Here is a 113730-nt window from a genome sequence, read left to right as displayed (position 1 = left end):
CTGGGTGCTCGGCATCGTCATGCTGATCTGCGCGCTGAACCTGTGCAACGTCAAGGTGTTCGGCGAGATGGAGTTCTGGCTCGCGCTGATTAAGATCGTGGCGATTGGCGCGATGATCGTCGGCGGCATCGCGATCCTGTTCCTCGGCGTGCAGATGAATGGCGAGCACGCACCCGGCCTGAGCAACCTGTGGGCGCACGGCGGCTTCCTGCCGCACGGTGTGGGCGGCCTCGTCGCGTCGCTTGCGGTGGTGATGTTCGCCTACGGCGGCGTCGAGATCATCGGCATCACCGGCGGCGAAGCGCAGAACCCTGAGAAGGTGATTCCGAAGGCGATCAACGCCGTGCCGGCGCGCATCCTGCTCTTCTACGTGCTGACGATGTGCGTGCTGATGGCGATCTTCCCGTGGACGGGCATCGGCGGCCAGGGCAGCCCGTTCGTGCAGATCTTCTCGGGCCTGGGCATCAAGTCCGCCGCGGCGATCCTCAACCTGATCGTCATCTCGGCGGCCATCTCGGCCATCAACAGCAACCTCTTCGGCGCGGGCCGCATGATGTACGGCATGGCCGAGCAGGGCCAGGCGCCGCGCATCTTTGCCAAGACGTCCCGCCATGGCGTGCCCTGGGTGACGGTGCTGTCCATGGCCGGTGCGTTGCTGGGCGGCGTGGTGCTGAACTACCTGATTCCCGAGAACGTGTTTCTCATCATTGCGTCCATCGCCACCTTTGCGACCGTGTGGGTGTGGCTGATGATCCTGCTCTCGCAGGTGGCCATGCGCCGCCGCCTGTCGGCCGAGGAAGTGCGCGCGCTCAAGTTCAAGGTGCCGCTGTGGCCGGTTGGCCCGGCCATCGCCATCGCCTTCATGCTGTTCGTGATCGGTGTGCTGGGCTATGTGGAAGACACCCGCGTGGCGCTGTACGTCGGTGCAGGCTGGATCGTGCTGATGTCGGCTGCGTGGTACCTCCGCGTGAAGCCGGCAGAGACGGGCACCCTGGCAAACGAGGCGCGCGGGGCCTGAGCCTGGCCCACTGACGCCACTGTCATCAAGGTCATGCAACGGCTTCCGTCTTCCGCGCATGCGGGGGAGGGGAGCCCGCTAGCCCACCCGAGAAGAACCAATCCGGAGACAACCCCCATGTCCAACGACACCACCGCAGCGTCGTACGGCAGAACGGCCGGTGCCCAGGCAACGGCGCATGAACGCCCCCTGTCGCGCCCGCGCGCGATTGCCGCCATCACCATCGGCAACGGCCTCGAGTTCTACGATTTCGTGGTCTACAGCTTCTTCGCCACGCTGATCGGCCGGCTGTACTTCCCGGTCGGCAACGCCACGGGCCAGTTGCTGATGTCCTTCGCCACGTTTGGCGTGGGCTTTCTGATGCGCCCGCTCGGCGGTCTGCTGATCGGCATGTATGCTGACCGCGTGGGCCGCAAGCCGGCCGTGGCGCTCACGCTGTGGCTGATGGGCCTGTCGTCCCTGATCTTCGTGGTGACACCGACGTATGCCCAGATCGGCATCCTCGCGCCGATTCTGGTTGTGCTCGCGCGGCTCGTGCAGGGTTTTGCCATCGGCGGCGAAATGGGCGCCTCGACCGCGCTGCTGCTCGAATACGCCGATGACCGTTCGCGTGGCTTCTACACGAGCTGGCAGCCGTTCAGCCAGGGGCTGGCGGCGCTGTTCGGCGCGCTGGTGGGCCTGTTGCTGAGCAACGTGTTGGCGCCGTCGTCGCTGGAATCGTGGGGTTGGCGGCTCGCGTTCCTGATCGGCATTCTCGTGATTCCGGTTGGCCTCATCATTCGCCGCCATCTTGAAGAAACCGCCGCGCCGTCGAGCACGCGTGAAGCTGACGCAACGCTGCCGCTCCTGCGAGAACACCGCCGCGCGCTCGTGGCGAGCATCCTGCTGATGATCGGTGTGGCCTCGTCGACGTACATCATCGTCTACTACCTCAGCAACTACGCGGTAAGCGTGCTGCACATGCCGCTGTCGCTGGGCATCTGGGCGGCGTGCATCGCAGCGCTGGTGCAGGTGCTGCTGTCACCGTTCGCGGGCTGGCTTGCAGACCAGGTCGGGCGCCGCAAGGTGGTGCTGTGGTCGCGCGTGGCGCTGCTGGTGATGATCTATCCGGCCTTCGCGCTGATCAACGCCGAGCCCTCGCTGGCGCGCCTGCTGATCGTGGTGGGCTGCCTGTCGGTGCCGATGTCGATGACCTCGCCGGCTTCGATGGTGCTCGTGAGCGAAGTGCTGCCCCAGCGCCTGCGTGCCACCGGCCTGTCAATTGCCTACTGCGTTGCCATCGCCATCTTTGGCGGCTTCGCGCAGTTCTTCTCGACCGAGTTGATCCAGCTCACCGGCAACGCGAATGCCCCCGCGCTGTATGTGATCGGCTGCGGACTGGTGTCGCTGATCGGCCTGGCGATGGTGCCGGAAACGCTGGGCCGCCGCTTGTCGTAAGGCTCAGTTCAATCCACCCCGACGAAGCCGCCGGTTTGGTGCGCCCACAGGCGGGCATACAGCCCGCCGTGTTCCAGCAGTTCTGCGTGCGTGCCGCTCTCGACGATGCGGCCGCCGTTCAGCACCACCAGGCGGTCCATGCGCGCGATGGTCGACAGTCGGTGCGCAATCGCAATGACCGTCTTGCCTTGCATCAGCGTCTCCAGGCTTTCCTGGATGGCTGCTTCCACTTCGGAGTCCAGCGCTGACGTCGCTTCGTCCAGGATCAGGATCGGCGCGTCTTTCAGCAGCACACGGGCGATGGCAATGCGCTGGCGCTGTCCGCCCGACAGCTTCACCCCACGCTCGCCCACCAGGGCATCGAAACCACGCCGGCCGTGCGCGTCGGACAGATGCGGGATGAACTCGTCCGCGCGTGCGCCGCGCACGGCTTCCATCAGTTCGGCCTCGCTGCTGTCGGGTTTGCCGTAGCGCAGGTTGTCGCGAATGGAGCGGTGCAGGAGCGAGGTGTCCTGCGTGACCATGCCGATCTGTGCGCGCAGGCTCTCTTGCGTGACGGCCGCAATGTCTTGGCCATCCACCACGATGCGGCCGCGCTCCACGTCGTACAGGCGCAGCAGCAGGTTGACCAGCGTTGACTTGCCCGCGCCTGACGGGCCGACCAGCCCGATGCGTTCACCCGGCTGCACCACGAGGTCCAGCCCCTCGATCACGCCACCGCCCTTGCCGTAGTGGAACCCCACCTGTTCGAAGCGCACCTCGCCTCGCGTGACGTGCAGCGGCTTCGCATCGGGGCGGTCCGTCACCGTGCGCGGCAGGGCGATGGTCTGCATGCCGTCCTGCACCTGCCCGACGTTTTCGAAGATGCCGTTGACCACCCACATGATCCAGCCCGACATGTTGTTGATGCGGATCACCAGCCCCGTGGTCAGCGCGATGGTGCCGGCGCTCACCCGGCCCTGGCTCCACAGCCACAGCGCGAGTGCCGTCGTGCCCGCAATCAGCAGGCCGTTCATGGCCGTGATGGTGAAATCCATGCCGCTGATCATGCGGCCCGAGAGGCGCGTCTTGTCGGTCTGCTCGGCCATCGCATCGCGCGCGTACGTTTCTTCGTGCTGCGTGTGGGCAAACAGCTTGAGCGTCGTGATGTTGGTATAGCCGTCGACGATGCGTCCCATCAGCTTGGAGCGCGACTCCGTGGCGATGACCGAGCGCGCCTTCACGCGCGGCACGAAATAGCTCAGCGCGGCGATGTAGCAGCCGATCCACACCAGCAGCGGCACGACCAGCCACCAGTCGGCCTTGGCAAACAGCACCAGCGCGCTGACCGAATAGATCAGCACATGCCAGATCGCATCCACCGACTGCACAGCCGAATCGCGCAGTGAAAAACCCGTCTGCATGATGCGCTGGGCAATGCGGCCGGCAAAGTCGTTCTGGAAGAACGTCAGGCTCTGCTTGAGCACGTAGCGGTGGTTCTGCCAGCGGATCAGGTTCGACAGATTCGGGTTGATGACCTGATGCACCAGCACATCGTGCAGCCCGAAGATCACAGGCCGCGCGATCAGCGCGACGAAGGCCATCAACAACAGCGCATTGCGGTGGCGTGCAAAGAACACGTCGCCGGGTGTCGCCTGGATCATGTCGACGATGCGGCCCAGGAAGTCGAATAGCGCTACCTCGATCAGCGCGCCCAGCAGCCCCACCAGCAGCAGAAACGCGAAGACGCCGCGCACCTCGCGCAGGAAGTAGGCATAGAAGCGCCAGACATCGGTCGGCGGCTGGCTGTCGGGCAGGGGGCGGAAGGGGTCGATCAGTTGTTCAAGGCGGCGCAGCGGCATGTCGGATCGGGCGGGGGGGATGTGACCGACGCCCCAGGGCGGGGCGTGCGCGGGAGAGCTACCCATGATACGCGCGACAAAAAAGCCCCGCCTGAGACGGGGCTTTCCGGTAGTGCAGAGGCGAAACCGACCGTAGGAGCTCGGCGCGCGAGTGTTTTCGCTCGGCGTTCGGGGTTCAGAGCGCGGCGTATGAGGCATCCAGGTCCGTTGGCGGGCCGTCGCGGGTGGTGCACCATGAAAAAAAGCCGCTCGATTGAGCGGCCTTCTTCATCCGAGGTGGCGGTTCTCAGTGCACCACCAACCGCGTGAACGGCTCCACGTACGCCTGTAGCGTGATCATCAGCCCCACCAGGAAGGCCAGCGCGATCGAGTGGAAGAACACGTAGCGCAGGATGTCGCCCTCGTGGCCGTACCACTTGGTGGCAGTGGACGCCACGACGATGGACTGCGCGTCGATCATCTTGCCCATCACGCCGCCCGAACTATTGGCCGCGGCCATGAGCAGCGGTGGCAGGCCAAGCTGTTCGGCCGTGGTCTTCTGCAGGCCGCCGAACAGCACGTTCGACGCCGTGTCCGACCCCGTGAGCGCCACGCCCAGCCAGCCCAGCATGGTGCCGAACAGCGGGTACAGCACGCCGGTATGCGCAAACGCCAGGCCCAGCGTCGCATCGAGGCCCGAGTAGCGGGTCAGGTAGCCGATGCCGAACATCGCGCAGATGGTCAGCAGCGAATAGCGCGTGAGCTTGATGGTGTTCCAGTACTCCTTCGCCATGCGCGGGATGGAATAGCCCATCAGCAAGCCGCCCACGACGGCCGAGACCAGGATGCCCGTGCCCGCCATCGACAGCACGTTGAAGAGGAATACCGCGCCTTCCTTGGTTTCCTTGGCGACCACCGGCGGGCCCTTGACGACCATCTTGTCCAGACCCGGGATCGGGAACTTGAACTGCCAGATGCCATCAACCAGCGCCTTGAACTGCGGCACGCCCCAGATGAACACGAAGATGGTCAGGATCACCCACGGCAGCCACGCCTGCATGCGGCTGATCTTGCCGTCGGTGGCGGTGGTGGCTTCGCGCGCTTCCGCTGCGGCTTCGGGGTCGACGCGGGAGTTGTCTTCGCGGTTGCGCAGGGCGGTCGACGTCCAGATGGTCTTGGGCTTCCACACTTTCAGGAACAGCGTGAGCGAGCCCATCGACACCAGCGCCGCAATCACGTCCACCAGCCACGGGCCGTGGAAGTTCGACACCAGGAACTGCGGAATGGCGAACGACACGCCCGCCACCAGGATCGCCGGCCAGATCTGCAGCATGCCGCGGAAGCCCGCAAACGCCCAGATCAGCCAGAACGGCACCAGCACCGAGAAGAGCGGCAACTGACGGCCGACCATTGCTGAGAGCTTCAGCAAGTCCAGCCCCGTGACGGAGGCCAGCCCGATGAGCGGTGCACCCAATGCCCCGAAGGCCACCGGCGCGGTGTTGGCGATCAGCGCCAGGCCAGACGCTGCCAGCGGCGAGAAGCCCAGGCCGATCAGGATGGCGCCCGTCACGGCCACCGGCGTGCCGAAGCCCGCTGCGCCCTCGAAGAACGCGCCAAAGCTGAAGGCCACCAGCAGCAGTTGCAGGCGGCGGTCTTCGGTAATGCCGGAGATCGAACTCTGTAAGACCTTGAACGAGCCGTTCAAGGTCGTGAGCCGGTGCAGAAAGATGATGTTGAGGACGATCCAGCCGATCGGGAACAGGCCCGAGACGATGCCCAGACCGGCTGCCTTGCCCGCCATGGCGGCCGGCATGCCGAACACGAACGAGGCAATGCCGATACCGACAATCAGTGCCAGACCCGCAGCCAGATGGGCCTGCATATGAAAGAAGGCCAGCGAACACAGCAGCACCGCCACCGGTATGCCGGCTGCGATGGTTGACCACACGGCACTGCCGAGCGGGTCATAGACTTGATTCCACATCTTGATCTCCTCCTGTTTCTGGGCGTTTCAGTTCTTGGCGATACCGAACGTCTTCTGTTGCCCGCGTCGGATAGGTCAACGAGGCGAACGCGGATTTTAGGAACAAGCGTGTCGGGGGCTGCGCAATATTCTGTCACTTTCGACCTGAAAAGTATTCATCGGCGCGCGGTACTCAATACTGAGGCCCGATGTTGTGCGGCTTGGTGCGGCGAGCAGGATTTGCACCGGGTAAATCCGGGTTGTGGAATCATTGCGCCTGCAAAGTTTCAATCCATAACAAATCAGCCCGGATCGATCCCACTTTCATGGCTTTCCTGACGGCTCTCTCTCTGCGCCGCCTGGCCGCTGCCGGGCTGGTGTTGCTGATCGCGTTCTTGCCGGCGGCGCACGGCCAGACGGTGCCCCAATTTGCAACCCAAGCGGCAACCCAATCGGCACCCGCACCCGCGAACAGTGAATCTTCACGCCCGCGTATCGGCCTGGTGCTGTCGGGCGGCGGGGCGCGCGGCTATGCGCACATCGGCGTGCTCAAGACGCTGGAGCGCATGCGGATTCCGGTGGACGTGATTGCCGCCACCAGCATGGGCGCCGTGGTGGGCGGGCTGTACGCCAGCGGCCTGCGGGCAGACGCGCTGGAGGAGAAGCTCACGCAGGTGGACCTGAGCGACATCGCCTTCGACCGCAACGAGCGCGCCAAGCTGCCGCAATCGCTGCGCGAGGATGATTTCCAGTACCCGATTGGCCTGTCCGCCGGTTACGGCGACGGCAAGCTCAAACTGCCGGCCGGGCTGGTGCAGGGCAACCGCCTGCTGGCGCTGCTCAAGAACTGGACGGCACAGTGGCCCGACAACATCAGGTTTTCGCAGTTGCCGATTCCGTTCAAGGCCATGGCGACCGATCTGGCGACGGGTGATCCGGTGATCCTCGACCGCGGTTCGCTGCCGATGGCGATGCGCGCCAGCATGGCGGTGCCCGGCCTGTTTGCACCGATCGAGGTGGACGGGCGCACGCTGGTCGACGGCGGCCTGGTGGCCAACCTGCCGGTGCAGCTGGCGCGCGACATGGGCGCGGACATCATCATTGCCGTCAACATCGGCTCCGACCTGCAGCGGCCGGAAGACCTCGCCTCGCCGGCGGCGGTGACGCAGCAGATGATCACCATCCTGGTCGGCCAGAACGTGCGCGCACAGAAGGCGCTGTTGCGGGGGCGCGACGTGCTGATCGAGCCGCAGCTCTCTGATCTGTCGTTCACCGACTTTGCCAAGGGCCCGCAGGGCGTGGCACAGGGCGAGAAGTCGGCGCAGGGCGTTGAGGCCAAGCTGGCGGCGCTGTCGCTCTCGCCGCAGGCGTATGCCGCCTACCGTGCCGCCCATGTGCCGCAGGGCATGCTGGCGCAGGGCACACGCATTGACGCGATTGACGTAACCACCAGCGGCCGTGTGCCGGTGGCGCGTGTGCGCCAGTTGCTCAACGTGCACGAAGGTGACCGCTACGACGCGGAGGCACTCAATCGTGAGCTGACAACCTTGGCCACCACCGGCGACTTCGAAACCGTGACGCAGCAGCTGGTGGAAGACAACGGCGTACACACGCTCAAGATCGATGCGCACGAGAAATCCTGGGGCAACCAGTTCTTCCTGTTCGGCTTGGGCATGTCGACCAACTTTGACGGGCGCGGCGCGTTCAACATCAACCTCGGCCATCGGTATCCGTGGCTCACCAAGAGCGGGCTGGAGTGGCGCAACGACATCGTGCTGGGCAGCAACCGGGCGAGTATCCATACCGAGTTGCGTCAGCCGCTGTGGCAGGCACGCGGGTTCTACATCGCACCGTATGCGGAGTACTCGCGCCGGCGTGCAGACATCTATTTTGGCGATGAGGCGCCGAGCAAGGACACCAAGCCGTACAACGCCGGCACGATCGAGACCGCGCGTGCGGGTGTCGACCTGGGCATTCCGCTTGGCCGCAAGGGCGAATTGCGGCTCGGGGTGAACTACGTCAGCAAGAGCCTGGACGTCGCCTACCAGGGGTTGTTGCTCGACGAGGCCAGCGGGGACGTCACGCCATTCAACTTCCCGACGGAGCGCGTCAAGCAGCCCGCGTTTCGTGCACAGCTCACGCTGGATCAACTCGACGATGCGCTGTTCCCCCGCAGTGGCTACTACCTCTACAGCAGTGTAGAGGCGGGTTTCGGCTCACTCGACAAGAAGTTCAACACTGCCCAGGCCAAGGGGTTGTGGGCAACGAGCTACGGCCGTCATACCTTCAACGTTGCAATGGAAGGCGCAGGGCAGTTCGGTGCGAACAGCCCGACGCGGGAGAACGACGGCGGTACCGGCAACAGCACCAGCGAGGGTTTCTATCTTGGCGGCTTCCAGCACCTCTCGGCCTATGCGCAGGATCAGTTCAACGGCCAGTACATGCTGTATGGCCGCCTGACCTATCTGTACGACCTGCGTGTCAGCGATCTGCTCGGCTTGCGGGCGCCGGTGTTTGGCGTCAGTGCGGAGGCCGGCAATGTCTGGCAGTTGCGCAACAACTTCGGCACCGGACCTTACCTGAAGAGCGGCAGCGTGTTCGTTGGCGGCACCAGCCCGATCGGCCCGTTGTACTTCGGTTTTGCGATGGCGCCGCAGGGTGTGTGGAACGTGTACCTGCAGTTGGGCCGCGTGTTCTGACGCAGGGTCAGGCGGCGGGTTTGCGCAGGCGGGTGGAGTAGCGCAGCGTTTCCAGGCTCGCTTCCAGCACCTCGCGTCCGTCGCTGGCGACATCAAAGTGGAGGTTGGCGAAGTAGCGCAGGTCGATCAACCCAAACAGCACGGCGTTGATATAGGCGTTGGCACGGCGCACGTCCAGGTCTGCGGGCAACTGGCCGCGTGCGATCGCGCTTTCAAGAAGCTGCTCCATCTGCAACAGCTCCGCGCGGTTGACGCGGTTGTTCCATTCGAGAATGGGGCGATTGCCCTCTACGTGCTCGCACTTGTAATAGAGCACCTCCAGCACTGTGCGCAGCCGGCTCGGGCGTTGCAGCAGATCAAAGTAACCCACCACGATGCGCCATAGCGCGCCCAGCGGGTCATCGCCTGTGCCATCCACACCGGCCTGGAGGTGCGCGGCTTCCGGCGCGGTGGTGAATGCACGTTCTGCCATGGCGATGCAGACCTCGCCCGTATTGCGGTAGTGCCCGTAGACCGCACCGCGCGAGATGCCGGCGGTGTCGGCAATCTCGGCCATGGTGGTGCCGGCGACCCCTTTTTCGGCAAAGACACGCTCGGCGGCGTCGAGGATGCTGTCGCGGGTTTTTTGCGATTCGAGGGGTGTCTTGCGGGCCATGATGTCAACGTGGGATGTTGCCGTTCTGCAAACGGCGCCATTGTAGTGGTGAACCGTAAGGCGTTGATCAGATTGAGGATTTAATTAATCAATCATGACGGATTAGCGTGCTAGGATGCCTTCCGTTTCGCTTTCTGATACGTCGGGCGCACACGCGCCCAGCCCCCCCTCTCATGATGTTCCCGTCGCTGTTTCGTGGTATCCGTCCGTCCTGGCTCTTGTTGTGTGCATGTGCGCTGGCTGCGCTGGCGGCCTGCAGCAAGCACGCTGATGAGGCCGCCAAGCCTGCGGGCCCGCCAGAAGTTGAGTTTGCTGTTGCGCAGCGTTCTGACGCGCCGCTGGTGACCGAACTGCCTGGCCGCTTGGAGCCATATCGCACGGCAGAAGTGCGTGCCCGCGTCGATGGCATCGTGCTCAAGCGCGTCTATGAAGAAGGGCAGGTCGTCAAAGCGGGGCAGGTGCTGTTCCGCATCGATCCGGCGCCGCTCAAGGCGCAGGTGGATGCGGCGCAGGGTGCCCTGGCCCGTGCGCAGGCACAGGCCGCCATTGCTCGCGACAAGGCGGCGCGCTACAAGGGCCTGGCGGCAACGCGCGCCGTGAGCGAACTCGAATACGCTGAAGCGCAATCCGCCGAGCGTCAGGCCGCAGCCGACGTGGTCTCCGCCCGCGCAGCGCTGGAGACGGCGCAACTGCGCCTGGGCTACGCCACGGTGACCGCGCCGATTGGTGGCCGCTCGCGCCGCGCGCAAGTCACCGAAGGCGCGCTGGTCAAGGAAGATGCCGCCACGCCGCTCACCACGGTCGAGCAGATCGACCCGATCTACGTCGACTTTGCGCAGCCCGCTGCCGAGGTGCTCGCCCTGCAGCGTGCGCTTAAGAAGGGGCAGGCTTCTGCGTTGTCGGGTCAGGACATTGGCGTGCAGGTGATCCTGAGCGACGGCGTGGCCTATGAGCGCCCGGGCCGGTTGCTGTTTTCCGATCTGGCGGTGGACCGCGCGACGGACAACGTTTCGATGCGCGCGGTGCTGCCGAATCCGGATGGCCTGTTGCTGCCCGGCATGTACGTGCGCGTGAAGCTGTCGCACGCCGTGCAGCAGGGCGCGGTGACGATTCCGAAGGGTGCCTTGCAGCGTGATCGTCATGGCGCGACCGTGTTCGTGGTGAAGGCCGACAACACGCTGGCCGCTCAGCCCGTGGCTGCGCAAACGTTGGCCGGTGACCAATGGCTCGTGACGAGCGGTCTGACTGGCGGCGAGCGCATCGCCATCCCCGGCATGCAGGCGCTGGAAGCCGGCATGGCCGTCAAGCCGGTGCCTGCCACCAAGCACGCCACCACGGCCACTGACGCCAAGCCGATCGAGCGCACCAAGAGCTGACCATGGCACGTTTCTTTATCGACCGCCCGGTCTTTGCCTGGGTGATTGCGCTGGCCATCATCCTGGCCGGCCTGCTTGCGCTGCCCAGCTTGCCGGTGGCGCAGTACCCGAACATCGCGCCGCCCAACGTCAGCATCAGCGCCAACTATCCGGGCGCTTCCGCGCGCACGGTGGAGTCGGCCGTCACGGCCATCATCGAGCGCGAGATGAACGGGGCGCCGGGGCTGCTGTACATGTCGTCGTCGTCCGATGCGGCGGGCAACGTGTCGATCAACCTGTCGTTCAAGCAGGGCACCAGCCCCGATCTGGCGGCGGTGGAGGTGCAGAACCGCCTGAAGATCGTCGAGGAGCGCCTGCCCGAAGTCGTGCGCCGCAACGGCATCCGCATCGAGAAGGCGGCCGAGAACTACATGATGTATCTGTCGCTGGCGGCCGAGCGTGGCCGCTTTGACGGCATCGACCTGGGTGACCTCGCTTCGTCCGACCTGATTCCGCAACTGCGTCGCGTGCCCGGCGTCGGTACCGCACAGTTGTTCGATGCGGAATACGCCATGCGCATCTGGCCCGATGCGGACAAGCTCACCGCGCTCGGCCTGACGGCCGGTGACCTGAGCGATGCCGTGCGCCGCTACAACGCGCGCATCACTGTGGGGGAAATCGGCAGCGGGGCGGTGCCGGGCAGCGCGCCCATCAACGCCAGCATCACCGGTGACGACGGGCTGACCACGCCCGATGCGTTCGGCCAGATTCCGCTGCGTGCAGACGCACAGGGCCGCATGGTGCTGCTGCGCGATGTCGCACGCGTGGAACTTGGCGGCAGCGACTATCTGTATCTCTCGCGCATGAACGGCAAGCCCGCCACGACCATCGGCATCAAGCTCGCGCCGGGGGCCAATGCTGTGGGTGTGGCCAAGCGCGTGCGTGCGGTGCTGGACGAGGCGCAGGCGCACTTCCCGCCGGGCGTGCGTTACGAGGTGGCCTACGACAGCTCGCGCTTTGTCGGCATCGCCATCGAGCAGGTGGTCAAGACACTGCTCGAAGCCGTGGTGCTGGTGTTCCTGGTGATGATGCTGTTCATGCAGAACCTGCGCGCGACGCTCATCCCCACGCTGGTGGTGCCGATTGCGCTGCTGGGCACGTTTGCGGTGATGCTGCCGATGGGGTTCTCCATCAATGTGCTGACGCTGTTCGGCCTGGTGTTGGCTATCGGCATCCTCGTCGACGATGCCATCGTGGTGGTCGAGAACGTCGAACGCGTGATGCATGAAGAAGGGCTCTCGCCACGTGATGCGACGGCCAAGGCGATGCGCCAGATCAGCGGGGCCATCGTCGGCATCTCGCTGGTGCTGACGGCGGTGTTCGTGCCGATGGCGTTCTTTGGCGGCGCGGTGGGCAATATCTACCGGCAGTTCTCGTTGTCGCTGGCGGTGTCGATGGTGTTCTCGGCCTTCCTGGCGCTGACGTTGACGCCGGCCTTGTGCGCAACGTTGTTGAAGCCGGTGGAGCCCGGACACAGTACGGAGCGCAAGGGCTTCTTCGGTGCGTTCAACCGTGGCTTTGCACGACTGACGGCGCGCTACCAGGGGGGCGTCGCCCGGCTGCTGACCCGTACGAGCCGTGCGCTCATTGCCTATGGCGCGATCATCGGCGTGGTGGTGCTGCTGTTCATGCGCCTGCCGACCGCCTTCCTGCCGGAAGAAGACACCGGCGAGTTCATGACCGTCGTCATGCTGCCCACGGGCGCCACGCAGGCACAGACGCTCGACGTGGTGCGCCAGGCCGAGCAGTACTTCATGACGAAGGAACCGGCCGTTGCCTCCACGCTGGCCATTACTGGTTTCAGCCTGTACGGCAACGGGCAGAACGCGGCCATGTTGTTCCTCACGCTCAAGGAATGGAAGCAACGCAAGGGTGACGACCAGCATGTCGACGCCGTGGTTGCTCGCGCCAACGCCGCATTCGGCAAAATCAAGGGCGCGATGGTCATGGCGATGAACTCGCCCGCGCTGCCGGAACTGGGCAGCAAGCCCGGCTTCGATCTGCGTCTGCAAGATCGCGGTGGCGCCGGCTATGAGCGCCTTGCGCAAGCGCGTGACCGTGTGCTGGCCGAAGCCGCCAAGCATCCGGCACTGTCGGAGGTGACCTTTGCCGGCCAGGGCGATGCCCCGCAGATCCTGATCGACGTGGACCGCAAGAAGGCGCTGTCGATGGGTGTGTCGATCGACGACATCAACCGCACGCTGGCCGTGATGTTCGGCTCCGACTACGCGGGTGATTTCGTCTACCGCAACCAGGTGCGTCGCGTGATCGTGCAGGCGGATGGCAAGCAGCGTGTGTCCGTCGAACAGCTGGGCCGCATGCATGTGCGCAACGCTGCGGGCGCCATGGTGCCGCTGTCCGCCTTCACCAAGACCCAGTGGATTGTCGGACCGCTCAAGCTGGACCGGTACAACGGCTTCCCGGCCATGGCGATCAACGGCTCGCCTGCCGCCGGCCACAGCTCGGGCGAGGCCATGGCCGCCATGGAATCCATCGTGCGCAAGTTGCCCGACGGGTTTGGCTATGAGTGGTCAGGCCAGTCGTTCGAAGAGCGCTTGTCGGGTGCGCAGGCGCCGGCGTTGTTCGCGCTGTCGATCCTGGTGGTGTTCCTGTGCCTGGCGGCGCTGTATGAAAGCTGGTCGATTCCGCTGGCGGTGATGCTGGTGGTGCCGCTGGGTGTGTTCGGTGCACTGCTTGGGGCCACGCTGCGCTTCCTGCCCAACGACATCTACTTCAAGGTTGGCCTGATCGCCACGATTGGCCTGTCGGCCAAGAACGCGATCCTGATCATCGAAGTCGCCAAGGATCTGGTGGCGCAGGGCATGGGCGTGATCGAGGCCACGCTGGAGGCCGCACGCCTGCGCTTCCGGCCGATCGTGATGACGTCGTTGGCATTTGCCTTCGGGGTGGTGCCATTGGCGGTTGCGACGGGGGCGGCGTCCGCCAGCCAGCGTGCGATCGGCACGGGCGTGCTGGGCGGCATCATTACCGCGACGGTACTGGCGGTGTTTCTGGTGCCGGTGTTCTTTGTGGTGGTGCGGGGTGTGTTCAAGGGCAGTGAGCGCCAGCGCCGGCTGGATGCGGCGCACGAGCACGAGACGGTTGGGCCAACTGCCTGATCGACTCGATCAATCCGCGGCGGCCGGGACCTTGCGCCTGGCGGCCGCCGGATCGAATCCGAAGAAGCCCAACACCTCGGCCGCGACCTGATCGCGGTCGTTGTCCACGCAGATCATGTGGTAGCTGTTTTCCAGCACCACGGTGCGGGCGCGCGGCAGCGTGGCCTGCAGTGTCTCGGCGGAACGCAGGCTGGTCAGCTCGTCTTCACGGGCGTGGATGATCAGCGTCTCGCAGGTGGTGGCGCGCATGGCGGCATGTGCCTTGACGCGCAGCCGATCGACTTCGCGAATGCACGTGAGCGGCACCCACGGATAGTGGAAGCTGTCGCCGCGTGCGAGCTTGGCCTTGATGATCCGCCGCAACAGCGGGTTCTTGATGCCGAACGGCTCGTCTTCTTCCACGCGCATGCGCGCGGCCATGCCGGGAATCCGGTACACCGCATGGCGCAGTTCCCGATACCACGGCGTCGACCACCCATCGATGTACAAGGGCGTGGCCAAGAGCGCCAGCCGGTCTTGCGGGCGATCCACGCCGTGCCGCACGTGGTGTGCGAGCACCAGCGCCAGCAGCGCGCCCATGCACATGCCGGCGATGTGTACGGTCTCATGCTCGGTGAGGAGCTGGTTGTACGTTTGCGCAAGCGTATCGAGCCACGCTTCGGCATGCGTGGCGAGCAAGTCTTCCGGGCGCGTGCCATGGCCGGGCAGGGTAGGCGCGTGCGCCACCGCGCCGGCGTTGCGCAGCGCTTTCTGCAGCACGCCCAGGTCATAGGACGTGCCGCCCAGGCCATGGATCAGCAGCACAGCCGTGCTGCCGGACGCCGGCGTTGTCACAGTGCGGTCTCGACCGACCAGGTACCGGCCACCAGCGCCGTGTTGCCGACAGCATCCGTCAGCGGCCCACCGGTATCCACCACGGTATGCAGCGTGCCGTCGCGGGCGGTGAGGCGCAGTATCTGCCGGCGTGCGGGGGCGATGGTTTCATCGTCAAACACGGGGGTGCCTAGCCAACGGGCGCTCAGGGCCGCACGGTCGTCCGGATGCACGAGCTGCAGCACGGTGGAGACCGAAGCCATGGTTTGCGCGTCGTGCCCGAAGGCCAGCGTCACGTCGCCGCCCCAGTCGATGCGGCCGCTGGCAGGATCGATGGTGTAGACCAGCTGGCTGGATGCGGCCAGTGCCAGCTCCACGCGGTTTTGCCAGTGCGCGCTTTGTTCGTGCAGCTGCTCGCGCGTGGTCTTGAGTGCGCTCACCAGCAGCACCAGCAGCGCGGCAACGCCCAGGTACAACTGCGTTTCCAGCAGCGATTGGCCGTAGTGGCGGTCGAGCACCGCAAACGGGCCATCGCCTTCGGCTGTTTGCGTAAGCGCCACCAGCGCCAGCAGCAGCACTGCCACCGAGCCACCGCGCCCACCCCACAGCAGGGCGACCACCACGGCAAAGAACAGCGGCACATAGGTCAGTGCAAAGCCAATGCCATCGCCAAACTTGCTGGCGCTGTTGCCGTCGAAAATCACGTACGAAGACAGCGTCAGCGCGATGAACGCTGCCAGGCCGAGGAGGAAGTCAGTGCGATCCGTGCCGCCGGAGCGGAACGCGCGAAAGCGAGACCATGCCGCCAGCACCGGCGTGACAATCAGCACGCCCAGAAAATCTGAGGCACCCCACACGCGGAAGACGTGCCCGAATGCACCGTTCTGCGACCACGCAAACCACGCAGCGCCAAACACGGCGCCGACAACGCTGCTGATCGCGCCTGCTGTCAGCATCGCCCGCAGGAAATACAGCCCCTCCACCGGCACACCCACGAGTCGGATCACGGCCACGGCCAGCGCAGAGCTGCCGGCTTCGTCCAACACGAAGAGCATGGCGTGCGCAGGGTTGGTGTGCTCGATGGCGGCCAGCGCCAGTTGTGCTACCGCAAAGGCCGCGCCCAGCCCTGGCCACTCGCGGTACGGCCGCATCATGAAGGCCGCCATGGTCACGCCTGCCGGCAACCAGATATAGCCCGTCATGTCGACCGGCCCGTTCAGGCGGTGCGACACGATGGCGGCAACCAGATAGAGCACGCCCCACAGGATCGTGGCGATGGTGGTGGAAGGTCGGTGGAATTGCATCCGGGTTTCCCTCGGTGAAAACAAAAAACCGCGCCGGCGTTGGAGGCCGTGCGCGGTTGATGATGCTACCGCAATCAGCTACAGAGTTGGCGTAGGCGTCAGGCCCTAGCGCCAACCCTCGTGCCAGCCATGGTGCGGGTGCCACCAGCCCCAGCCGTAATGCGCGTGATAGCGCCACGAGTAGCCCGGTCCGGGGGCGACAGCCACGGGGGCGACATACACCACGCCAGCCGGGGCAACAGTGGGCGGCTCAACCGGCGCGACCACGCACCCGGCAAGCGCGCAGCTCAGCGCCAGCGCGGGCAGCAAAAGACGGAATCCAACGTGCTTCATGAAGATATCTCCTAGTCATTCCAGGACGGGCCCCTGGACAAGAGGCGCATCGCATTGAATGACGCTTGCACCTATCGCTCTTGAACGGGAGCCGGGAGGATGGGGATGACCGGAGGTTTGTAACAGCCTATTAATCGCGGCGATTCAGAGGGCTGGCTCAGGCCAGCGCAGGCCGAGCGGCAATGTCTGCGGCCCGTAGACAAAATGCAGTACGCGACGCGGTCGCCCGCTGGTGGTCTTGGATGACGCATGCAACAGAAGTGGGCGCATCAGCAGCACGCCGCCACGATCGGCCAAGCACGTGGTCTCGCCGAGCCGGTCCCGTGCGCTCAGCGTCTCGGCTTGACTTGCCCGGCCCTGCCGATGCGATCCTGGCACGACGCGCAGCGGGCCTTCCGCCGGACCGCAGTCGTCCAAGTGCAATCGCAAGGCGATCAAGTCTTCCAATACTTCACGCGGTGGCTGTACGTACAGTTGGCCATCTTTCTCAGACCAACCGGTCAGCGAGGGATCGCTCACGCGTTCTGCCACCGGGATGCTCAGATCCTGATGGATCGGCACCAGCCAGTTTTGCCCGGCGGATTTATTAAAGCCGGTGCACTGCACGGCGACATGCGAAGCTGGGATCAGCGGCGCAAGGGCAGGGTGCCGATGCAGCTCAGCGGCGAGCTTTGCACACCAAGACTGAGAAAGCAGCTCGCGTGAGCCTGCGCCACCGGCTTGCAACTTGTCGGCCAGGCGTTCACAGACTGCATCTGCCAATACGTTTGGGACGAGGGCGTAGCCGTCAGCCAGAAAATCGCCGGACATCGGCGTAATGTCTGCTCAGACGACCGGCAACGCCAGCACTTCCTGTGCCGCACGTCGATCGCGCAGTTCGGCCATCCAGCGCTCCAGGTTCGGACGCGCCGGGCGCTCCATTGGCAGCCCGAACCAGCGGTGCGCGGCGCAGCCGCAGGCGATGTCGGCCATGGTGAAGCGGTGCCCAGCCACATAGGGCTGCTTGGCGAGCACGGTGTCGAGTACGGCGCTGGTGCGTTCGGCGGCTTGGCGCGAGCGCTCGATGCGGGCAGCGTCGCGCTGGTCTTCAGGCGTACGCACGAGCTGCAGGAATGCATCGACCATCGACGGGCTGAATGCCGTGGTCTGCCAGTCCATCCAGCGGTCAGCATCGGCGCGCTCGTGCAGTTCGAGCGGGTACAGATTGCCCGGGCCGTAACGCGCCGACAGGTAGCGCACGATGGCGTTGGATTCCCACAGCACGAAGCGCTCGTCGCCGGAATCGTTCAGGCCGTCTTCGATGACGGGGATCATGCCGTTCGGGTTCATCGCCTTGAATTCCGGCGTGTCGACGCCCCCGAAGGCGCCGCCGACGTCGATGCGCTCGTGGTCGAGCGACAGCTCGCGCGCGCACCAGACCACTTTCTGCACGTTGACCGAAGAGAGTCTTCCCCAGATCCGCAACATCGACGACGGCTCCTTTCTGATGGTGGATGAATGAACGGTGTTACCTAATTTAGGCGGCCTTGGGTGTGAGTGCCGCAATTTCCGTGCGGAGCAGTTCACCCAGGACGGCAATGCCTTGTTCGATCCGCTCCGGCGCCACTGTCACGAAGGCAAGGCGCAGGGTATTGCGGCGCGGGGCGTTAGCGTAGAACGGCGCGCCCGGCACGAAGGCCACATTGCGCGCGACGGCCTTTTCCAGCAGGGCCATGGTGTCGATGCCTTCCGGCACCTCCACCCAGATGAACATGCCGCCTTCCGGGCGGTTCCAGTGCACGCCGGCCGGCATATGGCGCTGGAGCGAATCGAGCATCGCGTCGCACTGCTTGCCGTAGAGGTCACGGATGCTCGGGATATGCGTGTCGAGCAGGCCGGTCTTCAGCACCTCGTAGGCCACGCGCTGCGTAAAGCTGGGCGTGTGCAGATCCGATGCCTGCTTGGCCTGCACGAGTTTGAAGTGGATGTGCTCGGGCGCAATGATGTAGCCCAGACGCATACCCGGTGCCAGGATCTTCGAGAACGAGCCCATGTAGACCACGCCGTCCGGGTTGAGCGAACGCAGCGAGGGCAGTTGATCGCCGGTGTAGCTCAGCTCGCCGTACGGATCGTCTTCCACCAGCAGCACGCCCAGTTCCTTGGCACGGGCCACCAGGGCCTGGCGGCGTTCCAGCGGCAGGCGGCGGCCGGTGGGGTTCTGGAAGTTCGGGATCGTGTAGAAGAAACGCGCGCCGGCAGTCAGTTCGGGCGTAAGCGCTTCGGGCAGCAGGCCCTTGTCGTCGCTGGGCACCGATGCGTACGCCGGCTCGAACAGCGAGAACGATTGCAGTGCGCCCAGGTAGCTCGGCGTTTCGACCATCACCTTGCTTTGCGGGTCGATGAAGATCTTGCCCAGCAGGTCCAGGCCCTGCTGCGAGCCCGTCGTGATCAGCACGCGCGACGCCGTGGTGCCATGACGCTGGGCAATCCATTCACGCAGGCCGGACAGCCCTTCGGTCGGGCCGTACTGCAGCGCCGCCTGTGGGTTGTCTGCAAACATGCGGGCGCACGCCGCCTGAATCGCCTCGACCGGGAAGGTGACCGGGGCGGGCAGGCCACCGGCAAACGAAATGACCTCAGGACGTTCAGTGATCTTGAGGATTTCCCGGATCGCCGAGCTGGTGAGCTGTTGTGCACGGCGGGAGAAGGTACAGGCGGAGTGGTCCATGGTGTGGTCCTTGTGTTGCGGCGCCCACCTCGTGAGCGGGCGCCGTGGGTGGGCAAAACGATCAGGATAGCAGGCAACGCCCCAATGGGCAGGGCCGATACAACGCTTAGGCGACTTCAGCGATCAGCTCGATCTCGACGCACGCGCCGAACGGAATCTGTGCGACACCGAAGGCGCTGCGGGCGTGCTTGCCGGCATCGCCAAACACCTCGGCGAACAGCTCCGACGCGCCGTTGGTCACCAGGTGCTGCTCGGTGAACTCTTGCGTGGAGTTCACCAGGCTCATGACCTTGACGATGCGCTTGACGCGGCTCAGGTCACCGCCCAGGTGCGTGTTCAGCGTGGCGAGCAGGTCGATGGCGATGGCGCGCGCGGCAGCCTTGCCTTCTTCGGTGGTCATGTTGGCGCCCAGCTTGCCGACCCACGGCTTGCCGTCCTTCTTGGCAATGTGGCCGGACAGGAAGACCTGGTTGCCGGTCTGCGCGGCCATGACGTAGGCGGCGGCCGGTGCGCCGGCGGCGGGCAGTTCGATGCCGAGTTGCTTGAGCTTGGCCTGGGCGTCGTGCGTGGCGGTCATGAGGACTCCTTGATGTGTTGGGTGAACAAATACGGGTAACGACGTTATCGGCGCACCGATGTCCGCCGGCCGATGCCGACCACGGCAATCACTGCCAGCGCAAACAGCACGGTGGGCGCATCGAGCGATTCGCCCAGCAGCAGCCAGCCGCCGATCAACGTCATGAAAGGTTGCAGCAATTGTATCTGGCCGACCCGCGCAACACCGCCCGCGGCCAGGCCGGAGTACCAGAACAGAAAACCGATGAACATGGAGAAGGCCGACACGTAAGCCAGCCCGATCCAGGCGCGGGACGAGGCATGCGCCAGCGCTTCAGCCTGGTGCGTAGAGGGCAGCCACGCCAGCGCGCCCACCATCGGCAGCAGCACCGGCAGCGAGATGACCAGCGCCCAGGCAATCGTCTGCGTGCCGCCCAACTCGCGCGAGAGCTTGCCGCCGGTCGCATAGCCGAGGGCGCCGGTCACCATGGCGGCGAACAGCAGCCAGTCGGCACGGTGCAGGGTGCCGGCACCTTGCAGCAACGCAAATGAGACGACGAGCACGCTGCCTACCATCGCGCACAGCCAGAATCCGGTCGACGGCCGCTCGCGCCCGAACCAGGCGGCAAAGATGGCCGTCGCCAGCGGCAGCAGGCCGGTGATGATGGCGCCATGCGCGGCCGGCACATCGCGCATCGCCAGCGAAGAGAACAGCGGAAAGCCGACGACCACGCCCATCGCCGTGACAGCGAGTTGCCACCACTGGCGACCCTGCGGGCGCTTGGCGGCCGAGAACGCGCCGGTCGCTGCCAGCAGGCCGAGCGCCAGCACGCTGGCCAGCACCGCCCGCACCAGTGCGACGAAGGTCGCATCCAGCTCGGCGACGGCCATGCGCGTGAACGGCAACGTCTGGCTGAAGATGGCCACGCCGATGAAGCCGAGCAGCATGCCCCGGCGTTCAGCGTGGTCGGGCGCATGGCCCAGAGGCAGGGTGGCGGACTTGTTCATGGCTGAGCACTCAGTCTGCAAAGGCCACGGCGACGCGGCGGTTCTGGCGGCTCTTCTTTTCGATCTTGGTGACGACCACGCGGCCGATCTCGCCGGTGGCACGCACGTGGGTGCCGCCGCACGGCTGGCGGTCGATGCCGTCGATATGGATGATGCGGATGGCCCCTGCGCCCACCGGCGGCGCCGCGCCGATGGTGCGCACGAGTTCAGGCTGCGCGGCCAGTTCTTCCGGCGTGATCAGGTCGATGCGTATCGGCGTATTGCGGCCGATCAGTTCATTCAGTTGCGTGGTAAGCGTGTCGCGGTCGAGCGTCGATTCGGGCAGGTCGAAATCGATGCGGCCCGAATCCGGCGAGATGCCGCAGCCCGTGACCGGCACTGGAATCAGCGAGCCCAGCAGGTGCAGGCAGGTATGCAGCCGCATCAGGCGGTGGCGGCGCTCCCAATCGATGGAGGCGGTGACGCGCGTGCCGGGGGCGAGCAGAGAGAGGTCGGCGTTGTCTGCTGGCACATGCAGCACGGTCTGGCGATCGGGGCTGTAGACCGTGTCGGCAATCGCCACGGTCTGGTCGCCACCCAGTGTGAGCACGCCGGTGTCGCCGGCCTGACCGCCGCTGCGGGCATAGAACACTGTGGCGTCCAGTTCGATGCCTTCCGGGTGCACGGCGACGACGGTGGCATCGCAGGTGGTGCGGTAGGCGTCTTCGTCAAAGCGTTTCAACGTTGGCATCGTGGGGTCTCCGATTCGCTGGGGGCGGAATTCTGACCTTGATCCTACCGAACTGTGTCTGTACAGTACCTGTACACTTTATCGTGGTGCTTTCTGTACAGTTTTTGCCTCGTTTCAGTCGACCCGTCATGACCGCCTCTTCCCGAATCGTCAGCCTGGATGCTCGCCGCGCCGCCGCCCGGCCGGTCGCGGAGCAACTGCCCGACCCGATCCCGTCGGCGCAGATGACGCTGGTCGACCAACTGACGGAGTGGGCGCGCATGCGCATCGACGAGCGCGTCTTCCGTGCCGGCATGCGCATGCCGTCGATCCGGCAGTTGGCGCAGGAGAAAAGCATTTCGCGCTTCACGGTGGTGGAGGCGTATGAACGGCTGGTGGCGCAGGGGTATCTGGAATCGCGCCGCGGCTCGGGCTTCTATGTGAAGGAGCGCCACACGCCGCTGCCTGAAGAGCAGCCCGCCGCGCCGCCGCTGGCGGTTGGGCGCAAGATTGACGTGACCTGGCTGTTGCGCAACATGTTTCTGTCAGCCGAGCCGCGCAAGTCGCCGGGCATCGGCTTTTTGCCCAACGGCTGGCTGGATGGCGAGTTGATTGCCAATGCGTTGCGCGCACTGGGCCGCCAGAACGGCAACCAGTTTCTGGCGCCGGGCTTGCCGCAAGGCTTCCTGCCGCTGCGCCAGCAGTTGCAGACGCGCCTGGCGGAACTGGAGATTGGCGCGCGCCCCGAGCAGATCGTCGTGACCTCGGGCATCACATCATCGCTGGATTTGATTGCGCGTCAGTACGTGCAGCCCGGCGATACGGTGCTGGTAGGCGATCCGGCGTGGTTCCTGATGTTTGGCCGCTTTGCCGCGCAGGGCGCACAGGTGATCGGCGTGCCCTACACCACCGAGGGGCCGGACCTGGTCGCGCTGGAAGGGTTGGTGCAGGTGCGTCGGCCCAAGCTGCTGATCATCAACTCGATCCTGCACAACCCGACGGGCACGTCGCTCTCCGCCGCCAAGGCATTCCAGTTGTTGCGGCTGGCTGAGCAGTACGGCTTCCTGATTGTGGAAGACGATATCTATGGCGACCTTGCACCGCCCGGACACCAGGGCACGCGCCTGGCAAGCCTGGACCAGTTGCGCCGGGTGATCTACCTGGGCAGTTTCTCCAAGACGCTGGCGATCAATTTGCGCGTGGGCTTTATCGCCTGTCACCCGGAGCTGGCCAAGAACCTGACCGATGGCAAGCTGCTGACGGGCCTGACTACGCCCGAGATCAACGAGCGCGTGCTCTACAAGATCCTCACCGAAGGCCAGTACCGCAAGCACGTCGAGCGCGTGCGCGGGCGCCTGGATCGCGCCCGGGATAGTGTGCAACGCAACCTGGAGCGCATGGGCCTGAAGCTGTTTGCGCAGCAGGGCGCAGGCATGTTCCTCTGGACCGACACCGGGCAAGACGCCAATGCCATTGCCCGCGCCGGGCACGAGCAGGGCTTTGTGTTTGCACCGGGGAGCCTGTTTTCGCCGTCGCAGATGCCGTCTACGTGGATGCGCTTCAACATCGCCACCAGCACGGACCCGGATATGCTCCGCTTCCTGGCCGAGCAGCTCGACCGGGGTGGGTAATCTCCCGGGGTTGAAAAGACGGCCGTACGCCTTATCTAGCCACACAAACATTCATGCGGACGCACTCTCGCAGTGCCGCCCGCTTCGCTTTCCATTTCCAGACTTTTTGCACACCACACACACATGAGCGCACCGCAAGAGAAGATGGCCTTCCAGGCAGAAGTGAAGCAGCTTCTGCATCTGATGATCCACTCGCTGTACAGCAACAAGGAAATCTTCCTGCGCGAGCTGGTTTCCAATGCGTCGGATGCGGTGGATAAGCTGCGCTTCGAGGGCATCGCCAACCCGCAACTGCTGGAAGGCGGTGGTGAGCTGGGCATCCGCATCGGCTTTGATGCGGCCGCGCGCACCATCACCATTGCCGACAACGGCATCGGCATGAGCCGCGACGAGGCCATCCGCAACCTTGGCACCATCGCCCGTTCGGGCACGCGCGAATTCTTCAGCCAGCTCTCGGGCGATCAGCAGAAGGACGCCGTACTCATCGGCCAGTTTGGCGTGGGCTTCTACTCGGCCTTCATCGTGGCCGACCGCGTGACGGTGGAATCGCGCCGCGCCGGCGTGGCCGCCAATGAAGGTGTGCGCTGGGAAAGCGCGGGCGACGGCGAATTCACCGTCGACACCATCGAGCGCGCCGAGCGTGGCTCCACCATCACGCTGCACCTGCGCGAGGGCGAGGACGATTTCCTCAGCGCCTGGCGCGTCAAGTCGGTGGTGCAGAAGTACTCGGACCACATCTCCCTGCCGATCCAGATGCGCAAGGAAGCGTGGGACGAAGAGAAGAAAGAGATGGTCGCCCAGGACGAGTGGGAAACCATCAACCAGGGCAGCGCCCTGTGGGCCCGCCCGCGCGCCGATGTGACCGACGAGCAGTACATCGCCTTCTACCAGCACATTGCGCACGAAGACGGCAAGCCGCTCGCCTGGACGCACAACCGCGTGGAAGGCCGCAGCGAATACACGCAACTGCTGTACATCCCGACCAACGCACCGTTCGACCTGTGGGACCGCGAGCGCCGCAGTGGCCTGAAGCTGTACGTCAAGCGCGTCTTCATCATGGACGACGCCGAACAACTGCTGCCGGGCTACCAGCGCTTCGTGAAGGGCGTGATCGATTCGGCAGACCTGCCGCTGAACGTGTCGCGCGAAATCCTGCAGGAAAGCCGCGACGTGAAGGCCATCCGCGAGGGCTCGACCAAGCGCGTGCTGGGCATGCTCGAATCGATGGCCGAGTCGGATGATGCAGCTGAAAAGGAAAAGTACGCCACGTTCTGGCAGCACTTCGGCCAAGTGCTCAAGGAAGGCATTGGCGAAGACCACGCCAACAAAGAGCGCGTTGCCAAGCTGCTGCGCTTCGCCTCCACGCACAACGAAGACAGCGCCCAGACCGTCTCCCTGGCCGACTACATTGGCCGCATGAAGGAAGGTCAGGACAAGATCTACTACGTGACCGCCGAGAACTGGACGGCCGCCAAGTCGAGCCCGCACCTGGAAATCTTCCGCAAGAAGGGCGTGGAAGTGCTGCTGCTGACCGACCGCGTGGACGAGTGGATGCTCTCGTTCCTGCACGACTTTGAAGAGAAGGAACTGGTGTCGGTGGCACGCGGCGATCTTGATCTCGGCGCCATGGAGGACGAAGCCGAGAAGGCCGAGCACGCCAAAGTGGAAGGCGAGTTCAAAGCGCTGGTCGAGCGCGCCAAGGCCGTGTTGACCGACAAGGCCAAGGACGTGCGCATCACGCACCGCCTGACCGATTCGCCGTCGTGCCTGGTGGCCGACGATGGCGACATCAGCGGCACGCTGGCGCGTTTGCTCAAGCAGGCTGGCCAGCAGGCGCCGGACAGCAAGCCGGTGCTGGAGCTGAACCCGACGCATCCGCTGGTGCGCAAGCTGGCGCTGCTGGAAACCATCACGGGCAACGAAGCCGATCGCGCTGCGTTTGAGGATCGCCTGCACGTGTTGTTCGATCAGGCATTGCTGGCCGAAGGCGGTTCGCTGACGGACCCGGCGGTTTACGTGCAACGCGTGAACCGTCTGCTGGCCTGATGCTCAAGCGATGCTTCCCGCCCGTGGTCGACGCGCACACACGCGTGTTGATCCTGGGCAGCCTGCCCGGCGAGGCATCGCTCGCGCAAGCGCAGTACTACGCCTACAAGCACAACCAGTTCTGGCGCCTGGCCGGTGAAGTCATCGGTCAGGACCTGCCGGGCATGGGCTACGATGCGCGCCTGCAGACGTTGCTGGCGCATCGCATCGGCCTGTGGGATGTAGTGGCCGAGGCCAAGCGCGAAGGCAGCCTTGACAGCAAGATTCGAGACCACGCCGGCAACGACCTGGCTGGCCTCATTGCATCATTGCCGGAACTGGCGGTGATCGCATTCAACGGCGGCACCGCTGCGCGCATTGGTATGAAGGTGCTCGGTGCGCATGGCGGTGGCCACCATATCCTCACACTTCCCTCCAGCAGCCCAGCACATACCATGGCCTACGCGGAAAAGCTGCGTGCCTGGCATGAGCTGTGGCCTTGGCTGGACGCGTCTTCCGTTTTTCCTCAGGCCTTACGCTGATCCACCAGGCTGTTCCAGAGCATGGCTGCACGGTTCCCGCTTCTGCAGTAGGCGAGAATGGGTTTGGGCAGCGTATCGACCAATGCGCCAAACGCGTCGACTTCTGCCGCGCCAATTTGATTCGGCACAACGGGCAAGTAGCGCGCTTCCAGGCCCAGTTCGCGGGCGGCTGCGGCAATCTCTTCAAAGGCAGGCTGATCGGCGCTTTCACCATCCGGGCGATTGCAGATCACGGAGCGGAAACCTGCACTGCGAATGGCCTTCAAATCCGCCGGCGTGATTTGTCGGGACGCGGCCACGCCATTGGATGCCGTGGACCGGCATTGCTCGATGGCGCGTTGAAAACACGCGATGGCGAAGTCGATGTCTTGCTCCGTCGTAAAACGACCGAGGCTGATGCGCACGGTGCGACCCGCTGCGTCTGCGTCCAGGCCCATTGCCGACAACACGTGCGATGGCGTACCCGCAGCAGAGTTGCATGCCGACGTGGATGACACGGCAAGATCGTCGCCCAGCATGAACGGGAAAAAGCCAGGCGCATTGACCGTCAGGCTCAGGGTGTGAGGAATGCGCAGCGCGACGTCAGCGTTGTGGACCACATCACCGAGCGCAAGCACCGATGCCTTCAGCCGCTGACTGAGCACCGCAATCCGAGCGGCTTCGCTCGCGAGTTCTTCCGCCGCCAACTCGCACGCGACCCCCATGCCGACGATCTGATGCGTTGCCAGCGTGCCCGAGCGCAGACCGCGCTCGTGTCCGCCGCCGTGCATCTGCGGCGCAATGCGGGATGCAATGTCACCGCGGACGTACAGTGCGCCGATGCCCTTGGGGCCATAGAACTTGTGTGCGGACATCGACAGCATGTCGATGCCGAGCGCACGCACATCAATCGCTGTCTTGCCGAGCGCCTGCGCTGCGTCGACATGGAGCAGCGCGCCCGCGGCGTGCACGATCTGCGCGATCGCGCGAACGTCGGTCAGCGTGCCCAGCTCGTTGTTCACCAGCATGAGCGAGACGAGTCCGGTCTCAGGGCCAATCGCCGCGGCCACCGCATCAGCGGTGATTTCGCCCTGCGCTGTCGGCGAGAGAAAGGTCACCGTACAGCCGCGCGTCGACAGGTTCGCCATCGTGTCCAGAATGGCCTTGTGCTCGATGCGGCTTGTGATCAGGTGGCGCTTGTCTGTGGCGTTGTCTGCGTAGCCCTTCAGCGCGAGGTTGTTCGATTCAGTGGCGCCCGACGTCCAGATGATCTCGTCGGCATCGGCACCAATGAGCGTGGCGACTTGTTCGCGGGCGTGCTCGACCTTGTTCCGCGCAAGACGACCGGTTGCATGTGAACTCGATGCAGGATTGCCAAACGCACCTTCCATGCCAAGGCAGGCGGTCATCGCCGCGATCACGCGCGGGTCGGCCGGCGTGGTGGCTGCGTAGTCGAGGTAATGCAGTGTGTTGCTATCGCTCATTTCGTTGTCTTGCTGTAGGGGCGGGGGCAAGGAAATGATACGGTGGATGGCCAAGAAAATTAGTTCAAAATCACCTATGAATTTGCCTTCTTGGTAGAAAAATGTTCCTTATAATATTCATGAAGGAAAAAAATTTTCTATTCAGCGGGAAGAGTCGCCCGCGCCAAGAAAAGGGTTGGGAAATGGATGCCATTGACCGCGAGCTGCTGAGGTTGCTGCAAGCCGATGTGACGCTGCCCATTGCGGAGCTCGCACAGCGTGTGAATCTGTCGCAAACGCCGTGCTGGAAGCGGGTGCAACGGCTCAAGGAGACCGGGGTGATTCGCGCACAGGTAGCGCTGTGCGATGCGCGCAAGCTGGGCGTCGGTACGACTGTGTTCGTTGCGGTGCGCACCGATCAGCACACCGAGAAGTGGGCGCAGCGTTTCACGCAGGTGGTGCGCGATATGCCGGAAGTGGTCGAGGTGTATCGGATGAGCGGGGAGGTCGACTATCTGCTGCGCGTCGCCGTGACGGGCATCGAGGACTATGACCGGGTCTACAAGCAGCTCATTAAGGCGGTACCGCTATCGGACGTCAGTTCGTCGTTCGCGATGGAGCAGATCAAGTATTCGACCGCATTGCCGGTGCGCGATGACGGGTAAGGTGGTGTGGTCGTGAGGGCTGCAATGCCGTCATTCGAGCCTGCGTCTCCCGTATGATTGGCGCCTGCCCACCTTGCCGGTGCGGCGCTCAATCCATTTCTGCGACTCCCACATGGCCCGTCTCAAACTCGACCTGCCGGCCGATCAGTTTTGCTATGACACGCATCTGACCGTACGCGTGACCGATATCAACTCGGCCAACCACCTTGCCAATGACTCGATGATCTCGATGATCTCCGAGGCGCGGGCACGCTTCCTGTACGAGTTCGCCAGCGAGGATGTCAGCCAGGAAGGGAGCGGCATCATCGTGACCGATCTTGCCACCATGTATCGCAACGAGGCACATGCGCGTGATCAACTGCTGTTCGAAGTGGGCGTGATGGACTTCAACAAGTACGGCGGCGACATCATCTTCCGCATCACGCGCCCGGCGGATGGCACGCTGATCGCCATGGCCAAGTCCGGCTTTGTGTTCTTCGACTACGTAAGCAAGAAGGTGGTGGCGATGCCGGAGGCGTTTGCGAGCCGGTTCCCGAAGGTGAACTGGGCGGAGTAAAGCCCCCCGCGCAGGACGGGCAACGATGGCACCCCGTTCGGCGCTATTTGGCGAGGCCTTCATACAGCCCCGTCACGTCATCCATGACCTGAAGAATCCGCTCGCTCGTGGTCGCGACGTTTCTCAACTGCTCCGCGCGCGTGCCTTCCGTCTGTTTGAGTGCCTCCGAAAAGAACAGCCACTGTGTGTTGGCAAGCTGCAGTTCGTTGCTGATCGCTGCGGTGTTCTGTGGCGTGGACGTGAGTAGGGCCTGCGCCGCCGTGAACTCCTTCATGGCTGCGTCCAGCTCCTGCGCCATCTGCGGGGAGGTGACATCCCAAGCGCGGAACATGCTGAGCTTGGCGATGCGTTGCGAGAGCATCCGTTGGCGGCCAGCCACGTTGATCAGCTTGCCGGTTGCCGTACCTGAATACTTCTCCAACTGCACCGTGCCTTGTTGCGCGAGCTTGAGCACGTCTTCGCTGGCCAGCGCGATCTTCCTTGCGTTGTCGACGCTCGGATCGCTGCCCGTGAGCAACTGCTTGTCAGCGCGCCACGTCTGCTCAAGTCTGGCGTAGGTGTCCTTGATTTCCGGCGTGGGTGCGAATGCCTTCAGCTCGGTGAGCTGGCGGTCGAACAGCGCGACGGATTGATCGAGAATCTTCTTCGAGCGCTCGACCTCCACCCCCAGCCCGATCTGGCAGTACGCCTTGGCCATGCGCTGCGACAGCATGCGTTGGCGGCCCGCCTTGTTGATGGCGGCGTTGATGGTCAGCGGCTGCGCGCAAGCGCTTCCGATCAGGCCAAACAGCAGGGCAGTGCAGAGCAGCACGCGGATGAAATGCAGGCAGGGCTTCAAGAGTGTCTCCGTGCGCTGATCAACGCAGCGACATGCGCCACGACGTTTTCGATGTCGGCGTTGGTGTTCGGTGTGCGCTCGTGCCGGAATGTGTGGTGTCGTTTGAGCCGACCACGTTGCGGATCAGTTGATCCATCTCCTGGATGATGTCTGCCAGCACGGTGGTGATGACCGAGAACTCCCGCCCGTAAGGGCCCGCGCGTGCGGCAGAGACGCGTGCATTCATTGCGACGATGTTGGCCTGCATCGAGATGCGGCCAAGGTGCTCGGCGATTTCCGTCTGCCGCTTGCGCAGGGCGACTTCGCACACGTGCATTTCTTCCTGGTAGGCCTGCGTGATGGTCTGCAGCAGTTCGAGCATGGGCGTGGCCTGCGTCACGAGTGCATCAAGGGAAGACGTCTTCTTGGCGCTGCCGGCAGATACGGTGTCCATGGCGGTCTTGGCCAGGGTGATGAACTCACGGATGCGCGCGTCGCCACGCGGGCTGCCGAAGTACAACTGCTGCAGCGCGCTGGAGAATGCGCCCGGCAAACGCGCGTTGCCCTTGACGAGATCAGCGTGGGCGGACTCGAACATCGACAGGCATGTGCGCGCGATGTCGAGTGCGGCCCCATCACCTTCCTTGCCCTGCGCAGCCAGCAGCATCTGCAACACGATCCGTTGCGACAACATGCGTTGCCGTCCGGACAGGTTGATCAGCTCGCCGATGGTCTCGACAGACACATCGGCCGGAAATGCCTGGGTGGAGGAAGCGTTCATGTCGTGCCTTGCAGGTGAAGTCGACGCTGGCGAATGCGCATTGACCAAAGAAAAAGCGCTCAGAAGCGACAGGCCTGCGAACCGGTTGCCCGGGCCACTGCCGTATCGCTTCGGAGCGCCGTTGCCCCGAACGCTTTTTGGGAAGCGTTGGATCGGGGCCGCCGTTGGCCCCGTGCTTGCTTATGCAATAGCTATGCCACATCTTGCGCACCGGCACGCTGGCCCTGAGGCGCATCGTGGAGCACCGGCGCGCACTCATCTCGTGCCGGATGCCTCATGGCGGGGCGTGTGTGGCTGTTGAGCAACCATGCAGCGCTCCGCCTACACTGTCGCCAGCGCGCCAATGCGCAGCGGCTGGCAAGTCCCGGGGACACGGGCGGCTGGCGGCGATTGACAGACCCAAGGAGAGCTTTGCCGATGACCACCCCGTCGATGTACGAATTTCTGGTGCCGACCGCGAACCGCATGCTGGGCAACCTGTCAGCCTTGCTCGACAAGGCGGCTGCCCATGCAGAAGCGAAGAAGTTCGACCCGGCCAACCTGCTGAGCGCGCGTTTGGCGCCAGACATGCATCCGTTCACGCGCCAGGTGCAGATTGCTTGCGACACGGCCAAGGGCGCAGCGGCACGTCTTGCAGGCACTGAGGCGCCTTCGCACCCGGATGTGGAGACGACGATTCCTGAACTGAAGGCGCGCATTGCCAAGACGCTGGCGTTCGTCAACAGCATCGACCCTGCAGCGTTTGTCGGCAGCGAAGATCGCCAGATCACGCTCAAGAGCCCGACGCGCGAACTGCAGTTCAGCGGCCTCGATTACCTGCGCGGCTTTGTGCTGCCGAACATGTATTTCCATATCACCACCGCTTACGCGCTGCTGCGTCATAACGGCGTGGAGATCGGCAAGTTCGATTTTCTCGGCCGCCCTTGAGCGACGCCTCACGGCAAGGACAACGCCGGCTGCCTGGTCACAGGCGCCGGCGTTTTTCTTGGCTGACGACTCAACCGAGTTGCTGCATGGTGGCGGCGTAGCTTGGGCGCGCACGCATGGCAGCCTGCCCGCGCTGGATGTTCGGGCGTTTGTCCAGCAGCGCCTTGGTTTCAGGGAACATCTCCAGATACATCGCAATTGGCGCGAAGAACAGATCGGCCATCGATACGGTGCTGCCGACCAGATAGTCGCGGTCGCCATAAGCTTGCTCAAGTGCGTCGAGCTGCGCCGCAATTTCCGGCAGCGCAGCGTCGATCACGGCGCGGTCTGGCTGCCCGTCAGCGCCCTTGGGGAAGACGTACTGCAGTACATAGCGGCGCACCATCGCGTCGTAGGCGTGGCAGTTGATCAGGCTGATCCACTGCTCACCGCGTGCGTGGGCGGTGGCGCCCCATTGCGGCAGCAGACTCGGGCCGTCGAAGGCTTCGTCAATGTAGCTGAGGATGGCGCGCGTTTCGTAGAACTCGATCGGGCCGTCACTGAACGCCGGCACGCGGCCGAACGGATTGTGTGCCACCAGTTCGGGCGTGTGCGGCGTGAGCGGGTCGAGCTTGTAGGGCACGCCTTTTTCGGCAAGCGCCATGCGCACTGTGCGGCAGTACGTGCTGCGGGGGTTGCCATAGACGGTGACAGTGCCTGCCGTGCCTTCGGGGTCAAGGTAGTCGTTCAGGCGGTTGAACACCGATTGCCAGCCGCCCATGTGGCCGTCGCGCGCTTGCGCATCGGGGAAGCCCGTATGGCGCATGTGCAGGTCGGTACCGCCGTCTTTGTCGGTGAGCGTGACTTCTATCAGCGTCTTTAGCTCGGACGACATGGAGCCGGCTTCCCACCACCACGTGTAGGCAAGAAAGTTGGCGCGATCGAGCGACTGGTATTCCCCCGCGGCGATGTGTTTGCCGCCATCGCGCCCGCCCATGACGATGCGGTATTGGCCACCGACGCGCGCATCTGTGCTGGCCTCCACCACGCCCATGCCGCGCGGACAATGCCAGACCGCCAGCGCGGCCTGATCGGTAAAGGCGTCGAATACCCGCTCGCGTGGCGCGCGGATGTGGCGGGTCATCTCCAGTTCGAAAGTGGCGGCGCGGTCCATGGTGGTCTCCGGGGGGCTGTTGTCAGTCCTTGGTGGTCGGGGTGTCCGCGTCTGGCGGCGCGGACGTGGCGTGGGTTTGCTCGACAAAGGCGACCAGGCGATCCAGGTTGCCTTCCCAATGCAGGCGATAACGCTCCAGCCAGCCGTGCGCATCGCGCAGGGCGCCGGGGCGCAGGTGGCAGATGCGCCAGCGTGCGTTGATTTCCCGCTCAATCAGCCCGGCCTCGGCCAGCACGCGCAAGTGCTTGGAGATGGCCGGGGCGGACATGTCGAACGGGCGGGCGAGTTCGCTTACCGGGGCTTCGCCTTCCGCCAGGCGCGCAAGGATCGCGCGGCGGGTGGGGTCGGCCAGGGCAGCGAACACGGTCGAGAGGGTGTCGTCTGATGTCGGCATGCGTTCATTTAACCAATGAGTTAATTGACTGTCAAGATCGGTTACATCGGGCGTTGCCGGTACTCGACCCGCAAACGTTAAGGAGAGGTCACGGCCGTGTTCCCGCGCATCTGTCACAATCGCGCCCGTGGCTGGCGCGGGGGTGCCGGCGCAATTCTGTTACCGGGCCTCAACATGCCGTTCGTTGGAATCAGCTTTCACGTCATCGTCGCGCTGTTCTTTGCCGTGCACGTCGTGCGCAGCAACCAGAACATGTACTGGCTGTTCATCCTGTTCGCGTTTCCGTTGCTGGGTAGCGTCGTGTACTTCTTCGCCATTTATCTGCCGGAGATGCGCCACTCGCGCGGTGCCCGCGTGGCCAGCCGTGCCGTTACCCAACTGATCGACCCGAACCGCGCCGTGCGCGAGGCGCGCAATGATTTCGACCGCGCGCCGACTGTGCAACACCGCCTGCGTCTGGGCGAAGCGCTGCTGGAAGCGGGCGATGCCAAGGAAGCGCGCCAGCATTTCGAGCAAGCGGCCACCGGCCCGTTTGCTGGGGATTCGGCCGTGCTGCTGGGTCTGGCCCGCGCGCAGTTCGCCACCGGCGATGCGGCGCTCGCCAAGGGCACGCTCGAGAAACTGTTCGAGGCGCATCGCGTGACGCGCCAGCAGCCCGATCCGACGCTGCTCTACGCCCGTGCACTGGCTGCTATCAACGCACCCAACACCCGCGACGCATTCGAGCAAGCTCTGACCTGTGCCAACGATGCCGCCGCCCGCTGCCTGTTCGGCGAATGGCTGCTCACCCAGAACAACGATGCCGACAAACAGCGCGCCCAGACGCTGTTTGACGATATCCTGCGCGACGCCAAGCACTGGACGCGCTACGCCAAAGACCACAATCGCGAATGGTTGCAGCGCGCTGCAGCCGCTCAGACTTCTTCCCGTTGATCCGCTTTATGACGCTGTTGAAACGTAAATCCATCGAGGCCGTGGCCTCGCGCCGTCCTGCTCGCGCCAAGCGCGAAGACCGTCTGGACCATGACGATGAACCGAAGCGCATGGCCCCGCGCTTTGCCCCGGTCACGTTCTCGGAACTGGCCGGCGTGCGCTATCTGCACTTCGGTACCGAGTGGGTGCAGGGCGCCATGCGCTTGTCCAAACCGGATGCCATCGAACTGGAATACGCCCAGCAGATGATGGCGTGGCTGCTGTTTCTCGATCCGAACTCACGCCCGGATTTCCATGTTGTGCAGTTGGGCTTGGGCGCTGCGGCGCTGACCAAGTTCTGCCATCGTCAGCTCGCGCCAGCACAGGTCACGGCGGTGGAACTGAATCCGTCGGTCATCGTCGCCGCACGCAGCATGTTCAACATGCAATTCGACGACGCGCGCCTGAGCGTGCTGGAGCAGGACGCCTATGACTGGGTGATGGACGCCAACCACCACGGCAGCGTCGATGCATTGCAGATCGACCTTTACGACGCCACCGCACGCGGCCCGGTGCTCGATACGCCGGCGTTCTACAAGGCTTGCCGCCAAGTGCTGCGCTCGCCGGGCGTGATGACCATCAACTTGTTTGGCGACCACACTAGCTTCCCGCGCAACATCGAGCGCATTTGCGATGCGTTCGACAACCGCGTGCTCGTCTTCCCCGAAGTGCACGACGGCAACGTGATTGCGCTGGCATTCAACGGGCCGCCGCTGCATGTGAGCTGGGAGGCCGTGCAAGAACGTGCTGCGGCGCTGCAGGCTTCGCTCAAGTTGCCGACCAAGGGTTGGGCAGAAGGGCTGCGCAACGCCAATGCGGGCCAAGACGGCATGCTGACGATCTGACATCACAGCAATTCGCCAATGCAAAACGCCCCGGACTTCCGGGGCGTTTGTTTTTGCGAGGCTGCGTGCTCAGGCCGCGTCGCCCATGCCGGGCATCTGATCAATGAAGCCGGTTACCACGTGCATGCGGTCGCCTTCAATGCGCACGAAGTCCGTGCCCTTGACCAGCGCCTGGCCGTCCGGCCCGAGCGTCCAGCGGAAACGGATCGTGTCCTGCACCACGTCCACGCCGCCATCACGTGCAAAGCGGAAGCCCGGAAACTTGGCCTGCACGCCAACGATGAGCGCATCGATGCCGTCATGGCCGGCGCCCTGCATCAGCGGGTCGACATAGGTGGCGCCTTCGGTCCAGGTCTGCGCGACGAGGGTGCGGCGTTGCGCGGTGTCGGTCGCATTCCAGGCCGCGATGTAGTGATCGACCAGCGTGTCGGCAAGGGTTTCGTTGGCGGCGAGTTGCGTGGCGGTCATGGCGTTTCTCCGTTCGAAGTGGGGGAGGCTGCAGAGCACGGTGATTCGTCTTCCGTGCTGCATGGCTTCATCTTCGGCACCGGCGTGGATGGTGTCGATTACGCGGCAGGTAATCACCGCATCCACGCCCGGAGAAACAGGAGGGAGGTTCGCTACTTGGACAGCAGCCGCATCGCTGATTCCAGCCCGGCAATGGTCACCGGATACATCCGCGTCTTCACGATCTGGTTGATGACCGAGATGGACTGGCGGTACTCCCACAAGCCTTCCGGCTCGGGGTTGAGCCAGACGAATTTCGGGAACTGCTCGATCAGCCGCTTGAGCCACGTGGCGCCGGCTTCGGCGTTGTTGTATTCCACCGAGCCGCCAGCCTGCAGGATCTCGTACGGGCTCATCGTCGCGTCACCCACGAAGATCAGCTTGTAATCGGGCGGGTACTTGCGGATGACATCCCACGTGGAGAACCGCTCCGCATGGCGGCGGCGGTTGTTCTTCCACAGGTGCTCGTACACGCAGTTGTGGAAGTAGTAGTACTCGAGGTGCTTGAACTCGGTCTTGGCGGCGGAGAAGAGCTCTTCCACACGCTTGATGTGGTCGTCCATCGAGCCGCCCACATCCATCAACATCAGTACCTTGACGTTGTTGTGCCGCTCGGGGCGCATCTTGATGTCGAGCATGCCGGCATTGGCGGCGGTGGAGTGGATGGTGTCGTCCAGATCCAGCTCGATGTCCGCACCATCACGCGCGAACTTGCGCAGGCGGCGCAGCGCCACTTTGATGTTGCGTGTGCCGAGTTCGACGGTGTCGTCGTAGTCCTTGTACGCGCGTGCTTCCCACACCTTGACCGCCGTGCGGTTGCCCTTCGATGGCCCGCCGATACGGATGCCCTCCGGGTTGTAGCCGCCGTGCCCGAACGGCGACGTGCCGCCGGTGCCGATCCACTTGCTGCCGCCTTCGTGGCGCTCGTGCTGCTCGCCCAGCAGTTCCTTCAGGCGCTCCATCAGTTTGTCGAGACCGCCCATGGCTTCGACCTTGGCTTTCTCTTCCGGCGAGAGCTCGCGCTCCAGCTTCTTGATGAGCCAGTCGAGCGGAATGTCGGCCTTCCAGTCGACCGCGCCTTCCACGCCCTTGAAGTACGCGCCGAAAGCCTGGTCGAACTTGTCGAAGTGCTTCTCGTCCTTCACCAGCGTCATGCGCGCCAGGAAGTAGAACTCGTCGAGCGATGGCGCAATGACCTGCTGCTTGAGCCCTTCAAGCAGCGTCAGGTATTCCTTGACCGAGACGGGCAGCTTGGCGTGCCGCAGGGTAAAGAAGAAATCGATGAGCATGTTGGTCTCCTGCTCAGTGTGAGGTGCCGCTCAGGTTCAGCAGCACCACGCCGCACACCACCATGCCGATGCCCGACAGCTTGGCCATCGACAGGCCTTCCTTGAACAGCATCACGCCCACGATGGCCGTTAGCACCGTACCCACGCCCGACCACACCGCATACGTGATGCTCATGTCGATGCGCTTCATGACGATCGCCAGGCCCCAGAAGGCGAGTCCGTAGCAGATGGCCGTGCCGATGATCCATAGCGGCTTGGAGAAGCCCTCGGAGAGCTTCAGGCACAGCGTGCCGATCACCTCGGCGACGATGGTGCCGGCCAGCAGCAGCCACGCGTTCATCGCGGCTGCTCCAGCTTGTATTGCAGATGACGTTTCACTGTTAGCCATTCCGATTCGATGATCGAGAACACCACCGTATCGCGAAAGCTGCCGTCCGGCATGCGCTGGTGATTGCGCAGCACGCCGTCCTGTTTCGCACCCAGGCGCGCGATGGCGGCGCGGCTCTGATGGTTCATCCAGTGCGTGCGGAACTCCACGGCAATGCAGCGCAGCGTCTCGAACGCATGCGTGAGCAGCAGCAACTTGCATTCAGTGTTGATGGCGGTGCGCTGGACGGACTTGGCGTACCAGGTGTGGCCAATTTCCAGCCGGCGGTTGGCTTCGTCCACGTTGAAGAGCCGCGTGGCGCCGACCACCTTGCCGGGCTTGCCATCATGCACCTCGCGCACGACAAAGGGCATGGCGCCGAGCCGCTCGCGCATGTCCAGCGCAATGGCCAGCCAATCGCCGGTTTTCTCAGGCGACGGCACAGAGGTGTACCAGAGCTTCCACAGCTCGCCATCAGCGGCTGCAGCGCGCACTTCCTCTTCGTACTCAGGGCCGAGCGGCTCCAGCCAGGCGTGCTGGCCGGCCAGCGTGACGGGCTCGATCAGGCGGGGCATGGCTCGGTCTCGTTCAGCGGTTGGCGCGGTTCATGAAGACCAGGCGCTCGAACAGGTGCACGTCTTGCTCGTTCTTGAGCAGCGCGCCATGCAGCGGCGGAATGGCGGCGTTCTTGTCCTGGCTGCGCAACGATTCCGGCGGAATGTCTTCGGCCAGCAGCAGCTTGAGCCAGTCGATCAGTTCAGAGGTCGACGGCTTCTTCTTCAGCCCCGGCAGGTTGCGCATCTCATAGAACGCGTCCAGCGCGGCCTTGACCAGCGCCGGCTTGATGCCCGGGTAATGCACATCGACGATGGCCTGCATTGTCTCGGCATCCGGAAACTTGATGTAATGGAAGAAGCAGCGGCGCAGGAAGGCGTCGGGCAGTTCCTTCTCGTTGTTCGACGTGATGATCACCAGCGGGCGATGCTTGGCGCGGACGGTTTCACGCGTCTCGTACACGTAGAACTCCATGCGATCCAGCTCGCGCAGCAGATCGTTGGGGAATTCGATGTCGGCCTTGTCGATCTCGTCGATCAGCAGCACGACCTGCTGGTCGGCCTCAAAGGCTTGCCACAGCACGCCCTTGACGATGTAGTTGCGGATGTCGTGGACCTTGTCGTCGCCTAGTTGCGAGTCGCGCAGGCGCGAAACGGCGTCGTATTCGTACAGGCCCTGTTGCGCTTTGGTGGTGGATTTCACGTGCCACTGCAGCAGCGGCATGCCCAGCGCGGCGGCCACTTCCTCGGCCAGCATGGTCTTGCCCGTGCCCGGCTCGCCCTTGATGAGCAGCGGACGCTGCAACGTCCTGGATGCGTTGACAGCAAGCTTGAGGTCATCGGTGGCGACGTACTGGTCGGAGCCCTCGAAGCGTGCGGACGGGGCAGGCGTGGTAGTGGGGTTCATCGGGCAAGCCTACTGGGCGGTAAAAGAATCGGAAACGGCCAGTATAAGAGAGTTTGGGCGTTTGCTGCCCAACGCTGCCAGGGCGCGCGGGCGCGCCATTCCCCGCTGTCAAGTCACGGGACCCCTAACTGGACTGGAAAAAAACGGGTGCGCTACAATGCGCCGGTTTGACACACCTCAAACGACCGTCTTAAGGCACCTTGCCTGCAGCCGGTGGAAGCGCCCAGAGAGACAGCCGGCTGACACAAGCTGGCAGGGCGAGCAGGATTCTGAAACTCCACGCTTAAGAACGAGATGAAAAAGATCCTCACCATGGCGGCCGCTTTGGGCGCATTCGGCGCGCTGGCTGCGTCAGCCACCGCTGCCGACGTCCAGGGCAATCCGGCCGCCGCTGAAAGCAAGGTCGCCATGTGCATCGGCTGCCATGCCATCCCCGACTACAAAACGTCGTTCCCCGAGGTGTATCGCGTGCCCTACCTGGGCGGCCAGAACGCCAAGTACATCGAGTCCGCATTGCATGCGTACCAGAAGGGTGACCGCAAGCATCCGACCATGCGCGCCATCGCCGGGTCGCTGACGGATCAGGACATCGCCAACCTCGCTGCGTACTACTCGCAGCAGACGGCTGCCACGCCCAACAACCCCCGGAAGTGACGAGGACGAACATGAAGAAGATCTCGCTCAGCTTGGGCGCGTTGATCCTGGGTGCTGCTGTGTCGGCACAAGCCGCTGATCTGGAAAAGGGCAAGCAACTGGTGGAGAAGGGCACGTGCGCGGCCTGCCACGGTGCCGGCCTGAATGCCCCGATCTCGCCAGACTACCCGAAGCTGGCTGGCCAGCACGGCGACTACATCTACCACGCGCTGCTGGCCTATCAGACCAGCAACAATCCGCTGATGGGCCGCAGCAACGCCATCATGGCGGGCCAGGTCAACAGCAACCCGGCCACCATCGGCGCGGACGGCAAGCCGCGTCCGTTCACCGAGGCGGAACTGAAGGACATCGCCGCCTATATCGAATCGCTGCCGGGCTCGCTGGTGCTCAAGAAGTAAGCCGGTGCATCGGCAAAGAAAAACCGCTCTTCGGAGCGGTTTTTTTATGGCTTCAGATTCAGCGGGCCGTGGCGCGCTTGCGCACGCACTCGATATACGCCTCGCCGTCGGGCGGCAGGCCGGTGCGCTGCGCCGTCCACAACATCTGGCCGAGGCATTCCATCACCTGATGCTGCGCCTCGTGCGGCGAATCCAGCCGTTGGGCCAACAACTCATACGCAGCACGAATGCCGCGCGGCTGGTCCACCGACACCTGTTCGCTGATCGACAGATGCATCGACAGGTGCAGGAATGGATTGCTCTGGCCGCTCTCAGGCGCGTAGTCGCGGGCGAGGGCGTCTTCGCCCGCATCCAGGGTGTCGTGATATTCGGGATGCTCTTGCATCCAGTCGACCGCCATGGCTTCAAGCGGCGTGATGATTTCGGCCTGGCGATGCTTGCGCCAGGCGCCGCAAAAGAATTGACGGACTTCGTCGCGGGAGGGATTAAACATGATCCCGCTATTGTACCGGCCCGCCTTGGTGCGTGCCGGGGCCCCGAGCGGCGCCAACGTTACAATGGCGGCCCACACCGCAGACGGCGACAAAACGCCGCGCACCATGAGACAACGCACCGATTCCACCCTCGCCGCACGCGCCGCAGACAAGCTGCTCGGTGTGCTGCTGATCGCCATTTCCGCCGCTTCGTTCGGGGCGATGGCGATCTTCACGCACTACGCCTATGCGAGCGGCGCCAACGTGGTGGGTTTGCTGATGGTGCGCTTCGTCGTCGCGGCACTGGCGCTGATGGTGGTAATGCGTGTGCGGCGCATCGGGATTCCGCCGTGGTCCCGTGTGCTCGGGCTGGCGGCCATGGGCGGCATTGGGTATGCGGGGCAGTCGTTCACGTTCTTCTCGGCGCTGAACTATGCACCGGCCAGCCTGGTGGCGCTGCTGCTGTATCTGTATCCGATGTTCGTGACGGTACTGGCGGCGGTGTTCCTGCGCGAACGGTTGACTACGGCGGCCATCGTGGCGCTGGTGCTGTGTTCGGTGGGCGCGGGGCTGACAGTGGGCGGTGCGGGCCTGTCGGGTGGCAGCCTGCTCGGCATTGCGCTGGGCGTGGCATCTGCCGTGATCTACTCGATCTACATCACCGTGGGCGCACGCGTGACGCACGGGGTGGACCCGCTGGCGTGTACCACGATCATCTGTGCAGCTGCGGGTGTCGTCTACACGGGCATGGCGCTGGCCGGTGCGCCGGCGCAGTTGCCGGGCACAGTGGGTGGCTGGGCTGCTGCGCTGGCAATTGCCGGACTGTCGACGGTGGTGGCCATCCTGACCTTCTTTGCCGGCCTGCAGAAGCTGGGCGCGGCGCAGGCGTCGATGCTCTCTACGCTGGAGCCGGTGGTGACGGTGCTGCTGGCTGCGTTGCTGCTGGGCGAGTCGATCGCGCCCACGCAGATGATCGGCGGGGCGCTGATTCTGGCCGGCGTGCTGTGGTTGACGCGTGCCGACGCGAAGCCCACGGGCCACCGCGCACAAGACATGGCCTGAGCTTCATCGACGGCTGCAAACAAAAAACCGCCCGGCCTTGTGCGAACTCGGCCGGGCGGTTTTGCATTGCACCTTCAGGCGATTACTTCTTCACGCCCTCCGGCAGACGCTGCAGGCCCTGCACCCGCATCAAGGCCGGACGGTCGGCCATCACGCCATCGTAGAACGAGGCCAGGTCACCCTTGAGCGCGGTGCGCGACGCATCGTTCAGATAGATCATGTGGCCCGACGGGTAGTTCTTGATCGTCAGGTTTTTGGCCTTGATGGTCGGGTCAAGCGGCATCTGCGCCAGCGTCAGCTCGGTCTGGTGGAACGGCGTGACGGCGTCGAAGTAGCCACTGGCTTGCAGCACCTTCAGGTCCGGGTTCAGGCTCATCGTCGAGGCAAGATCGCCTGCCGTGTAGAGCGTGTTGCCGCCGCCCCTGTTGGCACCGGTCGGGTCGATGTGGCTGAAGTCCCAGTTATTGAACACGGCGTCGTTCAGGTCCACGAACGACGAGGTCGACGTGTACTTGAGTTGGGTGTTCAGGTAGCTGTTCCACAGCACCGTGTAGGCGCCGCCGATGTTGGAGATCGACGGATCGTTGCTGCCTGAATTCGGCAGGATGAACGGTGCGATGCCCTGGCCCGTGTAGTTGGCGCGGCCGTCATACTGGCCGATCTGGATGCCCGGATTCAGCGTCAGGAAAAACGTGTACGGCGGGTTGTTGTTCTGCGACGGAACGTTGCCCAGTGCAGCCGGGTTGCCGAACGTCTGAATCAACGAGATCGGATCGGTGCCGATGTACGAGCCCATCGTCTGTGCGGCCTGCAGATTCAGGTTCAGGCGCACGTTGACGAGGCCGCCGTCTTGCGGGTTGGGCGCCTGCGCCAGCGGCGTGAGCGTGTTGTCCGCGTAGTTGCGGGCCTGGACCATGTAGCTGTCGAGGTCGCCCGGCGGCGGGTTGCCCGTCGTCTTCTTCCAATACCAAGCGTCTGCGGCCAGCGTCGGGAAGGTGCCGATCGCCGAGAGCGCATTCGAGTAGTCGAGGATCGACGACTGTAGCGTGATGCCGTTCAGCTCGATGCCGTCTTCATGCAGGATCCACGACAGCACCGCGCTGCGTGCCGTGCCATACGACTCGCCGAACAGGAACTTGGGCGAGTTCCAGCGCGCGTTCTTGGTCAGGTAGCGCTGGATGAAGCGGTCGATCGAGTGCGCGTCCTGGTCAGTGCCCCAGAAGTCCTTGTTCTTGGCCGGGGCGATGGCGGCCGAATATCCGGTGCCCACCGGGTTGATGAACACGAGATCGGAGCGGTCAAGCAGGCTGTCCGGGTTGTCTGGCAGCTTGTACGGTGCCGGCGGCGTGAAGTTCGGGAACGACGATTGCAGGCGCTTCGGCCCGAACGAGCCCAGCAGCAGGAACACCGACGACGAACCGGGGCCGCCGTTATAGAAGAACGTCACCGGGCGCGGCTTGGACGGGTCCGGATTGTCCTGTGTGTATGCCACGTAGAACATCGTCGCATTGGACTTCGACGTGACGGGGTCGATGGTCGTCAGGTGGCCGGCGGTGGCCGTGTAGGCGATGCTCTTGCCGCCGATGCTCACCGTGTGGTGGGTGACGGCGGCGCTTTCGCCGGGGTCTGCAGCCAGGGCGTCATTGGGACCAGTGCCGTAGACGTTCGGGTCCACGTAGGGCTGATCGGGCGGCGTGGCTGCCGTCACCGGTGCGGTCGTCTTGCTGGAATCCACAGCGGTGCCGCTGGGGTTGGCCGTGGCGGAGGAGTCTGAGCCGCCGCAACCTGCCAGCAGTGCTGCAGAGAGCGCTGCAGCCAGAAGCGATGCGCCCAGGGCTTTGGGCAAACCTGCAAAATCACTGGTCGATAACCTGGATTTTTTCATGGCGATAAAGGCCTTTTTCAGGATGACGAACGCCATCACTTAAAACGGATAGTTTTAAGTTGGCTCCATATCTGATTTGCGTTTTGTAATATCGATTCAGCGCAAAGCAGATATTCTGATTTCCCGCCTCTTGCGGGGGAACTAATTCAATGCATTTTTATTCGGCAAAATAATCCCCCTGAAACCTGATCGGGTTTCAAAAAATAGGAACAGCGCCGGAGTCAAGGTGACAGGATGTTTGCGCAAAGCCAGTAATGGCAATGCGGAAACGTTAGCGCGAATGCATCCGCGCACTTTAGGGAAATCAAAGTGCGAATCCGGTTCGCTCAACCCTGCTGGTAATTCAATGACGAACGAAAAAGTAGTTCGTAAGGAAACCGTTGTAAAGGTCTGTTTTTCACAGTGTGTAGTTGACTGGTAAAAATGACAGTGCTCGTGCGATGGCGCGCTGCAATAACGACGATTAAATACAAAGAAAGCATGTCGTTTCTACTGTTGCGGTGAAGTTGGTGATTGCCGCGCCGCAATCCCTGGGTGCGCGTAGGGGCAGCGCGCGCGCAGTGCAGCGCATTACAATGCGCTCCTTGACTCTTTTCAGGAGCGCTTAGCAATGCCCATGCTTGAACCGTCCGTGCTGGACCAACTGTTCCATGAAGCCCGCACCCACAACGTGTGGTTGGACAAGCCGGTCGACGATGAACTGCTGAACACGCTGTACGAGACCGTCAAATACGGCCCGACCGCCGCCAACAGCACGCCGGCCCGCTTCGTGTTCGTGAAGACCGCGGCTGCCAAAGATCGCCTGATCCCGTGCATGTCGGCCGGCAATCAGGAAAAGACCCGCCAGGCACCTGTGGCCGTGATCGTTGCGTACGACACGCAATTCCATGAGCAACTGCCCAAGCTGTTCCCGCATGCCGATGCGCGTTCGTGGTACGCCGGTGACCAGGCCAAGATCAACGCTGCCGCGCTGATGAACAGCTCGTTGCAGGGCGGCTACCTGGTGATCGCGGCCCGCGCGCTGGGCCTGGATTGCGGTCCGATGGCCGGCTTCGATGCCAACAAGGTCAACGAGACGTTCTTCTCCGATGGCCAGTGGAAGGTCAACTTCATCATGAACATCGGCTACGGCGATGTGGAGAAGCTGCACCCGCGCAACCCGCGTCTGTCGTTTGAAGAGGCGTGCAAGATCGTCTGATCGACCTGCGTGTCGTGCTCAGAAAAACGGGGACTTGATGTCCCCGTTTTTCTATTCCTTCGGCGCCGGTGTCTTCGGCTTGAACTCGCATAGCGGCTCGATCGCGCAATGCCAGCACTCGGGCTTGCGTGCCTTGCACACGTAACGCCCGTGCAGGATCAGCCAGTGATGCGCATCCTGGCGGAATTCCTCCGGCACCACTTTCAGCAGCTTCAACTCAACTTCCAGCACGTTCTTGCCCGGCGCCAGCCCGGTGCGATTGGCCACGCGGAAGATGTGCGTATCCACCGCAATCGTCGGTACGCCAAAGGCGGTGTTCATCACCACGTTGGCGGTCTTGCGGCCCACGCCGGGTAGCGATTCCAGCGCGGCCTGGTCGCGCGGCACCTCGCCACCGAACTGGTCGAGCAGGATGCGGCATGTCTGCAGGATGTGCTTGCCCTTGGTGCGGTACAGCCCGATGGTCTTGATGTATTCGGCCAGCCCTTCCTCGCCCAGCGCCAGCATCTTGGCCGGTGTATCGGCCACCGGAAACAGCTTGCGCGTGGCCTTGTTCACGCCCACATCGGTTGCCTGCGCAGAGAGCAGCACCGCAATCAGCAGCTCAAACGGCGAGGTGTATTCCAGTTCGGTGGTCGGTGTGGGGTTGTTCTCGCGCAGGGTCTCGAAGATGGCGTGGCGCTTGGCGGGATTCATCGTCGGGGCAGGGCAGCGTTAGGGTTTGTCGGCGTCAGGTTTGGCGCCGTGCTCGATCTGGTCGGCGATGCGTTTTCGGCGGGCTTCGGCCTCGTCGATTTGGGCCTGCACGTCTGCCGGCACGTCGGTCACGTTGCGCGGACCTTGCCCGCGCACGGCCATCTCGGCTTGCTTCTGACGCGCGCGCTCAATGGCGGCCTGGATGATCGCCTTCTTGCGCGCTTGCGCGGCACGCTCGGCGTCATCGGCAGGTTGTTCTGCGCTCACCGCAACCAGCTTGGCGGCGGCTTTGGCGGCCAGGCGTGCTTCGTTCTCGGCCTGCTCGCGCTTGAGGCGCGCGTTGCGGAAGTCGTAGCGGTCGCGGGCGACGTCGGCCTGTGCCTGACTCCAGGCGTCCCAGCCCGTGCGTTCGCCGGTGATGGGGATCATGTCGATGCAATCGACCGGGCAGGGCGGCACGCAGAGGTCGCAGCCGGTGCACCAGTCTTCCAGTACCGTGTGCATCGCCTTGGGTGCACCGACGATGGCATCGACCGGGCACGCCTGGATGCACAGCGTGCAGCCGATGCAGCGCTCGGGGTCGATGACAGCCACCGCGCGCGGTTGCTCGATACCGTTGGCTGGGTCCAGCGGCAGCAGCTCACCCGTGCGGCCAAGCACATCGGACAGGCGGCGGACGCCTTCCACGCCGCCGGGTGGGCAGCGGTTGGGCAGCGCCTCACCGCTCGCCATGGCTTCAGCGTACGGGCGGCAGCCGTTGTAGCCGCACTTGGTGCACTGCGTCTGCGGCAGGAGGTTTTCGAGCCGGTCGGCCAAGGATGTGGTCAATGTGGGGACCAAGGAAACCACGATGGGACTTCTCGTTTGAATAGCCTGCCATTATCGCCGATTTGCCGGCTGCGCAAGGGGTGCATGCCCTGACATTGGCCGCGGCGGCCATGTCTTGACCATATGACATAATCCTCAGGTTCTAAACGGACCGACGTGCCATGCCGTCTTACCCAGCCGCGCCGCTCGCCGACATTGATCCGGTCGATTCCTCGGGCGATTCCGCCACACCCCGCGCACGTCGCGACCCCGCCGGTACACGCCGTCGCATCCTTGCCGCAGCGCTTGAAGAGTTCTCACGTGGCGGCTTTGCCGGTGCCCGCGTCGACGCCATCGCCCGTCGCGCCGAGACCAACGAGCGCATGCTGTACTACTACTACGGCAGCAAGGAGAAGCTTTTCCTGACCGTGCTCGAACACATGTACTTTCGCTTCAAGCAGGCGGAAGAGCAGGTGCAGATCGAGTCGTCCGACCCGCGCGAGGCGGTCATCCAACTCGCGCGTTTCGTCTGGGATTTCTATTACGAGAACCCCGAGTTCATCCGCCTGCTCAACAGCGAGAACCTGCATGAGGCGCGGCACCTGAAGACGTCACCGCACCTGGGCGAGCTGGTCAATCCGGTCATCGATGTGCTACGTGGTGTGGTCGAGCGCGGTCAGCGCAGCGGCGTCTTCCACAAGGATGTGGATGTCTCGCGGCTGTATCTCACGATTTCCGCGCTGGGCTACTACGTGCTTTCCAACCGCTACACGATCAGCGCAGTGATCGGCCGCGATATTGCTTCGGCTGATGAGCATGAAGCCTTCGCGCAGTTGCACATCAAGATGCTGCTGGCGTATCTGGAGCGGCCCCAGGGCTGATTGGCACGCCACACCAAGACAAAAAAGCCTCGCGGTTGCGAGGCTTTTTCTTTGGCGTAGCTGGATCAGCGGGTCAGGCGACGGCCTTGATGCGCGGTGCGCCTTGATCGTACTGGCGGATGAAATCGCGCAGTTGCGGATACACCTGCTCGCGCCAGCGGCGGCCCGAGAAGATGCCGTAGTGGCCACACTTCGGTGCGGTCAGATGCTGCTTGCGTGCCTTCGGGATGCCGCTGCACAGGCCGTGCGCGGCTTCGGTCTGGCCGCTGCCGGAAATGTCGTCCAGTTCGCCTTCGATGGTGAACAGCGCGGTGCCCTTGATGTCCTGCGGGCGCACCGGCTTGCCGTCGATCACCCACGTGCCGTTGGCCAGGTGGAATTCCTGGAACACGTCGCGGATGGTCTCAAGGTAATACTCGGCGGCCATGTCGAGCACGGCGTTGTATTCGTCGTAGAAGCGCACGTGCGCTTCGGCGTCTTCTGTGTCGCCTTCGATCAGGTTCAGGTAGTAGTCGTAGTGCGACGAGACGTGGCGATCCGGGTTCATGGCCACGAAGCCTGCGTGCTGCAGGAAGCCCGGATAGACCTTGCGGCCGTGGCCCGGGTAGTTGGCCGGCACCGTGTAGATCACGTTGGTCTCGAACCAGCTATGCGACTTGTTGGTCGCCAGCGAGTTGACGGCGGTCGGGCTCTTACGCGCGTCGATCGGGCCGCCCATCATGGTCATGGTACGCGGCGTCTTCTCGCCGTCCGAGGCCATCAGCGAGATGGCCGCCAGCACCGGCACGGTCGGCTGGCACACCGAGATCACGTGCAGCTTGTCAGCGCCGATGTGGTTGATGAATTCGCGGATGTAGCTGATGTAGTCCGACAGGTGGAATGCACCGTGCTCGGCCGGCACCATGCGTGCGTCGATCCAGTCGGTCACGTACACCTTGTGATCCTGCAGCAGCGTGCGCACGGTATCGCGCAGCAGCGTGGAGTGGTGGCCCGACAGCGGTGCGCACACCAGCACGACCGGCTCATCCTTGAGCAGCTTGATGGTTTCGGCGTCGTCGGCGTAGCGCTTGAAGCGGATCAGGCGGCAGAACGGCTTCTCGATGATGGTCTGCTCGACGATCGGAATGTCGCGCCCGTTGGACTTGACAGAGCGGATGCCGAATTCCGGCTTCTCGTATTCCTTGCCTAGGCGATACAGCAGCTCGTAGCCCGCGGCATAGCGTTGTGCGCCGGGAACCATGGACAGCGGGCTCAGGGGGTTGGTAAAGGTCTTGGCGGTCGCCTGGGCCCAAGCCGTCATGGGGCTGAGCAGGGCGCGCTGGAATTCATGGAGCTGGTAAAGCATGGCTGGACCGATTCGTGGTGGCGGGATCAACGCAAACGATTATGCACCTCGGTGCATGATACTGCGATGCAGCAGAAACCCTGATAACAGAGTGTTGCAAGGTTTGTATGATGCGCCCGTGTCAGCCTAGCGTTATGCAGCAAAAAAGCGGCCGAAGCCGCTTTTCTTTTTGCAATTGCCCACTGGGCGTGGCGCTTACAGCACGTCGGCGATGGCGTTGACCACGGCGTCGATGTTGTGGGTGTTCAGCGCAGCCACGCAGATGCGGCCGGTCGACACAGCGTAGATGCCGTGCTCGTTGCGCAGGCGATCCACCTGGGCCGAGGTCAGGCCCGAGTACGAGAACATGCCGCGCTGGGCCTTCACGAACGAGAAGTCGGTCTTCACGCCCTTGGCGGCCAGCTTGTCGACCAGTGCGTTGCGCATCGACTTGATGCGATCGCGCATTTCGCCCAGTTCCTGCTCCCACATCGCGCGCAGCTCGGGGCTGTTCAGCACGCTGGCGACCACCGTGCCGCCGTGCGTCGGCGGGTTGGAATAGTTGGTGCGGATCACGCGCTTGACCTGCGACAGCACGCGGGTGGCTTCGTCCTTGCTGGTCGTCACGATCGACAGGGCGCCGACGCGCTCGCCGTACAGCGAGAACGACTTCGAGAACGAGCTCGACACGAAGAACGGCAGACCCGATTCAGCAAACAGTTGCACGGCCAGGCCGTCTTGCTGGATGCCGTCAGCAAAGCCTTGGTAAGCCATGTCGAGGAACGGGATCAGGTTCTTGGCCTTGATTACTTCAACGACCTGCTTCCACTGCTCGGTGGTCATGTCCACGCCGGTCGGGTTGTGGCAGCAGGCGTGCAGCACGATGATCGTGTTCGGCGCGTAGCTGTTGAGCGACGCCAGCATGCCGTCAAAGTTCAGGCCGTGCGACGGGGCATCGTAGTACGCATAGTTGACGACGTCGAAACCGGCCGACTCGAACAGCGCGCGGTGGTTTTCCCAGCTCGGGTCGGAAATGGCGACCTTGGCGTCCGGGTACAGGCGCTTGAGGAAGTCGGCGCCGATCTTCAGTGCGCCGGTGCCGCCCAGGGCTTGCGCCGTCACGACACGGCCTTCGGTGATCAGCGGGGACTCTGCGCCGAACAGCAGCTTCTGCACGGCCTGGTCGTAGGCGGCAATGCCTTCGATCGGGAGGTAGCCGCGCGGGGCAGCGGCGGCCAGGCGGGCCTTTTCGGCTTCCTGCACGGCGCGCAGCACCGGAATTTTCCCTTCGTCGGTGAAGTACACGCCCACGCCCAGATTCACTTTGGTGCTGCGGGTATCGGCGTTGAAAGCTTCATTCAGGCCCAGGATGGGGTCGCGCGGGGCCAGTTCGACGGCGGAAAAAAGCGACATGATGTCTCTACGTTCAGTTGGTTCGGAATCTGATGGGATGCTGCAGGCGGTGCACTGCGGACTCCGGGGCGGATCGCCCGGCGCAATAGGCACAAGGCTCGATTGTACCGAATACAGGCTCTAATCGCCCGAAAAATCCTTGCAGAACAGGGGCCTAAAGCGTTTCAGGGGCCGGTACAGATGTGCCGATCCGGATGTCCAAACGATTGCCGGAGGCGCGCGCTACACTAGACGATTGGTTGCAATTGCCGCCGCCGTCCTCATTTGTTGGGGACGTGCGAGTCACTTTGTCGACTTTCTGCGCTGCCATCCACCCCGCCGCCATGACCGATCTGAGCCAAGTCCCCAGCCCGCACGACGAGTCGAAATTCGTCACCTTCGAGGGCTCGCCGTTTCAGCTGTACCAGCCGTATCCGCCGGCCGGCGACCAGCCGGAGGCGATCCGCCAGATCGTCGAGAACATCGGGGATGGCCTGTCGTACCAGACCCTGCTGGGCGTGACGGGCTCGGGCAAGACCTTCACCATGGCCAACGTGATTGCGCAGGTGGGGCGCCCGGCCATCGTGTTTGCGCCCAACAAGACGCTGGCGGCGCAGTTGTATTCGGAGTTTCGCGAGTTCTTCCCGCGCAACGCGGTCGAATACTTCGTCTCGTATTACGACTACTACCAGCCTGAGGCCTACGTGCCGCAGCGCGATCTCTTCATCGAGAAGGATTCGTCGATCAACGAGCACATCGAGCAGATGCGCCTGTCGGCCACCAAGAGCCTGCTGGAGCGGCGCGACGTGGTGATCGTGGCGACCGTGTCGGCCATTTACGGGATCGGCAACCCGACCGAATACCACCAGATGATCCTGACGCTGCGCGCGGGCGACAAGATCAGCCAGCGCGACGTGATCGCACGCCTGATCGCCATGCAGTACACGCGCAACGAGACCGACTTTCAGCGTGGCACCTTCCGCGTGCGCGGCGATACGGTCGACATCTTCCCGGCCGAACACGCCGAGATGGCGGTGCGCCTGGAGTTGTTCGACGACGAGGTTGAATCGCTGCAACTGTTCGACCCGCTCACCGGGCGCGTGCGGCAGAAGATTCCGCGCTTCACTGTGTATCCGTCGAGCCACTATGTGACGCCGCGCGAGACGGTGCTGCGTGCCATCGAGACCATCAAGGCCGAACTGCGCGAGCGCTTGGATTTCTTCTACAAGGAAAACAAGCTGGTGGAAGCGCAGCGGCTGGAGCAGCGCACCCGCTTTGACCTGGAGATGCTGCAGGAGCTGGGCTTCTGCAAGGGCATCGAGAACTATTCGCGGCACCTGTCAGGCTCCGCGCCGGGCGAGCCGCCACCGACGCTGGTCGATTACCTGCCGCCCGATGCGCTGATGTTCCTGGATGAATCGCACGTGCTGATCGGCCAGCTCAACGGCATGTACAACGGTGACCGTGCGCGCAAGGAAACGCTGGCCGAGTTCGGCTTCCGGCTGCCTTCTGCCCTGGACAATCGGCCGCTCAAGTTTGCTGAGTTCCAGACCAAGATGCGGCAGGTCACGTTCGTCTCGGCCACGCCGGGCGATTACGAGAAGGGGCTTGTCAGCGGCACCGAGGTGGTGGAGCAGGTGGTGCGCCCGACCGGCCTCGTCGACCCGGTCATTCACGTGCGGCCCGCGACCACGCAGGTCGACGATCTGCTCTCGGAAATCCACCTGCGCGTGGAAGCCGGCGAGCGGGTGCTGGTGACCACGCTCACCAAGCGCATGGCCGAGCAGTTGACCGAGTTCCTATCGGAGAACGGCGTCAAGGTCCGCTACCTGCACTCGGACATCGATACGGTGGAACGCGTGGAGATCATCCGCGACCTGCGCCTGGGCACATTCGATGTGCTGGTCGGCATCAACCTGCTGCGTGAAGGCCTGGATATTCCAGAAGTGTCTTTGGTGGCGATTCTGGATGCGGACAAGGAAGGCTTCCTGCGCGCAGAGCGCTCGCTGATCCAGACCATTGGCCGCGCGGCGCGTAACGTGAACGGCACGGCCATCCTCTATGCGGATCGCATCACCGAATCGATGAAAAAGGCCATCGGCGAGACCGAGCGCCGCCGCGCTAAGCAGCTCGCCCACAATGAGGCCCACGGCATCACGCCGCGCGGCGTGGTCAAGCGCATCAAGGACATCATCGACGGCGTGTACAACGTCGACGATGCGCGCGCCGAACTCAAGGCCGCGCAAGAGGCCGCCAAGTACGAAGACATGAGCGAGAAGCAGGCGTCCAAGGAAATCAAGCGCCTGGAGAAGCAGATGCTCGATCACGCCAAGAACCTCGAATTCGAAAAGGCGGCGTCGGTGCGCGATCAGCTTGCCAAGCTCAAGTCGCAGCTCTTCGGGGCCAGCGGCGAAGACCATATCGTTCCGGCCGCCTGAACCTCTCGGGCGGTTGATGCGTCGGACATGCACTGCAGCCTCGCCCGAGGCCGGCGGCGGGGGAGTCATGACACAATTGCGGACACATATTCAGGCGCTGCGCGTCGCCTGATCGCGGCATCTACACGTTAAGCAGAAGCATCGGCCCAGGGAGTGGCCGAGCTGAGCGTGTCCGCCAACTAGGGAGTTTGATGTTCAAATTTTTGCTCAATCCGTGGCGCAAATGGCGCGCTTCCCGGCATGCCAGCCATCAACTCGATGCCATCCTGGCGCAGTTCGAGCCCACGCGCAGCCTGGCCGAACGCAATGAATGGCTGATCGAGCTGGCCTATTGGCTGCGCCGCGCAGACCGGCCCACGGGCGCCACGTCGGAATCGTGGCGCTACGCACGCCTGCGCTACCTGCTGCAGGTGCTGGAGAACAACCCAGAACTCGCCGAGCGCGTCGGGCAGACGTTACGCGCCATCGTGCAGGACAACGATCCGGTATCGCTGCTGTGCGACACGGGCCTGTCTTCGCGCTCTGGTTTCTGGGGCGAGCTGGTCGACCGTTGGCAGGCGCGCTGGCTGCCGCCCGCACCCAATCAGCCGCAATTGGCCACGTTGTTTGCACTCCTGTTCATCGGCCCGACCGATGCGCAGTGGGTGGATGGCCTGGACGATGAGCTGGTCACGCGTCTGCATGCGCTGTTCCGTGCCGGCTTGAGCGATGAGGATGAAGCCGCCGGCCAAACGCGGCTGGAGCGCAGCTTGGGGGTGGGTATCCAGATCCTGATCAGCCAGGTGCGGGCGGCGGGGTTGTCGCGTGGCATCCGGATGCGCATGGACCATCCAGAAGTCACGGATTCTCCGTTCTACCGGCTGGCGGATGCGGCCAACGCCATCTTCCTTGAACGCCCCGACGAGGCGCTTGCCACGCCGGAGCGTTTTCCGCAGCAACTCAACTACTTCCGCGCGGTGCTGGACCAATGCCGCACCGCCACCGCCAGCGTCTACCAGCATCTGGACGAGAACGGCGTCTCCGTCGAGGTCGTGTTCCAGGTCGAGCGCATGAAGGCGTGGCTGGGACGCATCGACCTGCTGCTGACAGCCTGGGCCGACGCAAAGGCTTCGCGCCGCTTCGCGCATTTGACGGCTGAGCTGGTATCCGCCAGCCAGCATCGCCGCAGCGTTGGTTACCTGATCCGCTCCACGTTTGCCGATCTGGCACGCAAGGTGGTCGAGCGCTCAGCCGAGAGCGGCGAGCACTACATCACCCGAGACAACAAGGAATACGGGGCGATGGTGAAGGCGGCGGCCGGCGGCGGTGTCATCACCGCGGCTACGGTCTACATCAAGTTCTTCATCGCGGGTGCGCACTTGTCCCGGTTCACCGAGGGCCTGTTCGCGTCGATCAACTACGCGGTGAGCTTTCTCGGCATCCACTTTGCGCACTTCACGCTGGCGACCAAGCAGCCGGCTATGACGGCGCCTGCGCTGGCGCATCGGTTGGACCAGGTGGGCCGCCCGGAAGGGCTGGACCGCTTTGTGGACGATACCGTGGCCATGATCCGCACGAACGCGGCAGCGATCGTCGGGAACCTCGTGGCGGTGGCGCCGGTGGCGTTTCTGGTGCAGTGGGCGGCGGGGCGGTTGTTTCATGCGAACCTGATCTCGCCGGAGAAGGCGGTGGCGACCATTGATTCGTTCTCGATTCTTGGACCAACGCCGCTGTACGCGATTTTCACGGGCGTGCTGCTGTGGGCGTCAAGCCTGGCTGCCGGCTGGGCCGACAACTGGTTTGCGTTGCACCGCGTGGGCGACGTGATTGCCCACCACCGGCGCCTGCGCTTCATGGTGGGCGAGCGTGGTGCGCATCGTATTGCCGGGTTCTGGAAACGCAACCTCTCGGGCATCGTGGCCAACGTGTCGCTGGGGTTCATGCTGGGGCTGGGGCCGGAGATCGTGTCGTTCTTCGGGCCGCACATGGAGGTGCGCCACGTCACGCTGTCGACTGGCGCGGTGGCAACGGCGGTGGGTGTGCTGGGCCCCAGCGTGATGCATACGGCCCCGTTCTGGCTGGCGGTGGCCGGCATTGCGCTGATGGGCGTGCTGAACGTGATGGTGTCGTTTGCGCTGGCGTTCAATATGGCCATGCGCTCACGCAACCTGCGCGGGCTTGATCGCAAGCGCATCACCGGTGCGGTGTGGCGGCGCATTCTGCGCGATCCGCTGTGCCTGCTCGTGCCGCGTGCCCCAACCGAGGCCACGCCGCCGGGCACCAGCACGCCGGCTTAATGTGCGTGCGTGGCGAGCACACCCAGCTCGCTGCGGAAGGGGATGGACGGTTGCGCGCCGAGCCGCGTGACCGACACGGCCGCCGCCGCCTGACCGAACGCGATGGCGGCATCCGGCGCCGCGCCCTCGGCCAACGCGGCCGCCAGCGCGCCAACAAAGGTGTCGCCGGCCGCCGTGGTGTCGACAGCTTGCGCAACAGGCGCGGGCATCAACAGACGCGTGGTGGCATCTACATAGGCAACGCCATGCGCGCCCAGCGTGACCATCACGTGTCGCGCGCCTTGTGCATGCAGGTCAGCCGCCGCATCCAGCGCGGCTTCAGGGGAATCGACCGAGCGAGCGGTCAGTAGCGCCGCTTCGGTTTCATTCGGGATCAGGTAGTCGCACGCCGCCAGCCAGGGTGTCGGCAGCGGGCCGATGGCCGGTGCGGGGTTCAGGATGACAGTCTTGCCCAGCCGGCTCCCGAGCTTGAGCGCGCACTCCACTGCATCCGGCGGCGATTCCAATTGGCAGATGATCACGCGGGCGCGCTCGAACGCCGCGCGTTGTGCTTCGATCATGGCCGGCGTGAGCAACTGATTGGCCCCCGCCACGATCACGATGGTGTTCTGGCCGCTGTCGGCCACCGTCACGCAGGCGATGCCTGTGGCCTCACCGGCATGTACCGACACCATCGACGTATCCACACCTTCGCGCCGCAGGCCGTCGCGCAGGGCCGTGCCATATGCGTCGTCACCCACGCAACCGAGCATGGCGACATGGCCCCCCAGGCGCGCTGCAGCCACGGCCTGGTTGGCACCCTTGCCACCAGGAATCGTCTCCAATGCGGGGGCCGCAACCGTTTGCCCGGGGCGGGGCAAGCGGGGCGTGCGGATCACGAGATCCATGTTGAGGCTGCCGACGATCAGCACGTCGGCAGCCGGGTGGGCAGAAGAGGCGGAAGGGCGCTTGGCCACCATGGCGGACTACGTTGAGAGAGAGGAAAGTGGTTCGATGTCAGGCCGCACGTGCCGGACGGGCCGGCTCGGCGGTCGACTCGCGCAGCGACAGCCGCGGCGGCAGCACAATGCGGCGCGCCTGCCGTTCGTCGACCGGATGGCGCATGGCGGCTTCGCTCAGGTGTTCGAGCAGCGTTTGGGCGGTGGTTTCGCCGAGCTGGCGGATCGACTGGCCGACGGTGGACAGCGCGGGGTAGACGTAGCGGCTGAGTTCGATGTCATCGAAGCCGATGATGGAGAGTGCTTTCGGCACCGGAATGCCCAACTCGGCCGCAGCACGCAGTGCGCCGATGCCCATCAGGTCGTTGCTGGCAAAGATGGCGGTGGGCATTTCGCCCTCGGTCAGCAGTTGGCGTGCGGCGCGGTAGCCACCGGGGCTGGTGAAGTCGCCTTCGGCAATGCGGGCGGAGGCTTCCGGCACACCGGCTTCGCGCAGTGCGCGATGGAAACCCGCCAGGCGGCCAGCCGTCACGCTCAGTTCCGACGGGCCGCTGATGCAGGCAATGCGCCGGTGGCCAAGCTCCAGCAGATGCTTGGTCGCCATGTACGCGCCTTCTTCGTGATCGACCTGCACCTGGTCGGCCTGGATACCTTCGGTCGGGCGGTCCACCATCACCACGGGCAGGGCGGATTCGCCCAGTGCCTCGATCAACGCGTTGTCCGGCCCGGCGCTGCTGACGATGATGCCGTCCACGCGCTTCTCCATCAGCACGCGCAGGTAGTCGCGCTGCTTGCGCGGGTCGTCGTCGGAGTTGCAGAGGATGACGCTGTAGCCGGCCGCAGCGCAGACGTCTTCAATGCCGCGTGCAAGCTCCGCAAAGTACGGGTTGGTGGCGGTCGGCACCAGCACGCCGATGGTGCGCGTAGTGCGGTGCTTGAGCGAGCGCGCCACTGCGCTGGGCACGTAGCGCGTGGCACGGATGGCCTCCTCCACGCGCTTGCGGGTCTCGGAGTTCACCGGCCTGGTGTTGTTGATGACGTGCGAGACGGTGGTGAACGAAACTCCGGCCAATGCGGCCACGTCCTTGATGGTTGCCATGTCGATCTCCTCTGTCTCTTTAGTGGTGCTTGCTACGACCGGATTGGTTGCCGGATCGGCTGTTGCGTCTGCTGCGATACGTATCCATGACCACGGCCGCGACGATGACCGCGCCCGTGATGATGCGTTTGGTGGGCTCGGAGGCGCCGATCTGTGCGAGGCCTGCCTCAAGCACCGAGATGATCAGTACGCCGAACAGCGTGCGCGCGACTGAACCGCGTCCGCCCATCAGGCTCGTGCCGCCGATCACCACGGCCGCGATCACCTGCAGTTCCATGCCCACGCCCGCGTTCGGGTCGGCTGCTTCCAGTCGTGATACCTGGAACAGCGCGGCCAGGCCCGACAGCAGCCCCATCAGCGCGAACACCGCGATCTTGTAAGGGTGCGGGTTCACGCCCGCCAGCCGCACGGCCTCTTCATTGGTGCCGATGGCGACGAGGTAGCGCCCGAACACCGTGCGCACCAGCACGATCTGGCCGATCACCGTGACCGCAATCGCAATCAGGAACGACGGCGCGATGCCCAGCGCGATCGGGTTGGCCATCCAGTCGACCGCGCTGCCGATGTAGGCGGTGCGCGAATCAGTCAGGCTGTAGGCGAGGCCGCGCGCCATTTCCAGCACACCCAGCGAGACGATGAACGACGGAATGCCCCAGTGCACCGTGACCGTGCCGGTCACCGCACCGGCTGCCGTCGCCACCACCACGCCCGCCAGCGCTGCGGGCAGCACGCCCCAGCCCAGCCTGGTCATGGCAATCGACAGCACCGAGGCCGCCAGCGCCAGCACCGAGCCCACCGATAGATCAATGCCGCCGATCATCAGGATGAAGGTCATGCCCACCGCCATCACCAGCAGGTCGGGGATTTCGTTGGCGATGGTGGTGAAGGTGGGCAGCGTGAAGAACGTGGGCGACAGCGTGCCAAACAGCACGAGCATCGCGATCAGCGCGGCCAGCAGCCCACCGATGGCGCCGAGCGACATGCCCACCGCGGCGCGTGATGTCGCTGGCGTGTTGTTGGTACCGGCCGGCGGCAGGGTGGAATCAGAGCGCATCGGCGGTCTCCGGAGATGACTTGGGGGCCGGCGGGTTGGATTCGCCGAAAGCGGCAGCGAGCAGGGCGTCTTGGCTCCAACCGCCGCGTGGGAAGATCTGCGTGAGGCGCCCGGCGCGCATGACGCCAATGCGGTCACACAATTGCATCAGCTCGCGCAGATCACTGGACACCACCACGAGGGCCTTGCCGCGTGCGGCCAGTGCATCGAGCAGGGCGTAGATATCGAACTTGGCGCCGACATCCACGCCGCGTGTTGGCTCGTCGAACAGCAGCACGGGCGTATCGCGCTCCAGCCAGCGGGCAATCGCTACCTTTTGCTGGTTGCCGCCGGAGAGTTCGCCTACTGGCTGCTCCGGCCCGGCGCAGCGGATGCGCAGCGCGCCGATGTGCCGCTCCGCCAGTGCTCGCTCGCGCGCAGGCTGCAGCCAGCCGCGCTTGGTCACGCCCGGCATATTGCCCAGTGCGATGTTGGTGGCGATGGGCAGGCCCAGCATCAGGCCTTCGTCCTTGCGGTCTTCGGTGAGCAGGCTGATGCCTTGGCGCACTGCGTCACCGGGCGAGTGGATACGCACCGGCTTGAGCGGCGAGCCCGCTTCGATGGTGCCAGCGTCCGCGCGGTCCGCGCCGAAGATCAGGCGCAGCAACTCCGTGCGTCCCGCACCCACCAAGCCAGCAATGCCAAAGATTTCGCCCGGCGCCACCTCGAACGACACGTCACGCACTGCCGATGCACGTGTGAGTCCAGTCACGCGCAGGGCGGGGGACCCATCGCCGGGCCACGGTTCGCGTACGGCACGTTCCCCCTCAGATGAAGCGGCGACGTCACGCCCGACCATCGCCTGAATCAACGCGTCTTGCGTGACGGTGGCGGCGGGCGCATCGGTCATTCGCTTGCCGTCGCGCAGCACGACGATGCGGTCGGCAATGCGCGCCAACTCATCGAGCCGGTGTGAGATGTAAATGATCGCCACGCCCTCGCGGCGTAGTGCGTCGATGCGCGCGAACAGCGTCGCACTTTCGTGCGCGCTCAACATGGCAGTCGGCTCGTCGAGGATCAGCACGCGGCAAGCGCTGGCCAGCGCGCGGGCGATCTCGATCATCTGCCGGTGGCCAATGCCGAGCGTGTCCACGGGTGTCCACGGATCGAGGTCCAGGCCGACACGGGCGAGGGCTTGCTCGGCCTGGCGGCGCAGCGTGGGGCGGTCGACAAAGCCCAGCCGGCGCGGCAACTGGCCGAGAAACAGGTTCTCGGCCACTGTCAGCGTGGGCACCATGCTCAGTTCCTGCAGCACCATGCGCACGCCCAGCGCTTCCGCCGCGCTGCGCGAAGCCGGCGCGTACCCCGTGCCCGCGAGCGTCATCGAACCGGACGTTGCCGTCTCCAGCCCGCAGAGGATCTTGGAGAGCGTGCTCTTGCCCGCGCCGTTCTCGCCCGTCAACGCAAGCACCTCGCCGGCGTACACGTCGAGATCGATCTCGCGCAGCACGGGGGCGGCGTAGTGCTTGCTGATGGCCGAGGCGCGCAGCAGTGGCGGGCGCGGTTCGTGGGCGGTGGACATGGCTGGCGGCGGCTTGCCTGTCTATCTATCAGGTCAGGCGCGCGTGACGAGGTTGACCGGCGTCTCTACAACGCCCGACAACTTCGCCTGCGGCGTCTTGGCGGCCAAGGCCTTCAGCGCGGTCTCGATGCCATACACCGCTTGCTGGTCGGCGTGCTGGTCTGCCGTGGCCACCACGCGCCCGTCGGCCAGCATGGCCTTGATGGCATCGATGTTGTCGTAGCCGCCAATCAGCACCTTGCCCAGCTTGCCCGCCGCACGCACGGCCGACACAGCGCCAATCGCCATGTTGTCGTTGCCGCACAGCAGGGCCTTGAGATCAGGCTGTGCACGCAGCATGGCGGCGGCCACCTTGTTGCCCTTGTCGATTTCCCATTCGCCCGACTGCACGCCGGTGACCTTCAGCTTGGCAGCCTCGGCCGCGTCCTTGAAGCCGGCAGTGCGCTGCTGGGCATTGGTGGTGGTCGGAATGCCCTCGATGATGCCCACCTCGTCGCCCGGCTTGAGCGCCTTGGCGACAAAATCACCCACCAGGCGCGCACCCTTGCGGTTGTCCGGGCCAACGAAGGGCACGTTCAGTCCCTTCTCCTTGAGCGCAGCCGGGTCCAGCCGGTTGTCGATATTGATGACGAGGATGCCCGCGTCCACCGCCTTCTTGACCACCGGCACCATCGCCTTGGAATCGGCCGGTGCCAGCACCAGCGCATCCACGCGCGCGACGATCATCTGTTCGACCAGGCGGATCTGGCCGCCGGTATCGGTCTCGTCACGAATGCCGTTGCACAGCAGCGTGTAGTCGGCGGCGTGCTCCTTCTGATGCTTGCGCGCACCGGTCTCCATGGTCAGGAAGAACTCGTTGGCCAGCGACTTCATCACCAGCGCCACTTTGGGGGGCTGATTGGCGGCACGCGCGAGTGAGAACGGCAGAGCAAGGGCTACAGCGGAGCCCGCGCCAAGTTGCAGGGCGCGGCGGCGACGGATATCCATGGTGTCTCCTCCAGGAAGGGGGCCTGTCTAGGGCTTGGGTGGAGGCGGTCGTCGTTACCCTGGGATTCGTAAGCTATTCCTAAGGGCAATCGCGCCGCGTCGTTCGCAAACGTTTGCGTATCCAACAGTCTCGGTGGCCCCGTAACAAAAGTCAATGGATTTAGGTTGTCCGTTGCATAAGGAAAACCCGCATTGGTGGCGCTTCGCGCATGGCGCTAGCAAGGTGCAGTGCAGGAGTGGCGAGATGGCCCTACCCGACGTGGTTGATTGTTTTAGTCCACAATACGGCCTGCCGCGCGGTTGCCCACCCAGGTGGGACCAGCAAATCCCCTTGCTGCGACGCGGAATCCCCCGACACCTTAGTTGACCGATTTTGTCGGGTTCCTTTATACTTGAGCAAAACGATCAGGTATTTCCCCGACGCTATGAGATTGACCACCAAAGGCCGCTTTGCGGTCACCGCCATGATTGACTTGGCGCTGCGCCAAGAGCAGGGTCCGGTCACGCTGGCTGGCATCAGCCAGCGCCAGAAGATTTCGCTGTCGTACCTTGAGCAACTGTTCGGCAAGCTGCGCCGCCACGAAATCGTGGAAAGCGTGCGCGGTCCGGGCGGCGGCTACAGCCTCGCGCGCCGTGCCGACGACGTTACCGTTGCCGACATCATCATCGCCGTGGATGAGCCTCTCGATGCCACCCAGTGCGGCGGCAAGGGCAATTGCGGCGGCGAAGAGCATGCCGCCGGGCAGAGCGGCCGCTGCATGACGCATGACCTGTGGGCGACGCTCAACCAGAAGATGGTCGAGTATCTCGACTCGGTGTCGCTGCAGAACCTGGTCGACCAGCAACGCGAACGCCAGCCCGAAGTGATTCAGGACATGCGTGACGCGCGCCCGGCCCGCCGCGAACGTGCGCCGGCCCGTGCCCGTAGCGTTGATACGTCCGTCACCACGTCGGTGGCCGCCGAGCCAGTCAAGCGTCCGCCGTTGGTCAACTCCGTTTTCAGCCTGGCGCAGTCGTGATTGCGCCAGCGTGAGGTCCGGCCACCGAGCCAGTCCCACACATAGAACATCGCCCCCCACACAAGGCAGACAAGATATGAGCACCCCGCATCTTCCCATCTACATGGACTATTCCGCGACGACGCCGGTGGACCCGCGCGTGGTCGACAAGATGATCCCGTACCTGCGTGAGAGCTTCGGTAATCCGGCCTCGCGCAGCCACCCGTTTGGCTGGGAAGCTGAAAAGGCTGTCGAGACCGCGCGCGAGCAAGTTGCCGCGCTGGTGAACGCTGATCCGCGCGAAATCGTGTGGACGTCGGGTGCCACCGAGTCCGACAACCTGGCGATCAAGGGCGCGGCCAACTTCTACAGCAGCAAGGGCAAGCACATCATCACCGTCAAGACCGAGCACAAGGCTGTGCTGGACACGACGCGTGAGTTGGAGCGCCAGGGCTTTGAAGTGACGTATCTGGACGTGCAGGACAACGGCCTGATCGATATCGAAGTCTTCAAGCAAGCCATTCGCCCGGACACCATCCTCGCCTCGGTGATGATGGTCAACAACGAGATCGGCGTCATTCAGGACATCGAACAACTCGGCGAGATCTGCCGCGAGAAGGGCGTGATCTTCCACGTCGATGCCGCACAGGCCACGGGCAAGGTGGTGATTGACCTGCAGAAGCTGAAGGTCGACCTGATGTCGTTCTCGGCACACAAGACGTATGGCCCGAAGGGCATCGGTGCGCTGTACGTGCGCCGCAAGCCGCGTATCCGCATCGAAGCGCAGATGCACGGCGGTGGTCACGAGCGCGGCATGCGCTCAGGTACGCTGGCCACGCATCAGATCGTTGGCATGGGCGAAGCCTTCCGCATCGCTCAGGAAGAGATGGCCACCGAGAACGAGCGCATCCGTATGCTGCGTGACCGCCTGTACCGCGGCCTGAACACGATGGAAGAGGTGTACGTGAACGGCGACATGGAAGCCCGTGTGCCGCACAACCTGAACATCAGCTTCAACTTTGTGGAAGGTGAGTCGCTGATCATGGCGATCAAGGACGTTGCCGTGTCGTCGGGCTCGGCTTGCACATCGGCATCGCTGGAGCCGTCGTACGTGCTGCGCGCCTTGGGCCGCAACGACGAACTGGCGCACAGCTCGATCCGCTTCACGGTCGGCCGCTTCACGACGGAAGAAGAAGTCGACTACGTGGTCGAACTGCTCAAGGGCAAGATCGGCAAGCTGCGCGACCTGTCTCCGCTGTGGGAGATGTACAAGGACGGCGTGGATCTGAACAGCATTCAATGGGCGGCGCACTAAGCGCGGCGTTTGACGGACAACGGATAAACGGCGGTACTGGTATCAGTAGGCGCCAGCCAACGATTGAAAGAGGTGTGAAATGTCTTACAGCAACCAAGTTCTGGACCACTACGAAAACCCCCGCAACGTCGGTTCCTTCGAGAAAGGCGACGACACGGTCGGTACCGGCATGGTCGGCGCGCCGGCCTGCGGCGACGTGATGAAGCTGCAGATCAAGGTCAACGAGCAGGGCGTGATTGAAGACGCAAAGTTCAAGACCTACGGCTGCGGCTCGGCCATCGCCTCGTCGTCGCTGGTGACGGAGTGGGTGAAGGGCAAGACGCTGGACCAAGCACTGGAAATTCGCAACACGGCCATCGCTGAAGAACTGGCCCTGCCGCCGGTGAAGATTCACTGCTCGATCCTGGCGGAAGACGCCATCAAGGCGGCTGTGGCCGACTACAAGGAAAAGCACGGCACTGCCGAGCAGAAGGCTGCTTGAGTGTTGGGCCGGATCGATAGAAAGGACGCAGCATGATCACCCTGACCGACAAGGCCGCGCAGCACGTCTCCCGCTACCTGACCCGCCGTGGCAAGGGTGTGGGCCTGCGCCTGGGCGTGAAGACCACGGGTTGCTCGGGCTTGGCTTACAAGCTCGAATACGCGGACGAGATTGCCGCAGAAGACCAGGTGTTCGAATCCAACGGCATCAAGGTGATCGTCGATCCGAAAAGCCTGCCGTACATTGATGGTACCGAGTTGGACTTTGCACGCGAAGGGTTGAACGAAGGCTTCCGTTTCAACAACCCGAACGTGAAGGACGAGTGCGGTTGCGGCGAGTCGTTCCGCGTCTGAGCGGGAAGATTTGAAGCAAGCGATTGTCGGTTTCGAGCGGGACGAGGAAGGCCACTGGGTCGCCCGTCTCGCTTGCGGACACGGCCAGCACATGCGCCATGATCCGCCCTGGCAACAACGGCCCTGGACCGAAACCGAAGCCGGGCGCGCCAGCAAGATCGGCGTGGTGGTGGAGTGCCTGAAGTGCGATCGGGGCGAACCGGTCGAATAAGCAACACAAAGGCGGCATAGCCGCTTTTTTTATTCATGAACTCCAGCGATACGCATTTCTCCCTCTTCGGTCTGCCCGAACACTTCGAGGTCGACGACGACACGCTGAACGCCGCGTACCGCACCGTGCAATCGCAGGCGCACCCGGATCGCTACGCCCATGCGGGTGACGCCGAGCGCCGTGTCGCCATGCAATGGGCCACGCGCGCCAACGAGGCGTATCAGACACTGCGCGATCCGCTCAAGCGCGCCACGTATCTGCTGCATTTGCGCGGCATTGATGTGCAGGCCGAGAACAATACGGCCATGCCGCCCGCGTTCCTGATGCAGCAGATGGAGTGGCGCGAGTCGCTGGGCGATGCCAAGGCCGAGCGCGACGTCGATGCGCTGGACTCGCTGCTCGGCATGCTGCGCAAGGAAAAGCGCACGCGCTACGCTGCGCTGGCGGGGCTGCTCAACGGTGACGGCAACAGCGCCGCAGCCGCAGATGCGGTTCGCCAGCTGATGTTCATTGAAAAGATCGAGCGCGACACTGCCGAGGCAATCGACCGGCTGGACGACTAGAACACGAGACTTTGCGACAATATTGGGTTGGGCACAGCCTGCTGCATTGGCAACCGCACCCGCGCAATCGAGACATCCCATGGCTTTACTGCAGATTTCCGAACCCGGCGAATCGCCCGCACCGCACCAGCGCCGTCTGGCGGTGGGCATCGACCTGGGCACGACCAACTCGCTGGTAGCGTCCGTACGCAGTAGCGTGCCGGAAGTGTTGCCCGATGATCAGGGCCGCCCGCTGCTGCCCTCCGTGGTGCGCTATCTGCCGACGGGCGGCGCGCATATCGGCTACAAGGCCCAGGCCGAAGCCGTGCGTGACCCGAAGAACACCATCATTTCGGTTAAGCGCTTCATGGGCCGCGGCCTGAAGGACGTCGTTCACATCGAGAACACGCCGTACGACTTTGTCGACGCGCCCGGCATGGTGCAGCTCAAGACCGTGGCCGGCGTGAAGAGCCCGGTGGAGGTGTCGGCGGAGATTCTCGCCACGCTGCGCCAGCGCGCGGAAGACACGCTGGGCGATGATCTCGTCGGCGCCGTGATCACCGTGCCGGCGTACTTTGACGATGCGCAGCGCCAAGCTACGAAGGACGCGGCCAAGCTGGCTGGCTTGAACGTGCTGCGCCTGCTGAATGAGCCGACCGCTGCTGCCATTGCCTATGGCCTCGACAACGCAGCCGAGGGCATCTACGCGGTCTACGACCTGGGTGGCGGCACGTTCGACATCTCCGTGCTCAAACTCACCAAGGGCGTGTTCGAGGTGATGTCGACGGGTGGCGATTCCGCGCTGGGCGGCGATGATTTCGACCAGCGCATCGTGTGCTGGATCGTCGAGCAGGCTGGTCTGCAGCCGCTGTCGGCCGAAGACACGCGCCTGCTGCTGAACAAGGCGCGTGCCGCCAAGGAATGGCTCTCCACTGCCGATAGCACCGAGGTTGACGCCGTGCTTTCCACCGGCGAGACCGTGCACCTCGTGCTGACCACCGAGACCTTTGCCGAGCTGACCGCCAATCTCGTGCAGAAGACGCTGTCGCCCGTGCGCCGCGCACTGCGCGATGCGGGGGTCACCGTGGAAGAGGTGAAAGGCGTGGTGCTGGTGGGCGGCGCGACACGCATGCCGATCATCCGACGCGCGGTCGGCCAACTGTTTGGCCGTACGCCGCTCACGAATCTGGACCCGGACCAAGTGGTCGCCATCGGCGCGGCCATGCAGGCCAACTTGTTGGCCGGTAACCGCGCACCGGGCGAAGACTGGCTGCTGCTCGACGTGATTCCGCTGTCGCTGGGCGTCGAGACGATGGGCGGCCTGGTCGAGAAGATCATCCCGCGCAACAGCACGATTCCCGTGGCGCGCGCGCAGGAGTTCACCACCTTCAAGGATGGCCAGACCGCCATGGCGATCCACGTGCTGCAGGGCGAGCGCGAACTGGCGAGCGACTGCCGCTCGCTGGCGCGCTTCGAACTGCGCGGCATTCCGCCGATGGTGGCGGGCGCCGCACGTATCCGCGTGACGTATCAGGTGGATGCGGATGGCCTGCTGTCGGTGGCCGCACGCGAAACGGTGTCGGGCGTGGAAGCATCGATTGCCGTCAAGCCTTCGTACGGCCTGGGTGATAACGACATCGCACGCATGCTGCAAGAAGGTTTCCAATCTGCCGAGGACGACATGCGACGCCGCGCACTGGCGGAAGAGCGTGTCGAAGGCGAACGCCTGCTCGAAGCGCTGACGCAGGCGCTGGCGGCTGATGGCGATCTGCTGTCGCCCGAAGAGCGTGCCGCCATCGATGCCGAAATCGCTGCGCTGCGCACCACCATCGAGGGCGAAGACCACCGCGCCATCAAGGACGCTGTGGATGCGCTCTCGCACGGCACCGACGAATTTGCTGCACGCCGCATGGACCGCGGCATTCGCAAGGCGCTGGCCGGCAAACGTATCGAGGAGCTTGGCTGACCGATTCACGATCGGCGGCCGTGTTCCCAACCTTTTATTGAACGAGTTTTTTCATGCCACAAATCGTCATCCTTCCTCACGTCGAGTACTGCCCGGAAGGGGCCGTGATCGAAGCCAAGACCGGCACGACCATCTGCGATGCGCTGCTGGGTGCAGACATCGAGATCGAGCACGCCTGCGAGAAATCGTGTGCCTGCACGACCTGCCACGTGATCGTGCGCGAGGGTTTCAACTCGCTGGATGAGGCGACTGAGAAGGAAGAAGACCTACTCGACAAGGCCTGGGGCCTGGAGCCGAACTCGCGCCTGTCGTGCCAAGCCAAGGTGGCGGATACGGACCTGACGGTCGAGATCCCGAAGTACACCATCAACCACGCCAAGGAAAACCACTGAGCCGCGCGGCCGGTGGTGGAACGGGAGCCTCAACATGAAATGGAATGACATCCAGCAGATCGCGGAAGCGCTGTACGACAAGTACCCGGACGTCGATCCGACGCGCCTGAGCTTCGTCGACCTGCACAACAAGGTCGTCGAACTGGATGGCTTTGACGACGACCACAAACGCGGCGGCGAAAAATTCCTTGAAGCGATCCAGCAGGCGTGGATCGACGAAGCGGAATAAGCGTGCAGCGCAAACGCACACGCATGAAAAAACCGGCCTGAAGGCCGGTTTTTCTTTTGGCGCGTGAGCGACTGCGAGTCAGCCAGCCACCAGCGTGCCGTTCTCGATATGCACGCGCTCACCAGCTTGGAAGCCCGGTGCTGCCTTGTAGGTGAAGCTGCGGTTCGTGCCGTTGTCCATGCGCACGTTCACGCGGTACTGGGTGTCACGGCTGTAGTAGTTTTCCGCCACGTGGCCCCCGTAGCCGCCCGCCACCGCGCCGCCCACCGTGGCGAGCGTGCGGCCGTTGCCGCGGCCGATCTGGTTACCCAGCAAGCCGCCCACGACTGCACCGCCAATCATGCCGAGGCCGGTTTCCTTGCCTTGCGTGGTGATCGGGGTGATCGACGTCACACGGCCAGCGTACGGGCTGGCTGTCGGGCGCGGCTGCTGCGTTTGTGCATAGCTCGGGCTAGTTGACGGTGCTCGCTCTGCATAGGCCGGTTGGCGTGCCGGCGAAGGCTGCGGCGCCATGTTCTGTGCCGGATACGGTGCGGCTTGGTTGGGCTGCGTCGTCTGGCCCGGAGCGGCCAGTGCCATCGGAGCGGAAGCGCCTGGCGCTGCCGTTGCCGATTGCGCTGCGACGTTCGGATCGGTGCTGCCCTGCGTAGCCTTCGAGATCGGCAGCACGCCGGTAATGGCGGCCACCGCCGTCAGGCTGGCGATGATCACGGCAACAGCGGCCGTGGCCATCAGCGGATGCATGCGGCGCGAATTCGGGGTCGGGGTCACTTGGCCCGGCGACGTGCCGCCGTAGGGTTGACCTTGGTTCGGTTGGATGTTGTTGTTCATCATCGTTCTCCTGCGGCCGTGATCGTTAGTGATCGTTTTGGCCCTGCGATGATCACAGTGTGGTTCATCGCCCAAACGGATGCCGTTTTAATTTGTAAGCATCTGTAGCTCGATTTTCTCTTTAAAAATCATGTGCTTGGCGCGCTTTGATACACATTGTAAAGTCAGGGGGATGTTACAAATAGCGGGGTGGGCGCGTGAACTGCGCTCGCGCGTGCAATGAAAAACGCCCCCGGAGGGGCGTTCTTTTCAGGCCAATGTTCCGGACGATCAGTCTTCGCGGCGCAGGTGCGGGAAGAGGATCACGTCGCGGATGTTCGGGCTGTCGGTCAGCAGCATCACCAGGCGGTCGATGCCGATGCCGCAGCCGCCCGTCGGGGGCATGCCGTATTCCAGGGCGCGGATGTAGTCAGCGTCGTAGAACATGGCTTCTTCGTCACCGGCATCCTTCTGTTCGACCTGCTTGCGGAAGCGTTCCGCCTGGTCTTCCGCGTCATTCAACTCCGAGAAGCCGTTGGCGATTTCGCGGCCGGTGATGAACAGCTCGAAACGCTCGGTGATGCCCGGTTGCGTATCGGAGGCGCGTGCCAGCGGCGACACTTCGACCGGGTAGTCGATGATGAAGGTCGGCTCCCACAGTTGCGACTCGGCCGTCTCTTCAAACAGCACCAGTTGCAGTGTGCCCACGCCGGCGTTCAGGAATTGCGGCGCGTTGGTGTCGATCTTGAACTTCTTCAGCTCGGCGCGCAGGAAGTCGACATCAGCCAGTTGCGCGTCGGTGTAGTGCGGCGCGTACTTCTGGATCGCTTGGCAAATCGTCAGGCGGTGGAACGGCTTGGCCAGATCCAGCTCGCGGCCGCCGTAGGTGAGGGTCGCGGTGCCCGAAGCGTCGATCGCGGCTTGGCGAATCAGGTTCTCGGTGAAGTCCATCAGCCAGCGGTAGTCCGTGTAGGCCGCGTAGAACTCCATCATCGTGAACTCGGGGTTGTGGCGCGGGCTCACCCCTTCGTTACGGAAGTTGCGGTTGATTTCGAACACGCGATCAAAGCCGCCAACGATCAGGCGCTTGAGGTACAGCTCCGGCGCGATGCGCAGGAACATCTGCATGTCCAGCGCGTTGTGGTGCGTGATGAACGGCTTGGCCGCCGCGCCGCCCGGAATCGGGTGCAGCATCGGCGTTTCCACTTCCATGAAACCGTTGCCGGCCATGAAGTTGCGCAGCGAGGCCATGGCCTTGGTGCGGGCACGGAAGGTGTCGCGCGTTTCCTTCGAGACGATCAGGTCGACGTAGCGCTGGCGGTACTTCACTTCCTGGTCGGCCAAACCATAGAAGTCGCCTGGCAGCGGGCGCAGGCTCTTGGAGAGCAGGCGCAGCTCCGTCACGGCGACGGACAGCTCGCCGGTCTTGGTCTTCATCAGCGTGCCGCGGGCGGCGACGATGTCACCCAGATCCCACTTCTTGAAGCTGGCGTAGACGTCTTCGCCTACCGCGTCGCGGCTGATGTAGAACTGGATGCGGTCGGTGCTGTCTTGCACGGTGGCAAAGCTGGCCTTGCCCATCACGCGCTTGAGCATCATGCGGCCGGCAATCGCCACTTGCACCGGCTCGGCTTCCAGTGCGGTCTGCTCAAGCTCACGGTACTTGGCTTGCAGATCGCCGGCGTGGTGCGTCGGGCGGAAATCGTTCGGGAAGGCCACGCCTTGCTGGCGGATCTCTGCCAGCTTCTCGCGGCGCTCGGCGATGATCTTGTTGTCATCCTGCGCGGGCACGACGGCGTTCGATTCGGCCGGGTTGTTCTGTTCGGTCATGGTGGTGATGAGAGGAGAGTCGTGTCAGGCGCTGAGGGTGAGGATCAAGCGGCGTAATTGCGCAGATCGTCAATCTCGGTCGCGCCAAAGTCGGGGCGGGCGAGGTAGGCGGCGATGCGCGCGGCGGCGTCTTGCGGCGAGACCAGTTCGCCATGCGCGTGCAGATCGCGGAAGCGCTGCACGCCGGCAAAGTCGGCGCCACGGATGGTGCGTTGCATGTCGGTGTCGATCACGCCCGGGGCCAGCGCCACGGCGCGCACGCTGGCGTCGCCATCAGCGTTGAGAGCGCGCACGAACATGTCGAGCCCAGCCTTGCCAGTGCAATACGCAGCCCAGCCGGCGATCGGCCGGCGCGCGGCGCCTGACGAGATCGCCAGCACGCGGCGCTGTGCGTTCCACGCGGCGGTGCCGCGCAGCATGGCAGCGGTTAGTGCGATGGGGCCCGCCAGGTTCAATTGCAGGTGCGGCAGCAGCGTGTCGGCGCGCAGCGTGTCGATGGTGCCGATCGGCTCGACCGCGCCGGCGTTGATCACCAGCGTCACGTTGGCGTGGGCGGGCAGGGCGGCCAGCGTCTTGGTCATCCAGGCCTCGGCGGCGTATGCGTCGGACAGGTCGACCTGGTCCCAGTCGAGCGTCACGCCAGCGGCAGCCGCCTGCGCGCGTAGCTCGGCGTTATCGCCGCGCGCCACGCAGATCAGGCGATGGCCGGGCTGCATCAGTGCCTGGGCCAGTGCGGCGCCCAGGCCGCGCGAGGCACCGGTCAGGATGAACAAAGACGTGTCGGACATGGCAGTCGTTCAGACTCGGTTAGACGCCTTGCTTCAGGCTGGCCTGAATGAAGGGATCAAGATCGCCGTCCAGCACCTTCTGCGTGTTGGAGATTTCCACGTTGGTGCGCAGATCCTTGATGCGGCTCTGGTCCAACACGTAGGAACGGATCTGGTGGCCCCAGCCCACGTCAGTCTTGGCGGCTTCCGCCTTGTCGGCTTCGGCCTGGCGCTTGCGCAGCTCGTGCTCGTACAGGCGCGACTTCAGCATCGTCATCGCCTCAGCGCGGTTGCGGTGCTGCGAACGGTCGTTCTGGCACTGCACGACGATGCCGGTCGGGATGTGCGTGATCCGCACGGCCGAATCGGTCTTGTTGATGTGCTGGCCGCCCGCGCCGGAAGCGCGGTACGTATCGACACGCAGGTCCGCCGGGTTGACCTCGATCTCGATCGAATCGTCCACTTCCGGGTACACGAAGATCGACGTGAACGACGTGTGGCGGCCACCCGCCGAGTCGAACGGCGACTTGCGCACCAGGCGGTGCACGCCGGTTTCGGTGCGCAGGAAACCAAAGGCGTATTCGCCTTCGATCTTGATCGACGCACTCTTGATGCCGGCGACGTCGCCTTCGGACTCTTCCAGCACTTCGGTCTTGAAGCCCTTACGCTCGCAGTACTTCAGGTACTGGCGCAGCAGCATCGATGCCCAGTCGCACGCCTCGGTACCGCCGGCACCGGCCTGGATGTCGAGGAAGCAGTTGGCGGCGTCCATCGGGCCGGAGAACATGCGGCGGAATTCCATGTCTTCGACAATGGCGCGCATGCTGGCGGCGTCGGCTTCGATGGCCTCGATGGTGTCGTCGTCACCCTCTTCGCGGGCGAGTTCGAACAGCTCTGCACCGCCGGTGAGGTCTTCGTCGAGCTTGGTCAGTGCCAGCACGACGGTTTCAAGCGACTTTTTCTCGCGGCCCAGCTCCTGGGCGCGTTTGGGGTCGTTCCAGACCTCGGGGTTCTCGAGTTCTTTATCGACTTCAACTAGACGTTCAGATTTGACGTCGTAGTCAAAGATACCCCCGAAGGTCGTCGGCGCGCGTCTTCAGGTCGGCCAACGTGTTCTGAATGGCATTGAGGCGTTCTGCTTCCATGGTGCAAAAAATCCGGTCGGAAACCAGAAATTATAGCGGAATCAAGGGGTTTCCCGCCTGCGCGAGGGCGTAAAAGCGGTGTTTCGGGCGGATTTCTATGACGGCCGCAGGTGACTTCGTGGGCTTCGGTTAGCATGACGCCCAATCCACGTGGTTTTTGGCGCGCCGCCGCAATGAAGCAATGATCATCCACTCGCTGCTCGATACCGATCTGTACAAGTTCACCATGATGCAGGTGGTGCTGCATCACTTTCCTGGTGCACACGTCGAATACCGCTTCAAGTGCCGCAATGCCGGCGTTGATCTGGTGCCGTTCATCGAGGAGATCCGCGCCGAAATCCGCCATCTCTGCACGCTGCGCTTTACCGAGGCGGAGCTGGAGTACCTGCGCGGCCTGCGCTTCATCAAAAGCGATTTCGTCGATTTTCTCGGCCTGTTCCACCTGAACGAGAAGTACATCGAGGTGCGCCCGGCTGTTGTCAATGACGTCGGCAACGACGGCCAGATCGAGATCGTGATCGCCGGACCGTGGCTGCACACGATCATGTTCGAGGTGCCGGTACTGGCCATCGTCAACGAGGTGTTTTTCAGCCGCACGCAGAGCCACCCGCAATGGGATGAAGGCAAGCGCCGCCTGACCAACAAGCTGGGCTCGCTCATGCGCCCGGGCCTGGAAGACTGCCGCATCGCCGACTACGGCACGCGCCGCCGCTTCTCGCACACCTGGCACGAGCATGTGCTGCTGGAGACGCGCACGCAGCTTGGCGCGCAGTACGCGGGCACCAGCAACGTCTATTTCGCCATGAAGCACGGCATGACGCCGTTGGGCACGATGGCGCACGAATACCTGCAGGCCTGCCAGGCGCTCGGCCCGCGCCTGCGGGATTCGCAGACCTTCGCGCTGGAAACCTGGGCCAAGGAATACCGTGGCGACCTGGGTGTTGCGCTGTCGGATACCTATGGCTTTGACGCCTTCCTGCGCGATTTCGACATGTTCTTCTGCAAGCTCTTCGACGGCGTGCGCCACGATTCCGGCGACCCATTCGAGTGGGGCGAGCGCATGCTCAAGCACTACGAAGACATGCGCGCCGAGCCCAAGTCGAAGGCGCTGATCTTCTCCGACAGCCTGGACATGCCCAAGGTCATCGCCCTGTTTGAGCGCTTCCATGGGCGCTGCAAGCTGGCCTTTGGCGTGGGCACCAACCTGACCAACGATCTCGGCTACACACCACTGCAGATCGTCATCAAGATGGTCCGCTGCAACGGGCAGCCCGTCGCCAAGCTGTCGGACGCGCCCGAGAAGACCATGTGTGACGACCCGGCCTATCTCACGTACCTCAAGCAGGTGTTTGGCGTGCAGTAGCGTGGCATGCAATCGGGCTCACGCGGGCGTCCAATAACTTTCAACGGCATTGCCTGGTGCTGGCGCGATGCGCTCACAACCGGCTCGTATAATCGACCGATCCCACGCAAGCCGTTCCGGACATGACCACACGAGCCGATTCCCCCACGCAGGATCCTGTTGATCCGCTCGACACGACCCGCGCACGCGACGCCATCTTCGCGCGCATCCGCAACGCGCAGCATCGTCCCGAGCAGCCCACGCAGGGCGAGCGCGATGCTGTGGCTGACTACCTCGCACGCCATCCGGCCGGTCCACGCCCGCCGATGCCCGAGAACCTCGCCGCCCACTTTGCCGAGCAGGCGCTGAAGATGGCTTCCACGCTGGAGTCCGTCGCCGCATTGGCTGATGTGCCCGCTGCCGCTGCTCGCTACCTGTCGGGACTGAACTTCAAGCCGCAGGCGGTGGCGTGGACGACGCTGCAATCGCTTGATTGGGCTACCGCTGGCATCAACGTTGAATTCCGCCCGCCTGTGCGTGAGCCGCAAGCCGACCATGACCACGGCGACCTTGTCGGCATCACCGGCTGCTTCTGCGCGATTGCCGAGACTGGCTCGCTGATGCTGCTGTCGGGGCCGGAGAACGTGGCCTCCGCGGCGTTGCTTCCCGAGACACATATCGCCGTGGTGCCGCAGTCGCGCATCGTTGCCCACCTGGAGGATGCCTACGCGCTGATGCGTGCGGAGCGGGGCGAATTGCCGCGCGCCACCAACGTCATCAGCGGGCCGTCGCGCACGGGGGATATCGAGCAGACCATCGTGCTGGGCGCGCACGGCCCGTACCGCGTGCACGTGATCGTCGTGACGGGCGCTTGACGCTCTGGGGCGGCCCAGGCAGCCCTGTCAAACATGTGTGTACGTTTCATCGGCTGATAGGCCCTAGGCGTTTACACTGGCGTCTTTGTTCGTGCGGCGCGTGGTTTCGCAGCGCGCCAACGTTTAGGAGAACGCCTACGTGAAACGCCTCTGGCCCCTTGTCTTCCTGTTTGTCTGTGGTCTGGCGCGTGCGGCCGACGTGAATGGCGCGGAGTTGTCGCTCGGGTGGGGTGTGCCGTTTGCCGGCATCCTGCTGTCGATTGCGATTGCGCCGCTTCTGGCCCCCAAGCTTTGGCACGACCACTACGGCAAGATCGCAGCAGCATGGGCGCTGGCGTTTCTGGTGCCGTTCGGCATCGGCTTCGGCGGTGAGGCGGCCATCGCCTCGGTAGTTCACGCGGCGCTTGCAGAGTACATTCCCTTCATCGCGCTGATCGCCGCACTGTATGTGGTGGCTGGCGGCATCTGTATTCGCGGCAACATCCACGGCACGCCCAAACTCAATACCGGCCTGATTGCGCTGGGCACGGGACTGGCCAGCATCATGGGGACGACCGGGGCAGCCATGCTGCTGATCCGGCCGCTGCTGCGCGCCAACGAGGCACGCCGGCACCGCGCACACGTCGTCGTGTTCTTCATCTTCCTGGTGGCCAACGCGGGCGGGGCACTGACGCCGCTGGGCGATCCGCCGCTGTTCCTCGGTTTCCTGCAGGGCGTCGACTTCTTCTGGACTGCGAAATACCTCTGGCGCGAAACACTGATGATGTGGGTGCTGCTGCTGGCGATCTTCTTCGCGGTCGACAGCTACTACTACCACACGGGCAAGGAAGAGCTGCCCAACATCACCGATGCCACACCGGATGATGCCGGCCCCCTGCGCTTCGAGGGCAACGTCAACTTCATCCTGCTGGCCGGCATCCTGGGCCTCGTGCTGATGAGCGGGCTGTGGAAGCCCGGTATCGTTTTCCACGTGATGGGCACTGAGGTGTTGCTGCAGAACGTGGTGCGTGACATCGGGTTGGTCTGCATCGCCTTGCTATCGCTGTGGCTCACGCCCGCCAGCGCCCGCACCGGCAACGAATTCAACTGGGAGCCCATCCTGGAAGTCGCCAAGCTTTTCGCCGGCATCTTCATCACCATCGGGCCGGTCATCGCCATGCTCAAGGCGGGCGTGGATGGTCCGTTCGCGATGATCGTTCGTCTCGTGAACGACGGCGCCGGGCAGCCGAACAACGCGATGTATTTCTGGGCGACGGGGTTGCTCTCGTCCTTCCTGGATAACGCGCCGACGTATCTCGTGTTCTTCAACACCGCGGGCGGCGATGCCAAGATGCTGATGACCGAAGGCGCTTCCACGCTGGCCGCCATTTCGGCTGCAGCGGTGTTCATGGGCGCCAACACCTACATCGGCAATGCGCCGAACCTGATGGTCAAGGCCATCGCCGAAAGCCGCGGCCTGCAGATGCCGAGCTTCTTCGGCTACATGCTGTGGTCGGTGTGCATTCTGGTGCCGATCTTTGTATTGATGACCTTCGTTTTCTTCCGCTAACCGAACGTGTGCTGAGCGTATGAAACCCGGAATCCTTGTCACCCGCGCGATGTTTCCCGAAGTGCTGGAACGCCTGCGCGAAACCTTCGACGTGATCGACAACCAGGCGGACGTCGTCTATCCGCCCGAGGCCCTGGCCGAGCGCCTGCAGGGCCGAGTGGGGTTGCTGTCCAACGCCGCCGACACCATCAACGCCGACCTGATCAACCGTGTACCGACGCTGCGCGCGGTGTGCAACATGGCCGTCGGCTACAACAACTTCGACCTCGCGGCGATGACGCGCGCGGGTATTCTCGCCACCAACACGCCGGACATCCTGACCGAGACCACCGCCGACTTCGGCTGGGCGCTGCTGATGGCGGCTGCGCGCCGCGTGCCGGAATCCGAGCACTGGCTGCGCGCGGGGCAGTGGAAGCGCTGGACGTATGACATGTTTCTTGGTGCCGAGGTGTACGGCAGCACGCTGGGCATTCTCGGCATGGGCCGTATCGGGCAGGCGCTGGCGCGGCGTGCGAGCGGCTTCTCGATGCGCGTGATCTATCACAACCGCAGCCGGCTTGCGCCCGAGATCGAGCAGGACACACGTGCCGCGTATGTCAGCAAGGAAGAACTGCTGAAGCAAGCCGATCACCTCGTGCTGGTGCTGCCGTATTCCAAGGAAAGCCACCATGCCATCGGTGCGGCTGAGCTGGCGCAGATGAAGCCGACCGCCACGCTGGTCAACCTCGCGCGTGGCGGCATCGTCGATGATGCAGCGCTGGCGCAGGCATTGGCTGAAAAGCGCATCTTCGCGGCCGGCCTTGATGTGTACGAGGGCGAGCCGAAGGTGCATCCGGCCCTGCTGGAAGCCGAGCATGTCGCGCTCACACCGCACATTGCCAGTGCCACGTTGGGCACTCGCCTCGGCATGGCCAACATGGCGGCTGACAACTTGATCGCCGCACTCGGTTTTGGCCCGCGCGCAGGCCAGCCGCCCAACCTGTTGAACCCAGATGCGCTGACTGTGCAGCGCACCGCTTCCTGATCGAACACCCCTATGGATTGGTTGGCTTTACTGACGTTGCTTGGCGTGGCCATCGTGGCCGTGCTGTGTGTGCTGATCTGGCGTGGCGTGTCGCGCCCGGCTGTGAACGATGTGTCGCCACTGCTGGCTGCGCTGCAGGATGGGCTCATGCGGGAGCTTGCGCGTGGCAACGAACGCATCGAGCGCGAGTTGCGAGGCGAGATTGCCGAGACCGCCCGCATCGGCCGCAGCGACGTCACGCAGCAGCTTGGCCAGTTCCAGCAAGTGCTGGCGACCCAACTCACCAGCGTCGCCACGCTGCAGAACAACCAGATCGACACGTTCGCCCAGCAGCTCACCAAGCTGACCGAGACGAATACCCAGCAGCTCGAAGCCGTGCGTCAGAGCCTGCAGCAGCAGGCCCAGCAGGCGCGCGAAGAGCAGGGCAATGCGCTGCGCCGATTCGGTGAGACCATGCAGCAGCAGCTCGCCCAACTGGGCGAGGGCAACGAACGCCGTCTGGCCGAGGTGCGCGCCACGCTGGAGCAAAAGCTCAAGGACATCGAGGCCAACAACGCCACCAAGCTCGACGAGATGCGCCGCACCGTCGACGAAAAGCTGCACGCCACGCTGGAGCAACGCCTGGGCGAATCGTTCAAGCTGGTGTCGGATCGGTTGGAGCAGGTGCACCGCGGCCTGGGTGAAATGCAGGCGCTGGCCCAAGGCGTGGGCGACCTGAAGAAGGTGCTGACCAACGTGAAGACGCGCGGCACCTGGGGCGAAGTCCAGCTTGAGATGCTGCTGGAACAGATGCTCACGCCAGAGCAATACGACAAGAACGTCGAGACCGTGCAAGGCACCGGCGCACGCGTGGAATTCGCCATCCGCCTGCCCGGCAAGACCGATGCGGACCGCGACGCCACCGTTTGGCTGCCGATCGACGCCAAGTTCCCGAAGGAACAGTACGAGCGCCTGCTCGACGCGCAGGAGCGTGCTGATGCGGATGCCGCTGCTGCCGCCAGCCGAGAGCTGGAAGTCGCAGTGCGCAAGGAAGCGCAGACCATCCACGAGAAGTACATCGCGCCGCCGGCTACAACCGACTTCGCGATCCTCTTCCTGCCGACGGAGGGCCTCTACGCCGAGGTGTTGCGCCGCCCGGGCTTGACCGATGAGCTGCAGCGCAAATTCCGCGTGACGGTGGCGGGGCCGACCACGCTCACGGCCATCTTGAACAGCCTGCAGATGGGCTTCCGCACGCTGGCGCTGGAAAAGCGTTCCAGCGAAGTCTGGCAAGTGCTGGGTGCAGTGAAGAGCGAGTTCGGCAAATTCGGCGACGTGCTGGCCGCGACCAAGAAGACACTGGAACGCGCCGTCAGCAACATCGAGCAGGCCGAGGTGCGCACGCGTCAGATGAATCGAAAGCTCAAGGCTGTGGAAGCGCTGCCGAGCGATTCCGCGCAGAACGTGCTGGGGCTGGAAACGGCCCCGGCGTTGAATGGGCAGGATGACGAAGCCGAGGCGGAATAGGCCATCAGCATTAGCATCAGCAAAAGAAAAGGGGCGGAAATTTCCGCCCCTTCTTTTTATCCGTAGGTACCTAGATCAGGTTTCTTCCGGCACGTCGCGCAGCAAGATTTCGATGCCGCCAAAACGCTCAGCGACCCAGTTGTAGGCATGGCAGGCGAGCCACAGCGCGCCAAAACCAACCAGCGCATTGAGTATCAATCCGCTCAGCACCACGATCGTCGGCAGTTCACCATAGCGGACAAAGCCGACAAAGAAGAACAGCCCCACGACCGGAAGCGAGAAACACAGGTAGACCAGCACCAGCGCACGCGCTGTGTGGGCGGGGTGGAGGTAGGCAATCTCCTTGGTCATCATGGCGTCACACAAGCTCAAACAGTCAAACTGGCGCAAAGTGTAGCGAATCGACCGACCCGCCGATACCCGCGCCCCGAGGGTGACGCAAAAAACCGACAACATGCGACGTTGCTTCCAGCACAAGGCGCCGTGAGCGCCACGCCCGCACCGTGATGGGGCTGCCCTATCGCAGCAACGGGCTAGACCAGTCCGTCGAACAGCAGGATCTGCACCGCATCGCCCGCGTTGACCTGCCCTTGCTCATGTGCGAGCACCACAAAGCAGTTCGCTTCACTCATGGAACGCAGCACGCCCGAACCTTGTTGGCCCGTCAGGCGCACTTCGAGCTGACCGCGATCGTTCAACGCCGCAATGGCGCGCTGATACTCCGTGCGGCCAGGGCGTTTGCGGATCGGTGCCACGCTCACGGCCGGCACCAGCGGCGCGCCCGGTTCGGTGGCACCCATCATGCGCAGCAGGGCGCCACGCACGAAGTGATAGAACGTCACCATCACCGCCACGGGGTTGCCCGGCAGGCCGAACAGGAATGCACTGCGGCCATTGGAAGCGATGCGCCCGAAGGCCATCGGCCGGCCTGGGCGCATGGCGATCTTCCAGAAGGTCACGTCGCCGAGCTTGGCCATCATCTGCTTGGTGAAATCGGCCTCGCCGACGGACACGCCGCCTGAGGTGATGATTGCATCGGCGTTTTCGGCGGCGCTGCGGAAGGCGGCTTCGAGCGCGGCCGGGTCGTCGCGCACCACGCCCATGTCGATCAGTTCCACGCCCAGGCGCGAGAGCATGCCGTGCAGCGTGTAGCGGTTCGAGTCGTACACGCAGCCCGCGTCGAGTGGTTCACCGATGGAACGCAGCTCGTCGCCGGTGGAGAAGAACGCTACGCGCAGCTTGCGGCGCACCGCCACTTCGGCGATGCCCAATGAGGCGAGCATGCCGATATCGGCCGGGCGGAGGATGCGGCCGGCCGCCAGCGCTGCGCTGCCCTGGGCGAGGTCTTCGCCGCGCAGGCGGCGGTTGTCGCCGGTACGTACGGCATCGCGGGCAAAGCGGACGGTGCTCGCATCGCACTGAGTGAATTCCTGCGGGATCACCGTATCGCAGCCGGCGGGCATGACGGCGCCGGTCATTACGCGTACGGTCTCGCCGGCGCCGGGTGCACCGTCGAAGGCGACACCTGCGTACGCCGTGCCGATGACGCGCAACGACACCTCACCTTCACCACGCGAGAGTTCTGTGCTGGCAAAGGCGAAACCGTCCATCGCCGAGTTGTCATGCGAAGGCACGTCGATGGGCGACAGCACATCTTCAGCCAGCACACGGTCGAGCGCGCTGCGGATCGGCACGCGTGCAAAGCCGCTGACCGGCTGCACGAAGCCGCGCATGATGGCTTGCGCTTGCGCGACGGGCAGTGCGTTCGGATCGTAATCGGACAAGCAGGAGACGACGGAGGCGAGGGTGGTCATGACGTCGGTGAGGGAGAGGGCGGCGCTCTAGCGGCGCTCGGCCAGGTGGTGCAGTTCTTCCAGCGTGTTGATGTTGGCGAAGGCGGCGGTGTCGTCGAACAGCACTTCCACCGTTGAGTGGCGCGCTGTCCAGGTTTCGATCTTACGGCCACCGCCTTGCAGGTAGGCGATCAGGTCGTCAGCCAGCAGTGCATCAATCAAACAGAATACCGGCTGTACCTGCTTGCGCGGTTGACCGTGTGCATCCGGCTCCATCGTCACCGGCATGGCGATACGCGCGTCGGCGTATTCAAGCGCGGCCGAGAGCTTGGCTGCAAGGTCGGTTGGCACGAATGGCGAGTCACACGGTGCAGTCAGCAGATAGCGCGTCTGGCATTGCTCCAGCCCCGCGAGCACACCGGCCAGCGGCCCGGCAAAGTCCGGCACCGAATCCACTACCACCGGCACGCCAAACGACTCGTACGCGGCCAGATTGCGGTTGGCGTTGATCAGCATGTGATCCACCTGCGGCGACAGGCGCATCAGTGTATGCATCGCCATCGGCGCGCCGCGGAAGGTCTGTAGGCCCTTGTCGACGCCGCCCATGCGGCTGCCCCGGCCGCCGGCCAGGATCAGGCCGGTGATGTCGGATGTCGGAATCATGTGGTTGGCTAAGCGGGCTCAGCCGCCGATGTAGGACATTTCGATGCGCCGGCCGGCCGGATGGGCCTGGCCGTTGGCACGCAGTTCGGAGTAGCGATCTGCACGGCCCTGCCAGATGGCACGAATCGTATTGGAGAGTTCGATGTCGGACGCGCCACCACGCAGCAGGGCGCGCAGGTCGAAGCCTTCGGTCGCGAACAGGCACAGGTACAGCTTGCCTTCGGTCGACAGCCGCGCGCGGGTGCAGTCGTGGCAGAACGCCTGCGTGACGCTTGAGATCACGCCGATCTCGCCCGCACCATCCACATAGCGCCAACGTTCGGCGGTCTCGCCGCTGTAGTTGGCGGTGACCGGCTCCAGCGGAAACGCTTCGGACAGGCGCTTGACCACCTCGGCCGAAGGCACGACGGAGCCCATCTCCCAGTGGTTGGTCGTGCCCACGTCCATGTATTCGATGAAACGCACGATGATGCCGCTGCCCCGGAAGTGGCGCGCCATCGGCACGATCTGGCTGTCGTTGTCGTCTTTCTTGACGACCATGTTGACCTTGATTGGCGCGAGGCCCACCTTTTGCGCGACCTCGATACCGTGCAGCACTTCACCCACGGCAAAGTCGACGTCGTTCATGCGGCGGAAGGCCGCGTCGTCGATGGCATCCAGGCTGACGGTCACGCGGTTCAGGCCGGCATCCTTGAGCGATTGCGCCTTGCGTGCCAGCAGAGCACCGTTGGTGGTGAGTGTCAGGTCCAGCGGTTTGCCTTGCATCGTGGTCAGGCGTGCCAGCATTTCGACCAAGCGTTCGATGTCCTTGCGCAGCAGCGGCTCGCCGCCTGTGAGGCGGATCTTCTCGACGCCGTGCTCAATGAACAGGCGCGCCATGCGCTCGATCTCTTCGAACGACAGCAACTCGGAGTGACGCAGGAAGCGGTAGTCCTTGTCGAACACGTCCTTCGGCATGCAATAGACGCAGCGGAAGTTGCAGCGATCCGTGACCGAGATGCGCAGATCGTGCAGCCGGCGGCCGCGCGTGTCTGCCAGCCAACCCTGCGCGGGGACGAGCATGTCCGGCACGGCAGGCACCGTGGCGCGATGGTGCTGGCCGTCGCGCAGATCGTAGAGGGGGATGACGGTTTCGGTCATGGTGTGTTGCGGCGCGTCAATCCAGAAAGCAGGACGATCACGCTGGATACATCTTCGAGTGTAGCGCAGCCCCTGTTTGACGCGGGGAGCACAGTTCTCGCTCCGCGCGTAGCGCACAGGAAAAAGGGCGGCCGAAGCCGCCCTCAGGCAACGCGCCGGCGCAGGGGTTGAGTTCCCCGCCGCCGGGTGAGGCGTTTATTGCTGATCAGCGCCGCTTGATGCGCGGCCGGTCTCGACCAGAATCATCGGACCTTGCTGGATCGGCGGCAGCGGCTTGCGCTCGCGCGGCACACGCGGCGCCACGACGGTGCGAGCAGCTTCTTCCTGTGCAGCCTGTAGCTTTTGTGCGTCCGTGTGAACCCACGTCATGCCAGCGTCGGTCAGCATGCCTTGCAGCGACTGAACCGACAGCGGCGATGCCTTGACCACAGTGCTGACCGGTGCCGGCGTTTCGGCCGGTGCCGTCACGATGGCAGCCTGAGCAGCTTCCACTGCCGGCGCAGCGGCCACCACGGCCGGTTCGATCGGCTGTACGGCAGGCATAGCGGACACCGGTGCCACGGATTCTGCCGCGTGCACGGGCTCATGCACCACCGGGGCAGCTGCCTCGACCGGCGCGAACGAGGTGGCTTGCACCGGCTCGGTCACGGTCGTGTGCAGAACCGATTCAGTGGGCTGGCCACCTTCGGGAGTTGCATGCACGTTGGCTTCCGCAGCAGCGTTTTCGCCGTCTTCAGCTTCGCCTTCGCCCTCACCTTCAGCGCGCACGCCTTCTGCGCCCTCACGGTCACGGCGATAGCGGTTGCGACCACGGCGACCACGGCGGCGGCGCTCTTCGCCATCACCGTTGCCTTCCGCGCCCGGAACCACGCCTTCTGCGCCAGTGGCTTCCGCGGGGGTCGTGGTGTCGAGCAGGGTCTGCGGCACTTGCGGAGCAGCAGCCTGGTCGATCAGGTCCTCGGCTGCCAGCGGGGCTGTAACTGCAGCGGCTTCCTTGGCTTGTTGGTCACGTTCGCGGTTTTCACGCGGCTCGCGCGGTTCGCGGGCCTCACGACCTTCACGCGGTTGGCGCTCACGGCGTTCCTGGTTGCGCTCGCGGCGGCCCTGGCCTTCACCACGGGCTTCCTGGCCTTGTTGCGGCTGGCGGGCTTCAGTGGTTTCGCGCGCGCCGCCTTCGACCTGCGCCGGTTGGCGGTTGCGATCGCGGTTGCCACGTTGGCCGTCACGTTGCCCTTCGCGCTGGCCTTGTTGCTGCTGACCTTCGCGGGCTTCGTTGCGGTCACGGCCCTGACGGTTGCCGTCGCGACCGCCTTGTTGTTGACCTTGACCCTGGCGCTCGCCACGTTCTGCACGTTCGCCACGCTGGCCACGGCCACCGCGATCCTGGCGGCCGCCACGGTCGCGGCGGTTGGCATCTTCAGCGCGTTGCTTCGGAGCCTCGGCTGGCGCTGCAACCACCGGCTCAGCCGGCTTGCCACCAAACAACGACTTCAGCCACGAAATGAAACCACCTTGCGCGGGCACCGGCGCAGCCACTTGCGGGGCAGCGGCAGCCTCGGTACGGGCCGGGCGCTCAGGACGCGGCACCGACACCGGCGCCGGTTGTTCCGGCGTGATGCCCTTGACGGCAGCTTCCTGACGCGGCTTCGCAGCTTCCTTGCGGGTGCTGTACGCGGTGTCGGCTTCCAGTTCCTTGGCGGCTTCCTCGGCCATCTTGTAGCTGGCCTTGGTGTCGTCCAGGCGTGGATCGTCGTGGCGCAGGCGCTCGAGCTTGTAGTGCGGCGTCTCCAGATGCTTGTTCGGGATCAGCAGCACATTGACCTTGAAGCGCGTCTCGATCAGGTTGATGTCCTGGCGCTTCTCGTTGAGCAGGAAGGCAGCCACCTCCACCGGCACCTGGCAGTGCAGCGCGGCGGTGTTTTCCTTCATCGCCTCTTCCTGGATGATGCGCAGCACCTGCAGGGCGGACGATTCGGTATCGCGGATGTGGCCCGTGCCGTTACAGCGCGGGCAGGTGACGTGCGAGCCTTCCGACAGCGACGGACGCAGGCGCTGGCGTGACAGTTCCATTAGGCCGAAGCGGCTGATCTTGCCCATCTGCACGCGGGCGCGGTCGTGGCGTAGCGCATCTTTCAGGCGGGTTTCGACGTCCTTCTGGGCTTTGCTCGACTCCATGTCGATGAAGTCGATCACGATCAGGCCGCCCAGGTCACGCAGGCGGAGCTGGCGGGCGATTTCGTCGGCGGCTTCGAGGTTGGTGCGCGCAGCCGTTTCCTCGATGTCAGCGCCCTTGGTGGCGCGCGCCGAGTTCACGTCGATGGCGACCAGCGCCTCGGTGTGGTCGATCACGATGGCGCCGCCCGAGGGCAACATCACCATGCGCGAGTACGCCGATTCAATCTGGTGTTCGATCTGGAAGCGCGAGAACAGGGGGACGTCGTCGCGGTATTTCTTCACCCGATTCATGTTGTCGGGCATCACCACGCTCATGAAAGCGCGGGCCTGATCGTAGATATCGTCCGTATCGATCAGGATTTCACCGATATCCGGCTGGAAGTAATCGCGGATGGCGCGGATCACCAGACTGGATTCGAGATAAATCAGCAGCGGGGCCTTGTTGTCGACGGCGGCGCCGTCCACGGCCTTCCACAACTGCATCAGGTAGTTCAAATCCCACTGCAGCTCTTCCGCCGAGCGGCCGATGCCGGCGGTGCGGGCAATGATGCTCATGCCGTCCGGCACTTCCAGCTGCGCCATGGTTTCGCGCAGTTCCTGACGGTCCTCGCCCTCGATGCGGCGCGACACGCCACCGCCACGCGGGTTGTTCGGCATCAGCACCAGGTAGCGGCCGGCCAGCGAGATAAACGTGGTCAGGGCCGCGCCCTTGTTGCCACGCTCTTCCTTCTCAACCTGAACGATCAGTTCTTGGCCTTCGCGCAGCGCATCCTGGATGCGCGCATTGCGCACGTCCACGCCGTCCTTGAAATAGGCGCGGGCGACTTCCTTGAAGGGGAGGAAACCGTGCCGCTCTTCGCCGTAATTGACGAAGCACGCTTCCAGCGACGGTTCGATGCGGGTGATGACACCCTTGTAGATATTGCCTTTGCGCTGTTCGCGCCCGGCGGTTTCGATGTCGATGTCGATCAGTTTCTGACCATCGACAATGGCAACGCGCAATTCTTCTTGCTGCGTCGCATTGAACAACATGCGTTTCATTGCAACCTCACTCCAATGCCGTGCATGCACGGCGCTTTATGGAGCACGCGAAGGCGGAGCGGGTGGTCAACGAATTGCCGGGGTGTCGGCCGATGAAAAGACGGCGCAACGGGGCACGGGCGAAAGAAATGAGGGCGTCACGGTGGGGATGGCAGGGCGAAATTGGCGTGCGCGGTTGGCGCTGCGTTTCGCTGGTTTGCGCGTCCTGTCACTCGTGCCGTGGGCCCAGCGCGTTTGTTTTACGGGCGGCGGGCCGGCGGCGGCGAGTCGCGTGAAGCGACCACAAAGAGCGAATTGACGGACGGCGTGTCCGGGCGAAACCCGCGGCGGGGCGAATCGGGCGGCGTGCTGCTTGTTGGAGTTTTGCCGCCGGACCGCCATGGCAACGCGGTAACCGGATACTGAGCCGGCCGGCACCAACTGTGGTGCGGCAAGGGCTTCTTTCACCAAGCGGGCGCCGTATGGAGACCATGTGGCGCCCGCTTTTGAATTCTGTTCTACCAGCTGCTCGTTCTACGCTGGCCGATCTTGCCGACGTGATCTTTGGTTCACGTCCTGCGCGATGGGACAGCGGTGCGTGCTGCTTTCGTGCCGATTGGACCGGCCACGTGATTAGCTTTGTAACACAAGTGGGCGGGGGTGCGGCACGTTCCGGACGGAAACGGTGGCTGTGTACAATAGCTGTTGTTTCGTCCCGACCGGCTTTGCTGGCGCCTAAACGACTGTCCAGCGAGAAAATTATATTGAAAATGAATGAGTTACGCCATCCATTTGATGGCCGCATTCAACAGGCCGCGCGTGACGCACTCGATGGCAAATCCGTCGCCTACGTGGAAATCGGTGAAGACGCCGAAGGGCAGCGCATCGACAATTTCCTGATGCGCCTGGCCAAGGGCGTGCCCAAGAGCCATATCTACCGCATCCTGCGCTCAGGCGAGGTGCGCGTGAACAAAGGCCGGATTGATGCCGAATACCGCCTGAAACTCGGTGATCTGGTGCGTATTCCGCCGCTTCGGATCGCTCAGCAGACTGAGGCGCCGCGTGCGGTGCCGGCGGCTGAATTCACGATTCTTCACGAAGATGCGCACCTGCTGGTGATCGATAAGCCGGCCGGCGTCGCTGTGCATGGCGGTTCGGGGGTTGCGTTTGGAGTGATCGAGCAGTTGCGTCAATCGCGCCCGGAAGCCAAGTTCCTTGAACTGGTGCATCGTCTGGATCGCGAGACCTCCGGTGTCCTGCTGCTGGCCAAGAAGCGCTCGGCGCTGGTGGCGCTGCATGAGCAGATTCGCGAAGGGCAACTCGACAAGCGTTATTTCGCTGCCGTGAAGGGTGTCTGGCCGCACAAGCGCCAGCACATCAAGTCGCCGCTGCACAAGTTCACCACGCCCGAAGGTGAGCGCCGCGTGCGCGTACAGGCCGACGGGCAGCCGTCGCATACGATTTTCAACAAGGTGGGCGTGTTTGGACCGTACACACTGCTCGAAGCCGAGCTGAAAACCGGTCGCACGCACCAGATTCGCGTGCATCTGGCACATGCGGGCTTCCCGATCCTTGGTGACGACAAATACGGTGATTTCGCGCTCAACAAGGCGCTATCGCGCGCAAATGCGTCGCCGCGGCTGGGGCGGATGTTCCTGCATGCGCACCGCCTGCAGTTGACGCACCCGCACAGCGGCGAAATCGTCACATTCAATGCGCCGTTGCCGGCCGAGTGCGCCGATTTCCTCAACGCGTTCCAATCTCAGAGTCCCGATTCCGATGCCTCAGCAGCGCTTTGACCTGATCGTTTTCGACTGGGACGGTACCTTGATGGATTCGACGTCGGCCATTACCCGGTCGATCCAGTTGGCGTGCCGGGATCTCGACCTGCCCGTGCCGGACGATACGCGCGCGAGTCACGTGATCGGTCTGGGCCTGCGCGACGCGCTCGAATATGCAGTGCCGACGCTTGACCCGGCGGACTACGGCAAGTTGGCCGAACGTTATCGTTTTCATTACCTCAGCCGCGATTCGCAACTGGTGCTGTTCCCGGGTGTGCGCGAGATGCTCGACGCACTGCGCCGCGAGAACTACCTGTTGGCCGTGGCGACTGGCAAATCGCGCATCGGCCTGCAGCGGGCGCTGGAAGTCACCGGCCTGACCGGCGTGTTCGACAACACGCGATGTGCTGACGAGACGTTCTCCAAACCGCATCCGGCGATGCTGCTTGAACTCACGCGCGACCTCGGCATGGATGTTGAGCGCACGGTGATGATCGGCGACACCACGCATGACCTGCAGATGGCTGCCAATGCAGGGGCCGCCGGTGTGGCCGTCACATATGGCGCGCATCCTGCCGACGTGCTGCATACGCTGACGCCGCTGTACTGCGCCCAATCGGTCGCTGATCTGCATCGCTGGTTGGCTGACCATGCCTGAGATGACCGAGCCGGTTCGCATCTGCGAGAGCGCCGTGCTGGAAGATGGCGGCCTGGGCGTGCGTTTTCCTGTGGAAGTGCGAGGGCGCACGATCAGCGCTTTCGTTGTCCGCTATGCCGGCGGTGTGCACGCTTACCTGAATCAGTGCGCGCACGTGCCAATGGAGATGGATTGGCAGGAAGGCCAGTTTTTTGAAAGCTCCGGGCTGTATCTGATGTGCGCGACGCACGGCGCCATCTACGAGCCGGACACTGGCCGCTGTGTCGGCGGGCCGTGCCGGGGCTCACATCTGTCCAAGCTCGACATTGCCGAGCGCGACGGCGGCGTCTGGTGGCAGCCCGATGCGTTGTTTCGTGCGCCGGCCCCCGCACCGGCGCCCGTTCCACCGGCATGATGGTGTCGCCAGTTCTCTCGACTTCTTCGAACGTTCCCCACTTCGTTTATGACCGACTCGAATCCGCCGAAAGGGCCTGAAAACGCACCCGAAGAGGGCGCCGGCAAGCCGGAAACACTGGAAGTTACGCAGCACGCCGATCACCCGCTCGAAGCCGAGCTTCGTGATTCGGCTGCCGGCAAGTCTGCATCGGCGGCTCCCGCGGCGGCCCCAGCGCAGCCAAGTGGCTGGGAGCGCGAGGTGCTCGAAAAAGTGCTGATGGCGACGGTGCGCGAGCAACGCGCTGCACGCCGCTGGCGCATCTTCTTCCGCTTTGTGTCGCTGGGTATCGTTGGTCTGATTCTCTGGGCGTTCGCCAGTTTTGAGGGCGAAACGGTCAGCACCGGCCGTCACACCGCTGTGGTGAACCTCGACGGCGAAATCGCCGCCAACACGAACGCCAGCGCCGAGAACATCAACGCATCGCTCGAAGCGGCGTTTGCCGACAACAACACGGTCGGCGTGATCCTCAAGATCAATTCGCCGGGCGGCTCGCCCGTGCAGGCGGGCATGATCAATGACGACATCCGCCGTCTGCGCGCCAAGTACAAGAACATCCCCCTGTACGTCGTGGTCGAGGAGATGTGTGCTTCGGGCGGTTACTACGTGGCCGCTGCTGCCGACAAGATCTACGTCGACAAGGCCAGCATCGTCGGCTCGATCGGCGTGCTGATGGACGGCTTTGGCTTTACTGGCCTGATGGACAAGATCGGTGTGGAGCGCCGCCTGCTGACGGCCGGCTCGAACAAGGGGATGCTCGACCCGTTCTCGCCGCTGCCGCCGCAGCAGAAGCAGTACGCGCAGGACATGCTCAACGACATCCACCAGCAGTTCATCGATGTGGTCAAGCAAGGCCGCGGCAACCGTCTGAAAGACGATCCGACGCTGTTCACGGGCCTGTTCTGGACCGGTTCGAAAGCGGTTGAGCTGGGTCTGGCCGATGGGCTCGGTAGTGCAGACTTCGTGGCGCGCAACGTCATCAAGGCGCCGGACGTGGTCGACTACACGGTCAAGGAGAACTTCGCCTCGCGCGTTGCCCGCAAGCTTGGTACGGCGATGGGTGCGGGGGCCGTCAAGGCGCTGGCCTCCACGGGCCAGCTCAAGCTGCTGATGAAGGAGTAAGCCGCACTGGCGCCTTCAGCGCGCCAGCAGCGAAAAGATGGCCGGCCGCTTGTGCAAGTCCATGCGGTCGGCCCGCCAATCGCTCACGGGCAGGGTGACTACCTGTTCGCTGGGCAGCGTTAGATCCACCGCGATGGACAGCAGCGTGCCCGGCGCGCAGCCAGCCTGGATCGCCTCCAGCAGCGCGCCATTGCGGTATGGCGTCTCGATGAATACCTGGGTTTGACCTGCCGAGCGCGAAAGCTGCTCAAGCGCGCGCAGCTTGGTTTTGCGCTCGCCCGCGTCAACTGGCAAGTAGCCGTTGAACGCAAAGCTCTGGCCGTTCAGGCCGGAAGCCATCACCGCCAGCAGAATCGAGCTGGGCCCCACCAACGGCTTCACACGCACCCCGTGCCGGTGGGCCAGTCGCACGAGATTTGCGCCCGGATCAGCCACCGCCGGCACGCCGGCTTCGGACATCAGCCCCGCATCCCGCCCGGCAATCACTGGCGCAAGCAGGTCCTTCAACTCCGATTCCGGCGTCTTGACGTTCAGTTCGCGGATGGTGATTTCCTGCAGCGGCCGCGCCAGCGGTGTGGTTTCCGCCAGTTTTTTGAGCAGGGCGCGCGCCGTTTTGGCGTGTTCGGCCACGAAGTAGTCGAGTTGCGCCGTGATCTGCTGCACGCCTGCGGGAATTACGTCAGGCAGCGGGTCGGCCGCATCGCGCAGGCCGAGCGTATTCGGGATGAGATAAAGCGTGCCGGCCATGGTTTAGACGAAAAGAGGGTAGTGCACGTTGCGCAGCATGCTGGTCAGCGCGATCAGCGGCAGGCCCACCAGCGCCGTCGGGTCCGACGATTCCACGCGCTCGAGCAGGGCAATGCCCAGGCCTTCGGATTTGGCGCTGCCGGCGACGTCGTACGGGTGCTCCAGGTGGAGGTAGGCGTCCAATTCCTCGTCAGAGAGGTCGCGGAAGGTTGCCAGTGTGCGTATGTCTTCACTTTGATGCTGCCCGGTGCGGCCGTCGTACAGGCACAACGCCGAGTGGAAGGTGACGGTGCGTCCACGCATCCAGTGCAGTTGAGCGAGCGCGCGGGCATGGTCGCCGGGCTTGCCGACCTGCTTGCCGTCCAGCGTCGCAACCTGGTCGGAGCCGATCACCAGGGCGCCCGGATAGTCCAGTGCCACCTTCTCGGCCTTCTGCCGGGCGAGGCGCAGCGCGGTCTGGTCGGGCGATTCGCCCGGAGCGGGGGTCTCGTCGATGTTCGGTACGACGATTTCGAACGGCAGGCGCAGGCGTTCGAGCAATTCCCGCCGATAGGGCGAGCTGGAGCCGAGAATCAACGGCGGACGCGAGGCAGAGGTCATAAGTGCTTGAAGATGCAGTGGATTTTGAGCGAAAACCTTTTGACGTCAGAGGTTTTTTCTCGTTATAATCCCGCGTTTCGCGGTTTGGCCGCGCAGTGTCGCAAACCGGGCGCCCAGGCGCAAGGTGTCGGAGCGACGCTCGAGGCGGCACAAATCAGGTTTTGCGCACCAACGGCTTCAGCGGGTTCGATCTGTGAATTTTCGTGCATTCGATCTTTTCGCGTTCATCCGCGCGGGCGAGCAGGTAAACGACACGGTCAACCTGACCGACATGCCCCGTCTGCAGGCTGAGCAAGCCGCCGATGCGCCGGCTGATGTCAACGGGCAGTTTCGTTGGCAGATGCAGGGCATAGTGCGCGAGGAAGCCACCGCGGGTCAGTCGCCCCGTCAGCGCCTCTTCGTTGATCTAGAGGTGGATGGCTCGATCTGGTTGCAATGCCAGCGTTGCCTGCACGCCTACGAGCAATCGCTGCCGGTGCGTACGCGCCTGGAAGTGATGCGTTCCGAGGAAGAGGCTGATGCGGCGCCGCTGGACGACGACGAGGCAGATGTCATCGTCGGCTCACGCAGCTTCAACCTGATCGCGCAGATCGAAGACGAGTTGCTGCTGGCGTTGCCGGTGTCGCCTCGTCATGCGGTCTGCCCGGATGAGGTCTTGCCGGAAGAGGCGGAAGCCGAAAAGAAGCCGTCGCCGTTTGCGGTGCTGGCCAATCTGAAGACCAAACATTAGGCGCACGCAGGTTTGCGCGCGTTGATGGCAGTACGTTTCACACGCCTACCGGAATGGCTACGCTCCGGCTCCGTGTGATGTGATAAAATCGATCAAATTGCTTAGGAGTCAGTCATGGCTGTTCAACAAAACAAGAAGTCGCCGTCCAAGCGCGGCATGCATCGTTCGCACGACTTCCTCACCACGGCCCCGATCGCTGTCGAGCCGACCACGGGTGAAGTCCATTTGCGTCACCACGTGAGCCCGAACGGCTACTATCGTGGCCGCAAGGTTGTGAAGACCAAGAACGACTGATGCGATTTGCCAGTTCTCTGGCAAGCGCGTTGGGTTGGTCTGAACGCACAGGTTCATGATGCAAACAAGAAAGCGGCAAGCCAATTTGCCGCTTTTTTGTTGAGCGAAATTCGGCAATGCGCGTACGGGTTTGTGTACCATACGGCGCCTATGGTCGGAAGCCGCACGTGAAACCGCAACTCAGACTCGCATGACCATCAAGCTTGCCATCGACTGCATGGGTGGCGATCACGGCGTTGGCGTGACGATCCCTGCAGCGATCCAATTCCTCGCCGCACACGAAGACGTCGAAATGCTGCTCGTCGGGCAGCCCGATGTCATTGCTGCGCAGCTCAAGCGACTTCACGCTACCGCGAACCCCCGCATCCATGTCGTCCCCGCCTCCGAGGTGGTGTCGATGGACGATCCGGTGGAGGTCGCGCTGCGCAAGAAGAAAGACTCTTCGATGCGCGTGGCCATCAATCAGGTCAAGGAAGGCGCCGCGCAAGCGTGCGTCTCCGCCGGCAACACCGGTGCCCTGATGGCCGTGTCGCGTTACGTTCTCAAGACGCTGGACGGCATCGATCGCCCGGCCATTGCGACCGCCATCCCGAACGAGAAGGGCTCCGGCACTACGGTGCTGGATCTCGGTGCCAACGCAGATTGCGAGCCCGCGCACCTGCTGCAGTTCGCGCAGATGGCCTCGGCGATGGTGTCGGTGGTCGAGCAGAAGCCGCGCCCGACGGTGGGCCTGCTCAACATCGGTGAAGAAGTCATCAAGGGTAACGAGGTCGTCAAGCAGGCCGGTGAGCTGCTGCGCGCCTCAGATCTCAACTTCTTCGGCAACGTTGAGGGCAACGACATCTTCAAGGGCACCACGGACATCGTTGTTTGTGACGGCTTTGTCGGCAATGTGGCGCTCAAGAGCACCGAAGGCCTCGCCAAGATGATTGGCGAGATGCTGCGCGAAGAGTTCAGCCGCTCGTGGTTCACCAAGCTGCTGGCCCTGGTGGCGCTGCCTGTCATCACTAGCCTCAAGCGCCGCATGGACCATCGCCGCTACAATGGCGCTGCGCTGCTCGGTCTGCGTGGCTTGGTTATCAAGAGCCACGGTTCGGCCGATGCCTACGCGTTCGGATGGGCGATCAAGCGCGCCTACGACGCGGCGGCCAACGGCGTGATCGCCCGCATTGCGCAGGCGTTCGAATCGCACCATGACGCGGCTGGCGCTGCGCCCGCTGTTGCGCCTGTCTCCACGTCTACACCGGCCGCCGACGCTGCCTGAGCGCATCGGCCCCCGGTACAGCATTCATCTCACCGCACATGACACGTTACGCAAGGATCATCGGCACGGGCAGCTACCTGCCGCCCAAGCGGGTCACCAATCAAGAACTGGCTGCACAACTGGCCGAGAAGGGCATCGAAACGAGCGACGAGTGGATCGTCACGCGCAGCGGTATTCGTGCACGCCACTTTGCCGAGCCCGATGTCTCGTGTAGCGATCTCGCCGTCAAGGCGGCCGAGCGCGCCATCGAGGCGGCCGGCATTGATCGCTCCGAGATCGACCTGATTCTGGTGGCGACGTCCACGCCGGATTTCGTCTTCCCGAGCACGGCATGTCTCGTGCAGCAGAAGCTGGGGATCACCAACGGTTGCGCGGCGTTCGACGTGCAAGCCGTGTGCTCCGGCTTTGTCTACGCGCTGTCGACGGCCGACAAGTTCATCCGCGCGGGTGCTCACCGCAACGTGCTGGTGATCGGTTCGGAAGTGTTCTCGCGCATCATCGATTTCAGCGACCGCACCACCTGCGTGCTGTTTGGCGACGGCGCCGGCGCCGTGGTGCTGCAGGCCTCGGACGAGCCGGGCATTCTGTCGACTGCCTTGCACGCCGATGGCAGCCACGCCAACATCCTGTGCGTGCCGGGTAATGTGGCCGCGGGTGCGATCCAAGGCAGTGCTTTCCTATACATGGATGGCCAGGCGGTCTTCAAGCTGGCCGTGACGGTGCTCGACAGGGTTGCCCGCGAAGCGCTGGCTGCTGCCGAGCTTGATGCGTCGCAGGTCGACTGGCTGATTCCGCATCAGGCCAACATCCGCATCATGCAAGGCACGACCAAGAAGTTGGGTCTGTCGAACGAGCGCCTGATCGTCACCGTTGACGAGCATGGCAACACGTCGGCCGCTTCGATTCCGCTGGCGCTCGACGTCGCTGTGCGCGACGGTCGCATCCAACGTGGTCAGCATGTGATGCTCGAAGGCGTGGGCGGCGGCTTTACCTGGGGCGCGGCACTGCTGCGTTTCTGATCGACGAATTTCCAGAACGAACAATACGAGCCATGACATTCGCTTTCGTCTTTCCCGGCCAGGGTTCGCAATCGGTCGGCATGCTCAACACGTTTGCCGATCATCCGGCTGTTGCGGCTACGCTGGCTGAGGCGTCTGAAGCGCTGGGCCAGGACATCGGCAAGCTGATCGCCGAAGGTCCGGCTGAAGAGCTGAACCTGACCACCAACACGCAACCGGTCATGCTGACGGCTGCCGTTGCCGTCTATCGCGCATGGCAAGCTGCGGGCGGCCCGGTGCCGACCGTCGTGGCCGGCCATAGCCTGGGTGAGTATTCGGCGCTGGTGGCTGCCGGTGCGATCGCCTTCAAGGATGCTGTGCCGCTGGTGCGCTTCCGCGCGCGGGCGATGCAGGAAGCCGTGCCGGTGGGCGAGGGTGGCATGGCCGCGATCCTCGGTCTGTCGGATGACGATGTGCGTGCCGCATGCGCGGAAGCATCGGGCGCAGGCGTGGTCGAGGCTGTCAACTTCAATGCGCCGGCTCAAGTGGTGATCGCCGGAGCCAAGGCGGCTGTCGAGAAGGCTTGCGAGATCGCCAAGGCGAAGGGCGCCAAGCGCGCGCTGCCGCTGCCGGTGTCGGCGCCGTTCCACTCGTCGTTGCTCAAGCCGGCGTCGGATCGTCTGCGCGAGTATCTCGCCAACGTGACGGTCAGCGCCCCGGCTATTCCTGTCATCAACAACGTGGATGTAGCGGTTTTGAGCGATCCGGCTGCCATCAAGGATGCGCTGGTGCGCCAAGCGGCTTCGCCGGTGCGCTGGGTCGAGACTGTCCAGAAGATGAAGGCCGATGGCATCACGCGCGTAGTTGAATGCGGCCCGGGCAAGGTGTTGGCTGGCCTGGTGAAGCGTATCGACGGTGAGATCATCGGTGATGCGATCTTCGATCCGGTTTCGCTCGAGGCCGTGCTGGGCCAACTCAAATAATCAACGGGATTCGTATGACCCAAGCATTGAACAACCAGGTCGCGCTCGTCACTGGCGCATCGCGCGGCATCGGCCGTGCCATCGCGCTGGAGCTGGCGCGTCAGGGCGCGACGGTGGTCGGTACGGCTACGTCGGAAGCCGGTGCGCAGGCCATCACGGCCTACTTTGCCGAAGCTGGTGTGAAGGGCGTGGGCGTGGTGCTCAACGTGAACGAAGCTGCGCGCTGCGAAGCTGTCATCGATGAGACCATCAAAACGCACGGCGGCCTGAACATTCTGGTCAACAATGCCGGCATCACGCAGGACAACCTGGCGATGCGCATGAAGGACGAGGAGTGGGTGTCGGTCATCGACACGAACCTCTCCGCGGTGTTCCGCCTGTCGCGCGCCGTGCTGCGTCCGATGATGAAGGCGCGCGGTGGCCGCATCATCAACATCACTTCGGTGGTGGGTTCGGCCGGTAATCCGGGTCAGGCGAACTACGCTGCGGCCAAGGCTGGCGTAGAGGGCATGGCCCGCGCGCTGGCGCGCGAAATCGGCAGCCGCAACATCACGGTCAACTGCATCGCGCCGGGCTTTATTGATACCGACATGACCAAGGTTCTGTCGGAAGAACAGCACACCGCGCTGAAGGCGCAGATTCCGCTGGGTCGCCTGGGCGCACCGGAAGACATTGCCAGCGCGGTTGCCTTTCTGGCGTCACCGGCAGCGGGCTACATTACGGGCTCGACGCTGCACGTCAACGGCGGCATGTACATGGGATAAGGAAGCCGTCCCGGCGGCGATTGTGTAGGGTCTTGCGCATGCGCAGAATCCTGTGAAATCGCTGATTTAACAGGCTTTTAGCATCATGTTGGGCGCAATTTTTGCAAGGATTCAGGCGCGGTTTTTCACCGCCCAAACCTGCTAGAATGCGCGCACTTTTTGTCGAATACTTCCCTGGAGGGTTAAATGGACAACATCGAAGCACGCGTCAAGAAGATCGTCGCTGAACAACTCGGCGTCGCTGAAGGCGACATCAAGAACGAATCGTCGTTCGTGAACGATCTGGGCGCGGATTCGCTCGATACGGTTGAGCTGGTGATGGCACTGGAAGACGAGTTCGGTATGGAAATCCCGGACGAGGAAGCCGAGAAGATCACCACGGTGCAACAAGCTATCGACTACGCAACCGCCCACGTCAAGGCGTAAGCGTCAATCGATCTCTTGACATCGCGGGCCACAGAAAGGGCGGTTGTCCGGTTTGACCGGGTGGCGCGTTTTCTGTGGCCTTTGTCGCTGATACAGAGTTGCAGGAAAGCATAGTGAGCCGTCGTCGCGTAGTCGTAACCGGCCTGGGGCTGGTCTCTCCGGTGGGAAACTCGGTCGCCGAAGCGTGGGCCAATCTGGTCGCCGGCAAGACCGGGATCGCCACCATCACCAAATTCGATCATTCCGCGCTGGCCGTGCACTTCGCAGGTGAAGTGAAGGGCTTCAATGTCGAGGATTACGGTATCCCCGCCAATGAGGCGCGCCGCATGGATACCTTCATCCACTACGGCATTGCCGCGGGCGTGCAAGCGCTCAAAGACAGTGGACTGGAAGTGACCGAAGCCAACGCCGACCGCATCGGCGTGCTGGTTGGCTCCGGCATTGGCGGTCTGCCGATGATCGAAGATACCCACGCGGAATACACGAATCGCGGCCCGCGCCGCATTTCGCCGTTCTTCGTGCCGGGCTCGATCATCAACATGATCTCGGGTCACCTGAGCATCATGTTCGGCCTGAAGGGCCCGAATCTGGCGGCCGTGACTGCCTGTACGACGGGTCTGCACAGCATTGGTCTGGCGGCTCGCCTGATTCAGGCTGGCGATGCCGACGTGATGGTAGCCGGTGGCGCTGAATCGACCGTTTCGCCGCTGGGCATCGGTGGTTTTGCCGCAGCGCGCGCGCTGTCGACCCGCAATGATGATCCGGCAACCGCGTCCCGTCCGTGGGACAAGGATCGCGACGGTTTCGTGCTGGGTGAAGGTGCTGGCGTGGTGGTGCTCGAGGAGTACGAAGCCGCCAAGGCACGTGGCGCCACGATCTATGCAGAAGTCTCGGGCTTCGGCATGAGCGGTGACGCATTCCACATGACAGCGCCGAACATGGACGGCCCGCGCCGTTGCATGCTCAATGCGCTCCGCGACGCCGGTATCAACGCTGATCAGGTTCAGTACCTGAACGCGCACGGCACGTCGACGCCATTGGGCGACAAGAACGAATCTGACGCCATCAAGGCGGCCTTCGGCGATCACGCCAGCAAGGTCGTCGTGAACTCCACCAAGTCCATGACTGGCCACTTGCTGGGCGGCGCGGGCGGGCTGGAGTCGGTGTTCACGATTCTGGCGCTGCACAACCAGGTATCGCCGCCGACCATCAACATCTTCAATCAGGATCCCGAGTGCGATCTCGATTACTGCGCCAATACCGCGCGTGATGTGAAGATCGACGTTGCCGTGAAGAACAACTTCGGCTTCGGCGGGACCAACGGCACGCTGGTGTTCACGCGTCCGTAACGCTGTACGGCGTGCAGCCTCTGGGTTGTGCGCCGTTTTTCGTTTCCCACCTTGGTTGTTCAGCGCATCGTTTTCCCAGCGCCGTATCGGCGGCTGTGCATGATCGGCCGGCTTAGCATGACGGGCCTTGTTTGCTTTGTCTTGCTCTGGCTGGTCGGCGCGTGGGGTGGCGCGCTGCCAGTGCTGACGTGGATTGTGATCGGCGCGCTGGCGGTGGCAGCATGCATTCCGCTGGCAGTGAACCGTTCACCGCTTGCTATGGAACTGATGTGGCGCGCCCGTCTCAAAGCAGATGACGAGCCCGGTCAGCCGGTCTGGCAGGTGCGGCTGGAGGTGCCTCAAGCGGTCCGAAATGCACCTCTGTTATGGTCGTGGTCGCTTGGGCAGCGCGTCTTGGTTCTTGGCGTTGCGCATCGCGGGTGGTGTCCTCAGATATTCGTGCTGATGCCGCCTTGGTTTGCCGTCGGGCCATTGCGCCGTATGCGAAGTCTGTTGCGCCTGGGGCCACCACCGATGGCCACGCAGGTGACTGGTGTGTCGTAGGTAAAATACAACGTTTCGAAGTCATAAAAATTCAAGGCGATACACTGCAGGTGAAGAATCCGTGAGTGAACGCGAAGCCGACCAGATCCTCGTCGAACGCGTCCAGCAAGGCGACAAGCGGGCGTTTGAGTTGCTGGTGGTCAAGTACCACCGCAAGATCATTCGTCTCGTCTCGCGCCTGATCCGTGACCCGGCCGAAGTCGAGGATGTGGCACAGGATGCCTTTATCAAGGCTTACCGTGCGTTACCCCAGTTCCGGGGTGAATCCGCGTTCTATACGTGGCTGTATCGCATCGCCGTCAACACGGCCAAGAATTACCTGGCAACCCAGGGCCGGCGCCCTGAATCGTCCAGCGACATTGACACCGAAGAGGCTGAAACTTTTGCCGACGGTGAGCAACTAAGGGATATCAATACGCCGGACTCCATGCTGCACACCAAGCAGGTGGCCGAAACGGTCAACCGTGCGATGGAAGCGCTGCCCGAGGAATTGCGTACCGCAATTACGCTCCGGGAGATCGAGGGTCTGAGCTATGAGGAAATCGCCGAAGCGATGGAGTGCCCGATTGGGACGGTCCGGTCACGGATCTTCCGGGCTCGCGAGGCGATTGCCGAGAAATTGCGCCCCCTGCTGGGAACGGTGGAGGGCAAACGGTGGTAGCCAGCCGATATGACAAGCCGGTGGCCGAGGGTGTGAACCCCGGCTGCAAACGGTGAAACCTCGGGAAGTCTTCTCTCGGATCGTTGATTGGACGTTGGAGTTTTTGGGGTCGGGAAATGGGTCAGGCTCAAATGCAGACAGCAGAAGCGGAGTTCGCGCAGCGTATCTCCGCATTGATGGACGGTGAACTGGCGGCGCACGAGGTGTCGTCGGCTGTCGAACTCGCCAAGGACGGCGAGGGCGCGGCGCACTGGCGCGAGTATCAACTGATCGGCGATGTGCTCCGATCGGAAGATCTGCTGAACACGCGTTCCTCCGAAGATTTCCTCAGCCGATTCTCGGCCAAGCTCGAAGCCGAGCCGCACCTGCTGGTACCGGCTGTGGCACAGCGCAAGCAAGCCGAAGAGAGGCATCGCTTCCTGGTTCGCCCCTCGTGGGTCCGCCGGATCATGCCTTCGACCGCCGTGGCTGCTGCTGTGGCGGCCGTTAGCTGGGTGGTCGTGCCGCAATTGCGCGGTCCCGCCGACGGCGGCAATGCCTCGCCGGCACTGGTTGCCAAGGCGGTACAGGGTGCCGACGCACCGGGCATGACGCTGGCCTCGACCGACAGCACGCCGATGATCCGCGACGCCCGACTGGACGAATACCTGAGTGCCCATCGCCAATCGGCGACCAACGGCATGGTGGTTCCGTACCTGCGTGCGGTGGCCAACGGGGTGTCGAACACTCAGGACTCCAATCAGGAATAATGCGGGCATCCATGTCGAAGGTGTGGCACCCCGTTGCCGGGGCAGGCGCCCGCAAGCTGCAGGCCGTTCGTCGGTCCGTTTTTCTCCTTCTCTGTGCGTCGACGCTGGCTGCCGCTGCGCAGCCGCAAGTCGAACCCATGCCGCGCAAGGAGGCCGCCTCATGGCTGGCCAAAATCCATCGCGCAGCGCTCAAGCAGAACTATGTCGGCACGCTGACCTATCAGCGTGGCACCGGCATGCATTCCACGCGGATTCAGCACTACGCCGATCTCTTCAACAACGAGTACGAGCGCGTTGAGGCGCTGGACGGCAAGCAGCGTGAAATGCTGCGCCAGAACGACGTCGTCCGGAACCTGATCTACGACGTCAAGCTGGTGGTGACTGAAAAGCAGGAGCACAAGGACAGCTTCCCGGCGCTGCTCGCCACCACTAATGGCGATGTGCTTGACCAGTACGACATGCGCCACCTGCCGTCCGAGCGCGTGGCCGGTATGGATTGCGAAGTGTTCCAGCTCGATCCGAAAGACGGGTTCCGTTATGCCTACCGCATCTGGGCCGACCACAACAGTGGTTTGCTGATGCGTGCACAGACCATTGGCGACGACGGCAAGGTGCTGGAGCAGGTCGCCTTCTCGCAGGTCGAAGTGGGTGTGCCGTCAGAAAAGCAGAAGATCATCGCGGCGCTCAAGAACCTGAGCGGCTGGAACCAGTACGAAATCGTCACGCAGCCGACCAACCTAGCTGATCAGGGTTGGACCATTGGCGCTCCCATCAAGGGATTCCAGAAGATCCGTGAAGTGCGCCGTCCGCTGGGCGACATTGCGCCGGCAGGCAAGGGCAGCTCGAGCTTCGAGGTGCAGCAGGTCGTGTTCAGCGATGGGTTGGCGGGGCTGTCGCTCTTCATCGAGCCGGTTTCCGAGAAGCGTACGCGTCGCGAAGGCTTCATCTCGCAGGGCGCTACGCACGTGATGGTGCGCCGCGTTGCCGATTTCTGGCTGACAGTGGTGGGCGAAGTGCCGTTTGCTACGATCAAGCAGTTTGGTGCAGCGGTTGATTACAAGCCGGTTTCCGCCAACGCGGCCAACTCGACAACCAACAAGCCAGCCAGCGCGCCGCAATAAGCTGACGCCTGTCTTAAGCTTAAGCTGCGTGAATTGATCACGCGGCGCATTTCTCACTCTGTCTTTGTTCCGGGGAGCCTTCATGCGTACCGCTCGAACCGTTCATGCCTTGCGCCTGCTGTGCGTCGCCGCCCTGATGGCGGCCGGAAGTGCGCTCGCGCCGGCCTACGCGCAGAACGCGACGGGCAGCGTGGCCACGGGCACGTACGGCTTGCCCGATTTTGCTGATCTGGTCGAGAAGGTTAGCCCGGCCGTCGTCAACATCCGCACGACCGAGAAGGTTCGCACGCAAGGTGGCCCGAACGACGACGACATGGCTGAGTTCTTCCGTCGTTTCTTTGGTGTGCCGATGCCGGGCATGCCTGGTCAGGGGCAGGGCCAGAAGCGCCGCAATGCGCCGCAGCCACAGGAAGAAGAGCAGAGCCGTGGCGTGGGTTCCGGCTTCATCATCTCTGGTGATGGATTCATTCTGACCAACGCCCACGTAGTTGACGGCGCTGAGACCATCTACGTGACGTTGCTCGACAAGCGCGAGTTCAAGGCCAAGCTGATTGGCTTGGACAAGCGTACCGATGTGGCCCTGGTCAAGGTTGAGGCCAGCGGTCTGCCAAGCCTGAAGCAGGGTGATTCCGACAAGGTGCGCGTGGGCGAGTGGGTGCTGGCGATCGGCTCGCCGTTCGGCCTGGATAACACGGTCACGGCTGGCATCGTGTCGGCCAAGGGGCGCGATACGGGCGATTACCTGCCGTTCATCCAGTCGGATGTGGCCGTCAACCCGGGCAACTCGGGCGGGCCACTGATCAACCTGCGCGGGGAGGTGATCGGCATCAACAACCAGATCTATAGCCAGAGCGGCGGCTACATGGGTATCTCCTTCTCGATTCCGATCGATGAGGCGATGCGCGTGGCCGAGCAGATCAAGGCGACGGGGCGCGTGACGCGCGGCCGTATCGGCGTAGCAATCGACAACGTACCGAAGGATGCGGCCGAATCGCTGGGTCTGGGCCGTGCGCGCGGCGCGTATGTGGGCAATGTCGAATCGGGCGGTCCGGCTGACAAGGCTGGCATCGAGGCTGGCGACATCGTTCTGAAGTTCAACGGTCGCGATGTTGAGAAGGCGGGTGACCTGCAGCGTCAGGTTGGTGAGACGAAGCCTGGTACACGCGCGACCGTGCAGGTGTGGCGCAAGGGTGCGACGCGTGACCTGACCGTGACCGTGGCTGAGCTGCCGTCCGATACCAAGGTCGCGCAGCGCGGCAAGGGTGCCCAGCCGGATAACAGCCAGCAGGGCCCGGGTAAGCCGAATGCACTGGGGCTAGTGGTGGCCGATCTGTCCGAAGGTGCACAGCGCGAGTTCAAGACCAAGGTGGGTGTCGAGGTGCAGGTGGCGGAAGGCCCGGCTGCGCGCGTTGGCATTCGTGCGGGTGATCTGATCCTGCGGGTGGGCGATACCGATGTCACCAGCGCCAAGCAGTTCAACGACGTGGTCGGTAAGCTCGACAAGAGCCGCATGGTGGCTGTGTTTGTACGCCGCGGCGACGCCACGCAAGTGGTGACGATGCGCCCGAGCACGGCGCGGTCGGGTGGCGGTCAGTGATCGAACTGACGCTCTACGGCCGCACCTACTGCCATCTGTGCGACGACATGAAGGTCGCGCTGGAACCCCTCCGGCGCGATTTTTCTTTTCAGTTGCACGAGGTGGACGTTGATAGCGATCCGTCGCTGGAAGACCGTTTCGGCGAACTGGTACCGGTGCTCATGACCGGCGCGCCCGATACGCCGCCCGAGGCCGCGCGCGAGCTGTGCCACTATTTCCTCGATGTGTCAGCCGTGCAGGGATGGTTGGCCGTGCAGGCTGAACAGACGCCCGGGGCCTGATGCTGGCGGCGCCGCAAAAAGAGGCGCGGGAGGCCCCCTGAAATCCGGTAAAATCGCCTGTTAGCGCCGATTTTTGCATCGCACGATTTTGTGCTGCAGTCTCGGCTTGAAATCCAATTCTCCTGCCGGTGCCGTCCTGAGCGCGCCGGCCATGTCGGAGTCGCCACACGCGGCCCGGCAACGCGTCCCCGGGATGGGCGCGCTTTTCGACGCATTCGATGGACAATATCCGCAATTTTTCGATCATCGCCCACATCGATCACGGCAAATCGACGCTGGCCGATCGCATCATCCAGTTGTGCGGCGGGCTCTCCGACCGCGAGATGGAAGCCCAGGTGCTGGACTCGATGGACATCGAGAAGGAGCGCGGCATCACCATCAAGGCCCAGACCGCCGCGCTGTCCTACAAGGCGCAGGACGGCAAGGTCTACAACCTCAACCTGATCGACACCCCGGGCCACGTCGACTTCAGCTACGAAGTCAGCCGTTCGCTGTCCGCCTGCGAGGGCGCGCTGCTGGTGGTCGACGCGTCGCAAGGTGTAGAAGCGCAGACGGTCGCCAACTGCTACACCGCCATTGAGCTGGGCGTGGAAGTGGTGCCGGTGCTCAACAAGATCGACTTGCCCGCGGCTGACCCGGACAACGCGATCCAGGAAATCGAAGATGTGATCGGCATCGACGCGACGGACGCGACGCGCTGCTCGGCCAAGACCGGCGTGGGCGTGGCAGACGTGCTGGAAGCGCTGATTGCCAAGGTGCCTGCGCCCAAGGGCGATCCGGCTGCACCGCTGCAGGCGCTGATCATCGACTCATGGTTCGACAACTACGTCGGTGTGGTGATGCTCGTGCGCGTGGTGAACGGCACGCTGCGCGCCAAGGACAAGGTCCTGCTGATGGCCACGGGTGCGCAGCACTTGGTGGAGCAGGTGGGTGTGTTCTCGCCGAAGTCGATTCCGCGTGAATCGCTGTCCGCCGGGCAGGTGGGTTTTGTCATCGCGGGCATCAAGGAGCTGAAGGCCGCCAAGGTGGGTGACACCATCACCCACGTGGCGCCGCGCAAGGCCGAGGCGCCACTGCCGGGCTTCAAGGAAGTCAAGCCGCAGGTGTTCGCGGGCCTGTATCCGGTTGAGGCCAACCAGTACGAAGCGCTGCGCGAATCGCTGGAGAAGCTCAAGCTCAACGACGCTTCGCTGCAGTACGAGCCGGAAGTGTCTCAGGCGCTGGGCTTCGGCTTCCGCTGCGGCTTCCTCGGCCTGCTGCACATGGAGATCGTGCAGGAGCGCCTGGAACGCGAATTCGACATGGACTTGATCACCACCGCGCCGACGGTGGTCTATCAGGTGCAACAGCGCGACGGCACCATGGTGCAGGTGGAAAACCCGGCCAAGATGCCGGCGGACCCGAGCAAGATCGAGGCGATCCTGGAGCCGATCGTCACGGTCAACCTGTACATGCCGCAGGAATATGTGGGGGCCGTGATCACGCTGTGCGAGCAGAAGCGTGGCTCGCAGATCAACATGAGCTACCACGGCCGCCAGGTTCAGCTGACGTACGAAATCCCGATGGGCGAGATCGTGCTGGACTTCTTCGATCGCCTGAAGTCCGTGTCGCGCGGTTATGCCTCGATGGACTACGAGTTCAAGGAATACCGTCCGTCGGACGTGGTCAAGGTCGACATCCTGATCAACGGCGACAAGGTCGATGCGCTGTCCATCATCGTCCACCGTTCCAACAGCACGTACCGTGGCCGCGAAGTGGCAGCCAAGATGCGCGAGATCATTCCGCGCCAGATGTACGACGTGGCCATCCAGGCTGCCATTGGTGCCAACGTGATCGCGCGCGAAAACGTCAAGGCGCTGCGTAAGAACGTGCTGGCCAAGTGCTACGGCGGTGACATCTCGCGCAAGAAGAAGCTCCTCGAGAAGCAGAAGGAAGGCAAGAAGCGCATGAAGCAGGTGGGCACTGTTGAAATCCCGCAAGAGGCCTTCCTGGCTATTCTGCGCGTCGAAGAAAAATAACTCGGACGAATCGCATCCATGAATTTCGCCCTGATTCTGTTTGTTCTTGTCGTCATTACCGGTATTGCGTGGGTGGCGGACAAGCTTGTGTTCCAACGCCAGCGCCAGGCTGCCGCAACAGCCGCACTGGCTGAGTTCGATGCGCGCGCGCAGGTGCAGGCGCAATACGGTGGCGCTGGCGACATTGGCGCAGCGCGTCTGCAACTGGCTGAAGACAAACTGCGCCAGCCGTGGTGGCTGGAGTACACCGCGAGCTTCTTCCCGGTGATCGCCGCCGTGTTCCTGCTGCGCTCGTTCGTGATCGAGCCGTTCAAGATTCCGTCGGGCTCGATGATCCCTACGCTGCAGATCGGTGACTTCATCCTCGTCAACAAGTACACGTACGGTATTCGCCTGCCGATCGTGAACAAGAAGGTGGTCGAGTTGAACCAGCCACAGCGCGGCGATGTGATGGTCTTCCGCTACCCGAAAGACGAATCGATGGACTACATCAAGCGCGTGATCGGCGTGCCGGGTGACGTGGTCAAGTACGACAATAAGCGCCTGACGGTGAACGGCCAGCCTGCCACGTACGCACCGCAGTCCGATTACCTCGATGGCGAACGCCTGACGTACTCCAAGCAGTACCAGGAAACGCTCGGCACCGTCTCGCACAACATTCTGAACGACGCCGACCGTCCGGCCTATGTGTCCGGTCCGGACGATTTTCCGTTCCGCGAGAACTGCACTTACAATCAGACCGGCTTTACCTGCAAGGTACCTGCGGGTCACTATTTCATGATGGGCGATAATCGCGACAACAGCGCAGATTCCCGTTACTGGGGCTTCGTGCCCGACAAGAACATCGTCGGGAAGGCGTTCTTCATCTGGATGAATCTGGGTGACATCAAGCGGATCGGCGGCTTCCACTGATCCGATAAGTGACTCAAAAATCTCTTATTGAAACTCGGCAATTGCACAACGGGGAAAATGCAATGCGGATTCGTCAGGCCGGTCTGAAACGCCAGTCGCGCGGGATTACGATGTTCGGAATTCTGATCGGCATCATTGTGCTGATCACGGCTGTGTTGCCGGCAATCCGGTCCGTTCCAAGCCTGATGGAGTATCAAGCGATCACCCGTGCCGTGAAGCAAGCACGCGATCGAGGAACGACTCGCGAGGATATCTCTGGCCTGTTCGACAGGCAGGCCGCCATTGATGACATCACGTCGCTCAAAGGGGCGGACCTGGAGGTGCTGGATGCCGGCGGCACCATCTCCGCCGTGCATTTCTCCTACAAGCGCGAGATTCAGTTGTATGGTCCGATCGGTTTGGTGATCACCTACTCGGGAACCCAGCGTTGACATGAGTTTGGATGCATTGCAGCAACGCCTTGGCTATCGCTTCAGCAAACCGGAGTTGCTGCAGCAGGCGCTCACCCATCGCAGCCACAGCGCGATGCATAACGAGCGCCTGGAGTTTTTGGGTGATTCGATCCTGAATTGCGCCGTCGCGGACATGCTCTACGGCATGTTTGGCAAGCTGGATGAAGGTGATCTCTCACGCGTGCGGGCCAATCTGGTCAAACAGCAGGCGCTGTACGAGATCGCGCAGATGTTGCAATTGCCCGATGCGCTGCGTTTGGGCGAGGGCGAATTGAAAAGCGGCGGTTTCCGTCGGCCGTCCATCCTGGCGGATGCGTTGGAAGCGATCTTCGGTGCGGTGTTTCTCGATGGCGGCTTTGATGCGGCCAAGACGCTGATCCGCAAACTGTATATCCCGATCCTGGAGCAGGTCGACCCGCGCACGTTGGGCAAGGATGCCAAGACGCTGCTGCAGGAGTACCTCCAAGGTCACAAGATCGCGCTGCCGCTGTACACGGTGGTTGCCACCCACGGCGCGGCGCATAATCAGCAATTCGAGGTCGAGTGCACGATCCCCAAGCTGGAGATTCGCGTCTCCGGCAGCGGGGCATCGCGGCGCGCGGCTGAACAATCGGCGGCCAAACTGGCTCTGGATGAAGCGCATCGCCTGGTGCCGCAGCTCGTCAAGCGCAGCCGCGCCGAGCGCACCGGAAAAACGCGCAAACAGGCCACGCCGCCCGATCCGCAGTTGTCCCTCAGGTTGAAGGAATAATCAGGTAAATGAGCGACACCCCATTGCAGCCTCCGCAGTCAGAATCTGGCGTGCCGGAGGGGTTCCGCTGCGGCATGGTCGCCATCGTTGGGCGGCCGAACGTCGGCAAGTCCACGCTGATGAATGCCTTGGTGGGCCAGAAAGTCAGCATCACGTCGCGCAAGGCGCAGACCACGCGCCACCGCATCACCGGCATCCAGACGACGGAGGACGCGCAGTTTGTCTTCGTCGATACGCCGGGCTTCCAGACGCGCCATGCCACCGCGCTGAACCGCTCGCTGAACCGCGCCGTCACGTCCACGCTTTCTTCAGTGGATGCCGTGCTGTTCGTGGTCGAGGCCGGCCGTTATGGCCCGGACGATGAGAAAGTGCTCTCGCTGCTTCCGCGCGAGACACCGGTGATCCTGATCGTCAACAAGGTCGACCGACTCGATGCCTACACGCGCGCCGAGATGGTCGCCGTGTTCCTGCAAGACATGGCGCAGGTGTTCCCGTTCAAGGAAATCGTGCCGATGTCGGCCAAGAACCGCGACGACATCCTGCGCCTGCTCGGCATCGTGCGCCCGTACCTGCCTGAAGGCGAGCCGATGTACGACCCGGAAGCGCTGACGGACCGCAGCGAGCGGTTCCTGGCCGCCGAGATCGTTCGCGAGAAAGTCTTCCGTTGGACTGGCGATGAACTGCCGTACTCCAGCACCGTCGTCGTCGACAAGTTCGAAACCGAAGGCCGTCTGCGCCGCGTGTTCGTGACCATCCTGGTCGACCGCGATGCACACAAGGCGATGATCATTGGTGCGAAAGGCGCCAAGCTCAAGCAGATCTCCACCGAAGCCCGCATGGACATGGAAAAACTGTTCGACGGCAAGGTGTATCTGGAGGTCTGGATCAAGGTCAAGAGCGGCTGGGCCGACAACGAAGCCGGGCTGCGCGCCTACGGCTACGAGTAACCGTTAGCCTTTCACCGTTCGCTGGTCACTCCACAGACGCTCGATGGCGGGACGATCCGATCCGATTCCGGACGAAGCCGCGGAATGGCTGGCCGAAGAAGGTGTTTCCGGCGCCGCGCCGCGCAGGAGCTTTCCTGCCGGGCGCTCTGAGACCCGCGTTGCGGCGCAGCCGGCCTTCGTGCTGCACAGCTATCCGTATCGCGAAACCAGTCTCATCATCGACGTCTTTACGCCCGACTACGGGCGTATGGCGCTGGTGGCCAAGGGCGCCAAGCGCCCGCATTCAGCGCTGCGCGCAGTGCTGCAGACGTTTCAGCCGCTGTCGTTGTCGTGGAGTGGTCGCGGTGATGTGCGCACGCTGACCCGCGCAGAATGGGTCGGCGGTATGGTGCCGCTGGGCGGGGAGGGGCTGCTGTCAGGCTTCTACCTGAACGAGCTGCTGGTCAAGTTCGTTGCCCGCGAAGATGGCCACCCGGTGCTGTTCGCGCACTATGTCGAAACGCTCAACAAACTCGCTCACGGAGAACCCGCCGCCCTCACGCTGCGCGCGTTCGAGCGGGTGCTCCTGCGAGAAACCGGTTTTGCTGCCCAGCTCGATCGATGCGTTGACGGCGAGCCGGTGCAAGCCGAGGGCGACTACGTCTATCACCCGGAACGTGGCATCCGCCGCGCGTTGCCGAGCGATCCGTCCTCCTGGCCCGTGCTACGCGGCCAGACCCTGATCGACATGGAACGCGACGATTACGCCTCTCGCCCCACGACTGCCCAGCAGAGCCGCAGCCTGATGCGTTTCCTGCTGCATTATCATTTGCACGGCACGCCGCTTTCGACGCGCCAGATCCTGATCGACTTGCAGAAACTATGATCTTTCATGCTTCGCCGGGCGTTATCGACCTGGGCATCAACATCGACCACGTTGCCACGCTGCGCAACGCGCGCGGCACCACCTACCCGGACCCGATCGCCGCGGCATTGCTGGCGGAAGAGGCGGGCGCCGATCTCATCACGCTGCACTTGCGCGAAGATCGTCGCCACATCAAGGATGCTGACGTCCGCACATTGCGCCCGCAATTGCGCACGCGCATGAACCTGGAGTGCGCGGTCACGCAGGAGATGCTCGACATTGCCTGCGACATTGGCCCGCAGGACGTCTGCCTGGTACCCGAGCGTCGCCAGGAGGTGACGACCGAAGGCGGCCTTGACGTGGTGGGCGGTTTTGCCAAGGTGCAGGCAGCGTGCAAGCAACTGGCTGACGCGGGCATCCGCGTGTCGCTGTTCATCGACCCGGACGCAGCGCAGATTGAGGCCGCCGCCGCCGCTGGTGCACCCGTCATCGAGCTGCACACCGGCCGCTACGCCGAAGCCACCGACGATGCCGAACTGAAGGCCGAACTCGTCCGCATCGAAACGGCGGTGGAAGAGGGCATCCGCTGGGGCGTGCGCGTGAATGCCGGCCACGGCCTGCACTACACCAACGTGCAGCCGATTGCCGCCATCGCGGGTATCCACGAGCTGAACATCGGTCATGCCGTGGTGGCGCACGCCGTGTTTGCCGGCTGGCAGAACGCAGTGCGTGAGATGAAAGCGATTATGGTCGCAGCGCGCCTGTCGTCCATGACGCCCACCGCGGCCCACCCGGGTGTGCCTGTATGAACGAGAAGGCCGTAGCCGCCACGGCGTCCGGCGCCATCTACGGCATCGGTACCGACATCATCCAGATCGAGCGCGTTGAAGGCGTGATGCAGCGGACCAACGGCCGCTTTGCCGAAAAGGTGCTCGGCCCCGATGAGCTGCGCGTCTACCACGCACGCAAGGCGCGCTCCGAGCGTCGCGGGCTGGCCTTTCTGGCGACACGCTTTGCCGCCAAGGAAGCCGTGTCCAAGGCCATCGGCTTGGGCATGCGCTGGCCGATGACGTGGCGTGCGGTACAGACGCTCAATCTGCCTTCCGGGCAACCCGTGGTGCGCTACAGCGGCGAGCTGGCCGATTGGATCGCGCAGCACGGTCTCCATATCCAGATCAGTGTGACGGACGAGCGCGACTACGCAGTCGCCTTTGCCGTCGCCGAGTTGCAAACGAAACCCATCGCATGAATTCCACAGCAAAGACGCAAAAACGCCCTGGCCCGATCGTTCTCGATGTGGCTGGCCTTCAGCTCGGGCCTGACGATGTTCGCCGCATTGCGCACCCGCTGACGGGCGGTGTGATCCTGTTTGCGCGCAACTTTGAATCGCGTGCGCAACTGACGGCGCTTACCCAGGCGATCCGCGCCATCCGCGACGACGTACTGATCTGTATCGACCACGAAGGCGGGCGCGTGCAGCGCGCCAAGGCTGATGGCTTCACCCACCTGCCTGCTATGGGTGCGCTGGGCCAACTGTGGGACCGCGACGTGCTGGCCGCCACGCGCGCCGCGACCGCGTGCGGCTACCTGCTGGCCGCTGAACTGCGTGCATGCGACATCGACCTGAGCTTCACACCGGTGCTCGATCTTGACTACGGCAGCAGCAGCGTCATCGGCGACCGCGCCTTCCACCGCGATCCGCGTGTGGTGACCATGCTCGCCAACCACCTGACGCTTGGCCTGCGCCTGGCCGGCATGGCCAACTGCGGCAAGCACTTTCCTGGCCACGGTTACGTTCAGGCCGATTCGCATATCGCTGTGCCGGTGGACGATCGCCCATTGGAAGCCATCCTTGCCGACGACGCGCAGCCTTACGGCTGGATGGGCCTCGGCCTGCAATCGGTGATGCCGGCGCACGTCATATATTCGGCGGTGGATCCGAATCCGGCGGGTTTCTCGCGCTTCTGGCTGCAGGACATGCTGCGCGCGCATTTCAACTTCGATGGCGTGATCTTCAGCGACGACCTGAGCATGGAGGGTGCGAGCGTCGCCGGCTCGGTGGTGGACGGTGCCCGTGCGGCGCTGGCTGCCGGCTGCGACATGGTGCTGATCTGCAATGCGCCGGACAAGGCCGATCGCCTGTTGGGTGAACTGGACGTGGCGATGGGCAAATCGTCGCAGCGGCGTGTGCGGCGGTTGTTCGGCGGCAGGGCGGTCAAGGATTGGTCGAAGCTGCAACAGCAGTCCGCCTACAAGCAGGCACTGCGTACGTTGCGTGAGGCTCGGCTGATCGCATAAGCGCGAAGGCGGGTGTCGAGCCCGCTTCGTTCCTTCTTGCAGACAACAAAAAAGGCAGCGCGAAGCTGCCTTTTTTGTTGGTGCTGCGCCAGCTTACTTGGCGCGGCTCTTGTACTCGTCGGTACGCGTGTCGATTTCGATCTTCTCGCCGGTGTTGCAGAACAGCGGGACCATGATCACAAATTCTTCGTTTTCGTTGATGCGAGCAGCCTTCAGAACCTTGCCCGACGACGTATCGCCCTTGACGGCCGGTTCGGTGTAGACGATTTCGCGGACGACCGTGGTCGGCAGTTCCACCGAGATGGGGCTGTCGTTGTACAAGGTTACTTCCACCTGCATGCCGTCTTGCAGATAGTTCAGCGCGCTGCCCATGTTTTCGGCGTTGACCTCGTACTGTTCGCCGGTGCCCATGTTCATGAACACGTACATCGTGCCGTCGAAGTAGGAGTACTCAGCTTCCTTCTTGTCGAGGATGATCTGATCCAGCTTGTCGTCGGCGCTGAATACCCACTCGCCACCAGCACCGTTAAGAAGGTTCTTGTACTTCATTTTGACAACGGCGCCTTGACGGCCGGAGCGGCTGTACTCGGTCTTGAGCACAACCAACGCCTCTTGGGCTTTGCCGGGAGGGCCCCACATGAACACGTTGCCAGCGCGGAGTTCTTGCGCGATTTTCAAAGCCATTTCACAGTTCCTGAGAGTAAGAGGGTTCGATGCGCGCCAAGCAACGAAGCACCGCGCGATACCCTCGGGTCGCGCGAACCAGGTCAAAGCCGGGGCCGCATACAGATCAGCCCGTTATTTTACCTGTTTTTCGCAGAATGCCACCAGATTCGCGGTGAGATCGCCGAGTTGCATCAAGCTTTGCTCCCAGGTGGTGGCTCGTACACGCAGACGAGGCGCGGCGGCGGCGAACTCGGCCCAGTTGAGTGATGCCGGCGCGCCATTCCAGGCGTGCCAGAACGCGATGAGTGCGTCAGCGTCGGCTTGGGGCAGAGCGGGTGTGTAGCGTGCCAGGAAGGCGTCGAGCTTGGTGAGGTGCACATCGTCGCTTTGCGGGTAGATATGCCAGACAAAGGGCTGCAGCGCCCATTGGGCGCGCACGAAGGAGTCTTCGCCGCGCACAAAGTTGATGTCGCACGCCCACAGCAGGGGGTCGTAGTGCTCTTGCGGCACAAACGGCACCACGGCGACGGTCAGTTGACCGCGCGTCCAGCGCGCGCCTGTTTTGGCGGCGCCAGTGTCACCGAGCAACTCGGCGATCTGCGTAGCGGCCAAGCCCTCGGGCACCAGGCAGATCACCGGCTCCGCGGAGGCTTCCCATTGGGCGACCAGCGTCGGCAGGGCTGGGTTGGCGTACGCAAATAGGCTCACGCGCAGTGCGTTGGGGTTGTCGCGCATCAGGTCGTCCACCCCAAGGCGGTGCCACAACGCTTGATGTGCCGCTGGGCTGGCGTTGAACGTCGTGCGCTGGGCGCCAAGGTGCGATTCGCGCAGCACGCCGCCCGTGTTGCGTGCAAAGCCGGGAAAGAAGAAGAGCCTCATCTGCCCGCTTGGATGTGGCGATGGCAGCGCGTGGAATTCGGCCACCCAGTTTTCTGCGCTGAGATACTCCAGGTTGATCCAGACCGGCGCTGCCCCTTGAGATGCTTGCTCGGCCATGGCCCGCAGCATTGGCTCTGGCACAGCGCATGCGAAGGCGCCAATCACCACGTCATGCGGCGCGGGGTGCGCGTCGGCGGCGAGCAGTGCGGCAACCTGGGCATCGTCGCCCCAGTGGCGGATGTCGACGCCCGAGACGCGCTGCGCCTCGGCGGCCACATCAACGGTGGGACAAAGCTTCTCGAACGAGCGCAGATCGTCGACCCACAGCCGTACAGTGTGGCCGTGCTCCTGCGCGAGCTGCCGGGCCAGCCGCCAGCACACGCCGATGTCGCCATAGTTGTCGACGACGCTGCAGAAGAGATCCCAGGAGGTGATGGTGCGCATGAGGCGAAGCAGGGAAGGCCGGAGAAGGCCGACATTGTAGTCGGCAGCTTGTTCTACACTGACGCCCTCCGAGCCTGCGAACGCCATGCCGTCCGACCCCACGCCCCCCGATCTGCCTGAGACGCCTGAGAGCGTTGAGCCCAGCGCGCCCGACTTTGACGCGAAAGCGTACATCGCGCGCCTGCCGAACCTGCCCGGCGTGTACCGCTACTTTGATACGCAGGGTAACGTGCTCTACGTGGGCAAGGCGCGTGACCTGAAGAAGCGCGTTTCCAGCTACTTCAACAAGACGCTGCTGTCTCCACGCATTGCGATGATGGTGGCAAAGATCGCGCGCATCGACACCACCGTCGTGCGCAGCGAGGCCGAGGCGCTGCTGCTGGAGAACAACCTCATCAAGGCGCTGGCGCCGCGTTACAACATCCTGTTTCGCGACGACAAGTCGTATCCGTATCTCAAGCTCACGCAGCATGCGTATCCGCGCATGGCGTACTACCGCGGCGCGACGGACCGCAAGCACCAGTACTTCGGCCCGTTCCCGAGTGCGCATGCCGTGCGCGAGAGCATGCAGATCCTGCAGAAGGTGTTCCAGCTGCGCACGTGCGAAGACACGGTGTTCAACAACCGTACGCGCCCGTGCCTGCTACATCAGATCCATCGCTGCAGTGGCCCCTGCGTGCAGGCGGTCAGCCCCGAGGACTATGCCCGCGACGTTGCCAACGCGGCCGGTTTCCTCCAGGGTCGTCAGGACGAAGTCATGCAGACACTGCAGGACAAGATGCAGCGCTATTCAGAAGCGCTTCAGTTCGAGCAGGCCGCCGTTGTGCGCGACCAAATTGGCGCGCTGTCGACGGTGCTCACGCAGCAGTCCGTGGAAGAGGTTGGTCAGGCCAGCGACATCGACATCCTGGCCGTAGCCATCAAGGGTGGGCACGCCTGCGTGAACCTGGCGATGGTGCGCGGCGGCAGGCATCTGGGCGACAAGGCTTACTTCCCCACGCACGTGGAGGACGGCGCCGCCATCGTCGGTGAAGACGTGGAAGCCGAGGTCGCCACCGCAACCGAGTCGGCACGCGATTCAGAGCGCATGGCCAGCGACATCCTCGAAGCTTTCGTTGCGCAGCACTATCTAGATCAGTTTGTGCCGCCGGTGCTTGTGGTCAGTCACCCGATCCACGCGACCGAGCTGATCGACGCGTTGGCCGAGCAGGCCGGGCGCCGGGTGTCGGTCGTTCGCCAGCCGCAGGGCGGGCGTCGCGCGTGGCTGGAGATGGCCGAGAAGGGCGCCGAGCTGTCCCTCATGCGACGGCTCTCCGAGCAAGGCAGTCAGCAGGCCCGTACCCGAGCGTTGGCCGAGACTATCGGCATCGATCTTGAGGACCTCGCCGCCTTGCGCGTCGAATGCTTCGACATCAGCCACACCGCCGGCGAGGCCACGCAGGCTTCGTGCGTGGTCTTCCACAGCCACGCCATGCAGAACGGCGAATACCGCCGCTACAACATCCAGGACATCATCCCCGGCGACGACTATGCGGCCATGCGCCAGGTCCTCACGCGCCGCTATCAGAAGATCGTCGAGCAGGCGGGCGAGGACACGCCCAACATGCCGACCATCGTGCTGATCGACGGCGGCAAGGGGCAGGTGGAAGTCGCGCGCCAGGTGTTTGAAGAGCTGGGGCTCGACATCGGTTTGCTCGTCGGCGTGGCCAAGGGCGAGGGTCGCAAGGTCGGCCTGGAGACGCTGATCTTCGCCGATGGCCGTCCGTCATTGGAGCTGGGGCAGGGCAGCGCTGCACTGATGCTGGTCGCGCAGATCCGCGATGAAGCGCACCGTTTTGCCATTACCGGCATGCGTGCCAAGCGGGCCAAGGCGCGCAACACCTCGCGGCTGGAAGAGATCGAAGGCATCGGCGCCAAGCGTCGGCAGCGGCTGCTGGCGCGCTTCGGCGGCCTGCGCGGTGTGATGTCCGCCAGCGTGGATGAGCTGGCCACTGTGGAAGGTATCTCCCAGACCCTGGCCGAAGAAATCTACCGCCAGCTGCATTGATCGGCGACAATGCCCCATCTTGCTGCGTCGGTGCATGACCCGGCGCAGCAGTTGCTCTCTCGACTTGCCATGCCTTTCAACTTCCCGATCCTCCTGACCTGGCTGCGTGTGGCCATGATCCCGCTGGTGGTGGGCGTGTTCTACCTGCCGGACACTTGGATGGCGTTGCCAGCCAAGAACCTGACAGCCGCGGTGTTCTTCATCGTTGCAAGCCTGACCGACTGGTTTGATGGCTTTCTCGCGCGCCGCTGGAATCAGACCTCGTCCTTTGGTGCCTTCCTCGATCCGGTGGCCGACAAGCTGATGGTGGCCGCTGCACTGTTGGTGCTGCTGGCGCTGGGCCGCGTGTCAGACGTGATCGCACTCGTCATCATTGGCCGCGAGATCACCATCTCGGCGCTACGCGAATGGATGGCGCAGATCGGCGCTTCGAAGAGTGTGGCCGTCAACTTCCTCGGCAAGTTGAAGACGACCTTCCAGATGATCGCGATTCCGCTGCTGCTGTTTGAGGGCAAACTGTTCGACGTGATCGACGCGCATGTGTGGGGCACGTGGCTGATCTACGTGGCGGCGGTGCTCACGCTGTGGTCGATGGCGTACTACATGAAACTCGCCTGGCCGCAGATTCGCGAGCGCGCAAAATGAGCCTGCAAAAACTCTTGCGCAAAAAGTGTTGACGAGCAGGATTCTTTTTTGCCATAATCTCTTTCTCGCGTTGCAGTGATGTGACGCAAACGGTCTGGCAGCACAAAGGTAGTACGGCAGTGCTGGTAGCCAAAATGCGGGAATAGCTCAGTTGGTAGAGCGCAACCTTGCCAAGGTTGAGGTCGCGAGTTCGAGCCTCGTTTCCCGCTCCAGTTTTACATGTGTGGCCGTGCTGATGTGGTGGCATGGCGGCATAACCGGTTACGCGGGAATAGCTCAGTTGGTAGAGCGCAACCTTGCCAAGGTTGAGGTCGCGAGTTCGAGCCTCGTTTCCCGCTCCAATCCCGAAGGGAAGCCTTGCTTCCCTTTTTCTTTATCGGCACGGCAAACACGCGGTTCTTCACGAATTGCTACAATGCGGTGCTGAGCCCTTGGCGGGGTAGCAAAGTGGTTATGCAGCGGCCTGCAAAGCCGTGTACGCCGGTTCGATTCCGGCCTCCGCCTCCAGAATGCAAAAAGCCCCGACTGGTTCGGGGCTTTTTCTTTGG

Annotated in this window: 109 protein-coding genes and 3 tRNA genes (1 of these 112 running past the window's edge); 66 read left to right on the top strand and 46 right to left on the bottom strand. The window is 63.6% G+C overall.

Going from position 1 to position 113730, the window contains the following annotated elements; all coding sequences use genetic code 11:
* Positions 1-1018 carry the 3' portion of an amino acid permease gene (locus PI87_RS03925; protein ID WP_039596316.1) on the top strand. 365 nt of this gene lie to the left of the window's left edge, so only the last 1018 of its 1383 coding nucleotides appear in the window; its start codon lies off the left edge, out of view; its stop codon occupies positions 1016-1018.
* Between the two features lie 117 nt (positions 1019-1135).
* Positions 1136-2455 (top strand): MFS transporter, encoded by a 1320-nt coding sequence (locus tag PI87_RS03920; RefSeq protein ID WP_039596315.1) that lies wholly within the window; start codon positions 1136-1138, stop codon positions 2453-2455.
* Between the two features lie 8 nt (positions 2456-2463).
* Here the strand turns inward: PI87_RS03920 and PI87_RS03915 are convergent, their stop codons facing one another.
* Together PI87_RS03915 and PI87_RS03910 are read right to left on the bottom strand one after the other, a co-directional pair.
* On the bottom strand, positions 2464-4296 hold the full coding sequence (locus PI87_RS03915; protein ID WP_039596314.1) for an ABC transporter ATP-binding protein: 1833 nt from the start codon (positions 4294-4296) through the stop codon (positions 2464-2466).
* Between the two features lie 286 nt (positions 4297-4582).
* Complete coding sequence (locus PI87_RS03910) at positions 4583-6259, bottom strand: L-lactate permease (protein ID WP_039596313.1); 1677 nt, start codon at positions 6257-6259, stop codon at positions 4583-4585.
* Positions 6260-6564: 305 nt separating this feature from the next.
* Between PI87_RS03910 and PI87_RS03905 the strand changes: the two genes are divergently transcribed.
* The gene (locus tag PI87_RS03905; protein ID WP_039596312.1) at positions 6565-8937 is read left to right on the top strand and encodes a patatin-like phospholipase family protein; all 2373 of its coding nucleotides are present in this window, start codon (positions 6565-6567) and stop codon (positions 8935-8937) included.
* Positions 8938-8944: 7 nt separating this feature from the next.
* Here PI87_RS03905 and PI87_RS03900 read toward each other — a convergent pair whose 3' ends face one another.
* The gene (locus tag PI87_RS03900; RefSeq protein ID WP_039596311.1) at positions 8945-9592 is read right to left on the bottom strand and encodes a TetR family transcriptional regulator; all 648 of its coding nucleotides are present in this window, start codon (positions 9590-9592) and stop codon (positions 8945-8947) included.
* Positions 9593-9765: 173 nt separating this feature from the next.
* Between PI87_RS03900 and PI87_RS03895 the strand changes: the two genes are divergently transcribed.
* Positions 9766-10968: an efflux RND transporter periplasmic adaptor subunit gene (locus tag PI87_RS03895; RefSeq protein ID WP_052321383.1), complete on the top strand. Its 1203-nt coding sequence runs from the start codon at positions 9766-9768 to the stop codon at positions 10966-10968.
* A gap of 2 nt (positions 10969-10970) precedes the next feature.
* Positions 10971-14126, top strand: coding sequence for an efflux RND transporter permease subunit (locus tag PI87_RS03890; protein WP_039596310.1), 3156 nt, complete (start codon positions 10971-10973; stop codon positions 14124-14126).
* A gap of 9 nt (positions 14127-14135) precedes the next feature.
* Here PI87_RS03890 and PI87_RS03885 read toward each other — a convergent pair whose 3' ends face one another.
* The 9 genes from PI87_RS03885 to PI87_RS03845 all read right to left on the bottom strand — a co-directional run bounded on the left by PI87_RS03885 (position 14136) and on the right by PI87_RS03845 (position 21576).
* Positions 14136-14960, bottom strand: a complete 825-nt coding sequence (locus PI87_RS03885; protein ID WP_039596309.1) for an alpha/beta hydrolase — start codon at positions 14958-14960, stop codon at positions 14136-14138.
* Positions 14957-16243, bottom strand: coding sequence for an MASE1 domain-containing protein (locus PI87_RS03880; RefSeq protein ID WP_039596308.1), 1287 nt, complete (start codon positions 16241-16243; stop codon positions 14957-14959). The genes PI87_RS03885 and PI87_RS03880 overlap by 4 nt, the downstream gene beginning before the upstream one ends.
* A 105-nt stretch (positions 16244-16348) precedes the next feature.
* Positions 16349-16576, bottom strand: a complete 228-nt coding sequence (locus PI87_RS03875; protein ID WP_039596307.1) for a hypothetical protein — start codon at positions 16574-16576, stop codon at positions 16349-16351.
* Between the two features lie 144 nt (positions 16577-16720).
* On the bottom strand, positions 16721-17386 hold the full coding sequence (locus PI87_RS03870; protein WP_039596306.1) for a phytanoyl-CoA dioxygenase family protein: 666 nt from the start codon (positions 17384-17386) through the stop codon (positions 16721-16723).
* Between the two features lie 15 nt (positions 17387-17401).
* Positions 17402-18043, bottom strand: a complete 642-nt coding sequence (locus PI87_RS03865; RefSeq protein WP_039596305.1) for a glutathione S-transferase family protein — start codon at positions 18041-18043, stop codon at positions 17402-17404.
* A gap of 49 nt (positions 18044-18092) precedes the next feature.
* Positions 18093-19283, bottom strand: coding sequence for an aminotransferase-like domain-containing protein (locus PI87_RS03860; protein WP_039596304.1), 1191 nt, complete (start codon positions 19281-19283; stop codon positions 18093-18095).
* 106 nt (positions 19284-19389) lie between these two features.
* Positions 19390-19860 (bottom strand): RidA family protein, encoded by a 471-nt coding sequence (locus tag PI87_RS03855; protein WP_039596303.1) that lies wholly within the window; start codon positions 19858-19860, stop codon positions 19390-19392.
* 44 nt (positions 19861-19904) lie between these two features.
* Entirely contained in the window at positions 19905-20846 is a 942-nt protein-coding gene (locus tag PI87_RS03850) for a DMT family transporter (protein ID WP_039596302.1), read from the bottom strand.
* 10 nt (positions 20847-20856) lie between these two features.
* Positions 20857-21576, bottom strand: coding sequence for an alanyl-tRNA editing protein (locus tag PI87_RS03845; protein WP_039596301.1), 720 nt, complete (start codon positions 21574-21576; stop codon positions 20857-20859).
* 128 nt (positions 21577-21704) lie between these two features.
* On the opposite strand from PI87_RS03845, the gene PI87_RS03840 reads away from it, so the two are divergent.
* From PI87_RS03840 to PI87_RS03830, 3 genes are all read left to right on the top strand, one after another.
* A complete protein-coding gene (locus PI87_RS03840) occupies positions 21705-23186 on the top strand; it encodes an aminotransferase-like domain-containing protein (protein WP_039596300.1) in 1482 nt (493 codons plus the stop codon).
* A gap of 123 nt (positions 23187-23309) precedes the next feature.
* Positions 23310-25232 (top strand): molecular chaperone HtpG, encoded by a 1923-nt coding sequence (gene htpG / locus PI87_RS03835; protein WP_039596299.1) that lies wholly within the window; start codon positions 23310-23312, stop codon positions 25230-25232.
* On the top strand, positions 25229-25753 hold the full coding sequence (locus PI87_RS03830; protein WP_039596298.1) for a DNA-deoxyinosine glycosylase: 525 nt from the start codon (positions 25229-25231) through the stop codon (positions 25751-25753). The genes htpG and PI87_RS03830 overlap by 4 nt, the downstream gene beginning before the upstream one ends.
* Here the strand turns inward: PI87_RS03830 and PI87_RS03825 are convergent.
* The gene (locus PI87_RS03825) at positions 25738-27216 is read right to left on the bottom strand and encodes an aminotransferase class V-fold PLP-dependent enzyme (RefSeq protein WP_039596297.1); all 1479 of its coding nucleotides are present in this window, start codon (positions 27214-27216) and stop codon (positions 25738-25740) included. The genes PI87_RS03830 and PI87_RS03825 overlap by 16 nt on opposite strands.
* Positions 27217-27398: 182 nt before the next feature.
* On the opposite strand from PI87_RS03825, the gene PI87_RS03820 reads away from it, so the two are divergent.
* The gene (locus PI87_RS03820) at positions 27399-27860 is read left to right on the top strand and encodes an Lrp/AsnC family transcriptional regulator (RefSeq protein ID WP_039596296.1); all 462 of its coding nucleotides are present in this window, start codon (positions 27399-27401) and stop codon (positions 27858-27860) included.
* Positions 27861-27972: 112 nt separating this feature from the next.
* The gene (locus PI87_RS03815) at positions 27973-28416 is read left to right on the top strand and encodes a thioesterase family protein (RefSeq protein WP_039596295.1); all 444 of its coding nucleotides are present in this window, start codon (positions 27973-27975) and stop codon (positions 28414-28416) included.
* A gap of 43 nt (positions 28417-28459) precedes the next feature.
* On the opposite strand, the gene PI87_RS03810 is transcribed toward PI87_RS03815, so the two are convergent.
* Positions 28460-29254 carry a type IV pili methyl-accepting chemotaxis transducer N-terminal domain-containing protein gene (locus PI87_RS03810; RefSeq protein ID WP_084209875.1) on the bottom strand — a complete coding sequence of 265 codons (795 nt, stop codon included), beginning with the start codon at positions 29252-29254 and terminating at the stop codon, positions 28460-28462.
* Positions 29255-29273: 19 nt separating this feature from the next.
* Positions 29274-30014, bottom strand: coding sequence for a type IV pili methyl-accepting chemotaxis transducer N-terminal domain-containing protein (locus PI87_RS03805; protein ID WP_039596294.1), 741 nt, complete (start codon positions 30012-30014; stop codon positions 29274-29276).
* A gap of 417 nt (positions 30015-30431) precedes the next feature.
* On the opposite strand from PI87_RS03805, the gene PI87_RS03800 reads away from it, so the two are divergent.
* On the top strand, positions 30432-30941 hold the full coding sequence (locus tag PI87_RS03800; protein WP_039596293.1) for a DUF1993 domain-containing protein: 510 nt from the start codon (positions 30432-30434) through the stop codon (positions 30939-30941).
* A 70-nt stretch (positions 30942-31011) separates the two neighbouring features.
* Here PI87_RS03800 and PI87_RS03795 read toward each other — a convergent pair whose 3' ends face one another.
* Together PI87_RS03795 and PI87_RS03790 are read right to left on the bottom strand one after the other, a co-directional pair.
* Complete coding sequence (locus tag PI87_RS03795; protein ID WP_039596292.1) at positions 31012-32094, bottom strand: SRPBCC domain-containing protein; 1083 nt, start codon at positions 32092-32094, stop codon at positions 31012-31014.
* Between the two features lie 22 nt (positions 32095-32116).
* The gene (locus PI87_RS03790; protein ID WP_039596291.1) at positions 32117-32488 is read right to left on the bottom strand and encodes an ArsR/SmtB family transcription factor; all 372 of its coding nucleotides are present in this window, start codon (positions 32486-32488) and stop codon (positions 32117-32119) included.
* A gap of 174 nt (positions 32489-32662) precedes the next feature.
* Here PI87_RS03790 and PI87_RS03785 point away from each other — a divergent pair, with 174 nt between their 5' ends.
* Together PI87_RS03785 and PI87_RS03780 are read left to right on the top strand one after the other, a co-directional pair.
* A complete protein-coding gene (locus tag PI87_RS03785) occupies positions 32663-33421 on the top strand; it encodes a tetratricopeptide repeat protein (protein WP_039596476.1) in 759 nt (252 codons plus the stop codon).
* Between the two features lie 8 nt (positions 33422-33429).
* Positions 33430-34305 (top strand): spermidine synthase, encoded by an 876-nt coding sequence (locus PI87_RS03780; RefSeq protein ID WP_039596290.1) that lies wholly within the window; start codon positions 33430-33432, stop codon positions 34303-34305.
* 69 nt (positions 34306-34374) lie between these two features.
* Here PI87_RS03780 and PI87_RS03775 read toward each other — a convergent pair whose 3' ends face one another.
* The 5 genes from PI87_RS03775 to PI87_RS03755 all read right to left on the bottom strand — a co-directional run bounded on the left by PI87_RS03775 (position 34375) and on the right by PI87_RS03755 (position 37929).
* The gene (locus PI87_RS03775; RefSeq protein ID WP_039596289.1) at positions 34375-34773 is read right to left on the bottom strand and encodes a nuclear transport factor 2 family protein; all 399 of its coding nucleotides are present in this window, start codon (positions 34771-34773) and stop codon (positions 34375-34377) included.
* Positions 34774-34925: 152 nt separating this feature from the next.
* The gene (locus PI87_RS03770) at positions 34926-36101 is read right to left on the bottom strand and encodes a vWA domain-containing protein (protein WP_039596288.1); all 1176 of its coding nucleotides are present in this window, start codon (positions 36099-36101) and stop codon (positions 34926-34928) included.
* Positions 36102-36114: 13 nt separating this feature from the next.
* Positions 36115-36441 (bottom strand): DMT family transporter, encoded by a 327-nt coding sequence (locus PI87_RS03765; RefSeq protein ID WP_039596287.1) that lies wholly within the window; start codon positions 36439-36441, stop codon positions 36115-36117.
* Positions 36438-37043, bottom strand: coding sequence for a GNAT family N-acetyltransferase (locus tag PI87_RS03760; RefSeq protein WP_039596286.1), 606 nt, complete (start codon positions 37041-37043; stop codon positions 36438-36440). Before PI87_RS03760 ends, PI87_RS03765 begins: the two co-directional genes overlap by 4 nt.
* Positions 37044-37056: 13 nt before the next feature.
* Entirely contained in the window at positions 37057-37929 is an 873-nt protein-coding gene (locus tag PI87_RS03755) for an AAA family ATPase (protein ID WP_039596285.1), read from the bottom strand.
* 294 nt (positions 37930-38223) lie between these two features.
* Between PI87_RS03755 and PI87_RS03750 the strand changes: the two genes are divergently transcribed.
* Both PI87_RS03750 and PI87_RS03745 read left to right on the top strand, forming a co-directional pair.
* Complete coding sequence (locus PI87_RS03750) at positions 38224-38583, top strand: c-type cytochrome (RefSeq protein ID WP_039596284.1); 360 nt, start codon at positions 38224-38226, stop codon at positions 38581-38583.
* 11 nt (positions 38584-38594) lie between these two features.
* Positions 38595-38981, top strand: coding sequence for a c-type cytochrome (locus PI87_RS03745; RefSeq protein WP_039596283.1), 387 nt, complete (start codon positions 38595-38597; stop codon positions 38979-38981).
* Between the two features lie 58 nt (positions 38982-39039).
* Here the strand turns inward: PI87_RS03745 and PI87_RS03740 are convergent, their stop codons facing one another.
* A complete protein-coding gene (locus tag PI87_RS03740) occupies positions 39040-39474 on the bottom strand; it encodes a DUF1841 family protein (RefSeq protein WP_039596475.1) in 435 nt (144 codons plus the stop codon).
* Positions 39475-39580: 106 nt separating this feature from the next.
* On the opposite strand from PI87_RS03740, the gene PI87_RS03735 reads away from it, so the two are divergent.
* Positions 39581-40516 carry a DMT family transporter gene (locus tag PI87_RS03735; protein ID WP_039596282.1) on the top strand — a complete coding sequence of 312 codons (936 nt, stop codon included), beginning with the start codon at positions 39581-39583 and terminating at the stop codon, positions 40514-40516.
* Between the two features lie 82 nt (positions 40517-40598).
* Here PI87_RS03735 and PI87_RS03730 read toward each other — a convergent pair whose 3' ends face one another.
* Positions 40599-42401, bottom strand: a complete 1803-nt coding sequence (locus tag PI87_RS03730) for a S10 family peptidase (RefSeq protein ID WP_442965454.1) — start codon at positions 42399-42401, stop codon at positions 40599-40601.
* Positions 42402-43011: 610 nt separating this feature from the next.
* On the opposite strand from PI87_RS03730, the gene PI87_RS03725 reads away from it, so the two are divergent.
* Entirely contained in the window at positions 43012-43599 is a 588-nt protein-coding gene (locus PI87_RS03725) for a malonic semialdehyde reductase (RefSeq protein WP_039596280.1), read from the top strand.
* Between the two features lie 51 nt (positions 43600-43650).
* Here the strand turns inward: PI87_RS03725 and nth are convergent, their stop codons facing one another.
* A complete protein-coding gene (nth, locus tag PI87_RS03720) occupies positions 43651-44295 on the bottom strand; it encodes an endonuclease III (RefSeq protein WP_039596279.1) in 645 nt (214 codons plus the stop codon).
* An 18-nt stretch (positions 44296-44313) separates the two neighbouring features.
* Positions 44314-45144: an electron transport complex subunit RsxB gene (gene rsxB, locus PI87_RS03715; protein ID WP_039596278.1), complete on the bottom strand. Its 831-nt coding sequence runs from the start codon at positions 45142-45144 to the stop codon at positions 44314-44316.
* A gap of 140 nt (positions 45145-45284) precedes the next feature.
* Here rsxB and PI87_RS03710 point away from each other — a divergent pair, with 140 nt between their 5' ends.
* Complete coding sequence (locus tag PI87_RS03710; protein WP_039596277.1) at positions 45285-45983, top strand: TetR/AcrR family transcriptional regulator; 699 nt, start codon at positions 45285-45287, stop codon at positions 45981-45983.
* Between the two features lie 73 nt (positions 45984-46056).
* Here PI87_RS03710 and PI87_RS03705 read toward each other — a convergent pair whose 3' ends face one another.
* Together PI87_RS03705 and PI87_RS03700 are read right to left on the bottom strand one after the other, a co-directional pair.
* The gene (locus PI87_RS03705) at positions 46057-47328 is read right to left on the bottom strand and encodes a polyhydroxyalkanoate depolymerase (protein WP_039596276.1); all 1272 of its coding nucleotides are present in this window, start codon (positions 47326-47328) and stop codon (positions 46057-46059) included.
* A gap of 195 nt (positions 47329-47523) precedes the next feature.
* Positions 47524-48720 (bottom strand): amino acid aminotransferase, encoded by a 1197-nt coding sequence (locus PI87_RS03700; protein WP_039596275.1) that lies wholly within the window; start codon positions 48718-48720, stop codon positions 47524-47526.
* A gap of 323 nt (positions 48721-49043) precedes the next feature.
* On the opposite strand from PI87_RS03700, the gene uvrB reads away from it, so the two are divergent.
* Entirely contained in the window at positions 49044-51137 is a 2094-nt protein-coding gene (uvrB, locus tag PI87_RS03695; RefSeq protein WP_039596274.1) for an excinuclease ABC subunit UvrB, read from the top strand.
* Positions 51138-51328: 191 nt separating this feature from the next.
* Positions 51329-53413, top strand: a complete 2085-nt coding sequence (locus PI87_RS03690) for a site-specific recombinase (RefSeq protein WP_039596273.1) — start codon at positions 51329-51331, stop codon at positions 53411-53413.
* Here PI87_RS03690 and rbsK read toward each other — a convergent pair.
* The 5 genes from rbsK to PI87_RS03665 are packed head-to-tail and all read right to left on the bottom strand — an operon-like array spanning position 53410 to position 59052.
* Complete coding sequence (gene rbsK / locus PI87_RS03685) at positions 53410-54372, bottom strand: ribokinase (RefSeq protein WP_039596272.1); 963 nt, start codon at positions 54370-54372, stop codon at positions 53410-53412. The two genes, PI87_RS03690 and rbsK, sit on opposite strands and share 4 nt — an antisense overlap.
* Before the next feature lie 37 nt (positions 54373-54409).
* On the bottom strand, positions 54410-55450 hold the full coding sequence (locus tag PI87_RS03680) for a LacI family DNA-binding transcriptional regulator (protein WP_039596271.1): 1041 nt from the start codon (positions 55448-55450) through the stop codon (positions 54410-54412).
* A gap of 19 nt (positions 55451-55469) precedes the next feature.
* The gene (locus PI87_RS03675) at positions 55470-56504 is read right to left on the bottom strand and encodes an ABC transporter permease (RefSeq protein WP_052321382.1); all 1035 of its coding nucleotides are present in this window, start codon (positions 56502-56504) and stop codon (positions 55470-55472) included.
* A complete protein-coding gene (locus tag PI87_RS03670; protein ID WP_039596270.1) occupies positions 56494-58065 on the bottom strand; it encodes a sugar ABC transporter ATP-binding protein in 1572 nt (523 codons plus the stop codon). Before PI87_RS03670 ends, PI87_RS03675 begins: the two co-directional genes overlap by 11 nt.
* Positions 58066-58098: 33 nt before the next feature.
* A complete protein-coding gene (locus PI87_RS03665; protein WP_039596269.1) occupies positions 58099-59052 on the bottom strand; it encodes a sugar ABC transporter substrate-binding protein in 954 nt (317 codons plus the stop codon).
* A 425-nt stretch (positions 59053-59477) separates the two neighbouring features.
* Between PI87_RS03665 and iscR the strand changes: the two genes are divergently transcribed.
* The 9 genes from iscR (at position 59478) to iscX (ending at position 65539) form a co-directional block, all read left to right on the top strand.
* Positions 59478-60071 (top strand): Fe-S cluster assembly transcriptional regulator IscR, encoded by a 594-nt coding sequence (iscR, locus tag PI87_RS03660; RefSeq protein WP_039596268.1) that lies wholly within the window; start codon positions 59478-59480, stop codon positions 60069-60071.
* A gap of 76 nt (positions 60072-60147) precedes the next feature.
* Positions 60148-61365: an IscS subfamily cysteine desulfurase gene (locus PI87_RS03655; protein WP_039596267.1), complete on the top strand. Its 1218-nt coding sequence runs from the start codon at positions 60148-60150 to the stop codon at positions 61363-61365.
* A gap of 79 nt (positions 61366-61444) precedes the next feature.
* Complete coding sequence (gene iscU / locus PI87_RS03650; RefSeq protein ID WP_039596266.1) at positions 61445-61846, top strand: Fe-S cluster assembly scaffold IscU; 402 nt, start codon at positions 61445-61447, stop codon at positions 61844-61846.
* A gap of 32 nt (positions 61847-61878) precedes the next feature.
* Complete coding sequence (gene iscA / locus PI87_RS03645) at positions 61879-62199, top strand: iron-sulfur cluster assembly protein IscA (protein WP_039596265.1); 321 nt, start codon at positions 61879-61881, stop codon at positions 62197-62199.
* 10 nt (positions 62200-62209) lie between these two features.
* Positions 62210-62410: a DUF3565 domain-containing protein gene (locus PI87_RS03640; protein ID WP_039596264.1), complete on the top strand. Its 201-nt coding sequence runs from the start codon at positions 62210-62212 to the stop codon at positions 62408-62410.
* A 35-nt stretch (positions 62411-62445) separates the two neighbouring features.
* Complete coding sequence (hscB, locus tag PI87_RS03635) at positions 62446-62973, top strand: Fe-S protein assembly co-chaperone HscB (protein WP_039596263.1); 528 nt, start codon at positions 62446-62448, stop codon at positions 62971-62973.
* A gap of 79 nt (positions 62974-63052) precedes the next feature.
* On the top strand, positions 63053-64918 hold the full coding sequence (hscA, locus tag PI87_RS03630; RefSeq protein ID WP_039596262.1) for a Fe-S protein assembly chaperone HscA: 1866 nt from the start codon (positions 63053-63055) through the stop codon (positions 64916-64918).
* A gap of 53 nt (positions 64919-64971) precedes the next feature.
* Positions 64972-65310 carry an ISC system 2Fe-2S type ferredoxin gene (gene fdx, locus PI87_RS03625; RefSeq protein WP_039596261.1) on the top strand — a complete coding sequence of 113 codons (339 nt, stop codon included), beginning with the start codon at positions 64972-64974 and terminating at the stop codon, positions 65308-65310.
* Positions 65311-65344: 34 nt separating this feature from the next.
* Positions 65345-65539, top strand: a complete 195-nt coding sequence (gene iscX / locus PI87_RS03620) for a Fe-S cluster assembly protein IscX (protein WP_039596260.1) — start codon at positions 65345-65347, stop codon at positions 65537-65539.
* A gap of 78 nt (positions 65540-65617) precedes the next feature.
* Here the strand turns inward: iscX and PI87_RS03615 are convergent, their stop codons facing one another.
* From PI87_RS03615 to prfB, 4 genes are all read right to left on the bottom strand, one after another.
* On the bottom strand, positions 65618-66370 hold the full coding sequence (locus PI87_RS03615) for a glycine zipper 2TM domain-containing protein (RefSeq protein WP_039596259.1): 753 nt from the start codon (positions 66368-66370) through the stop codon (positions 65618-65620).
* Between the two features lie 270 nt (positions 66371-66640).
* Positions 66641-68179, bottom strand: coding sequence for a lysine--tRNA ligase (gene lysS, locus PI87_RS03610; RefSeq protein ID WP_039596258.1), 1539 nt, complete (start codon positions 68177-68179; stop codon positions 66641-66643).
* 44 nt (positions 68180-68223) lie between these two features.
* Positions 68224-68967, bottom strand: a complete 744-nt coding sequence (locus PI87_RS03605; RefSeq protein ID WP_039596257.1) for an SDR family oxidoreductase — start codon at positions 68965-68967, stop codon at positions 68224-68226.
* A 19-nt stretch (positions 68968-68986) separates the two neighbouring features.
* A protein-coding gene (gene prfB, locus PI87_RS03600; RefSeq protein ID WP_157003068.1) for a peptide chain release factor 2 occupies positions 68987-70091 on the bottom strand; the annotation gives its coding sequence in 2 pieces (ribosomal slippage) (positions 68987-70009 and positions 70011-70091; 1104 coding nt in all).
* Between the two features lie 181 nt (positions 70092-70272).
* Here prfB and pncB point away from each other — a divergent pair.
* The 5 genes from pncB to PI87_RS03575 all read left to right on the top strand — a co-directional run bounded on the left by pncB (position 70273) and on the right by PI87_RS03575 (position 76387).
* Positions 70273-71454: a nicotinate phosphoribosyltransferase gene (gene pncB, locus PI87_RS03595; RefSeq protein WP_039596256.1), complete on the top strand. Its 1182-nt coding sequence runs from the start codon at positions 70273-70275 to the stop codon at positions 71452-71454.
* Positions 71455-71576: 122 nt separating this feature from the next.
* Positions 71577-72308, top strand: coding sequence for a LutC/YkgG family protein (locus tag PI87_RS03590; RefSeq protein WP_039596255.1), 732 nt, complete (start codon positions 71577-71579; stop codon positions 72306-72308).
* Positions 72309-72447: 139 nt separating this feature from the next.
* Positions 72448-73857, top strand: a complete 1410-nt coding sequence (locus PI87_RS03585) for a sodium:proton antiporter (RefSeq protein WP_039596254.1) — start codon at positions 72448-72450, stop codon at positions 73855-73857.
* A 19-nt stretch (positions 73858-73876) separates the two neighbouring features.
* Positions 73877-74881: a 2-hydroxyacid dehydrogenase gene (locus PI87_RS03580; protein ID WP_039596253.1), complete on the top strand. Its 1005-nt coding sequence runs from the start codon at positions 73877-73879 to the stop codon at positions 74879-74881.
* A 12-nt stretch (positions 74882-74893) separates the two neighbouring features.
* Positions 74894-76387: a DNA recombination protein RmuC gene (locus PI87_RS03575; RefSeq protein ID WP_039596252.1), complete on the top strand. Its 1494-nt coding sequence runs from the start codon at positions 74894-74896 to the stop codon at positions 76385-76387.
* Positions 76388-76462: 75 nt separating this feature from the next.
* On the opposite strand, the gene PI87_RS03570 is transcribed toward PI87_RS03575, so the two are convergent.
* From PI87_RS03570 to PI87_RS03550, 5 genes are all read right to left on the bottom strand, one after another.
* Positions 76463-76741: a hypothetical protein gene (locus PI87_RS03570; protein WP_039596251.1), complete on the bottom strand. Its 279-nt coding sequence runs from the start codon at positions 76739-76741 to the stop codon at positions 76463-76465.
* Between the two features lie 179 nt (positions 76742-76920).
* The gene (moeA, locus tag PI87_RS03565; protein WP_039596250.1) at positions 76921-78201 is read right to left on the bottom strand and encodes a molybdopterin molybdotransferase MoeA; all 1281 of its coding nucleotides are present in this window, start codon (positions 78199-78201) and stop codon (positions 76921-76923) included.
* 27 nt (positions 78202-78228) lie between these two features.
* Entirely contained in the window at positions 78229-78843 is a 615-nt protein-coding gene (gene mobA / locus PI87_RS03560) for a molybdenum cofactor guanylyltransferase MobA (protein WP_039596249.1), read from the bottom strand.
* Positions 78844-78861: 18 nt separating this feature from the next.
* A complete protein-coding gene (moaA, locus tag PI87_RS03555; RefSeq protein WP_039596248.1) occupies positions 78862-79983 on the bottom strand; it encodes a GTP 3',8-cyclase MoaA in 1122 nt (373 codons plus the stop codon).
* 195 nt (positions 79984-80178) lie between these two features.
* Entirely contained in the window at positions 80179-83199 is a 3021-nt protein-coding gene (locus PI87_RS03550; RefSeq protein ID WP_039596247.1) for an Rne/Rng family ribonuclease, read from the bottom strand.
* Between the two features lie 749 nt (positions 83200-83948).
* Here PI87_RS03550 and PI87_RS03545 point away from each other — a divergent pair.
* Genes PI87_RS03545 through PI87_RS03530 form a run of 4 tightly spaced genes read left to right on the top strand, consistent with a single transcriptional unit; the run spans position 83949 to position 87172 of the window.
* Positions 83949-84977, top strand: coding sequence for an RluA family pseudouridine synthase (locus PI87_RS03545; RefSeq protein WP_039596246.1), 1029 nt, complete (start codon positions 83949-83951; stop codon positions 84975-84977).
* Positions 84958-85617: an HAD-IA family hydrolase gene (locus PI87_RS03540; protein ID WP_039596245.1), complete on the top strand. Its 660-nt coding sequence runs from the start codon at positions 84958-84960 to the stop codon at positions 85615-85617. Before PI87_RS03545 ends, PI87_RS03540 begins: the two co-directional genes overlap by 20 nt.
* Entirely contained in the window at positions 85610-86011 is a 402-nt protein-coding gene (locus tag PI87_RS03535) for a Rieske (2Fe-2S) protein (RefSeq protein WP_039596244.1), read from the top strand. Before PI87_RS03540 ends, PI87_RS03535 begins: the two co-directional genes overlap by 8 nt.
* A 48-nt stretch (positions 86012-86059) precedes the next feature.
* A complete protein-coding gene (locus tag PI87_RS03530) occupies positions 86060-87172 on the top strand; it encodes a S49 family peptidase (RefSeq protein ID WP_039596243.1) in 1113 nt (370 codons plus the stop codon).
* 15 nt (positions 87173-87187) lie between these two features.
* Here PI87_RS03530 and PI87_RS03525 read toward each other — a convergent pair whose 3' ends face one another.
* Both PI87_RS03525 and PI87_RS03520 read right to left on the bottom strand, forming a co-directional pair.
* Positions 87188-87919, bottom strand: a complete 732-nt coding sequence (locus tag PI87_RS03525; protein ID WP_039596242.1) for an SAM-dependent methyltransferase — start codon at positions 87917-87919, stop codon at positions 87188-87190.
* A gap of 3 nt (positions 87920-87922) precedes the next feature.
* Positions 87923-88519, bottom strand: coding sequence for a Maf-like protein (locus PI87_RS03520; RefSeq protein ID WP_039596241.1), 597 nt, complete (start codon positions 88517-88519; stop codon positions 87923-87925).
* Positions 88520-88712: 193 nt separating this feature from the next.
* On the opposite strand from PI87_RS03520, the gene PI87_RS03515 reads away from it, so the two are divergent.
* The 23 genes from PI87_RS03515 (at position 88713) to nagZ (ending at position 108501) form a co-directional block, all read left to right on the top strand.
* Entirely contained in the window at positions 88713-89249 is a 537-nt protein-coding gene (locus PI87_RS03515) for a YceD family protein (protein ID WP_039596240.1), read from the top strand.
* A 114-nt stretch (positions 89250-89363) separates the two neighbouring features.
* Positions 89364-89543, top strand: a complete 180-nt coding sequence (gene rpmF, locus PI87_RS03510) for a 50S ribosomal protein L32 (RefSeq protein ID WP_003268823.1) — start codon at positions 89364-89366, stop codon at positions 89541-89543.
* 190 nt (positions 89544-89733) lie between these two features.
* Positions 89734-90807, top strand: coding sequence for a phosphate acyltransferase PlsX (plsX, locus tag PI87_RS03505; RefSeq protein WP_039596239.1), 1074 nt, complete (start codon positions 89734-89736; stop codon positions 90805-90807).
* Between the two features lie 38 nt (positions 90808-90845).
* On the top strand, positions 90846-91826 hold the full coding sequence (locus PI87_RS03500; RefSeq protein WP_039596238.1) for a beta-ketoacyl-ACP synthase III: 981 nt from the start codon (positions 90846-90848) through the stop codon (positions 91824-91826).
* 32 nt (positions 91827-91858) lie between these two features.
* On the top strand, positions 91859-92788 hold the full coding sequence (gene fabD / locus PI87_RS03495) for an ACP S-malonyltransferase (RefSeq protein ID WP_039596237.1): 930 nt from the start codon (positions 91859-91861) through the stop codon (positions 92786-92788).
* Between the two features lie 14 nt (positions 92789-92802).
* Complete coding sequence (gene fabG / locus PI87_RS03490; RefSeq protein ID WP_039596236.1) at positions 92803-93552, top strand: 3-oxoacyl-ACP reductase FabG; 750 nt, start codon at positions 92803-92805, stop codon at positions 93550-93552.
* Positions 93553-93738: 186 nt separating this feature from the next.
* Positions 93739-93978: an acyl carrier protein gene (acpP, locus tag PI87_RS03485; protein WP_021195372.1), complete on the top strand. Its 240-nt coding sequence runs from the start codon at positions 93739-93741 to the stop codon at positions 93976-93978.
* Between the two features lie 113 nt (positions 93979-94091).
* Complete coding sequence (fabF, locus tag PI87_RS03480) at positions 94092-95327, top strand: beta-ketoacyl-ACP synthase II (protein ID WP_039596235.1); 1236 nt, start codon at positions 94092-94094, stop codon at positions 95325-95327.
* A gap of 27 nt (positions 95328-95354) precedes the next feature.
* The gene (locus PI87_RS03475; RefSeq protein ID WP_232313930.1) at positions 95355-95870 is read left to right on the top strand and encodes a hypothetical protein; all 516 of its coding nucleotides are present in this window, start codon (positions 95355-95357) and stop codon (positions 95868-95870) included.
* A 61-nt stretch (positions 95871-95931) separates the two neighbouring features.
* Positions 95932-96531, top strand: a complete 600-nt coding sequence (gene rpoE, locus PI87_RS03470) for an RNA polymerase sigma factor RpoE (protein WP_021195369.1) — start codon at positions 95932-95934, stop codon at positions 96529-96531.
* Positions 96532-96647: 116 nt separating this feature from the next.
* Positions 96648-97280 carry a sigma-E factor negative regulatory protein gene (locus tag PI87_RS03465; RefSeq protein ID WP_039596234.1) on the top strand — a complete coding sequence of 211 codons (633 nt, stop codon included), beginning with the start codon at positions 96648-96650 and terminating at the stop codon, positions 97278-97280.
* An 11-nt stretch (positions 97281-97291) separates the two neighbouring features.
* Positions 97292-98401 carry a MucB/RseB C-terminal domain-containing protein gene (locus PI87_RS03460; protein ID WP_039596233.1) on the top strand — a complete coding sequence of 370 codons (1110 nt, stop codon included), beginning with the start codon at positions 97292-97294 and terminating at the stop codon, positions 98399-98401.
* A gap of 82 nt (positions 98402-98483) precedes the next feature.
* A complete protein-coding gene (locus tag PI87_RS03455) occupies positions 98484-99998 on the top strand; it encodes a DegQ family serine endoprotease (RefSeq protein WP_039596232.1) in 1515 nt (504 codons plus the stop codon).
* Positions 99995-100279: a glutaredoxin family protein gene (locus PI87_RS03450; protein ID WP_039596231.1), complete on the top strand. Its 285-nt coding sequence runs from the start codon at positions 99995-99997 to the stop codon at positions 100277-100279. Before PI87_RS03455 ends, PI87_RS03450 begins: the two co-directional genes overlap by 4 nt.
* Before the next feature lie 218 nt (positions 100280-100497).
* Positions 100498-102297 carry a translation elongation factor 4 gene (lepA, locus tag PI87_RS03445; RefSeq protein ID WP_039596230.1) on the top strand — a complete coding sequence of 600 codons (1800 nt, stop codon included), beginning with the start codon at positions 100498-100500 and terminating at the stop codon, positions 102295-102297.
* Between the two features lie 18 nt (positions 102298-102315).
* The gene (lepB, locus tag PI87_RS03440) at positions 102316-103209 is read left to right on the top strand and encodes a signal peptidase I (RefSeq protein WP_039596229.1); all 894 of its coding nucleotides are present in this window, start codon (positions 102316-102318) and stop codon (positions 103207-103209) included.
* Positions 103210-103271: 62 nt separating this feature from the next.
* Entirely contained in the window at positions 103272-103640 is a 369-nt protein-coding gene (locus tag PI87_RS03435) for a DUF4845 domain-containing protein (protein ID WP_039596228.1), read from the top strand.
* 1 nt (position 103641) lies between these two features.
* The gene (rnc, locus tag PI87_RS03430) at positions 103642-104412 is read left to right on the top strand and encodes a ribonuclease III (protein ID WP_039596227.1); all 771 of its coding nucleotides are present in this window, start codon (positions 103642-103644) and stop codon (positions 104410-104412) included.
* Positions 104413-104420: 8 nt separating this feature from the next.
* Entirely contained in the window at positions 104421-105359 is a 939-nt protein-coding gene (gene era / locus PI87_RS03425) for a GTPase Era (protein ID WP_039596226.1), read from the top strand.
* A 43-nt stretch (positions 105360-105402) separates the two neighbouring features.
* The gene (gene recO / locus PI87_RS03420; RefSeq protein ID WP_039596225.1) at positions 105403-106224 is read left to right on the top strand and encodes a DNA repair protein RecO; all 822 of its coding nucleotides are present in this window, start codon (positions 105403-105405) and stop codon (positions 106222-106224) included.
* Positions 106221-107012, top strand: coding sequence for a pyridoxine 5'-phosphate synthase (gene pdxJ, locus PI87_RS03415; RefSeq protein ID WP_039596224.1), 792 nt, complete (start codon positions 106221-106223; stop codon positions 107010-107012). The genes recO and pdxJ overlap by 4 nt, the downstream gene beginning before the upstream one ends.
* A complete protein-coding gene (gene acpS / locus PI87_RS03410) occupies positions 107009-107452 on the top strand; it encodes a holo-ACP synthase (RefSeq protein ID WP_039596223.1) in 444 nt (147 codons plus the stop codon). The genes pdxJ and acpS overlap by 4 nt, the downstream gene beginning before the upstream one ends.
* Positions 107449-108501 carry a beta-N-acetylhexosaminidase gene (gene nagZ, locus PI87_RS03405; protein ID WP_039596222.1) on the top strand — a complete coding sequence of 351 codons (1053 nt, stop codon included), beginning with the start codon at positions 107449-107451 and terminating at the stop codon, positions 108499-108501. The genes acpS and nagZ overlap by 4 nt, the downstream gene beginning before the upstream one ends.
* Before the next feature lie 93 nt (positions 108502-108594).
* Here nagZ and efp read toward each other — a convergent pair whose 3' ends face one another.
* Together efp and earP are read right to left on the bottom strand one after the other, a co-directional pair.
* Entirely contained in the window at positions 108595-109179 is a 585-nt protein-coding gene (gene efp / locus PI87_RS03400) for an elongation factor P (RefSeq protein ID WP_039596471.1), read from the bottom strand.
* 120 nt (positions 109180-109299) lie between these two features.
* Positions 109300-110490, bottom strand: a complete 1191-nt coding sequence (gene earP / locus PI87_RS03395) for an elongation factor P maturation arginine rhamnosyltransferase EarP (protein WP_039596470.1) — start codon at positions 110488-110490, stop codon at positions 109300-109302.
* Between the two features lie 85 nt (positions 110491-110575).
* Here earP and uvrC point away from each other — a divergent pair, with 85 nt between their 5' ends.
* From uvrC to PI87_RS03370, 5 genes are all read left to right on the top strand, one after another.
* Positions 110576-112537, top strand: a complete 1962-nt coding sequence (gene uvrC / locus PI87_RS03390; protein ID WP_039596221.1) for an excinuclease ABC subunit UvrC — start codon at positions 110576-110578, stop codon at positions 112535-112537.
* A 69-nt stretch (positions 112538-112606) separates the two neighbouring features.
* Positions 112607-113182 carry a CDP-diacylglycerol--glycerol-3-phosphate 3-phosphatidyltransferase gene (gene pgsA, locus PI87_RS03385; protein ID WP_039596220.1) on the top strand — a complete coding sequence of 192 codons (576 nt, stop codon included), beginning with the start codon at positions 112607-112609 and terminating at the stop codon, positions 113180-113182.
* A 136-nt stretch (positions 113183-113318) separates the two neighbouring features.
* A tRNA-Gly gene (locus PI87_RS03380) sits at positions 113319-113394 on the top strand.
* 53 nt (positions 113395-113447) lie between these two features.
* Positions 113448-113523, top strand: a tRNA-Gly gene (locus PI87_RS03375).
* Between the two features lie 92 nt (positions 113524-113615).
* Positions 113616-113689, top strand: a tRNA-Cys gene (locus PI87_RS03370).
* Positions 113690-113730: the final 41 nt, after the last annotated feature.

This window comes from Ralstonia sp. A12 (genome assembly GCF_000801955.1).
GTDB lineage: Bacteria > Pseudomonadota > Gammaproteobacteria > Burkholderiales > Burkholderiaceae > Ralstonia.
Note: the sequence above shows the minus strand (reverse complement) of the source record. Positions and strands in the feature narration are given on the sequence as shown.

Bases quoted from the DNA above. Each gene is read 5' to 3' on its own strand.
- PI87_RS03920 (WP_039596315.1), top strand. From the start codon at position 1,136: ATGTCCAACGACACCACCGCAGCGTCGTACGGCAGAACGGCCGGTGCC.
- PI87_RS03915 (WP_039596314.1), bottom strand. From the start codon at position 4,296: ATGCCGCTGCGCCGCCTTGAACAACTGATCGACCCCTTCCGCCCCCTG.
- PI87_RS03910 (WP_039596313.1), bottom strand. From the start codon at position 6,259: ATGTGGAATCAAGTCTATGACCCGCTCGGCAGTGCCGTGTGGTCAACC.
- PI87_RS03905 (WP_039596312.1), top strand. From the start codon at position 6,565: ATGGCTTTCCTGACGGCTCTCTCTCTGCGCCGCCTGGCCGCTGCCGGG.
- PI87_RS03900 (WP_039596311.1), bottom strand. From the start codon at position 9,592: ATGGCCCGCAAGACACCCCTCGAATCGCAAAAAACCCGCGACAGCATC.
- PI87_RS03895 (WP_052321383.1), top strand. From the start codon at position 9,766: ATGATGTTCCCGTCGCTGTTTCGTGGTATCCGTCCGTCCTGGCTCTTG.
- PI87_RS03890 (WP_039596310.1), top strand. From the start codon at position 10,971: ATGGCACGTTTCTTTATCGACCGCCCGGTCTTTGCCTGGGTGATTGCG.
- PI87_RS03880 (WP_039596308.1), bottom strand. From the start codon at position 16,243: ATGCAATTCCACCGACCTTCCACCACCATCGCCACGATCCTGTGGGGC.
- PI87_RS03875 (WP_039596307.1), bottom strand. From the start codon at position 16,576: ATGAAGCACGTTGGATTCCGTCTTTTGCTGCCCGCGCTGGCGCTGAGC.
- PI87_RS03870 (WP_039596306.1), bottom strand. From the start codon at position 17,386: ATGTCCGGCGATTTTCTGGCTGACGGCTACGCCCTCGTCCCAAACGTA.
- PI87_RS03865 (WP_039596305.1), bottom strand. From the start codon at position 18,043: ATGTTGCGGATCTGGGGAAGACTCTCTTCGGTCAACGTGCAGAAAGTG.
- PI87_RS03860 (WP_039596304.1), bottom strand. From the start codon at position 19,283: ATGGACCACTCCGCCTGTACCTTCTCCCGCCGTGCACAACAGCTCACC.
- PI87_RS03855 (WP_039596303.1), bottom strand. From the start codon at position 19,860: ATGACCGCCACGCACGACGCCCAGGCCAAGCTCAAGCAACTCGGCATC.
- PI87_RS03850 (WP_039596302.1), bottom strand. From the start codon at position 20,846: ATGAACAAGTCCGCCACCCTGCCTCTGGGCCATGCGCCCGACCACGCT.
- PI87_RS03845 (WP_039596301.1), bottom strand. From the start codon at position 21,576: ATGCCAACGTTGAAACGCTTTGACGAAGACGCCTACCGCACCACCTGC.
- PI87_RS03840 (WP_039596300.1), top strand. From the start codon at position 21,705: ATGACCGCCTCTTCCCGAATCGTCAGCCTGGATGCTCGCCGCGCCGCC.
- htpG (WP_039596299.1), top strand. From the start codon at position 23,310: ATGAGCGCACCGCAAGAGAAGATGGCCTTCCAGGCAGAAGTGAAGCAG.
- PI87_RS03825 (WP_039596297.1), bottom strand. From the start codon at position 27,216: ATGAGCGATAGCAACACACTGCATTACCTCGACTACGCAGCCACCACG.
- PI87_RS03820 (WP_039596296.1), top strand. From the start codon at position 27,399: ATGGATGCCATTGACCGCGAGCTGCTGAGGTTGCTGCAAGCCGATGTG.
- PI87_RS03815 (WP_039596295.1), top strand. From the start codon at position 27,973: ATGGCCCGTCTCAAACTCGACCTGCCGGCCGATCAGTTTTGCTATGAC.
- PI87_RS03805 (WP_039596294.1), bottom strand. From the start codon at position 30,014: ATGAACGCTTCCTCCACCCAGGCATTTCCGGCCGATGTGTCTGTCGAG.
- PI87_RS03800 (WP_039596293.1), top strand. From the start codon at position 30,432: ATGACCACCCCGTCGATGTACGAATTTCTGGTGCCGACCGCGAACCGC.
- PI87_RS03795 (WP_039596292.1), bottom strand. From the start codon at position 32,094: ATGGACCGCGCCGCCACTTTCGAACTGGAGATGACCCGCCACATCCGC.
- PI87_RS03790 (WP_039596291.1), bottom strand. From the start codon at position 32,488: ATGCCGACATCAGACGACACCCTCTCGACCGTGTTCGCTGCCCTGGCC.
- PI87_RS03785 (WP_039596476.1), top strand. From the start codon at position 32,663: ATGCCGTTCGTTGGAATCAGCTTTCACGTCATCGTCGCGCTGTTCTTT.
- PI87_RS03780 (WP_039596290.1), top strand. From the start codon at position 33,430: ATGACGCTGTTGAAACGTAAATCCATCGAGGCCGTGGCCTCGCGCCGT.
- PI87_RS03775 (WP_039596289.1), bottom strand. From the start codon at position 34,773: ATGACCGCCACGCAACTCGCCGCCAACGAAACCCTTGCCGACACGCTG.
- PI87_RS03770 (WP_039596288.1), bottom strand. From the start codon at position 36,101: ATGCTCATCGATTTCTTCTTTACCCTGCGGCACGCCAAGCTGCCCGTC.
- PI87_RS03765 (WP_039596287.1), bottom strand. From the start codon at position 36,441: ATGAACGCGTGGCTGCTGCTGGCCGGCACCATCGTCGCCGAGGTGATC.
- PI87_RS03760 (WP_039596286.1), bottom strand. From the start codon at position 37,043: ATGCCCCGCCTGATCGAGCCCGTCACGCTGGCCGGCCAGCACGCCTGG.
- PI87_RS03755 (WP_039596285.1), bottom strand. From the start codon at position 37,929: ATGAACCCCACTACCACGCCTGCCCCGTCCGCACGCTTCGAGGGCTCC.
- PI87_RS03750 (WP_039596284.1), top strand. From the start codon at position 38,224: ATGAAAAAGATCCTCACCATGGCGGCCGCTTTGGGCGCATTCGGCGCG.
- PI87_RS03745 (WP_039596283.1), top strand. From the start codon at position 38,595: ATGAAGAAGATCTCGCTCAGCTTGGGCGCGTTGATCCTGGGTGCTGCT.
- PI87_RS03740 (WP_039596475.1), bottom strand. From the start codon at position 39,474: ATGTTTAATCCCTCCCGCGACGAAGTCCGTCAATTCTTTTGCGGCGCC.
- PI87_RS03735 (WP_039596282.1), top strand. From the start codon at position 39,581: ATGAGACAACGCACCGATTCCACCCTCGCCGCACGCGCCGCAGACAAG.
- PI87_RS03730 (WP_442965454.1), bottom strand. From the start codon at position 42,401: ATGAAAAAATCCAGGTTATCGACCAGTGATTTTGCAGGTTTGCCCAAA.
- PI87_RS03725 (WP_039596280.1), top strand. From the start codon at position 43,012: ATGCCCATGCTTGAACCGTCCGTGCTGGACCAACTGTTCCATGAAGCC.
- nth (WP_039596279.1), bottom strand. From the start codon at position 44,295: ATGAATCCCGCCAAGCGCCACGCCATCTTCGAGACCCTGCGCGAGAAC.
- PI87_RS03710 (WP_039596277.1), top strand. From the start codon at position 45,285: ATGCCGTCTTACCCAGCCGCGCCGCTCGCCGACATTGATCCGGTCGAT.
- PI87_RS03705 (WP_039596276.1), bottom strand. From the start codon at position 47,328: ATGCTTTACCAGCTCCATGAATTCCAGCGCGCCCTGCTCAGCCCCATG.
- PI87_RS03700 (WP_039596275.1), bottom strand. From the start codon at position 48,720: ATGTCGCTTTTTTCCGCCGTCGAACTGGCCCCGCGCGACCCCATCCTG.
- uvrB (WP_039596274.1), top strand. From the start codon at position 49,044: ATGACCGATCTGAGCCAAGTCCCCAGCCCGCACGACGAGTCGAAATTC.
- PI87_RS03690 (WP_039596273.1), top strand. From the start codon at position 51,329: ATGTTCAAATTTTTGCTCAATCCGTGGCGCAAATGGCGCGCTTCCCGG.
- rbsK (WP_039596272.1), bottom strand. From the start codon at position 54,372: ATGGTGGCCAAGCGCCCTTCCGCCTCTTCTGCCCACCCGGCTGCCGAC.
- PI87_RS03680 (WP_039596271.1), bottom strand. From the start codon at position 55,450: ATGGCAACCATCAAGGACGTGGCCGCATTGGCCGGAGTTTCGTTCACC.
- PI87_RS03675 (WP_052321382.1), bottom strand. From the start codon at position 56,504: ATGCGCTCTGATTCCACCCTGCCGCCGGCCGGTACCAACAACACGCCA.
- PI87_RS03670 (WP_039596270.1), bottom strand. From the start codon at position 58,065: ATGTCCACCGCCCACGAACCGCGCCCGCCACTGCTGCGCGCCTCGGCC.
- PI87_RS03665 (WP_039596269.1), bottom strand. From the start codon at position 59,052: ATGGATATCCGTCGCCGCCGCGCCCTGCAACTTGGCGCGGGCTCCGCT.
- iscR (WP_039596268.1), top strand. From the start codon at position 59,478: ATGAGATTGACCACCAAAGGCCGCTTTGCGGTCACCGCCATGATTGAC.
- PI87_RS03655 (WP_039596267.1), top strand. From the start codon at position 60,148: ATGAGCACCCCGCATCTTCCCATCTACATGGACTATTCCGCGACGACG.
- iscU (WP_039596266.1), top strand. From the start codon at position 61,445: ATGTCTTACAGCAACCAAGTTCTGGACCACTACGAAAACCCCCGCAAC.
- iscA (WP_039596265.1), top strand. From the start codon at position 61,879: ATGATCACCCTGACCGACAAGGCCGCGCAGCACGTCTCCCGCTACCTG.
- hscB (WP_039596263.1), top strand. From the start codon at position 62,446: ATGAACTCCAGCGATACGCATTTCTCCCTCTTCGGTCTGCCCGAACAC.
- hscA (WP_039596262.1), top strand. From the start codon at position 63,053: ATGGCTTTACTGCAGATTTCCGAACCCGGCGAATCGCCCGCACCGCAC.
- fdx (WP_039596261.1), top strand. From the start codon at position 64,972: ATGCCACAAATCGTCATCCTTCCTCACGTCGAGTACTGCCCGGAAGGG.
- iscX (WP_039596260.1), top strand. From the start codon at position 65,345: ATGAAATGGAATGACATCCAGCAGATCGCGGAAGCGCTGTACGACAAG.
- PI87_RS03615 (WP_039596259.1), bottom strand. From the start codon at position 66,370: ATGAACAACAACATCCAACCGAACCAAGGTCAACCCTACGGCGGCACG.
- lysS (WP_039596258.1), bottom strand. From the start codon at position 68,179: ATGACCGAACAGAACAACCCGGCCGAATCGAACGCCGTCGTGCCCGCG.
- PI87_RS03605 (WP_039596257.1), bottom strand. From the start codon at position 68,967: ATGTCCGACACGTCTTTGTTCATCCTGACCGGTGCCTCGCGCGGCCTG.
- pncB (WP_039596256.1), top strand. From the start codon at position 70,273: ATGATCATCCACTCGCTGCTCGATACCGATCTGTACAAGTTCACCATG.
- PI87_RS03590 (WP_039596255.1), top strand. From the start codon at position 71,577: ATGACCACACGAGCCGATTCCCCCACGCAGGATCCTGTTGATCCGCTC.
- PI87_RS03580 (WP_039596253.1), top strand. From the start codon at position 73,877: ATGAAACCCGGAATCCTTGTCACCCGCGCGATGTTTCCCGAAGTGCTG.
- PI87_RS03575 (WP_039596252.1), top strand. From the start codon at position 74,894: ATGGATTGGTTGGCTTTACTGACGTTGCTTGGCGTGGCCATCGTGGCC.
- PI87_RS03570 (WP_039596251.1), bottom strand. From the start codon at position 76,741: ATGATGACCAAGGAGATTGCCTACCTCCACCCCGCCCACACAGCGCGT.
- moeA (WP_039596250.1), bottom strand. From the start codon at position 78,201: ATGACCACCCTCGCCTCCGTCGTCTCCTGCTTGTCCGATTACGATCCG.
- mobA (WP_039596249.1), bottom strand. From the start codon at position 78,843: ATGATTCCGACATCCGACATCACCGGCCTGATCCTGGCCGGCGGCCGG.
- moaA (WP_039596248.1), bottom strand. From the start codon at position 79,983: ATGACCGAAACCGTCATCCCCCTCTACGATCTGCGCGACGGCCAGCAC.
- PI87_RS03550 (WP_039596247.1), bottom strand. From the start codon at position 83,199: ATGAAACGCATGTTGTTCAATGCGACGCAGCAAGAAGAATTGCGCGTT.
- PI87_RS03545 (WP_039596246.1), top strand. From the start codon at position 83,949: ATGAATGAGTTACGCCATCCATTTGATGGCCGCATTCAACAGGCCGCG.
- PI87_RS03540 (WP_039596245.1), top strand. From the start codon at position 84,958: ATGCCTCAGCAGCGCTTTGACCTGATCGTTTTCGACTGGGACGGTACC.
- PI87_RS03535 (WP_039596244.1), top strand. From the start codon at position 85,610: ATGCCTGAGATGACCGAGCCGGTTCGCATCTGCGAGAGCGCCGTGCTG.
- PI87_RS03530 (WP_039596243.1), top strand. From the start codon at position 86,060: ATGACCGACTCGAATCCGCCGAAAGGGCCTGAAAACGCACCCGAAGAG.
- PI87_RS03525 (WP_039596242.1), bottom strand. From the start codon at position 87,919: ATGGCCGGCACGCTTTATCTCATCCCGAATACGCTCGGCCTGCGCGAT.
- PI87_RS03520 (WP_039596241.1), bottom strand. From the start codon at position 88,519: ATGACCTCTGCCTCGCGTCCGCCGTTGATTCTCGGCTCCAGCTCGCCC.
- rpmF (WP_003268823.1), top strand. From the start codon at position 89,364: ATGGCTGTTCAACAAAACAAGAAGTCGCCGTCCAAGCGCGGCATGCAT.
- plsX (WP_039596239.1), top strand. From the start codon at position 89,734: ATGACCATCAAGCTTGCCATCGACTGCATGGGTGGCGATCACGGCGTT.
- PI87_RS03500 (WP_039596238.1), top strand. From the start codon at position 90,846: ATGACACGTTACGCAAGGATCATCGGCACGGGCAGCTACCTGCCGCCC.
- fabD (WP_039596237.1), top strand. From the start codon at position 91,859: ATGACATTCGCTTTCGTCTTTCCCGGCCAGGGTTCGCAATCGGTCGGC.
- fabG (WP_039596236.1), top strand. From the start codon at position 92,803: ATGACCCAAGCATTGAACAACCAGGTCGCGCTCGTCACTGGCGCATCG.
- acpP (WP_021195372.1), top strand. From the start codon at position 93,739: ATGGACAACATCGAAGCACGCGTCAAGAAGATCGTCGCTGAACAACTC.
- PI87_RS03465 (WP_039596234.1), top strand. From the start codon at position 96,648: ATGGGTCAGGCTCAAATGCAGACAGCAGAAGCGGAGTTCGCGCAGCGT.
- PI87_RS03460 (WP_039596233.1), top strand. From the start codon at position 97,292: ATGTCGAAGGTGTGGCACCCCGTTGCCGGGGCAGGCGCCCGCAAGCTG.
- PI87_RS03455 (WP_039596232.1), top strand. From the start codon at position 98,484: ATGCGTACCGCTCGAACCGTTCATGCCTTGCGCCTGCTGTGCGTCGCC.
- lepA (WP_039596230.1), top strand. From the start codon at position 100,498: ATGGACAATATCCGCAATTTTTCGATCATCGCCCACATCGATCACGGC.
- lepB (WP_039596229.1), top strand. From the start codon at position 102,316: ATGAATTTCGCCCTGATTCTGTTTGTTCTTGTCGTCATTACCGGTATT.
- PI87_RS03435 (WP_039596228.1), top strand. From the start codon at position 103,272: ATGCGGATTCGTCAGGCCGGTCTGAAACGCCAGTCGCGCGGGATTACG.
- rnc (WP_039596227.1), top strand. From the start codon at position 103,642: ATGAGTTTGGATGCATTGCAGCAACGCCTTGGCTATCGCTTCAGCAAA.
- era (WP_039596226.1), top strand. From the start codon at position 104,421: ATGAGCGACACCCCATTGCAGCCTCCGCAGTCAGAATCTGGCGTGCCG.
- recO (WP_039596225.1), top strand. From the start codon at position 105,403: ATGGCGGGACGATCCGATCCGATTCCGGACGAAGCCGCGGAATGGCTG.
- pdxJ (WP_039596224.1), top strand. From the start codon at position 106,221: ATGATCTTTCATGCTTCGCCGGGCGTTATCGACCTGGGCATCAACATC.
- acpS (WP_039596223.1), top strand. From the start codon at position 107,009: ATGAACGAGAAGGCCGTAGCCGCCACGGCGTCCGGCGCCATCTACGGC.
- nagZ (WP_039596222.1), top strand. From the start codon at position 107,449: ATGAATTCCACAGCAAAGACGCAAAAACGCCCTGGCCCGATCGTTCTC.
- earP (WP_039596470.1), bottom strand. From the start codon at position 110,490: ATGCGCACCATCACCTCCTGGGATCTCTTCTGCAGCGTCGTCGACAAC.
- uvrC (WP_039596221.1), top strand. From the start codon at position 110,576: ATGCCGTCCGACCCCACGCCCCCCGATCTGCCTGAGACGCCTGAGAGC.
- pgsA (WP_039596220.1), top strand. From the start codon at position 112,607: ATGCCTTTCAACTTCCCGATCCTCCTGACCTGGCTGCGTGTGGCCATG.